General features: G+C 58.4%; 80 protein-coding genes, 3 tRNA genes and 1 pseudogene (1 of these 84 running past the window's edge). 45 read left to right on the forward strand and 39 right to left on the reverse strand.

The genetic code is table 11. The annotated features are described in order from the left end of the window. Together K2Q04_RS07840 and K2Q04_RS07845 are read right to left on the reverse strand one after the other, a co-directional pair. Positions 1 to 368: the 5' portion of a hypothetical protein gene (locus tag K2Q04_RS07840; protein WP_291161560.1), read on the reverse strand. 439 nt of this gene lie to the left of the window's left edge; the window shows 368 of its 807 coding nt (coding positions 1-368); the start codon lies at positions 366 to 368; its stop codon lies off the left edge, out of view. Between the two features lie 48 nt (positions 369 to 416). After that, positions 417 to 1025 (reverse strand): hypothetical protein, encoded by a 609-nt coding sequence (locus K2Q04_RS07845; protein ID WP_291161563.1) that lies wholly within the window; start codon positions 1023 to 1025, stop codon positions 417 to 419. 237 nt (positions 1026 to 1262) lie between these two features. Here K2Q04_RS07845 and K2Q04_RS07850 point away from each other — a divergent pair, with 237 nt between their 5' ends. The 7 genes from K2Q04_RS07850 (at position 1263) to K2Q04_RS07880 (ending at position 5583) form a co-directional block, all read left to right on the forward strand. Beyond that, positions 1263 to 1553, forward strand: a complete 291-nt coding sequence (locus tag K2Q04_RS07850; RefSeq protein ID WP_291161566.1) for a hypothetical protein — start codon at positions 1263 to 1265, stop codon at positions 1551 to 1553. 16 nt (positions 1554 to 1569) lie between these two features. Then, complete coding sequence (locus K2Q04_RS07855; protein ID WP_291161568.1) at positions 1570 to 2052, forward strand: hypothetical protein; 483 nt, start codon at positions 1570 to 1572, stop codon at positions 2050 to 2052. A gap of 28 nt (positions 2053 to 2080) precedes the next feature. Continuing rightward, on the forward strand, positions 2081 to 2407 hold the full coding sequence (locus tag K2Q04_RS07860) for a hypothetical protein (RefSeq protein WP_291161570.1): 327 nt from the start codon (positions 2081 to 2083) through the stop codon (positions 2405 to 2407). 149 nt (positions 2408 to 2556) lie between these two features. Next, positions 2557 to 2688 (forward strand): hypothetical protein, encoded by a 132-nt coding sequence (locus K2Q04_RS07865; RefSeq protein WP_291161573.1) that lies wholly within the window; start codon positions 2557 to 2559, stop codon positions 2686 to 2688. 118 nt (positions 2689 to 2806) lie between these two features. Next, positions 2807 to 3022 carry a CsbD family protein gene (locus tag K2Q04_RS07870; RefSeq protein ID WP_291161574.1) on the forward strand — a complete coding sequence of 72 codons (216 nt, stop codon included), beginning with the start codon at positions 2807 to 2809 and terminating at the stop codon, positions 3020 to 3022. 54 nt (positions 3023 to 3076) lie between these two features. Then, a complete protein-coding gene (locus tag K2Q04_RS07875; protein WP_291161577.1) occupies positions 3077 to 5071 on the forward strand; it encodes an AI-2E family transporter in 1995 nt (664 codons plus the stop codon). A gap of 260 nt (positions 5072 to 5331) precedes the next feature. Then, positions 5332 to 5583: a hypothetical protein gene (locus K2Q04_RS07880; RefSeq protein WP_291161580.1), complete on the forward strand. Its 252-nt coding sequence runs from the start codon at positions 5332 to 5334 to the stop codon at positions 5581 to 5583. Positions 5584 to 5864: 281 nt separating this feature from the next. On the opposite strand, the gene K2Q04_RS07885 is transcribed toward K2Q04_RS07880, so the two are convergent. After that, complete coding sequence (locus K2Q04_RS07885) at positions 5865 to 6167, reverse strand: polyhydroxyalkanoic acid system family protein (RefSeq protein WP_291161583.1); 303 nt, start codon at positions 6165 to 6167, stop codon at positions 5865 to 5867. Positions 6168 to 6337: 170 nt separating this feature from the next. Between K2Q04_RS07885 and K2Q04_RS07890 the strand changes: the two genes are divergently transcribed. Together K2Q04_RS07890 and K2Q04_RS07895 are read left to right on the forward strand one after the other, a co-directional pair. Then, positions 6338 to 7690 carry a hypothetical protein gene (locus K2Q04_RS07890; protein ID WP_291161586.1) on the forward strand — a complete coding sequence of 451 codons (1353 nt, stop codon included), beginning with the start codon at positions 6338 to 6340 and terminating at the stop codon, positions 7688 to 7690. 5 nt (positions 7691 to 7695) lie between these two features. After that, the gene (locus K2Q04_RS07895) at positions 7696 to 8508 is read left to right on the forward strand and encodes a hypothetical protein (RefSeq protein WP_291161589.1); all 813 of its coding nucleotides are present in this window, start codon (positions 7696 to 7698) and stop codon (positions 8506 to 8508) included. Positions 8509 to 8992: 484 nt separating this feature from the next. Here the strand turns inward: K2Q04_RS07895 and K2Q04_RS07900 are convergent, their stop codons facing one another. From K2Q04_RS07900 to K2Q04_RS07930, 7 genes are all read right to left on the reverse strand, one after another. Further along, on the reverse strand, positions 8993 to 9181 hold the full coding sequence (locus K2Q04_RS07900) for a DUF3606 domain-containing protein (protein WP_092863257.1): 189 nt from the start codon (positions 9179 to 9181) through the stop codon (positions 8993 to 8995). Positions 9182 to 9308: 127 nt separating this feature from the next. Then, positions 9309 to 9527: a hypothetical protein gene (locus K2Q04_RS07905; protein ID WP_291161594.1), complete on the reverse strand. Its 219-nt coding sequence runs from the start codon at positions 9525 to 9527 to the stop codon at positions 9309 to 9311. A gap of 452 nt (positions 9528 to 9979) precedes the next feature. Continuing rightward, on the reverse strand, positions 9980 to 10138 hold the full coding sequence (locus K2Q04_RS07910; RefSeq protein ID WP_291161597.1) for a hypothetical protein: 159 nt from the start codon (positions 10136 to 10138) through the stop codon (positions 9980 to 9982). Positions 10139 to 10241: 103 nt separating this feature from the next. After that, entirely contained in the window at positions 10242 to 10592 is a 351-nt protein-coding gene (locus K2Q04_RS07915) for a four-helix bundle copper-binding protein (protein ID WP_291161600.1), read from the reverse strand. 118 nt (positions 10593 to 10710) lie between these two features. Beyond that, the gene (locus K2Q04_RS07920) at positions 10711 to 11343 is read right to left on the reverse strand and encodes a ChrR family anti-sigma-E factor (RefSeq protein ID WP_291161602.1); all 633 of its coding nucleotides are present in this window, start codon (positions 11341 to 11343) and stop codon (positions 10711 to 10713) included. Further along, positions 11340 to 11882: a sigma-70 family RNA polymerase sigma factor gene (locus K2Q04_RS07925; protein WP_291161605.1), complete on the reverse strand. Its 543-nt coding sequence runs from the start codon at positions 11880 to 11882 to the stop codon at positions 11340 to 11342. Before K2Q04_RS07925 ends, K2Q04_RS07920 begins: the two co-directional genes overlap by 4 nt. A 220-nt stretch (positions 11883 to 12102) precedes the next feature. Then, entirely contained in the window at positions 12103 to 13119 is a 1017-nt protein-coding gene (locus K2Q04_RS07930; protein ID WP_291161607.1) for an alpha/beta fold hydrolase, read from the reverse strand. Positions 13120 to 14475: 1356 nt separating this feature from the next. Between K2Q04_RS07930 and K2Q04_RS07935 the strand changes: the two genes are divergently transcribed. From K2Q04_RS07935 to K2Q04_RS07970, 9 genes and pseudogenes are all read left to right on the forward strand, one after another. Beyond that, positions 14476 to 15252 (forward strand): AraC family transcriptional regulator, encoded by a 777-nt coding sequence (locus K2Q04_RS07935; protein WP_291161610.1) that lies wholly within the window; start codon positions 14476 to 14478, stop codon positions 15250 to 15252. Positions 15253 to 15470: 218 nt separating this feature from the next. Continuing rightward, positions 15471 to 15620: pseudogene (locus K2Q04_RS22190) on the forward strand (DUF3011 domain-containing protein); the annotation flags it as partial. A gap of 60 nt (positions 15621 to 15680) precedes the next feature. Continuing rightward, the gene (locus K2Q04_RS07940) at positions 15681 to 15962 is read left to right on the forward strand and encodes a hypothetical protein (protein WP_291161614.1); all 282 of its coding nucleotides are present in this window, start codon (positions 15681 to 15683) and stop codon (positions 15960 to 15962) included. A gap of 198 nt (positions 15963 to 16160) precedes the next feature. Further along, positions 16161 to 18542: a metallophosphoesterase gene (locus tag K2Q04_RS07945; protein ID WP_291161616.1), complete on the forward strand. Its 2382-nt coding sequence runs from the start codon at positions 16161 to 16163 to the stop codon at positions 18540 to 18542. Between the two features lie 1006 nt (positions 18543 to 19548). Next, positions 19549 to 21954, forward strand: a complete 2406-nt coding sequence (locus K2Q04_RS07950) for a TonB-dependent receptor (RefSeq protein ID WP_291161618.1) — start codon at positions 19549 to 19551, stop codon at positions 21952 to 21954. A gap of 82 nt (positions 21955 to 22036) precedes the next feature. Then, positions 22037 to 23083, forward strand: a complete 1047-nt coding sequence (locus tag K2Q04_RS07955; RefSeq protein ID WP_291161621.1) for an ABC transporter substrate-binding protein — start codon at positions 22037 to 22039, stop codon at positions 23081 to 23083. Next, positions 23080 to 24102 (forward strand): LLM class flavin-dependent oxidoreductase, encoded by a 1023-nt coding sequence (locus tag K2Q04_RS07960; RefSeq protein ID WP_291161624.1) that lies wholly within the window; start codon positions 23080 to 23082, stop codon positions 24100 to 24102. The genes K2Q04_RS07955 and K2Q04_RS07960 overlap by 4 nt, the downstream gene beginning before the upstream one ends. After that, a complete protein-coding gene (locus K2Q04_RS07965) occupies positions 24099 to 25118 on the forward strand; it encodes an iron ABC transporter permease (protein ID WP_291161626.1) in 1020 nt (339 codons plus the stop codon). Before K2Q04_RS07960 ends, K2Q04_RS07965 begins: the two co-directional genes overlap by 4 nt. 18 nt (positions 25119 to 25136) lie before the next feature. Next, entirely contained in the window at positions 25137 to 25952 is an 816-nt protein-coding gene (locus K2Q04_RS07970; RefSeq protein ID WP_291161629.1) for an ABC transporter ATP-binding protein, read from the forward strand. Positions 25953 to 26208: 256 nt separating this feature from the next. On the opposite strand, the gene K2Q04_RS07975 is transcribed toward K2Q04_RS07970, so the two are convergent. From K2Q04_RS07975 to K2Q04_RS08040, 14 genes are all read right to left on the reverse strand, one after another. After that, positions 26209 to 26294, reverse strand: a tRNA-Leu gene (locus K2Q04_RS07975). A gap of 294 nt (positions 26295 to 26588) precedes the next feature. Further along, positions 26589 to 28562: an ABC transporter permease gene (locus K2Q04_RS07980; protein WP_291161632.1), complete on the reverse strand. Its 1974-nt coding sequence runs from the start codon at positions 28560 to 28562 to the stop codon at positions 26589 to 26591. A 1-nt stretch (position 28563) separates the two neighbouring features. Next, complete coding sequence (locus K2Q04_RS07985; RefSeq protein ID WP_291161635.1) at positions 28564 to 29928, reverse strand: efflux RND transporter periplasmic adaptor subunit; 1365 nt, start codon at positions 29926 to 29928, stop codon at positions 28564 to 28566. A gap of 98 nt (positions 29929 to 30026) precedes the next feature. Beyond that, positions 30027 to 30356 (reverse strand): adenylate cyclase, encoded by a 330-nt coding sequence (locus K2Q04_RS07990; RefSeq protein ID WP_291161638.1) that lies wholly within the window; start codon positions 30354 to 30356, stop codon positions 30027 to 30029. A gap of 380 nt (positions 30357 to 30736) precedes the next feature. Next, positions 30737 to 33895, reverse strand: coding sequence for an efflux RND transporter permease subunit (locus K2Q04_RS07995; protein ID WP_291161641.1), 3159 nt, complete (start codon positions 33893 to 33895; stop codon positions 30737 to 30739). Then, the gene (locus tag K2Q04_RS08000; RefSeq protein ID WP_291161644.1) at positions 33892 to 35352 is read right to left on the reverse strand and encodes an efflux RND transporter periplasmic adaptor subunit; all 1461 of its coding nucleotides are present in this window, start codon (positions 35350 to 35352) and stop codon (positions 33892 to 33894) included. Before K2Q04_RS08000 ends, K2Q04_RS07995 begins: the two co-directional genes overlap by 4 nt. Next, positions 35349 to 35744, reverse strand: coding sequence for a FixH family protein (locus tag K2Q04_RS08005; protein WP_291161647.1), 396 nt, complete (start codon positions 35742 to 35744; stop codon positions 35349 to 35351). The genes K2Q04_RS08000 and K2Q04_RS08005 overlap by 4 nt, the downstream gene beginning before the upstream one ends. Positions 35745 to 35850: 106 nt before the next feature. Continuing rightward, positions 35851 to 36231 (reverse strand): hypothetical protein, encoded by a 381-nt coding sequence (locus K2Q04_RS08010; protein WP_291161650.1) that lies wholly within the window; start codon positions 36229 to 36231, stop codon positions 35851 to 35853. Between the two features lie 200 nt (positions 36232 to 36431). After that, positions 36432 to 37871 (reverse strand): NAD(P)/FAD-dependent oxidoreductase, encoded by a 1440-nt coding sequence (locus K2Q04_RS08015; protein WP_291161651.1) that lies wholly within the window; start codon positions 37869 to 37871, stop codon positions 36432 to 36434. Positions 37872 to 38038: 167 nt separating this feature from the next. Continuing rightward, positions 38039 to 38785, reverse strand: coding sequence for a creatininase family protein (locus K2Q04_RS08020; RefSeq protein ID WP_291161653.1), 747 nt, complete (start codon positions 38783 to 38785; stop codon positions 38039 to 38041). Between the two features lie 17 nt (positions 38786 to 38802). Beyond that, a complete protein-coding gene (locus K2Q04_RS08025; protein ID WP_291161655.1) occupies positions 38803 to 39564 on the reverse strand; it encodes an SDR family oxidoreductase in 762 nt (253 codons plus the stop codon). 77 nt (positions 39565 to 39641) lie between these two features. Beyond that, positions 39642 to 41015, reverse strand: coding sequence for a glutamine synthetase family protein (locus K2Q04_RS08030; protein ID WP_291161658.1), 1374 nt, complete (start codon positions 41013 to 41015; stop codon positions 39642 to 39644). A 36-nt stretch (positions 41016 to 41051) separates the two neighbouring features. Further along, a complete protein-coding gene (locus K2Q04_RS08035) occupies positions 41052 to 41837 on the reverse strand; it encodes an SDR family NAD(P)-dependent oxidoreductase (RefSeq protein ID WP_291161661.1) in 786 nt (261 codons plus the stop codon). Between the two features lie 14 nt (positions 41838 to 41851). Further along, positions 41852 to 42619, reverse strand: a complete 768-nt coding sequence (locus K2Q04_RS08040; protein WP_291161664.1) for an SDR family oxidoreductase — start codon at positions 42617 to 42619, stop codon at positions 41852 to 41854. Positions 42620 to 42871: 252 nt separating this feature from the next. Between K2Q04_RS08040 and K2Q04_RS08045 the strand changes: the two genes are divergently transcribed. From K2Q04_RS08045 to K2Q04_RS08095, 11 genes are all read left to right on the forward strand, one after another. Continuing rightward, positions 42872 to 43636 carry an ABC transporter ATP-binding protein gene (locus tag K2Q04_RS08045; RefSeq protein ID WP_291161666.1) on the forward strand — a complete coding sequence of 255 codons (765 nt, stop codon included), beginning with the start codon at positions 42872 to 42874 and terminating at the stop codon, positions 43634 to 43636. A 24-nt stretch (positions 43637 to 43660) separates the two neighbouring features. Then, complete coding sequence (locus tag K2Q04_RS08050; RefSeq protein ID WP_291161669.1) at positions 43661 to 44809, forward strand: ABC transporter substrate-binding protein; 1149 nt, start codon at positions 43661 to 43663, stop codon at positions 44807 to 44809. Further along, entirely contained in the window at positions 44809 to 45525 is a 717-nt protein-coding gene (locus K2Q04_RS08055) for an ABC transporter ATP-binding protein (protein WP_291161671.1), read from the forward strand. Before K2Q04_RS08050 ends, K2Q04_RS08055 begins: the two co-directional genes overlap by 1 nt. Continuing rightward, positions 45522 to 46424 (forward strand): branched-chain amino acid ABC transporter permease, encoded by a 903-nt coding sequence (locus tag K2Q04_RS08060; protein ID WP_291161674.1) that lies wholly within the window; start codon positions 45522 to 45524, stop codon positions 46422 to 46424. The genes K2Q04_RS08055 and K2Q04_RS08060 overlap by 4 nt, the downstream gene beginning before the upstream one ends. Further along, a complete protein-coding gene (locus K2Q04_RS08065) occupies positions 46421 to 47488 on the forward strand; it encodes a branched-chain amino acid ABC transporter permease (protein WP_291161677.1) in 1068 nt (355 codons plus the stop codon). The genes K2Q04_RS08060 and K2Q04_RS08065 overlap by 4 nt, the downstream gene beginning before the upstream one ends. Next, complete coding sequence (locus K2Q04_RS08070) at positions 47485 to 48558, forward strand: hypothetical protein (protein ID WP_291161680.1); 1074 nt, start codon at positions 47485 to 47487, stop codon at positions 48556 to 48558. Before K2Q04_RS08065 ends, K2Q04_RS08070 begins: the two co-directional genes overlap by 4 nt. Before the next feature lie 39 nt (positions 48559 to 48597). Continuing rightward, positions 48598 to 49962 carry a glutamine synthetase family protein gene (locus K2Q04_RS08075; RefSeq protein ID WP_291161683.1) on the forward strand — a complete coding sequence of 455 codons (1365 nt, stop codon included), beginning with the start codon at positions 48598 to 48600 and terminating at the stop codon, positions 49960 to 49962. A gap of 65 nt (positions 49963 to 50027) precedes the next feature. Continuing rightward, on the forward strand, positions 50028 to 50966 hold the full coding sequence (locus tag K2Q04_RS08080; RefSeq protein WP_291161685.1) for an alpha/beta hydrolase: 939 nt from the start codon (positions 50028 to 50030) through the stop codon (positions 50964 to 50966). A gap of 155 nt (positions 50967 to 51121) precedes the next feature. Further along, a complete protein-coding gene (locus tag K2Q04_RS08085) occupies positions 51122 to 51907 on the forward strand; it encodes a GntR family transcriptional regulator (protein WP_291161687.1) in 786 nt (261 codons plus the stop codon). A gap of 83 nt (positions 51908 to 51990) precedes the next feature. Then, positions 51991 to 52746, forward strand: a complete 756-nt coding sequence (locus K2Q04_RS08090; protein WP_291161690.1) for a type 1 glutamine amidotransferase — start codon at positions 51991 to 51993, stop codon at positions 52744 to 52746. A gap of 94 nt (positions 52747 to 52840) precedes the next feature. Then, positions 52841 to 53245 carry a GNAT family N-acetyltransferase gene (locus K2Q04_RS08095; protein WP_366935743.1) on the forward strand — a complete coding sequence of 135 codons (405 nt, stop codon included), beginning with the start codon at positions 52841 to 52843 and terminating at the stop codon, positions 53243 to 53245. A 583-nt stretch (positions 53246 to 53828) separates the two neighbouring features. Here the strand turns inward: K2Q04_RS08095 and K2Q04_RS08100 are convergent. Next, positions 53829 to 54143, reverse strand: coding sequence for a hypothetical protein (locus K2Q04_RS08100; protein ID WP_291161692.1), 315 nt, complete (start codon positions 54141 to 54143; stop codon positions 53829 to 53831). 90 nt (positions 54144 to 54233) lie between these two features. On the opposite strand from K2Q04_RS08100, the gene K2Q04_RS08105 reads away from it, so the two are divergent. Continuing rightward, entirely contained in the window at positions 54234 to 54521 is a 288-nt protein-coding gene (locus tag K2Q04_RS08105) for a hypothetical protein (protein WP_291161695.1), read from the forward strand. Between the two features lie 111 nt (positions 54522 to 54632). Here the strand turns inward: K2Q04_RS08105 and K2Q04_RS08110 are convergent, their stop codons facing one another. From K2Q04_RS08110 to K2Q04_RS08135, 6 genes are all read right to left on the reverse strand, one after another. After that, entirely contained in the window at positions 54633 to 56087 is a 1455-nt protein-coding gene (locus tag K2Q04_RS08110; RefSeq protein WP_291161698.1) for a nucleotidyltransferase family protein, read from the reverse strand. Beyond that, a complete protein-coding gene (locus K2Q04_RS08115; RefSeq protein WP_291161701.1) occupies positions 56084 to 56764 on the reverse strand; it encodes a glycosyltransferase family A protein in 681 nt (226 codons plus the stop codon). The genes K2Q04_RS08110 and K2Q04_RS08115 overlap by 4 nt, the downstream gene beginning before the upstream one ends. Beyond that, positions 56754 to 57518, reverse strand: coding sequence for a glycosyltransferase family 2 protein (locus K2Q04_RS08120; protein ID WP_291161704.1), 765 nt, complete (start codon positions 57516 to 57518; stop codon positions 56754 to 56756). Before K2Q04_RS08120 ends, K2Q04_RS08115 begins: the two co-directional genes overlap by 11 nt. Then, on the reverse strand, positions 57518 to 58312 hold the full coding sequence (locus tag K2Q04_RS08125; RefSeq protein WP_291161707.1) for a glycosyltransferase: 795 nt from the start codon (positions 58310 to 58312) through the stop codon (positions 57518 to 57520). Before K2Q04_RS08125 ends, K2Q04_RS08120 begins: the two co-directional genes overlap by 1 nt. Next, a complete protein-coding gene (locus K2Q04_RS08130; RefSeq protein WP_291161711.1) occupies positions 58309 to 59265 on the reverse strand; it encodes a hypothetical protein in 957 nt (318 codons plus the stop codon). The genes K2Q04_RS08125 and K2Q04_RS08130 overlap by 4 nt, the downstream gene beginning before the upstream one ends. 134 nt (positions 59266 to 59399) lie before the next feature. Beyond that, positions 59400 to 59855, reverse strand: a complete 456-nt coding sequence (locus K2Q04_RS08135; protein WP_291161713.1) for a hypothetical protein — start codon at positions 59853 to 59855, stop codon at positions 59400 to 59402. A gap of 580 nt (positions 59856 to 60435) precedes the next feature. On the opposite strand from K2Q04_RS08135, the gene K2Q04_RS08140 reads away from it, so the two are divergent. Next, entirely contained in the window at positions 60436 to 61149 is a 714-nt protein-coding gene (locus K2Q04_RS08140; RefSeq protein ID WP_291161715.1) for a TonB family protein, read from the forward strand. 201 nt (positions 61150 to 61350) lie between these two features. Here K2Q04_RS08140 and K2Q04_RS08145 read toward each other — a convergent pair. Further along, positions 61351 to 61436 (reverse strand) — tRNA-Leu (locus tag K2Q04_RS08145). A 207-nt stretch (positions 61437 to 61643) separates the two neighbouring features. On the opposite strand from K2Q04_RS08145, the gene K2Q04_RS08150 reads away from it, so the two are divergent. After that, a complete protein-coding gene (locus K2Q04_RS08150; RefSeq protein WP_291161717.1) occupies positions 61644 to 62618 on the forward strand; it encodes a complex I NDUFA9 subunit family protein in 975 nt (324 codons plus the stop codon). 114 nt (positions 62619 to 62732) lie between these two features. On the opposite strand, the gene K2Q04_RS08155 is transcribed toward K2Q04_RS08150, so the two are convergent. Both K2Q04_RS08155 and K2Q04_RS08160 read right to left on the reverse strand, forming a co-directional pair. Then, on the reverse strand, positions 62733 to 63020 hold the full coding sequence (locus tag K2Q04_RS08155) for a DUF1150 domain-containing protein (protein ID WP_291161719.1): 288 nt from the start codon (positions 63018 to 63020) through the stop codon (positions 62733 to 62735). A 140-nt stretch (positions 63021 to 63160) separates the two neighbouring features. Then, a complete protein-coding gene (locus K2Q04_RS08160) occupies positions 63161 to 63604 on the reverse strand; it encodes an Hsp20 family protein (protein WP_291161721.1) in 444 nt (147 codons plus the stop codon). A 266-nt stretch (positions 63605 to 63870) separates the two neighbouring features. Between K2Q04_RS08160 and K2Q04_RS08165 the strand changes: the two genes are divergently transcribed. Beyond that, positions 63871 to 64575, forward strand: a complete 705-nt coding sequence (locus K2Q04_RS08165) for a hypothetical protein (protein WP_291161723.1) — start codon at positions 63871 to 63873, stop codon at positions 64573 to 64575. A 148-nt stretch (positions 64576 to 64723) separates the two neighbouring features. Next, complete coding sequence (gene pqqA, locus K2Q04_RS08170; RefSeq protein ID WP_291161725.1) at positions 64724 to 64813, forward strand: pyrroloquinoline quinone precursor peptide PqqA; 90 nt, start codon at positions 64724 to 64726, stop codon at positions 64811 to 64813. A gap of 75 nt (positions 64814 to 64888) precedes the next feature. Here the strand turns inward: pqqA and K2Q04_RS08175 are convergent, their stop codons facing one another. The 5 genes from K2Q04_RS08175 to K2Q04_RS08195 form a co-directional block, all read right to left on the reverse strand. Further along, complete coding sequence (locus K2Q04_RS08175) at positions 64889 to 66709, reverse strand: ATP-binding cassette domain-containing protein (RefSeq protein WP_291161728.1); 1821 nt, start codon at positions 66707 to 66709, stop codon at positions 64889 to 64891. A 145-nt stretch (positions 66710 to 66854) separates the two neighbouring features. Next, positions 66855 to 67070 (reverse strand): YbdD/YjiX family protein, encoded by a 216-nt coding sequence (locus tag K2Q04_RS08180; protein WP_291161732.1) that lies wholly within the window; start codon positions 67068 to 67070, stop codon positions 66855 to 66857. A gap of 3 nt (positions 67071 to 67073) precedes the next feature. After that, positions 67074 to 69125 (reverse strand): carbon starvation CstA family protein, encoded by a 2052-nt coding sequence (locus K2Q04_RS08185; protein WP_291161734.1) that lies wholly within the window; start codon positions 69123 to 69125, stop codon positions 67074 to 67076. Positions 69126 to 69255: 130 nt separating this feature from the next. Further along, positions 69256 to 69331 (reverse strand) — tRNA-Ala (locus tag K2Q04_RS08190). A gap of 90 nt (positions 69332 to 69421) precedes the next feature. Beyond that, a complete protein-coding gene (locus K2Q04_RS08195) occupies positions 69422 to 69799 on the reverse strand; it encodes a TIGR02300 family protein (protein ID WP_291161737.1) in 378 nt (125 codons plus the stop codon). Between the two features lie 235 nt (positions 69800 to 70034). Here K2Q04_RS08195 and aroA point away from each other — a divergent pair, with 235 nt between their 5' ends. From aroA to K2Q04_RS08250, 11 genes are all read left to right on the forward strand, one after another. After that, positions 70035 to 71387, forward strand: coding sequence for a 3-phosphoshikimate 1-carboxyvinyltransferase (gene aroA, locus K2Q04_RS08200; protein WP_291161739.1), 1353 nt, complete (start codon positions 70035 to 70037; stop codon positions 71385 to 71387). 64 nt (positions 71388 to 71451) lie between these two features. Further along, positions 71452 to 72081, forward strand: coding sequence for a (d)CMP kinase (gene cmk, locus K2Q04_RS08205; protein WP_291161741.1), 630 nt, complete (start codon positions 71452 to 71454; stop codon positions 72079 to 72081). 234 nt (positions 72082 to 72315) lie between these two features. Then, complete coding sequence (aceE, locus tag K2Q04_RS08210) at positions 72316 to 74994, forward strand: pyruvate dehydrogenase (acetyl-transferring), homodimeric type (RefSeq protein ID WP_291161743.1); 2679 nt, start codon at positions 72316 to 72318, stop codon at positions 74992 to 74994. A gap of 19 nt (positions 74995 to 75013) precedes the next feature. Then, positions 75014 to 76318 (forward strand): 2-oxo acid dehydrogenase subunit E2, encoded by a 1305-nt coding sequence (locus tag K2Q04_RS08215; RefSeq protein WP_291161745.1) that lies wholly within the window; start codon positions 75014 to 75016, stop codon positions 76316 to 76318. A 9-nt stretch (positions 76319 to 76327) separates the two neighbouring features. Then, a complete protein-coding gene (gene lpdA / locus K2Q04_RS08220) occupies positions 76328 to 78088 on the forward strand; it encodes a dihydrolipoyl dehydrogenase (RefSeq protein ID WP_291161746.1) in 1761 nt (586 codons plus the stop codon). Positions 78089 to 78403: 315 nt separating this feature from the next. Further along, on the forward strand, positions 78404 to 80125 hold the full coding sequence (rpsA, locus tag K2Q04_RS08225; RefSeq protein WP_291161748.1) for a 30S ribosomal protein S1: 1722 nt from the start codon (positions 78404 to 78406) through the stop codon (positions 80123 to 80125). Between the two features lie 244 nt (positions 80126 to 80369). Beyond that, a complete protein-coding gene (gene sppA, locus K2Q04_RS08230; RefSeq protein WP_291161750.1) occupies positions 80370 to 81335 on the forward strand; it encodes a signal peptide peptidase SppA in 966 nt (321 codons plus the stop codon). A 32-nt stretch (positions 81336 to 81367) separates the two neighbouring features. Next, positions 81368 to 81664, forward strand: coding sequence for an integration host factor subunit beta (ihfB, locus tag K2Q04_RS08235; protein WP_092863431.1), 297 nt, complete (start codon positions 81368 to 81370; stop codon positions 81662 to 81664). A gap of 49 nt (positions 81665 to 81713) precedes the next feature. Further along, positions 81714 to 82064 carry a LapA family protein gene (locus tag K2Q04_RS08240; RefSeq protein WP_291161752.1) on the forward strand — a complete coding sequence of 117 codons (351 nt, stop codon included), beginning with the start codon at positions 81714 to 81716 and terminating at the stop codon, positions 82062 to 82064. Positions 82065 to 82081: 17 nt separating this feature from the next. After that, the gene (locus tag K2Q04_RS08245; protein WP_291161754.1) at positions 82082 to 82321 is read left to right on the forward strand and encodes a hypothetical protein; all 240 of its coding nucleotides are present in this window, start codon (positions 82082 to 82084) and stop codon (positions 82319 to 82321) included. A gap of 13 nt (positions 82322 to 82334) precedes the next feature. Then, entirely contained in the window at positions 82335 to 82985 is a 651-nt protein-coding gene (locus K2Q04_RS08250; protein ID WP_291161756.1) for a phosphoribosylanthranilate isomerase, read from the forward strand. Positions 82986 to 83118: the final 133 nt, after the last annotated feature.

The raw sequence follows: 83118 nt of genomic DNA on the forward strand, positions 1-83118 counted from the left end.
TACCAGACCGCGAGGCTTAGAGCTAATCCGGTCATGAGTATTATCGAGCCGGCGAAATAGCCTAGGCCCAACGAGCGATCCATAAAGTCGGAGATTTCCGTTCCGGCAGTCGTCGTTGCGATGATCGCACTCCAGAATAGGACTGGGTGATATGTTTTGCTGCCGACCTGGGCCCACAACACGATGCTCAGTATAGAGAACGTAATGGCTAGACCGACGTAGTATCCGAGGCCAAGGGTCATGGAGATGAAATCGCCCGCGGTCTCTCCGAGTGTGGTTGCCAGCACCTTCATAATCCAGAAGAAGATCGTGACTTGGGCGATCTTCGAATATGTCGCCGCGCCGGAGGCGACGGGCTCTCGGTTCATTCGTGATCCTTTCGTATGGGGGGCTTCCCTCTAAACGGGCCTCGCCCTTCATTCCAAAACTTCGCATTGGCGGGTGGGGCGCAACGGCCTTCCGCGAAAATGTCTTTCGATCGCTTCGAGCGCGGATTTCCGGTCTCGATAGATCCGTTGATTGCCGAGATAGCAATTGGCGATCAAAACCAACGTCGGCGTTCCTACAGCCTTTGACGAACTCAGGGTCGCCAAGATCCCTTCGAACGCTTCGGCTTCGAGGGCAGGCTCTGCGAGCTGGCTCGCAACCGACTTGACCAGATCGATGTCGGCCGTCTTGAAGCGTTTGACGCTAAGGTTCGCTATTCGAGATGACGAAGAGATCTCGGCGATGAAGACGCCGATGGCAGCTCCGGGGCGGCCGGCGAACAACGTGAGGACGGTGCGAAGCGCGTTGGCCTGCTTCGTGGCGCCGAGAGCCCGGAAGCCCTGCTCGATGGCCTCCAAACTCTCTTTGAGCCGCAAAGGATAGGCGGTGGACGGGCTCATCCGCTTCATTCGCGTGAGGATCGTTTCCTTATGACCCTCATCAAAGCAAGCCGCCAAGCGATATAATTCCTGCGACCTCTCGAACTCCGCCAATTCAGCGAATGCGCGAAGGGATCGCGCGAATTCCTTAGTGTGCATGCCTTATTGCCCTAGCGATCACAGCGAAGCGGACCAACGTTCAGTCCCTTGGCGGTCACTTTGGGGCGCGATGCATACAGTTCTGTATGCCGGCGAGGGCGCATCCGGACAGGACTTGCCGATATGAGCAAGGTCAATCGCCCGCCCGCGCTTCCGCTCGGACGCCCGAAATACCGGAACAAACGCCGGAGGCCCCGCGTTCATGGCACGCTTGAACACGTTATCGGGAGAGTTCCCATGGGAAGAATTGACACGACGGATGAGGTTAGATCCGCCTCGCACGATCTGGCCGATCGAGCTGTTGATGCGGGACTGAGAGCCGTCGATTCGCTGGATCGGGCAGTATCGAGCGCTCAAGACACCAGCCAAAGACTCGCCGCTCAGACATCTGAACTCAGTGATAATTTGCAGAAAGTTGCCAAGAACTTTTCCAACGCCATCGACAAGTCTGTCGCGGAACAGCCGATGACAACGCTGGGAATGGCGGTGGCGGCTGGCTTTATTCTAGGCGCGATCTGGAAATCTTAATTTCGGAGTTTGCCGGGTGTTCGAAAGCTTATTCGAGAAAGCCGAAGCAAGCGTAGAAAATAGGCTTGGCGAACTCGGGAACCGAGTGTTGATCGGAATTCCGTTCATCGCGGCGCTGGGTTTTGCTGCGGCGAGTTTCTCATCATACGCAAATCGCAATTACGGTCCTGAGATCGGCAACCTGATCGTCGCGGGTGGATTTGTTTTGCTCGGATTCGTCGTTGCACTGGTGGTGAAGTTGCGGAAGCGGCCGATCGGCGCGTCGTTCGAGGCCAAAGAAGAGCCGAAAACCGAGGAACCTTCGAAGACCGGCCCTTCTTTTCTAGAAGACGACAAGGTGATGAGCATCGTTTCGGCTGCCGCACCGATCGTGCTTCCGGCGATGTTACGAACGGCATCGAAAAACTGGCCGCTCATTCTGGCGGCCGCGGCTGGCCTCTACGTCGTCAGCCGCTCCGAGAGCGCAGGGAGCACTCCGCAATCCCCGCCGCAAGCTTGATAAGGAGAACGCAATGGGATCCGCAGGTATGAACAGATCCGACGACGACATGATGGAAGCTCAGGAACACGAGGAAAGCAGATCGCTTCTCAGTGATCCGACAGTCGCGTTGCTGGCAGCAGGTGCTATCGGCTTTGCGGTCGGCGCCGTGATCTGGCGATATAGAAAATCCAACACGTCATCGTACGGCTCATTCGAGCGTGCCTTTGACATGGCTCGATCTGGCGCAACAGACACAGTCCAAAAGCTTCGCAGGAGACTGCAGGACGAGGGCTATTCTCCTGCCCAGCTCGAAGGCGCGGCAAAGAAGCATTTGGGCCGGTTTATCGACGCCGTGCAAAGAAGGGCCTACTAGTTTCGCGGCGCGATTTATGTAATCAAAATCCCGGAACAGCATCGTCGCGCGTGCGGCTCCGATGCTGTTCCGATTTTTTTGCCTCGGCCCAGGGAAGACTGGGTGCTGTCTAGGTTTTTCACCCAACATGACAGGAGCGAACGCGAGACATGCAGCCGATCCATAAGATCATCTTTCATATCGTTCTGATTGCCGGTATCGCGATTATCGTTAGTCACTATGGGCACATGGGCGAAGCGTTTTCACCTGCAGATGCGCAGGATGCGCACGCGGTGAAGTGAAGAGTTCGAAAGTTCAAGCCCCCTGCGATTTTGAGATACGTCAGCACACGTCCACTGCTCAGGAACTTAGTGGTTGCGCCACGCGTTTAGAGCCGCATCCACAAAAGGAGTTACCGCTATGGGCAGCACTGCTGACAAGGTTTCCGGCTACGCGAACGAAGTTGCAGGCAACATCAAGAAGAACCTCGGCAAGGCCGTTGGTTCGGACAAGATGCGGGTCGAAGGCGCTCTTCAGGAATTGAAGGGTGAAGCGCAGGTCGAAGTCGGAAAGGCGAAAGCTACCGTAAAGGACGGCGCCAACAAAGTTGCCGACGAGATCAATCGCAAGCTCTAGTCAAAAGCACAAAGGCTGGTCGACGACCGGCCTTTTCTTTGCTGCAGGTTTGCAATGCGCGCTGTCGACATCAATAATAGCGGTCCGACCTCGATACGTCGGCTGAGAAGGCGCCAGGCTGCCTTTGCTGCAGGCGACGCGCCCAGCCGGCTGACGGCGATGAATGCCGCTTGCTACATGGTCATCTTCGCCGGCGCCATACTCATTCTCTACTACGGCAGCAGCGTATTAATGCCGCTCGCATTGGCGGGCCTTCTGAGTTTCGTATTGACGCCGGCAATTCGTCTGTTGAAGCAGGCGGGCGTTCCGAAAGTGCCCTCGGTGATTGCCGTCGTGGTGATCTCGATTGCAGCTATCGGTGGCATTGGCGTCGTCGTCGGCGGACAGATCTCGGATTTGCTCGAGCGAATTCCGGCCTACGAATACAACCTGCTCAAAAAGGTTTCATCGGTTCGTTCCGCGTCTGTTGAATCCGGTGTTCTAGAACGGGCGAGGAGCACGCTCGACGATCTTCAGGCAGAGCTTTCGCGCTCCGACAGCGGAAAGCGTTCGGCCGTCCCCGCTGCTCCAGACGGCACTGCCGCCGTCAAACCGATTCCGGTCGAAATACACCAACCGCCGGAGCCGGTACTCGATAAGACAGTGTCCCTGATCCGCCCGCTGATGTCGCCGCTTGCGACGACGGGACTTATCATTCTCTTTCTCTTCTTCATTCTCGCTCAGCGGGAAGATCTGAGAGACCGGTTTCTTAGACTTGCGGGAAAGGGTGATCTCCAGCGAACGACTGTTGCGCTCGACGATGCCGGCGACCGGCTCAGCAGGTTTTTCATCATTCAGGGTTTGCTGAACACGAGCTTCGGCGTGTTTATCGGCTTGTGCCTTTGGGCGATGGGTCTGCCGAATCCTGTCCTATGGGGCGTTCTCGCAGGGCTGATGCGGTTTGTTCCGTTCATCGGCTCGGTGATCGCGAGCGTGTTTCCGATTATTCTTGCGGCCGCAATCGATCCCGGCTGGTCGCTCGTCTTGTGGACGGCAGCGCTGTTCCTCGTGTCCGAAGTCATGGCGGGGGAAGTCATCGAGCCGATGCTCTACGGACGCAACACGGGACTATCTCCTGTTGCCGTGGTCGTTGCGACGCTTTTCTGGACGTTGTTGTGGGGGCCGGTCGGATTGATTTTGGCTACACCACTTACGGTCTGTCTCATGGTGTTGGGCAGGCACGTCGAGGCGCTGAGCTTCCTCGAAATCCTGTTTGGAGACGAACCGGCTCTCGAACCTCACGAGCGATTATATCAACGCGTTCTGGCGGGTGATGGCGTCGAGGCGATCGAAGTTGCGGAGCAGAGCATGAAAGAAATGCCTCTGATCCGCTATTACGACGACGTCGCGTTGAAGGCGCTGTCGATGGCTTACGAAGATGCTTCCGCGGGACGGCTCAGCTCCGACGAGATCACGGAGGTCAAGGACGCGATCGACGACGTTGTCGATGGTTTGTCGGAACATGCTACCGGCGGAGAGTCCGCCGAGGCAAGTGGTGCGCCAAGCGAGAAGTCCGCTGAGGATGACGTAAAAAGCGATGTTGTGCTTTGCCTTCCCGTGCGCAGCGAACTCGATGAGGGGCCTCTTTTGATGCTGGAGCAAGTGCTCGAGGCACAGGGTATTCACGCATCTACGCTTTCCTACAATGCGTCGATTCGTTTGCGCTCACTCGATGCAAGGCGTAGTCCGGCAAAGGTCGTTGTCTTCGGCTATTTGGGATCCAAGAAGGTTCCAGCGTTCATGGGCATTCTCATGCGTCGCGCACGCAGCGTGATGCCGGAAGCGATCATGGTCGCGGGCTTCTGGTCGCTGGCGAGTAATGGAGCTCGAGCTGAAGAGTGGCGCGAAGCTGTGGGCGCGGATCGTGTCGTGACCAAAATTTCCGACGCTTTGGCGCTGTGTGATGAATTGCTTGATCGCGGTGCGATCTCAGATGGCGAACCGTCTCGCACGAATGTCGTCTATGAAAATTCGATGCGGTTCGGCGAGGAGCTAGGTCCCTCGGTTTAGAACTCCGAGCGTACTGACATTTAGATGACGTCGAGCGATGTGATCTGTTGCTGGCCGTGGCTGATTGCGGCGCTTAGCTTAAGTTTTTGTGGTGTTTCGCGTACTGCAGGTGGCCCATCTTCATCAAAACAACCGCCAACTGATGAATGGCTGTTCAGGGAACGACTCTTCGGAACTTCATGGATGTCATGCCGTTGAAAGCTCGCGCCCGTGAGGCGTGGATCATTACCGCTGATCCAAAGAAGAAGAGGAGACCGGCTATGAAGATTATTACCAAGTGCGTGCTTGCTGCCGCGAGCATGGTTTCGGCCACGACAGCTTCGGCCGAAATCGTTTGCAATGGCGAGGGCGACTGCTGGCATGTCCGCGAGCGTCACGCGTATCGTCCGGAATTTGGTTTGCGTGTTTACTCGGACGATTGGAGATGGGCTGACGCCGACGCCAAGAGGTATCGCTGGCGCGAGCACGAGGGACGCGGATATTGGCGCAACGGTATCTGGATCGAGTTCTAAGTTTGAAAGTGGCGGTCGCTTTTAGGGCATCGCGACCGCCACAGACGAGTTCGAACGGTTCCGTTCGAACTCGATAAAAAGGAGAACACCCCGACGAGCGAGGGTTGCTGTCGGGGTGCGGGGTCTCTCCCAGATTTGCCAATGAGGGCGAGAGATTTTGACCGTTGCGTGAGGCATGATTCGAAGCAAGGGCGAAGCCCGAGTTTTCAACAGCACGCGGATTTAAGGCGGCAATTGACTGTTGACGAACGGTGTAAATTAGCAATTGCGCCGCAAACCGCTTATTTCTTCTCCAGGAGAAGCTTGGTGCGGGATGCCAGTCCTTTGAGCGCCAACTCTGCGAAACGCTGAAGAAGCCATGGCAGAACAAGTTCGAGGCGTACAGAATCGTTCATCACCAAAGCGGACCCACTCGCCTTGTGGCCCATTCCGGTCAAGCTGAACTCCAACAGATCGCCGTTCCAAACTTCACGGTCAATCGTCACGAACGGGAGATGGGCCGATGCCAATCCGCTTTTCAGCCGCCGTATAGCTTCGTCTTTTCCAAGGCGATGGGGAATGGTGATGACAACGGGCTCTGACACGAACTCATATCCTTGCAGTAAATTGCGGGCGGTCTAATCCGCGGATTGAGCAATATTGCCCGCTCTATAACGCCGCTCAGCAAGTCTTCGATCCAGGGTTACGGAAGTGATCGGATTTGCTCTTATTTTTCGGTCGAAGATTGAGCCTGCTTTAAAATCGATCCGTATACATGGCATCATTCCAGATTTTGGCGTTTTCGTCCAAGGATGGTCTGATGTCTCAGGTGCTGCGAGGCGGCATCACCCGCCTCGACATGATGACGAAGTTCACGCTCGCGACGCTCGCGCTTGCCAGCGGAATTTATACATACATCGGCGTTCGAAGCCTTCTCGAGGGTTCTCCAATCGAGGTGTTTCTCGCCGCGATCGTGTACTCGGCGGCGGTGTCCGTCGTCATATTTGCATTTTGGACATATTTGATGCGATTTCTGCCGCACGTTCGGCAGGCATCGTCGCGGCGGCTCATGTATGTCGCCATGTTCATCGGCAGCTTGATGATCCTCGCGATGTCGGCTTGGCTAAATGCGGCGGCGCTCGCGGGGGCTGCTGCGCTCCAGCAGCACATGGCGAATTCTACCGATCAATTTCAGCAGAGCTTCGATCGGGCGCACGGGAATGCCCTCGCGGCGCAAGGCCTCTTGCCGGACATTCAATTGGCTTCGCGACGGTTTTCCCTTCTTTCCGATCAAGAACGTCAATCGGGTGCGCTGACGGGAACGTCGGGAAGCGGGACCGTGGTTCAGCTGACTGCACAGATGTCGGCGCAGCTCAATGCGCTTGCCGGCGAAGTCGACGCGTCGCGCGACCGGATAAAGACGCTCTTTGAATCGGGTAGCAAGACGCTCGAAAGAATGCGTCAGCTCACTTCCGGTGCAGGGCCAATCGATGAGCGGACGAATGAGTTTGCAGCAGAGACAGTCGTCTTGACCGGGATCATTGCCGATCTGCAGCAGACTTCGATTGCGCCCGCGGTCAAGCGAACAGCAGAGGATCTATCGAAGTCTTTTATCGCGCCTGCTGCTGACGGCCGGACCGCCGATTTAGCTGGTCGCCAGAACCAAGTCGTTGGGAAGGTAGAGCAGTCGATCAAAGCTCAATCGCAGGCGTTGGCAATTGCTGCCGACGACATTCTATCGCGGCCCGAGGTGAAGCCTGTGCGGTTCGTTCCTTTGTCGACGGCCGAAGCCGTGATTCAGTATGGCACTGACTTTCTGCCCAGCTGGGCGGGCGCCATCTCGCTGGACCTGATGCCAGCGGTGTTGATTTTCATCCATTCGATCGTCTTCGAGGCGATCCGAAGGGATGAGGGCGACGCGCGTGACGAAGATGGAATGTCCGCCGGGGAGGTCATGCGGGCTCTCAAGATTTATAACAACATGCAGGCGCTTGAAGCCCGGCCCTTATCATCGCCGCCTCATGTGGCTCTCGAAAGATCTGCGTCAGCTGAAGCGCCCGCTGCGGGTATCGAGAAGCCACCTGGAAATGTCGCCTCCATCAATCCGGCTGCCGGATTCAACCGGTAACTGTCATGGCCGGAAAACGCATCGTGTGGCGGGAGGAGGGTGTCTTAGAGGGCGCGCTCATACGATCGATATTTCTCTTCCTGGTGGCGATGAGCGTCGGCATGCTCGCATTGGATCTTCGCGATCAGCTGGATCTCGCGCTCGACGAGGGAGCGGAGCAGGTGACGCGTGTTGTCATTCAACCCCTGACCCGAACGAACCAAGAGCGGCCCTACTTCCCGAAGGCGTTGCCCGTCATCCCTGGAGCAGGGAGCCCGAAAATGCCGGGCGTCCCGGACAAGCCGACGCCCGATATGGTTGCTGGCCGCATGTCGTTTCATGTGGGTGCTAACGGCGACGTGTCGGCAGTCGGGAGAATTGAAACAGGGAGTTCGGACGATTTCGAGAAGTTTCTCGATCACGATGGAAAAGGCGCAAAGACGATTTGGCTGCTTTCGCCGGGAGGATCGGTGCCGGACGCCATCAGCATGGGCCGGTCCGTCAGGAAGCGCGGGCTCGATACGATGGTGGCCGATAATGGATATTGCGCCTCGTCATGTCCGCTGATGTTCGCAGGTGGTGTTCGCCGCACGGCGGGGAAGCATGCGCTGATAGGAGTTCATCAGGTTTCGGCTGTGGCGAAAGGGACTGAAACTTGGGGCGACGGTATTTCCGCCGCTCAACAGATATCCGCGCGCTGCGTGGAATATCTTGTCAGCATGGGTGTCGATCCAGATAGCTGGATAAAAGCAATGCGGACGCCTAAGGAGCGTCTCTATATTTTCAGGACCGATGAGCTGCACGTCCTGAAGATCACGACGGGAGCTGCGAAGACCTGAAACTCCCGCATGCTGCCGGCCTACGAATGGATCCTCAATTGTCACTTTCGCCTTACGGATATTTCATATGGGGCGCAGATAAGCGGGACTGAGAGTCAATTCGAATAGTTCTGATGAAACCGATTCGCTCGTTCTGCCGTATCAAGAGACACGTGGCCCGTGACGCTTGCAGACGGTGCCGACGAGCTGAAGCAATTCAGCGGAGCCCCGGCGGCTTTCTAGCCGGGGCTTTTTCATTTTTTGCGATGCACCTGCTGCAGCGCACGGCTACATTGCCCAGAATTAAGGAACGCGCGCCCCACCCATGCGTAAACCATATGCACGATGAGAAAAGTAAAACACGCAAAGTCCTCATGCCCGCGAGGACGATGAAAGCGGCGAGGCCCTGAAAAGGGTCAGAAGCCGTATCACACCGGAGGAAACCCCGAGTGTGGAGAGCCTCGGCTTCTTCCGGGGCTCTTATTTTGCGATTATATGCGGGGAGCTATTTCCGCTTCGCCTTCAGATACGCCCCGACTTTCTCGACATTATTGGATCCGACGGCCCGGATCGCGCCTGCGAGGCCTTGTCCGGTTACGCCGAATTTCTTCTTCCAATATTGGACCTCATAGGGCTCGCTCATCGCAATGCGTGTACGGTCCTGCTTGCCTTTCTTTGTTTTGTCATCGGCCATTGAAACATCCTTTCCCGACTAGCTTTCGCATTTAAATCGTATCACGGCTTCGCGTTATCCGCACGCTGTCGAAATGCGGAGCCGGCCGATTGCGAAATCATCCAGCCGGATCGGCGACGAGGAAGTGTCAGGCTGCTTCAGCGTTATGGGTGTGCTCCGGGCGACCCATGATTATGCTCGCCAACTTCTTGGGATCGCGCTCGCCGCGGTCGGCGGCTTCAAAGAGCCGTTGAACCATTGTCGGAATGGAAATCTGCAGTTCGTGCTCGGCTGCTTCGCAAACTGCGCGATCGAGCACGGCGTAGAAGCCCGCTAGCTCGGCGGCCGTATAGCCTTGTGTCTTCATGTGCGTCCCTCAAAGTGGTCGGCAGCCCCCGTTCATTCACAGAACCGTCAGCCTGGAATCGAGGTTCCAAAAGTTCTCCGGACAATATTTTCTTTATGTGCCCCAATATGTTCATGGTTCTTTAACAGCGCTTGTGACCGCGCGGCGCCCGATATGTTTCAGAAGTGCAGATGGGAATTCCGATGATATTTCGTGGCGCATCGGCGTCTTCGCTCTCGAGCGATTGAGGCCGGATCCTAGCAATTGGCTGGCGCCAAGTGCGCTTTGGGCTGAATATTCTCTCTGGTGCCGCAAGAAGGACGTGCAGCCGCTGCCTGTCGCCAACTTTCTACAGAAGTTCGACGAGGCTGCGTCGATATTAGGCGTTCGAAGGCTTCGTGCGGGCGACGAAGTGGGCTACGCGAGGATCGCCTTCAAACCCACGGCTTGATGGTTGCTTGGCGTGCCAAGGATCAGGGGCTGTAGCCGACGCCTGATGTTCCTGAGTCCGGTGTCATGGCTGCGTCCGCGTTCAATGCAGCGTTCGTTTGCGAGTCCGCATTGAGCGAGTAGGCGCTCAACGCCATGAATGAGATGAATAATACCGAAAGCGCGGCCACAAGCGATTTCATAAGTCACCCTCGCGAAACCCTCACTTGAACGTATTTCGGAGCTTTAGGTTCCGCGACTGGCGGATCGGTCATTTTCGCATCGGGCTACCGGGTCCGGTCGTCCTTATGCCGCTTTTTGCATGGTTGCGCTCATGGCCTCGCAGCTCTCTGCGCAAACGCTGCAATCATCCACGCAATCCTGCATGTCCCCGATTTTCTGGCAGCTTTGGGCGCATGCGCGGCAGATTTGCGCGCAGGCGTGACAGACGAAGACGTGCTGGGGAATCCCCGTCAGGAGGACCGCTGCCGCCGCTTTGCAAATTTCAGCGCAGGCGATCATCAACTGGAAATGCTCGGGTTCCGTATGCTTGCCGCCAGACTCGAGGCAATGGTTCATGGCCTCGCTAAAGCACGTGGTGGCGCAGGTCTGGCAAAGATCGGCACAGGCCCGCATTTCAGTGCTGAGTTGTTCCATCGTACGCTACCTCCAGGAGTTCGACATGGGAGGAACTTCGTTTAGGGCCGAGAGTTGCGGGCTTGGGCTGAGTTGTGCGCGATTTCCTTGATCCACTGCGCGAGCGCGGTGCGGCAGTTCAATCGAAGCCAGTCAACTTCTGCAGGACTCTGTCGAGTATGCTGTTGAAGCGCATCGGTCCTTCGGACGCGACCAGGCAGATGCAGTCGTCTCCGAGGCCGGCAATCGGAGCGTGCTCATCACCTTCATTCATATCGGCAACGTCGCCCACGCCGTATGAGCCGGTGTTATCCGTGAAGAATCCCCGCAAGACGAGGGTCATCTCCGAGCCGCTGTGGCCGTGGTCAGGAAGTTTCAATCCCGGCGAAACCCTGATGAGACGCAGAGACGCTTTGGCTCGTCCCGACAACGGAATCCGATGCTGCCAAACGCCGAATCCTGCCCATTTCCACGGGACATCCTTCAGCCAAGGGCCGACATGCTTTCGGAGAGCCGCGGGCACGTCGCCCTCGCCTGAGGCGAGCGCTTTGGGTTCCTTCGAGTCTTTGAGTATCCCAATGCCCGAAGTGAGTGAGGCCGAAGGAACCTCGTCGATCAGCGATGCGCCTATGGTTTCCATGATCGCCAATTCGCGGCGGCAACGTTTGCAAAGCGAGATATGGCTCGCCATAACGGCTGCCAAAGCCTCCGGCATGCTGCCCGCAGAGCAGCTCACGAGGTTTTCAAGCGCCGGATGACGTTCGATGCTCATTCGTCTTGCGCCCCAACCGTCGCGCGAAGTTTTAAATATGCCAACCGTATCCGCGATTTTACGGTGCCGACCGGCAAGCCCAGCCGTTCGGCGATTTCGCGGTGAGACAGACCATCGATGAATGACAGAACGACAACTTGATATTGGTCGCGCGGCAAGGCATTCAATGCGCGGTGCATGTTGAGCCGTCGCTCTTCGTCCGAGACGACCTCATCCGGCTGTGCGTCCATGCTCGCCTCCTGATCGTAACCATCGGGAAGCTCAACCCACATTTCCTCCTTACGCAGCCGATCGATCCTTAGATTGCGCGCGATCGTAAAAATCCACGTCGTGACGCTTCCTCGTTCGCTGGAGTAGAGGCTTGCCTTGCGCCAGACCGCTAGAAGGGTTTCCTGCGCGAGTTCTTCCGCAGTGTTCGCGTCCGCGCCGTGCCGCATCATGAAGGATTTGACGCGGGGCGCGTATTTTTGGAACAGCTGTTGGAATGCCAGCCGATCCTTCTGGTTTGCGATCTGCAGAAGGCTGTCCGAGTCCGACATGCTTGCCGATCTTGGGTTTTCGGTCACGGCCGAGAGGATATTCCATGCCCGGCTCGTTGACGATAGCGCTCATGGTAGATAGTGGCCGCCTGGTCCTTTTTCTCTCAATGTCGCTCGTGTTGTCGCGCTGACATATGGATCGATCGCAACCGGCCTTGTCGCCCACTCGGGCTTGGTGATTGTGCTCGCATTTACTCGGAAAGGACGTCTTTCAAGAAAATTAACAATCGTTCGGCACCGATCTGCCTGAAAAAACCCCGTCAATCCATGTTGCGGCGGCCGCTGCGCTGTCTCGAGCGGTAAACATGTGAGCTCCTGTCGATAGCTTGTGGAATTTGACCTTAGCTCCGCCGTCACAGAGTTGGCGCGCGTAATCCTTTGTGACCGCCGGCAAGACCAGGTCGTCGCCGAGCGATTGCGAGATGAAAACCGGCGTGCCCGCCGGCAGATATCCCGGAGTATTTTCGATCATGATCGATCTGATCTGAGGATCCATTGTCGGATCCGAGAGCAAGAAGTCCTTCTGCAATGCCCGCTCATGATCGCTCAAGTCAAAGAAGTCAGCGAGTGTCAAAATGCAGTCACTTGCCAGTCGTTCGTAACTTTGCTGTGCCCTGGATGGGACAAATTTGGATATTTGAAAATTGAACACGCGCGACCACGAATGGAGGGTCATCGCCGTTAGGCTTCGTCCGCTACTCGTGTCGCGGTCAGCCTGAAAGAGTCTTATCAGCGTCGTTGCCGGAGCAGCTGCGGCGACGCCGAGAAGCTTCAGTTCGGGAGCGTACCGAATGACTTCAGTCGCGGTGAACAGAGCCGCGTGACCTCCCTGGGAATGTCCCCACACGACAAATCGGTCGCCAGCTTCCGCATACTTAAAGTTTCTCACTGCTCGTATCGCGTCGAGGATCGCTCTCGCCTCACTCTTCCCGACGAGATAGGGATGTGGGCCCGGAGCACCGAGACCCTCATAATCTGCGGCGACGATGACGTAACCTCGATCGAGAAATTGGTCGATGCCTTGGATTGAGCTCGTCAGACCAGGTAGCAGAGTTGGTGCGCAGCGCGTCACGACACCGCTTGTCGGATGCGCCCACGCGACGACGGGTCGAGGACGCCCTCTCGGTTCTGCCGGAAAAAGCACTGCACCACTGAAGACGACCGGTTCGTCCCGCAGCCCGGTCGACCGATAGAGAATGCGGTACCCTTTGTAATCGGGACGAACGCCTCCCTCCAAAGGCCAGATCCGGAGAAGTGCTCCAGGTGTGCTGCTTTGAAGCTGGCTGGTCGTAATTTCAGCCGGCGCGTTGGGTTTCGCTGATGCTGAAAAAGCCGAGAAAATTAAGCACGATAAAACTACCCAAGAGACGGGGAGAGCCTTCATTTTCATTACCTGGCAATTGTCGATTATACCCGTTGATCCATGCAGCTCGCGAAAAGGGTGAGCGTTCGCCCTACGAATAAGACCTAAGATTACGCCTATTATCGCGCGCAAATTTTGCAGTTGAACCTGCCAATCAGCAATAAATACTAAAACGAAGGCCGCAGAAAGGGCGGTCCATTTCGAAGGTGGCAATTCAGAGACTACTCGCGCTGGTACGACGTTCCGATTGTGGGCAACCGATATTCAAGCTCCGATGCGATCGACACTGGAATGCCGATCAATTCGAAATTGTCATTTGGGTCTCGCATCAGGCAGTGAGCAAACGGGAAATGTCCCCGCTCCGCCGGTTAGAAAGATCGAGCGTCAATTGAAATTGTCGAAACTCCGCCGCCTCTCGGTCGCCCGTCACCAACGGCAGGGGGCTGCATAAACAACGCAAGTTGCTGGCAGGATGAAGCCCGGCTTACAGCTCCAACGAACGCCGCGTGCATTATCGAAGGACGCATAGCGCGGACCATAAGCGATCGCCGCATTAGCAGACCAGTTGCGGCGCGCTTCGTCCCGGGCCACTGCGCTTCCTATACCGAGAATGCCCAACGCTGAAGCCGTGCCTGAGACCGGCGCGCCGCAACGCGGAGCGGCCCCTGCATCGCTGCAGATCAAAGCAACGAAAATGCCCGAAGTGATTGCTGCAACTGCGGCGGGCCTCAGAACTGCTCGCATGATTTCCTTATTCTCCTTTGCCAATACGCCGGGTTGCTCCCCCACGCATATCGAAGAGAAGACCGACCGGCACCTCGATGGCACGGGGGGTGCACAATCGAGATGCCTAAGCGGAGAGGGACAATCCTGCCATTGGGGAAAATGACAGCCGCCTTGAGGTCTTGTAGCGGATGAGATCTGACGTTGTGAGCGCCAATAGAGACGAATTGCCAGGCATTGACGAATTTTGCTCCTATTCTAATAATTCATCAGGATTCTGACAGGCTGTCATAAAATCGACCGTGATCACTCTGCGCACTGAAACAATTTCAGGACTATCGCAATATCCGGCCAACGGAACTGCTTGGAAAGAGATGCACTGGCATGCCCCATCGGATGCAAAACGCCACCGCCATGCTTTCCCTCGTGCCGGATCCTTGGGGACCGAAGCGTCTGAGTAGTCTCGGGGGCGTAAGTGTCACCAAGGCCCCTGCAGGTTCAATTCGCATGACTGCGCGGGCCGACATCGCGCTGGTGATGTTCACTCCCCAGCCCAAACGCACCATCGCCTTAGCGAGCGATCACCGGACATCCTTGTTTGCTCCGGTCGGACATTTGGAACTTGTTCCCGCGGGCGCCGATCTCTTCGCAAAGTGGGGATCATTTAAGGAAAATCTTTTCGTGGCGCTTGAACCGGCGCGCGTTCGTAATTTGGTTTCCGCAGATTTCGACTCTGACAAATTTGAATGGAACGGCGGCCCCTCGGCGACAGCCGACGAGAGTGCGCTTGCTATCGCACGACTGATTGCTGCCGAAACCTCGACGTCTGACGGGCGGAAATCGCAACTTTACCTAGACTCTCTGATGACGGCACTTACCATTCATCTGCTGCGCCGCCATTCCAGCATCGCCCAATCTCACTCAAGCCCAACGATAATGCGCGGAGGCTTGACCCCGCAGTTGCTACGGCGCGTAGATGAACATATGCGCTCCCACCTTGCAGATAATCTGTCGCTCACCGAGCTTGCCGAACTCTGCAGTCTCTCGGCTGGACATTTTTTGCGCGCGTTCCGTCAAAGCACCGGAGAAACGCCCTATCGTTACCTCATGTTGTTGCGCCTGCGGCAGGCGACGCTGCTGATTGCCACCACGCGCCTTTCTCTGCGGACAATTGCAGAGATGACTGGCTTTTCCAGTCACAGCCATCTTTCATCGACGATGAACCGCGTGTTGAATTATACGCCCCGGCAGATCGAACGCCCCAAGGGAATGCCAGAAAACTGACGTCCTATTAAATAATCGACGCGAAATTTCTGATGGTACGTCCAGTGCCTTTCAGCCGATAAGCAAAGCGTGCAGTGTTTACAGGAGACCCATTCAGTATCCGGATACAAATGCGCCGATTTCTCACATCCGCCACTGCCACCCTCCTCTTCCTTGCTATGGCTCCCTTGCTTCCACCGACGTTCTCGGCCTTCGCCCGATCGGACGCCGTGACCTGCATGTCTCGCAACAATGGCTATAACGAGTGTTCTGCGCGCGCAATGCGTGAGCCCGTGATCGTTCGGCAAATATCGCGCACCGAATGCCGACAAGAGGAAAATTGGGGCTATAACGCCCGAACTGGTTATGTGTGGGTTGGTGGTGGCTGTTCCGCCGTTTTCGCCGATGGTGGACCGGGCGGTTCGGCTGGCTGCCACGGAGCCGGTTGCTTGGTCGACAATCCTGACAATTCCGCCAATGACGCGGCAGACACTGATGGCGATCCATCCGATGATGGCATCGATCGGTGCTCGAGAGCTGCTATCGACCGCGCCCGGTCAATGGGGCACAATCCACGCATCGATCGTATTATAGACCAGTATCCGGACAAAGACGGGTTTCATGTCGAAGGCAAATTGAAACTGACGCGTTCCGATGGCGATTTCTCCATGAACTTTCTATGCGTATGGGATGGCGCGAAGGCGACAGTGATGCTCGGTTCTGGCCTCTGATGGGCCGCACATTCCTATAAAGTACGACGACGCATCCTCTCTCAATCGTGGCTTCTCTGCCATTGCCGTGAAAAAGATCGGTCGTCGTTCCAATTCCCGCTCATCTATCACTTGTCATATCCACATGGCTTCGCAGTATTGCGTTGCTGGCTGAGGATAGCCATTCAAGCGTAGGTCGCGTATGCGGGGTTTCACGCAGTGTTCAAGGCTGATCTCAAAGAGCTGTCGCCCGCTTGCGACAATGATGAACCTCAGCAGCTGCCTGTCAGCGACGAAAAGCGCGCCGAAGCGGAAGGCCTGATCCGTAGACTGCGCCATCGCCGCTTACCCCGAATGGTGGACTGGATTGATCCGCTTCTTCTCGGCACCGTTGCCGTACGGACGATCATTTCCAGTACGATTGGTCAATACGCCGACCAGAGACCCATGCAGGCAGCGATGGACGAAAGCTCTCCCGACGAGCTTCGCAGCCGCCACGATTACAGTTCCGTCCATTCGACCAAATTAAAGTTGCCATCTGATTTTTCTAACCGCCGGCTACATGCCGATGAGCAAGGCCGGGTCTGGTTAGATTTCATTGCCGATTTGGGCGATGGCTTCGAGGCAACATACGCGATGGCGTATCTCTTGGCTTCAGAGAGGCTGGACGTCCCCAGTCCTGAAGGTGAGATATTGTCATTGCCCGCCGGAGAAGTACTCGTGTTCGGCGGCGACCTTGCCTATCCGAATGCGACGGTGAAGGAATATACTGATCGTTGCCTTATGCCCTATGATCTGGCCTTTCAGACCGACACGCCCCGGCGGCAGCTTTTCTACATTGCAGGCAATCACGACTGGTATGATGGGCTGACGGCATTCACGAGCGTATTCTGCACTGCCCGCGATCGCTATACACACGGCCTCGGCAAGCAAATTGGCGGCTGGCGCTGTCATCAGCGCCGAAGCTATTTCGCACTTAAGATGCCCTATGACTGGTGGCTGTGGGGCGTCGATCTGGCGCTCACCGACACGATCGACGACGCGCAACTCGATTATTTTCACGCCATGAGTGAGGCAACGAAGCCAGGCGACAACGTGATCATCATCACGCATGCACCTGGTTGGATCAATAAGCAGATCGACGGCATCCATGAGATGACAATGCTGGCCCGCTCGCGTGGCGCTCGGGTGCCGCTTGTCTTGGCGGGCGATCTTCATCACTACAGCCGCTATTATTCTGAAGAGGCCGGCGTCAACATGATAACGTCCGGCGGCGGTGGTGCGTTTGCGCACGCGACGCACCAATTAAAAAAGCGCATGAAGGTCAATTGGGCCATCAAGACCGATCAATCAAAGCGCGTCGCATCGGCTTCTGATAGCCCAACATTCAATCGCGAGGAGCGCGAAGCCGTCGGAGTGGACGATGCAACAGACTTTACAGAGAAGTCGGTATCGGCGACGTCAACGCGAACTCACGCTCAAAAACCCAGGGGCCGGATGACCGGAAGCCTGAGCGAGCTTTTTGAAGCGATTGAATTTCAAGCGCCGAATTTCTATCCCGAAAGATGGCGCAGCCGTTTGCTCGTATTTAGAAATCTCTGGCTGCCTTTCCATAACTGGCGTTTCGCGATCCTGCTCGGCCTGATCTACATGGTGTTCGGCTGGATGTTTCAGTTGTCGGTGGCCGACCCGTTGGACTCTATGCGCCAATCCCGCTACGCCAACGCGGATGCCGTATGCTTGAGCAAACTGATGGCCCGCGCTGCTGAGCATGAGATGAGTGCCTGCAAGGCAGATGCATACAAGCGCGTTGACGCCTTGCTCGCGCCGCTGCGACTGCAGCTACCGACCGATGATGTTCCAAAACCTGACCTTCCCAAATTTGAAGGACAACAGCTGAGCAACGACGAGCTGAGGCAGGTGACCGACTATTTCAAACTGGAAATGCGAACTCTTTGGCAGGAGCTGCTCCTATCCGTCAGTCCGAAGCGCGTTGTCTTCGGCATGCTCGCAAATCCGGCCTTTTTCATCATGGTGGTCGCGCTTTGGATGGGGTTGGTGCATTACGTCGATGCGCTTTGGACGTCATCGATCGTGAACTGGATCGCAAAATTTTTTCTCGGATCTTTGCATTTCCTTGCTCACATGGGGCTTCTGCTGATCCTGACGGCGATTTTCAGCACGACGATCTATGCGCCGTTAGTCGACGGGAAAAACGATCTAACGACAGTTGTGCTGGGGGTCGCCGCGTACACACTCGCAATCGTCTTGCTCGGTGGCTTGCTTGGCGGAATCGCGTGGGGCGTATACTGGGCATTCACGTCGGCTTTGTTCGGCATGCATATGGATGCGTTTAGCGCTCTCGGCATTGCCAACTACAAGAACTTTTTGCGGATGAGCTTTGAGCCAGGAAAGCTGACGATCTATCCGATAGGCTTGGACAAGGTTCCGAAAAAGCGCGGTTGGCGGGCACCGTATTCGGGAGAAACTATTCCGGACCACAATCCGCTGATCGTTCCCAAAAGTCCGCTAAAGCCGCGCTTAATCGAGGGCCCGATTACGATCGACGCAGTACCTAAGGAGCCACGCAGGGTTACGTGATTTCCAAAGCGAACCGCACCATTCATATTTGCTACCGTTGGCCCCTAATGGAAGAAGCCGCCATATTTCTGCTTATCGATGAACTCCTGGCCTACTCACGGTGGGCGCTGTCTGCCGGTCAATTGATGCCGGTTTCCTCTGCACTGCAGAATTCTCCAGCAAGTAGGCCGCCCAGCGGCGGACGTCCGCAATCGGTCCTGGCTGCCATTGAAGAATTCGCCTAAATATCTGCACTCCACTCGGAAGCAGACTTCTGACGTCAGAGCACTCACGATTGCACCCCATCAGCGCTGATATCCGCTAATGGGATCTTGCAGCCATGTAGCGACGTCGCGATGCGGAGTAAGCGGACGTAGACTGTGCAGAAAAGTAGGTATCAACCGCACCTTGAAGCGCATCCGCTGTGGTTCCGATGGGGGCGACCGCCATAAGTTTTCTCACGCTAGTCTCTGAATGACTCCCCGCATCGATGATGGCCCTATTCAGCTGGCGCGCGGCAGCGCCGACCGCCGCTTGAATAAGGGGCCGTGGCTGGCGTTGGCGGAGGCGTTTCACCGTTAGGTAGCCGCCTCGATCGGCCCCACAAATGATCACATAAGTAATTTCTATTTGAGGTATCGATATAGTCGTGCAAATATATCGTTCACTGTGACGCCGGGGGGGGCGTCGAGTGTGTTTTGGGGGGAAGTCGAAGTCGTGTCGGAGTACCTGTCCGCCGCTGTTCAAGCGGCCGTGCGCCCTTATCTTGCGCGAGATCAGCATAGGAACGGTAGCAACAGCATTGCTGCTTGCCGGCCGCGTTTCCACAATGAGCGTGATCTTTTCGAAGATCGTCGCTTGCTGAATGCACAACAAATCCGCTGATCCTCGACACTTAGGGCCGCGCTGCGGGCTTCTAAGTGGAGGCTGTGCGGCTGCGCGCGACAGAGAAGCCATCAGAAAAAAAACACAGCGGTCCCGGCGCAGCGTCGTCGGATTTGATCGTGCGAATTTGGGGAGAATTACAATGATAAAGAAGAAACTTGTGCTGAGCAGTGCGCTGCTCCTGGTGCCGATCGCCGCTCTTGCTCAAGAGGCGGATACCGGAAGTGCTGAAAAGCCTCTTCCGCCTGTCACGGTGTTCTCGGACAAGCAAGCTGAACCGGCCAAGCAGAAGGTCACGAAGAAAAAGAGCGCATCTAAAAATGCCAACTCCGCTAAAACGCAAAATCAATCGCCGAGCGACTTAGATTCATCGATCGGGGATGCAAATGGCTTGCAGCTCGATAGCCAGGGTGTCTTCCCGCCGTCCGTGACCGCGCAAACCGTTGGTGGCGTGATCGTAAGCGATCCGACGCTCGGTCGTGTCAGCAGCGTAAGCCGCGAAGGCCTCAACATTCTCGGTGGCGGGGCACAAACCAGCTTCTATCAGGCTGCCGATATAATTCCGTCGGTCAACTACGAAAGTCCTGATCCTTTTGGTCTGAGCAATACGCGCAACATCAATATCGGGGGCAAAGGCGACTTTCATCTCTCGCGGAACATCAACGGCCTCCCGATCATGGGGATCGTCGGAGGCGCTGATCTCTACGATCTCGAAAACATCTCTCGTCTCGACGTGTACAGAGGGCCAATGCCAGCCGACAGGAGCCTTGGCGTTTCAAATGCTTCTGGCGTGATCGACCAGATCATTCTTGGTCCGCAGGCTAAAGCCTCAGCCTTCGCCGAAGAGAGCTTCGGATCGTGGAACTTCAATAAGACATTCGCACGCGTCGACTCCGGATTGCTCAGTACGGGAACGCAATTCTTCATATCCGGGTCTACCGCCAGCGCCGACAAATGGACAGGCGCGGGAGATGAATCGCGTGACAACTTTGCGATAGGGGTAAGCCAACGGGTCGGCGAGGACCTGAAGGTCGATGTAAACGCGGTCTACAGCAAATTCGACGGCAACCCCTACAAAGCGCTCACGTATGCACAGACAAAGAACCTCAGCCAAAACTATGGGTTGGACTATGATCAAACATTCAATTTCGCCACTCGCGCTAACTACTACAAATTCAATCGCGTAAGCTCCGAGGATTATGCCGTTTTCGCGAATATCGATTACCGGCTGGCAGAGGGGCAGCATCTCGTATTCAAGCCTTACTACTGGAACAATGACGGGGAGCAGTGGTCTGCTGCAGGCAACCAGATCCAGAAATGGCGCCAGCAGAACGACAATCTCGGTGGGGTTCTGGAATACGATGGACATTTCGCTACCGGGACGGATGTAGCGGTAGGTTACTGGTGGCAGTCACTGGCGCCGCCTCCGCCGCCGACCGATCAACGTCGTTTCAATATCACTTCGTCGGGCGAGCTCACGTTCGCGAACTGGAACACGATCGCGAACATCGACAACTTCGTCATCAACAGTCCCTACGCTCAAGTTACGCAGTCGCTCGGATCCGTCACGGTGACGGGAGGCGTGCGCTACATGAACCTCGGCGCGCCGGAGATGCGGTACTACATGACGGCGGGCGTTCCCAATGGCACGCTGGACGATGCGTTATCCTATCCCGGTCTGAAGGAATACGCCGATGCACGCGTAGCCGCGCGGGATTACAACGAATTCTTGCCAAACTTCGGAATCACGAAGGATTTCGGCGGCGGATGGAGCACGAATTTCGCCTACGGGCGCAACTTCGGCCGGCCGGACTGGGGACCGCAGGCAAGCAACTACATAAGCAACCGCGCGGCATTTCAGTCGAAGGGCATCGATCTACAAGACCTCGTCGACAACGTCAGGCCGGAAATCGCAGACCAATTCTCGGCTCAGCTGAGGTATAGCAACCATGGGCTGACAGTTGTTCCGGGCGTCTTTTACGCGTTGCACGATTATAAGCAGGTCAAAATCAATGACCCCGCCGTCAACAACCTTGCGTATTACGTGGGAACCGGCTCGAGCACTGAATATGGGGCAGAACTGCAAGCTTCCTATAACCTCGGATCGCAACTCTTCGCATTTGGGTCGGCGACACTTTCGTCCGAAACCTTCGATAGTGACACTCGGACATTAAGCGGCGGCGTTCCGATTTCGACGAAGGGAAAGCAAATTCCGAATACGCCGCGATCAATGTTCAAGGCTGGTGTCACGTATACCTGGTACAACTTCGCGTTTACACCGGTTGTTCGCATTATCGGCGAGCGGTACGGCGATGCGCAGAACCTCAACAAAGTTGCGGGCTATACGGCTGCCGATTTCAACTTTGCCTACAACATCAGGCAGAAGGCGGGTCTTGACGAGGCAACACTGAAGTTCAGTGTCGTGAACGTATTCGACAAGAAATACATCTCGCAGATCTCCCCAAACGACACGGACTTGAGTTCGGACGCCCAGTATTACGTTGGTGCACCTCGTACGTTTATCGGAACCGTCGCGATAAAGTTCTGAGGATCGGCGTCGGGGATGCCTTTGGGCATCCCGTTCCCTTGCTATCAACGATTAAACACTGTCTACGCCTGGTTATCTCTTCATGCTTGTTCGACGGACGGTTATCCAGAATTTAGCGACACTATGGCTCGCGGCTTTTCTCGGGTTCACAGCGGGCATTTCGCCGGTCTTCGCTGACCGCATTGTCACCGACATGGCGGGGCGTGCAGTCACGTTGCCCGACAGGATTGTGCGTGTGGGGACGATCGGGCCCGTGCCCGTTCTCAACAGTTTCGTCTTCGCAATGGGAGAGGCGGCCTCGATAGCCAACAACCTGCCGCCCAATCTTGGTGGTCCGCGTTGGCGGTTTCAATATGTCGTCGCGCCGGGTCTTGCGAGTCGTCCCGTCATTCAAACCGGCCAGGGCCCGAATATCGAGGGCGTGATCGAGGCATCGCCAGATGTCGTGTTGACCATGGATCGCCCAACGATCGATCAGCTCGACCGCACGCACATTCCCACGCTTTACTTGTCCTGGCAGAAGCCTGGCGATGTTAAAGCGGTGATGCGTCTTCTTGGCGAACTCTATGACAAGCGAGATACGGCCAATGCTTATAGCCGCTATTTCGATCAGACCATCGAAAGGCTCGGCAGTCGTGTTGACGGATTGCACGACGAGCAACGGCCGCGCATCCTTTACACCGATCTCAAGCGTATGACCCAGCCTCACAAAATCGCCGAATGGTGGATTGCGAAAGCGGGCGGGCGTAGCGTCACCGATGACGGGCGAGTTGGCGAAGCATTCAACTTTTCCATTGAACAGGTCCTCGCATGGAATCCCGAGGTCATCATCGTCACGTCGGCATCGGAGATCGCAGACGCTTATGCGGATGTGCGACTTGCCAACGTTTCGGCGATCAAGAACAAGCGTGTCTATGCCATCCCGATGGGCGTCCACGTGTGGGGAAATCGGACCGTCGAACAGCCTCTCACGGTCCTTTGGGCGGCGAAGTTATTCCATCCCGATCTCTTTGCCGACGTTACGCTCGATGACGAAGTTCGCTCGTTTTACGGCACATTCTTTAAGACGGATCTCAGTCGCGAGGATATCGATATGATCCTTGCGGGCCTTGCGGGGGTATCGAAGTGACGCCGGTGTTCCGCATTGGTCTTTCCGGGTGCGCCGGCGGATTGGAAGCAATTTCATCGTCAAGGCTGCTCGATCTTGCCGAAAAAGCAGAAGCGCTAGGTTTTGATGGCCTATGGCTCAATGAGGAACATTTTCAGGGAAGCGTTATTGAGGTCGAGGGCCGACGCTGTCATTCTCCGCTCATTCTCGCATCAGCTATTCTAGCGCGCACGCGGCGACTGCGTGTCGGCTTTTCAGTTTTGTTGCTTGCGCTTCATCATCCTGTGCGCCTTGCCGAAGAAATCGCGACACTTGACGTGATCTCGGACGGTCGCGTTGATTTCGGAATATCGCGGGGCGGCAACGGCAGGTATCTCGAGGTTTACGGAATAGATCCCGACAGCGTGAACGAGCGCTTTCAATCGGCGCTGCAGTTCGTGATGACAGCCTGGCAAGATGGAAAGATACCGTTTGGCGAAAATGCCTATTCGATCGAGCCAAAGCCGATTCAAAAGCCACACCCGCCGATTTTCATCGGGACTTATTCAGATGAAACCGCCGCTTGGGCGGCACGCGAAGGACATGCGCTCATCTGCCATGGCATCACCAGCATGGCCAACCAACGGAGAATTCTGCGGGCTTTCACAGACGCCGGTGGCGATGTTGGGCAAGTTCCCTTTGGAAGATTTGTCTACGTCAGTGAGACCGATGCGAGTGCGCGCGAGGAACTTTGGCCGACGGTTCTCAATCTCACGGGACGACTCAAGGGATTCGGCCTCTTCAATCGCAAGGGGATCGTTACCGAGCAGGAACTTGACCCCGAGGTATTCTACCGCGAGATGGTCATCGCGGGCAGCCCGGAAAGTTGTGCCCGGCAAATCCTTGAGCTCAACGCGGAGCTCGGGATAACATACCTCAATGCGCTTAGCGCGTTCTTCGGCTTCTTACCGTTGGACCTTCTGAACCGCTCACTTACTCTCCTCGCCAGAGAAGTTCGGCCGCGCGTCGAAGAAGCACTTGCGGCCAGGGTCGGCGCATGAACCGAAGCAACGCATATGCCCCGATGTTTCTGCTCGGGTTAGTGCTGCTTTGTGCGATGGCACTCTCGCTTACGCTAGGACGTTATCCGCTTAGTATTAGCGAAATCGTCGAGTTTTTTCAGGCGACGATTGGGCTTCGCCAGCTTGAGCCCGATCGCTATGCGCTTCTACACAATATCATCATTGATATCCGCCTTCCGCGCGTCTTAGCTGCGGTCTTGATCGGCGCCGCGCTTTCAATTTCCGGCGCCGCGTTTCAAGCGATCTTTCGCAATCCCTTGGTTTCGCCCGGCATCCTCGGTGTGCTCGGAGGCGCGGGTTTCGGAGCCGCAATCGGGCTCTTGATTTCGGGTCACTGGATTATCGTCCAACTGCTGGCTTTTGCAATGGCGTTGCTGGCGGTGCTGCTCGGTGTTTTCATTGCCAATCTTTTCGGACCGGGCACGATGGTCACTCTCATCCTTGGCGGGATTATCAGCGGGGCTTTGTTCACGGCGTTACTGTCGGTCGTCAAGTATACCGCCGATCCCTACAATCAATTGCCCGCCATCGTGTACTGGCTGATGGGAAGTTTACAGGCAGTCGAACTCAAGCAAATTTGGATCGTTGCCGTACCGACCCTGGCCGGCATTCTGGGATTGACAATGTGCGGCCGGGCGCTCGACGCGCTGTCGATGGGCGACGATGAAGCCCGTGCGCTCGGGGTTCCGGTGAGTGTGGTTCGCTATGGTGTAATCTTCGCCGCGACGCTGATTTCGGCGCTATCGGTTTCGATTGCAGGGATCATCGGTTGGGTCGGCCTGATGATCCCAAACTTCGCTCGCCTCCTTTTCGGTCCGGCAAACTCCCGCTTGCTTCCTCTCAGCGCGATACTCGGAGCGCTGTTTCTTCTCTGTGCCGATTGCCTAGCGCGCGCCTTGACGCCCGCCGAGATTCCAATCGGAATCGTAACGGAATTGCTGGGCATCCCAGCGTTCATTTTCGTTCTCGGACGTACGCGTCGGGCGTGGCTATAAAGGCCGGAGCGGAAACTGATGGAAGCACAGCGCGAGACCTTGTCCGGAACTTCGCTCGGCGGGCATCTTGAAGCGCGTAATCTCCATTTCCAGTTCGATAAGCGCGAGGTCTTACGGGGTGTGAATCTGGTCCTCGAGCCGGGAGAAGTTGTCTCTCTGCTCGGAGCCAACGGTGCTGGTAAAACCACATTGCTTCGGCTGTTGTTGGGATTGGCGTCTCCTGCGCAGGGAGAAGTCTTAATCGATGGAACGCCGCTCGCATCATTGTCCCGCCACCAGATCGCATTGCGTGTCGCCTACGTGCCGCAAGTTCACATGACGCCGTTTCCCTATACGGTTCGCGAGGTCGTGACGATGGGACGGCTTCCGAAAAGGGGTTTGTTGAGTAGTCCCTCCGAGCTTGACCATGATGTCGTGCGAACGGTGCTAAAGAAGCTCGAGATTTGGCATCTAGTGGACCGCGTCTACAGCGGGATTTCGGGAGGCGAGCGCCAGCTGGTGCTCATCGCACGTGCGCTCGCTCAGGAAGCTCGAACGCTGATCTTGGACGAGCCGCTAGCGAATCTGGATTTCGGATATCAAGCCGTTCTTGCTCAGCATTTGAAGGAGCTCGCAAAAGATGGTCATACCATTTTAATGACCGGTCACGATCCGCAGTTCGCTTATCACGCATCAAGCCGTGTCGCATTGCTCATTGGCGGTCGCCTGGAGCAAGATGGTCCGCCGCAGCAGGTGTTGACGAGCGTCACCATGCAGAGGCTTTATGGAATTGACGTCGAGTGCATTTCGCTGAGTGAGAATCGCGTAGCGATCTTTCCGCGCGGCGCAAGCTAATGCATCCATTTCTTGGCCTTCAAATCCAAGGTTAGAATTCTCTCTTCAACCTCGCTTTGCCGGATTCGGTGACGGTGCTCGACCGTCACGACGTGCACTTTTACTTCGTGACCAGATGTCGGCCACGTATCTAACGCGGCAAATTAGGGCTCTTCGTGTGAGAATCTAGCGCCCTATGCGCTGAAGAATTTGTATCCCGCATAACTTCCAGAATTTTCATTTAAATCAATATGTTACGTAGAAAATTTGTGCAAAGTGGTGCCCAGAAGAGGACTCGAACCTCCACGCCTTGTGAGCGCTGCTACCTGAAAGCAGTGCGTCTACCAATTCCGCCATCTGGGCATCGACGTGTCAGGTAAATTGTGCGGGCCCGGAAGTCAATTGCATGACAGCTTATCCGGGCGAGAGATCGCGTAAACTGTGCCGACGAGGCGGTCCGGCGACTTTGCGGTGCCATTTGGTCCTTAGTTCCAGCGGTTGGACATGAGCTAACGGGCGGTGACGGGCGTCATCCTGCGCGCGACGATGCAGATAGGTCTGCCGCTGATGCCGTATGGAGCAATATCGGGATGAACGGTGGCGTCCATTTCCCGAAACGTGCGCCGGATGAAATCTAACGTTTGGAAATCAGCGCCGCTACTCGCAGCGCAGGGCTGCAATCGGATCGAGCCGCGAAGCCCGAAGGGCCGGATAGAGCCCGAATATAACTCCGACGCCTCCTGTAAAGGCCCACGCGATAATCGCTGCGGTGGGGCTGATAAACACGGGCCATTCCATCGCCCATGCCGTCGTTCCGGCGATTGCAATGCCTGCTGCAATTCCAATCGCTCCACCGGCTAATGCCATCATTGCCGCTTCGATCAGAAATTGCCTCAGAATATCGCGACGGCGGGCGCCGACCGCCATTCTGATTCCGATTTCGCGTGTCCGCTCGATGACTGATGCGAGCATCACGTTCATAATGCTGATGCCGCCAACCAACAGCGATACCGACGCAATAGAAATGAGAAGCGTTGTGAGCGCTCGTTGCGCCTCCATTCGCGCTGTCAGGACGTCGGCTGGATTCTGAATTGCAAAATCATCTGCAGCATCGCTTCTCAGCTGATGCCGTTGGCGCATAAGTTGGCCGATATCATTCATGAGCGTGGGGACATCGTCGGGGTCTGCTTCCTTCACGATAATGAAATTGAGCGCCGAGCGCCTGCCCCCGAGGACACTTCCAAGCACGCGGCTTCTGGCTGTGGCCAGCGGTATAAACACAACGTCGTCTTGACTGCGGCCAGCCGCGCCTTGCCCTTTCTTATCCAAGACGCCGATCACTTCGAAGGGAACGTCCCCAATTCGCAATGTCACGCCCGGTTCGATATCATCCGCGAACATTTGATCGACAATTGTCGCCCCGACGATCGCGACTTTGGCGCCGGCAGCGAGTTCATCAGCAGTAAAGGCGCGGCCCTTCGCGATCGTCCATTCCCGAGCCATGAGATAGTCGTCATTGATCCCAGCGACGAGCGTTGCCCAATTCCTGTCTCCGTTGACGACCTGGAGCGGGCGGGAAATGAGCGGTGCTACCAATTTTGCCCCTTGGACTTGGTCGGCGATGGCCCTCGCATCATCTTCAGTCAACGTGCGTCCCGAACCGGCTTCGAGGCGGGCGCCGCCTGTCGTCTGCGTCCCGGGAACTACAACCAAAAGATTGGCTCCGAGCGTCCTGATTTTTTCAGACACCTCTGCTTGTGCGCCCTCCGCCAAGGAAACCATGCAGATCACAGCCGCAATACCAATCACGATACCAAGGGCGGTCAGGCCGCTTCGCAGCCGGTTGGCATTAAGCGCGCGAAGCCCGGCTCTGCAGCTCTCGATGAAGCCGGCGCCACCCCTTGTACGCGTGGGGTTCTGTGACACCTCCAACCTTGGAGGCTCCACAGTTGCTTCGGGCGCGGCGAGCTTGCCATCGTGCAATCGAATGCGTCGCTCGGCGCGTGCGGCGACGTCGTCTGCATGCGTCACGACGACAATCGTGTGGCCATCGCTATGCAACTTGTCCAAGATCGAGAGGACTTCCTGGCACGTCGCGCTATCAAGGGCGCCCGTTGGTTCATCAGCCAGGATGAGATCAGGCTTGTGGACGATTGCTCGCGCGATTGTCACACGCTGCTGCTCTCCACCTGAAAGTTGGTTTGGCCAATGATGGAGTCGATCGGTCAACCCGACAGCTTCGAGGGCCGCCTTCGCGCGACGCAGGCGTTCGGCTACGGGAATACCGGCGTAGACGAGAGGCAACGCAACGTTGTCGAGCGCGCTTACTCGCGGCAGAAGTGCAGGCTGCTGAAATACGAAACCGATCCTACGGCACCTCATCTCGGCGCGAGCATCTGCCGAGAGACCGGCGACATCCTCGCCCTTGAGCAGATAGCGACCGCTATCGGGGTTGGACAAGAGCCCGAGCACGTGCATGAGCGTTGATTTGCCCGAACCCGAGCGGCCGACGATTGCAGCGAACTCACCTCTACAAATCGACAAGGAGATGTTCGCAAGAGCGCTGACAGCCGTGCTTCCCGACGCGTACTGCTTCGAAATCCCGATTGCGTTTACGAGTGGCTCTGGCACATCACAGGCCCATTTGTGCATTGACGAGGTGACGCTCCGGGCTCAGCACGCCGACGATCAACAGTTCGCCCTCGGTCAGCGGACCGTCGAGCAACAGCGCGCCTTTTGCGTCCCGCTGTCCGATACGAACGGCAACAGGCAATGAGCCGCCCTCTCCGTCAGGGATCCAAACGAGGGCCGGCGAGCCGTCACCCGTGGCAGTCAAATCTTGCGTTATCGGACGACGGGCCGAAGAGTCCGCGGCCTTGAACGCCACCGGACGAAAACGCAGCGCCTCGTTCGGAACTTTCAACGCCACAGCGCCATCGCTTACAGAAACGCGAAGGGCTGCTGTCATTCCTGGCAGGAGTAAAAGATCGGGATTTTGGGCTGATACGATGGCCGTATACGTCACGACGTTTTGTGTTGTCTCGGGAGATTTCCTGATTTGCCGGACTTCTCCGCTGAACATTCGATCCGGATACGCATCAACAGTGAATCTCGCCGCTTGCCCGGGTCTGAGCTGGCCGACGTCGGCTTCGTCGATCCTCGCATGAATTTCCATTTCCTTGAGGTCGTTCGCAATCTGGAAGAGCGTCTTGGCCTCCATTGTAACGGCGATCGTTTGGCCGGGATTGATGTCTCTCTTCAAAATCACACCATTGATTGGAGCCCGAAGCACGGTGCGATCGAGATCGAGCCTCGCTTGATCGAGCGCCGCCTGCCGCTGTTTGACGGTGGCTTGCGCATTGTGCAGCTCCGCGCCCGCCATTTGCAGTTCGGCTTCTGCGATCGCCACCGCTTCCTCTTTGAGATGAATCTGCTCGCCCGCGGCTTTTGCGTCAGCGGCTGCCGTTTCCTTGAGAGCCTGCGTCTGAGTGAGTTCGCGTTCAGATGCTACGCCGGTCTTTGAGAGAGCGAGTTTGCGATTGAGCTCGCGCTCCGCTTCTGCCAGCCTGGCTTTTGCGGCCTCGCATTGAGCCTCAGCCAACTTTTGTGCCGTGTGCGAACTGCTTACCCCGACGCCGGCTCGGGAGACGGCTACTTGTTGCATCTCGGCGGAGGCGGTTGCCACATTCAGCGCTGCAGCGGCTTCGGTAACACGGGCCCCGAAAATCGCTTGGTCCAACCGCGCGATCGGTTGTCCCGCTGTAACTGTATCGTTGAAACTGACGAATACATCCGCAACCCGGCCGGAGAGCTGAGAACTGACGTCGACAGTCAGACGCGCCTCGACAGTTCCGGTAGCAGTAATGGTTTTGGATAGCGTGCCGCGCTCCACAGGAGCCGTAATGAATGTTTGCGAAGGCAAAACGTCATTATGAGCGAACGTCAATCCCGTAACGAGTGTGGAGAATCCAGCGATGACGGCAGTAAATCGCAACATCGAACTTCTCCCGATTGAGCGGAAGAGCGCAGACGACGCCGAAGAGCGATAAGAACCTTTGCAGCGTCGCCCGCGCGTTCAATAACTATGCATTCAAACTATGGAAGTTGCTTCTGTGATTGCTGGAAGCAAGCCACATCGTATTGGCCCACAGCGTTCGAACTACCGTTCGCCGCCGACGGTGTGCCGGGCTGGCCGGCGTAATGTAAGGCGGACGTGCCCGGTGTCACATCATTGAAAGGCGAGCCCGGCGAGGAGAACGTGTTACCCGGGCGGAACGTGCTGACACCGATGCCACCTGTTGTCTCGCACGACTGACTGGGCTGGCCGGTTGTCCCACCGGCATGCGGGTTTGCGGCAAGAGCAGGGAACATTGGCAACCCTGCGATGGAAGCTGCAAAAAGAAGGCTGATGATCGAGTGTTTCATGGGAGAGCTCCTTTGGGTGAATTTCACTCCATGCGTCACCCCGAGTAGGCTCGCGTCGCTCACAGCGCGTCGCGAACCCACAATCCTCCGGTAGATTTTTGTACAATTGATTTGCCAATTGCTGGCATAATTCCCAGAGGCATGGCCCATGTGCTATAAGGGGCTATAATATTAGGAACTTCTAGATTGTTCCCTCTTGAGCCGAAAGTAATGTAAGGGCGTCGCCCGCATTTCGCGGCGACGTCGCAAATTGCATTTCTATTTTCGTTGGTCTCGATCTAAATTTAGTTCGGCTTCTGCATAATAGCGCCGATAAATGAGCTGACTAAAGCTCGCGTTCGATCGACCTTCATTACGAACTCCCCGAAGCGGCATCGGCTTCATCCGACTAACGGACCATCGAGGATCGGCGCTGGCGTCTGGGCCTTGGTCGGCAAACGCCAGCCTTTCACCAGGCCGTAGATCGCAGGGATGACGATCAGAGTAAGGAGCGTTGATGAGATCATGCCGCCGATCATCGGCACGGCAATGCGCTGCATCACTTCCGACCCGGCGCCGGTGCTCCACATGATGGGCAGCAGACCGGCCATGATCGCGACGACCGTCATCATTTTCGGCCGCACGCGCTCCACAGCGCCCACCATGATGGCGTGGTGAAGATCCTCGCGGGTAAATGGCCTGCGCTCACGCAAGCATTCGGCTTGGATCTCGCGCTTGGCGTTGTCGAGATAGATCAGCATCACCACGCCAGTCTCGGCGGCGACGCCGGCCAACGCGATGAATCCCACCGCCACCGCGACGGAGAGGTTGAAGCCCAACCACCACATCAGCCAGAAGCCGCCGACCAATGCGAACGGCAGTGACAACATGACGATGAGGGTTTCTGTGAAGCGCTGAAAGTTGAGGTAGAGCAGCAGGAAGATGATCATCAGCGTCACCGGCACAACCATCTGCAGGCGCGCCTCGGCGCGTTCCATATACTCGAACTGGCCGCTCCACACGAGGTAGGTTCCTGTCGGCAACTTCACCTGCGTCTCCACGGCCTTCTTGGCATCGGCGATGTAGCCGCCGAGGTCGCGATCGCGGATGTCGACGTAGACATAGGTGGCGAGCTTGGCGTTCTCCGTGCGGATGCTGGTGGCGCCCTTTGTGAGCCGGATGTCGGCGACCTCGCCCAACGGCACCGTGCCGCCCCCCGGCAGCGACACCAGGACGTCCTTGGCGATGGCCTGCGGATCGGAGCGCAAGTCGCGCGGATAGCGAATGGCGACGGTATACCGTTCGCGGCCTTCGACGGTGGTCGTGACGGGCTCAGCGCCGAGCGCCGTCGAAACTACGTCCTGCACATTGGATACCATCAGTCCGTAGCGAGCCAGTCGCTCGCGGTTGGGGACGATCTCGAGGTAATAGCCGCCCAATATTCGTTCGGCATACGCGCTGGAAGTGCCTGGGACGGATTTGAGAACGGCTTCGACTTGGCGGGCGACGCCATCCATTTCGGCGAGGTCTTTGCCGATGACTTTGATGCCGACCGGCGTCCTGATGCCGGTCGACAGCATGTCGATGCGGGCTTTGATCGGCATCGTCCAGGCGTTGGAGACGCCGGGGAACTGCAGTGCCTTGTCCATCTCGGCGATGAGGCTGTCGGTGGTGACGCCGGGCCGCCATTCCTCCTTCGGCTTCAGATTGACGATGGTCTCGAACATCTCAGTCGGGGCCGGGTCCGTCGCCGTTTGAGCGCGACCCGCCTTGCCGTAGACTGAAGCCACCTCCGGAAACGATTTTATGATGCGGTCCTGCATCTGCAGCAGCTCGGCTGATTTGGTGATCGAGAGCCCCGGCAGCGTTGTCGGCATGAACAGCAGCGTGCCCTCGTTGAGGTTGGGCATGAACTCACTGCCGACCTTAGTCACCGGCCATGCCGACGTCGCGAGCACCACGCCGGCCACGATTATGGTCAGCGTCTTGGCCTTGAGCACGCCATTGATCACCGGCCGATAGATGGCGATGAGCGCGCGATTGATGGGGTTCCTGGCCTCGGGAATGATCCGCCCGCGCACGAAGACGACCATCAACGCCGGGACCAGCGTCACCGAGAGCAGAGCCGCCGAAGCCATGGCGAAGGTCTTGGTGAAAGCGAGGGGTCCGAACAACCGGCCCTCCTGCGCCTCGAGGCTGAAGATCGGCAGGAACGACACGGTGATGATCAGCAGCGAGAAGAACAACGCTGGCCCGACCTCAGTCGCGGCTTCAACCAGGATCTCCAGTCGCGGCTTGCCCTTGGGTGCACGCTCCAGATGCTTATGGGCGTTCTCGATCATGACAATCGCCGCGTCGATCATCGCGCCGATTGCGATGGCTATGCCGCCGAGGCTCATGATGTTGGAGCCTATTCCGAGCGATCGCATGGCGAAAAAGGCCATGAGGATGCCGACCGGCAGCATCAGGATGGCGACCAGCGCGCTGCGCAAGTGCAGTAGGAAGATGATGCACACCGCCGCGACCACGAGACTCTCCTCGAGCAGTGTTTGCTTCAGAGTCTCGATGGCATGGTGGATGAGTTCGGACCGATCGTAGACCGGCACCACCTGCGTTCCGGCCGGCAATGACGGTGCGATCTCTTTCAGCCGTTCCTTGACGTTATCAATGACAGTGAGCGCATTCGCGCCTGAGCGCTGCAGTGCGATGCCGCTCGCCACTTCGCCCTCGCCATTGAGCTCGGCAATCCCGCGCCGTTCGTCGCCGACGATTTCCACGCTCGCGACGTTTTTCAGCAAGACCGGCGTACCTCCATCGGCCTTGACCACGATATTCTCGAGGTCCTGCACGCCCTTGAGGTAGCCTCGGCCGCGCACCATGAACTCGTGCTCGGCCAGCTCCAACGTCCGGCCGCCGACATCGATGTTGTTGTTGCGGATGGCGTCGCGGATCTTATCGAGCGGGATGTTGAAGCTCCTGAGGCGGCTCGGGTCCACCGTCACGCTGTATTGCTTGACGAAGCCACCGACGCTTGCGACCTCGGCCACACCTTCGGCCTTGGAAAGCCCGAAACGTATCTCCCAATCCTGAATCGACCGCAGCTCGGCGAGCGACTTGTCCTTGGATTGCAATGCGTACTGATAAACCCAGCCCACGCCGCTCGCGTCGGGCCCGAGCGTCGGCGTAACGCCAACAGGCAAGCGCTTGGCGGCTGCGTTGAGGTATTCGAGCACGCGTGAACGCGCCCAATAGATGTCGGTGCCGTCCTGGAAGATGACGTAGACGAACGAGACACCGAAGAACGAGAAGCTCCGCACGACTTTGGAGCGTGGCACAGTCAGCATCGAGGTGGCGAGGGGATAGGTGACCTGGTCCTCGACAACCTGCGGCGCTTGCCCCGCATACTCCGTGTACACGATGACCTGCGTGTCCGAGAGGTCGGGGATGGCGTCGAGCGGCAGTGTCCTCACCGCCCAGATGCCCGCCACAACGGCGAAGGCAGTGGCAATGAACACCAGCATCAGGTTCCGTGACGACCAGCCGATCAGGCGTCCGATCATTGGTTGGCCTCCGGAGTTGCTCCAGTCTGGAAGCTTTTCAGTGCGGATTGGAGATTGCTTTCCGAGTCGATGAGGAAGTTGCCGTTGACTACGACACGGTTCCCCTCGGAAACCCCGCCAGTGAGCTCGACGACACCGTCGCCCCGATGGCCCACCTTCACGTCCCGCGGCTCGTAGCGGCCTTCGCCCATATCGCGGAGAACGACCTGGCGGTTGCCACTGTCGATGACGGCGCTGGACGGCACGATGAGTGCTGGCTCATTGCCGCCGGTGGCGATCTGGACTTCGCCGTACATGTCGGGAAGCAGCGCGCGGTCGGCGTTGGGCATCTCGATGCGGACCTGAACGGTCCGGGTTTCCTTCATCAGGTGCGGATAGATGACTCTTACTGTGCCTTTGAAGATGCGGCCGGGGTGGGCGCGCGTGGTGACCGTCACCGCTTGGCCTGGTTCGACTGCGCCGATGTCACTTTCGGCGACGTTCGCCATCATCCAAACCATCGAGTGGTCGGCGACGCGGAAACCGACGTCGCCCGCCTTGAAGCCCTGGCCATCGCTCCAGTTGCGTTCGAGAACGTCGCCGCTGATGGGTGCGCGGATGGTGAAGGTGTCCGGCACGCGGCGCTCGCGCTTCACCTGCTCCATGAATTCCTCGGGCACACCGAGGTTTTGCAGGCGGCGCGCAGCGCCGACGACGCCCGCAGGCCCCTTTAGGCCCGGAGGAGACGCGGCCTCGTCGATGCGCGTCGAGTCTGAGTTCTGCTCGATGAGCAATCGCGCGGCTTGGTCAAGCACGGCTTGGCCGAACACCGTCGCCAGCACGTCGCCGGCCTTCACATGGGTACCCGTGGTGACGTCGCCGACATTGACGACATAGCCGTCGAACTTCGGCGCCACCACTGCGATGCGGCGCTCGTCGAGCGCCACCACGCCCGGTGCCTGGATGGTGCGCGTCAGGGGCCGTTTGATGACGACAACCGTCTCAACGCCGGTTCGCTGGATCTTGCCGGGAGAAATCTTCACCGATCCGTCGTCGCTGTCCTCGCCCTCGTAGACGGGGATGTAATCCATTCCCATGGAGTCTTTCTTGGGCACCGGCGAGGTGTCCGGCAGTCCCATCGGGTTGCGGTAGAATTTGATCTTTCGTTCGACGCCGGGAACGGAGGAATGCGCTGCCTGCGTCTTTGGCTTCGGTTCGAACGACACGTCCTCGCTGGCGTGGACCGCGACGTAGGGCGCGCCGCCGTCGGTGTTGCGCGGCGCCAACGAATAGAACGGCTTCCCGTCGGGGTCGCGGTAATAGATCACCGGGCCTGTTGGTTCCGCGCGTGGCGCGTTTATGGCCGCCGTGGGATGGGACGGCAGGCGGACAATGCCGTTCTGGCCCGCCCACAGTCCGGCTCCCGCCGCAGCGATGACCGCTGCGACGAAAACCAATCCCTTGCTTAGGGCACTCATTTGAGGGCCTTGATGATGAGCTTGTTCTCGACCGTTCCGGTTTCACCCTGCACCTTGGCGCCGAGCGACAAGGCCCAGTCGCCTGCCATGCCGAGATACGTTTTGAACCGGTAAACGCCTGACGCGGTCGAATCTTCGGGGTCCAGGGGGGCGGTCATTTCCTCCATACCGTCTGGGCCCATGTCGATGCGTTTGGCGAAGATGACGGCATCGCCAACGGCACGACCCGAAGGCTTGTGGACGAGCTTGACTGAGATTACCGCCGCGCCCTGCTTCACTTCCTTATCAAGCAGCTGGAACTCGTAGTCCTTGGAATCGGCCAGAGCCGAACCGGCCATGCCCATGAAGAGCGCGAAGCCGACGGCAAGCGCGCGCGATGAATGACGTCGCATGTTGAATGTCTCCTGATGTCTCGAACTTACGCGCAGCCGTTATGGCGCGCGCGCATGCAGGCCGCGGCATAGGCCGCAGCGATTGCTCACGCCGGAAGGGCGCGGGTCAGAGACTGGGAGGTCGAAGGAGAGGGGGGATCAGCGAACTCGGCGGCACCGCATAGATCGCGGGCGCCACGCGATCGGCGATGACATCGACATGTAGTCCGGCTTCGGATACCGGGGCCGGCAAAGGCTGGAAGCACTTGACCAGACAGTTGCCCATTTCCGGGCACACCTTTTGAGGGCAGTTCGGGCAAGGCTTCTTTATCTTCTTGTGGCACGGCATCTCGTCGCCCTGTGCCGGCATCGCCTCGGAGGCCGACACCGAGGCCTTGCCGGACATCGCGTACGCGTAGGTTGCGGCGAGCGGCATCGACAACAGCGCACCGAACATGGCGAGCAGCCCAAAGAAAACGAACCAGCGATGGTAAAAACGGTGCCTCATCACATTTTACGCTGCCATAGGTCGGTCGAGCGGGCAATGAGGATGTGGCGATTTGGGCAAATTCGCGGTCCACATCCCTCACGCAATGCTTGGCGCACGATTTGTGAAGACAATGTAAAGAAAAGGCACCCGGCGATGAGGCCGGGCCACCTAAAGCTCCGCCAGGGGTCCAAATCCTTGCGGAAACGCCGCGCCCTTCGCTAGCGAATTCGAACGGCGAATGCTTTCGCTAGCTTTGTCGCGGCGATGTACGCCGAGGCGCTGAACGGCCATTGCGACACGACTTTTCCGGTGCGGCCTTGGAAATAGCTGGTCGTCGATACCCAAACCGTCTTCGCGAGCTTTGCCTGCAGCCACGCATTGAACCGCCGATACGCGTCAGGCACTACGCTGATCGTCGATTTCTTCATTCGCAACATCTTCGAGATGAGCGAAGCCGCGAAGTTCGCCTGCGCTTCATAGAACGAAACAAGGGGAACGCTGTTGGTGTTCGGACCGTACATCATGAAGAAATTCGGAAAGCCCGGAACCATCAGACCCAGCAGCGCCTGCGGCTCTCCCTTCCAAGTTTCATGCAGATCGATCCCGTTTTCGCCCTTGACCGAAAATCCTCCGAGATAATTGGCGGCATCGAACCCCGTCGCATAGACGATCATATCGAGTTCGTGTTCCACGCCGCTCGCATCGATAGCGCCGGTGGCGGTTAGTCCCTTAACCGCTTGCGGGATGAGTTCGACCTTGGGGTTTTTAAGATCCTGATAGTAGGTATCGCTGATGACGGTCCGGCGCGCTTCGTGGTGAAACGAAGGTGTCGCAAGTTTCAGAAGATCGGGACGATCTCCAAGGGAGTCTTGAAGGAACTTCCGCGATAGTACGTCGCGACGGCGGTTCGACCGGCCCTCCTTGCGCGCGTGACTGGAGCCATAAGAACGCCGGTCGTAACCCGTGTACAACCTGAAGCGCCTCCACCAGTAAACCGGGGCGAACTGATTCCAGAACCGCTCTCGCGGCGTGAAATCGCGAGCATCCTTTGGCAGCAGCCAATTGGGTTCGATCTGAAAGATCTTGACGGATTTCGCGACGCGGGCCGCCTCACCGATGACTTGGACGGCTGACGATCCCGTTCCCAGAATGCCGACACGCTTGCCTGCCATGTCGAGGCCGGCGGGCCAGCGCGAGGTATGGCACTGCGGACCTTTGAAGGGCGTCTCTCCGCGCGCGAACGGCGGGAGCAAGGGGATATTGAGAAAACCTACCGCGCTGATTACCGAGCAAAAGGGGCCGTGCTCGGCGCCGGACGCCGTGATGATCGTGTACTGCTTTTTCTGATCGGACCAGACGACGGAGGATACTCTCTCATTGAAGCGCGCGTGCTCGGCCAACTTCCACTTTCGCGCGACGCGGTTGAGATAGTCCAACAGCTCTTGCTGGCTGGCGTAATTGCGCGTCCAGTCGTAGCGCTCGAATGAATACGAATAGATGTGAGATTCAAGATCGACTTCCGCGCCGGGGTATCGGTTGTTGTACCAGGTGCCCCCGAAGTTCGCTTCCTGCTCGAAGATCGTGAAATTTTCCACGCCCCTTTTCTTGAGGGCGATCGCTGCGGCGATGCCGCTGAAGCCGGAGCCGATAATCGCCACAGATGCAGCCCCACGTCGCGTGGCCGGCGTCTCAGAATTCACGGACGAACCTCATGCTACCTCAATGTGCAGTATGGTCTATTAATTAGACCTTTTGGCTGATGTCAAGGCGATAGACGGTGGAATTGATTGTTGGACGTTATCGCCGCGAGGCTTCTATCCTGCACTCACGGACCCGGTGGAATGGTTGGCCACGGTTCCGCGAGCGCTTTCTTCAGAAGCGCCGTGAAGTCCTCGACAAGAAGGTCCATCATCTCGTGGCCGTATTGGACAGTCGCTTCGCTGGGCTTTCCGACGGCTCCAGTGGGAGTCGTGCGCGGAGGCGGATATTGGAAGACGCATCCCGGAGTGACGTCCGGCACGTCAAAGGCTTTCTCCATTCGCACCATGTCGGGAGCGGCATGCAGAAGAAGCGAGGTCTCGCCGCGATTGGCGTGAAAGTCCTCCGCGTCCATGGAGTAGAGTTGGCCGCAGCGCTGCGAAATGTCCCAAAGCCCAAGCTGCCGGAAGCGGACATCAGGCTGTTCGTAGCGGAGCCGCAAAATCGCGCTGCCGAGCGGTGGGCCGTTCGTCGCGTGCCCCGAAAGATAAACGATCCGGCGGATGCCGGAACGTATTGCCCAAGTCGATATGTCGTAGACCAGTCCCGTGAGCGTCACGGGGTCCAACGAAAGTGTACCCGGCCACTGATGCGTATGACCGTGCGAGCACCCATAGGCAATGGATGGAAGGACGAGAACGCCCGCTGCATCCGCGGCGCGTTCGGCGATCATCTCCGCGGAAATCGTATCCGTTCCGGTCGCCAAATGCGCGGCATGTTGCTCAGTTGCGCCTATGGGTAAGACCGCAAGATCCATCCCTCGTGCAACGAGGTCTCCGATTTCCGGGCTCGTGAGCCTATCCCAGCGTGGCATTGGCGGTGCTCCTGCGATTAAGCTGCTGTCACACCGCCGTCGACCATCATGACGTGACCCGTAATGTAGGACGCGTCATCGGAGCTGAGAAACAGCACGGGTCCGGCAATCTCGTCTGCTCGACCAGGACGCGCCATCGGCGTTTGCTCTATGCACCAGGCAAGTGCGTCCTGATCATTGTCGGCGTGAGCGATGAAGCGCATAGATGGGCTCATCGGCAGCACCGCGATAAATCCCGGAGCGATCGCATTCACGCGAATTCCGCGCGGCGCCAACTCGATCGCGAGATACTTGGTCAATGCGTCGAGTGCGGCTTTGGAAGACCCGTACATGGCGCCACCGCGCATGCGGCCGATGCTGCCGGTCACACTCGAAATATTGATGATCGACGCGCCCTCGGAAAGATGCGGGCTCGCGGCACGGCATACGCGAGCGGCGCCCGCAATATTAACATCCCACACCGTGTTCAACGCATCGTCGGTGATGTCTTCGACGAGGCCGTGGCGCAGCAAGCCCGCGCAGTTGACGACGACCTTGAGGCGACCCAGTGATGCGCAATAGGCGATGCACGCATCGATGTCCTTCGAGCTGCGGACATCCATACGATAAAGAAAAACGCCTTTGGGCTGATCAGCGGCTTGCCGGCTTGAGTCGTCCGGCGAGACATTCATGTCCGCGGCGACGACGATGTAACCCGCGTCGATGAACCTTTTGTTGATTTCACGGCCTATGCCTCCGGTTCCCCCGGTAACCAGCGCGACATTCTTCCGGTCCGTCATTGTTCTTCCTTTTTAAGCCTATTGAGTGAAAAGTGAGATCTCGTCACACCAAACGAGCACCGGCATTTGCCGGATACTCAGATGCGCTCGAAGTAGCGGATGAGCTCCCAATCGGTAACGGTTTCTTGTTCGAAGGCGTCGAGCTCGTTCTCTGCGAAGTTCTTGAGATGATCGTGAACGTCACTTCCGAGGTCGGAGCGAACCAAATCGCTCGCTGCGAAAAGCGATACGGCTTCCCGCATCGTTGCCGGAACGCGCGGAAGCGTCGGATCTTCGTAAGCATTGTCCGCATACAAGTCGGGTGTCGGCCGTGCCCGTTCGATGCCGCTTAGGCCGCTTGCGATGAGGCCAGCGAGGGCAAGGTAGGGATTGGCGTCGGCGCCAGGGATGCGCGATTCCACCCGGAAGCTTTTGTCATGTCCGACAAGGCGGAAGCCGCACGTTCGATTGTCATTCCCGACGCAGAGCTGGACGGGCGCGAACGAAGTCTTCCGAAAGCGCTTGTAGGAGTTGATCGTCGGAGCGGCTAGGTATGCATATTCACGGCCGTGGTCGATCATGCCGGCAATGAACGAACCAAACTGTCGAGACATATGCGTGGCGGAGCCGCCGTCATAGCTTGTAGGTTGGCCGGTCGCCTTGTCCCATAGGCTGATGTGAACGTGACAGGACGAACCGATTTCGTCGATGAAAGGTTTGGCCATGAAGGTTGCTGAAAGCCCGCGCAGGCTCAACAACTCCTTGACCCAGCATTTGTAGAGCACATGCCGGTCTGCCATCTCGAGAGCATCGGTGTAGCGAAGTGCGATTTCCTGTTGGCCTAGACCCCATTCAGTTTTCGCGTTTTCCACCTCGATTCCCGCGGCGTTCATAGCATCGCGGATTTCGCCGATGATTTCCTCGTCTCGCGTCGACTGCAGGATGTGATAGTCGGCCCGATAGCGCGAGGTCGGAACAAGATCTCTGTAGCGCTTGTGCCACGCCGCGTCGTACGTGTCGCGAAACATGAAGAATTCGAGTTCAGTCGCGCACTTGAAGGTGATGCCCCTTGTTTCTGCGCGTGCGATCTGCCGCTTGAGAATGCTTCTCGGTGCGACGGGCACCAGCTCGCCCGTCGTTTCGTCAATCGCGTCGCAGAGAACGAAGGCAGTTCCGGGCGTCCAGGGAAGAAGCCGGATCGTCGAGAGATCGGGCTTCATCACGAAATCCTGGAAGCCCTTGTCCCATCCGGTCAGCGCGTAACCGGGGCGGGGATCCATATCCATGTCGGTGCAGAATAGGTAGACGGACGCATGCAAGCCTTCGGCACCGGAAAGGCATTGCATAAAACTTTTCGCGGTCACGCGCTTGCCGACGATCCGGCCCCAGAGATCGGCCAACCCGCAGACGACAGTCTTTACTGACCCGTCTTCAATTCGTCTCTGCAGTTCGGCGAGTGTCACAGCGGTCATTCGAATTCCCCGTTGGCCGGACGATTTTGGGATCGCTTATTCAGAAAGATCTGGTGGCGTCAGATATGCGCCGGTCATGCCCCCATCGACCGCGAACGCCTGCCCGGTAATGTAGGAAGAATCGTCGGACGCCAGAAAAGCTACCGTCGCCGCCGTTTCATCTGGGCGTCCCATGCGCCCCATTGGAATATGCAAACGGCGAAGCTGATAGGCTGCATCGTTCTCCACAAGCTGCGAAGACATCTCGGTTGCAGTGAGTCCGGGACAGACGGTGTTCACGCGAATCTTCCGGCGGGCCAGTGTCACCGCTAGTTCCCGGCTGAACGAGAGGACGCCACCCTTGCTCGCCGTATATGCGATTTGTGCCGGACAAGATCCGAGCATCGCGACGATTGAGCTAATGTTGACAATCGAGCCGCCGCCGCTCTTCTCCATCTCGGCGATGGCGTATTTCGAGCAGAGAAATACGCTCTTCAGATTGACAGCAAGCGTCAGGTCCCAGGCTTCCTCGGTCGTACCTTCGGCATCGCTATCGTCCGGGTGCACGATGCCGGCGTTGTTGACGAGGACGTCGAGGCCGCCGAGGGCGCTCACGCTTTGATAGATCAGCCCGCGCACGGAACTCGCCGACGAAACGTCAACTTCGATCGCAATGGCCGTTCTGTTCTGAGTGCCGAGCTTCGCCGATAGCCGTTCGGCCTCCGCGATATTTTTATCGGCGATAATGACGGAAGCGCCTTCATCCAGGAGACGCTTGACTATGGCCGCGCCAATTCCCCGGGCGCCGCCCGTCACGATTGCGCGTTTTCCATTGAGTTTCATTTGCTGCCCCTTGCTCACAGTTTTGCGAGCAGTCCGCCGTCGACCGGCAGATCGATCCCCGTGATAAATCTCGCCTTCTCGGAGAGAAGGAATAGCGTCGCCGCCGACACGTCTGCTGGCAGGCCGATGATGCCGAGAGGCGTCCGCGCTTCCATCGCGGCAATCCGGCGAGGATCGACGTAGATGTCCGCCGTCATCGGCGTAGAAATCGATCCGGGACACACTGTGTTGGATCTGATCTTTTCGCGGGCATACTGCATAGCGATTGAGCGCGAAAAGGAGATCAACCCGGCCTTCGAAATTTGGTAGGCATCAGCAGGACCGCCATCGATGATGTTCTCCATGTTTCTGAGACCCACGACACTCGCTATATGAACGAATGCGCCGCCGCCCGCCTTGCGCAGCAACGGAAGACTCGCCCGAACGACGCGAATTGCTCCCGTCAGGTTAACGTCGATGGTCGCTGCGAAGACGGCGTCGTCTGCTTTCTCCACCGACCCATCACGCTCGAAGAAGCAGAGACCGGCCGCGTTGACGACGAGATCGAGCTTGTTGTGAGCCTTGTCGATTGCATCGAAAATGGCCTGCACTTGCGCGCCGTCACGCAAATCGCCCTGCACAAAATGGGCACGCGGATGCCCTTGCAGCGCTTCGGGTGCCGCTTTGAGATCGAAGGCAAAGACGTAAGCGCCTTGCTCGAGAAGATCGGACGCAATTGCGAGGCCGATGCCGCCGCCCGCTCCGGATACGAACGCGACCCTACCGTCGAATTCTCGACTCATTGCGGAGACCTTGTCATTCTGAATGTCGATACACGCACGAGGTTCGAGCGGCGTTGCACCGCGCAAAAAGTATTGGAGATCGGCGCCGCGACGGCGAGGAAGATTTCGTTCGCTGTTGCGCAATCGAGTTGCGAGCGAAGCGCGTTTCGTGAAGGCATCAAGACAATTCCTGTTGACTTGGATCAGACTATGGACTGAAATGTAGACCAAAGGCAAGACGAGTTATTTAAACGGTCGAGCTGGGGGCTAGGAATGCATCTCGTCGAGCAAACGCCACAGCAAACGCGCGGACTTATCGTAAGTGGCGTGCGCAAGAGCTTCGGCGGGCTCAAGGTTCTTCGCGGTGTCGATCTTGCCTGCGAGCCAGGCGAAATCGTCGGATTGATCGGGCCGAACGGAGCGGGAAAATCCACGCTCATAAATGCCATCACGTCGCTGATGCCCGTCGACGAAGGGCACGTCGCGATTGCCGGACAGATTGTGAGCAACACCACTCCGCAGCACTGCATGGCCGCGGGCTTGGCGCGCACATTTCAAAACATCAAGCTCTTCACGCGGCTCACCGTGCGCCAGAACATCGAGGTCGCGCTGACGAGCGGACGGCGGGATCGCCCCAAGCAAACCGAGGCGATTTCCGTCGATGATCTGCTTAGTTGGTTCAACCTCGATAAGATCGCCGACTGGAAAGCGGCAGCGTTGTCTTACGGCAATCAGCGCCGACTCGAGATTGCGAGGGCGCTCGCGCTAGGTCCGGCGCTGCTTATGCTTGATGAGCCCGCCGCCGGTATGAACGCCGCCGAGACCACAGTCCTCGGTTCGGCAATTAAAGGGATCCGCGACCGCTTCGGATGCGGCGTCATCGTGATCGATCACGATCTCCGGTTCATCATGACCCTCTGCCAACGCATCTACGTGCTCGACGCCGGGGAGATCGTTGCTGCCGGAACGCCCGCGGAAATCCGGAAGCACCCCCGGGTCATTGAAGTTTACATCGGCCACGATCGTTCAACTCAGTAATCTGGAACCTGAAGGAGCGTCACTGTGAAGATAAAGCCTTTGTTGCTCAACTCGATGATTGCCGTTGCCTTATCCGGCCTTCCCGCGAGCGCCGACGATCAGCTAGTCATCGGATATGCGGCTGCCGTCACTGGTTCCTTGGCGCCCTACGACAGCCCGGCTGGCGTCACATGCCGTGTGGAACAAATCAATGAAGCGGGCGGCATTCTCGGGAAGCCGGTCAAGCTCATTATTCGCGACACCAAGAGCGACGCCGTTACGGCAAGTAACGTCGGACAGGAATTGCTCGACCAGGGTGCGAACGTGATCCTCGGACCGCCGACCGATGACGGCTTGATTCCGATTGCGCAGCTGGCATTGCCGAAGGGCATTCCGGTGCTCTCTGTGGGTGCAACTCAGCCTGCCTTCCCGGTCGCGTCGCCGGAAAACGGCTACCTTGTTCCCTTCGGCGACAACGCTTCGGCAGCCGGTGCTGCGGAAGTGGCCTATAAGGCCGGGCATCGCAAAGCCATTTTGATGATCGCGAACGATGTCGGCGCCTACTCGGCGATTACACCGGAATATTTTGCGAAGGCGTTCGAAAAGCTCGGCGGCAAAATCGTCGGTCGCGTCAACTATCACCACGGTCTGGCCGACTACAACACGCAGGTCGCCGAGATTCGTAACAATGCAGAAAAGCCGGATATGATCTTCGCGGCCATCCTCGTGCCGGATGCCGGTGTCCTCGTTCGCACGATCAACGCGGCGGGCCTCGATATTCCGGTCTACGGCACCGACGGATTCGACGATCCTTCGTTTGTCGAGGTTGCGGGCGCCGGAGCAGGTTTGGCGACGTTCGTCACGCACGGCTATCCGTCGGAAGGAAGCCCGCTGAAGGCCTTCTACGACGATTGTACGAAGCGCGGGCATAAACCTCAGAACATCTTCTTCGGGCTCGGCGGAGAAGCCGTCGAGGTCGTAAAGGCCGCCGTCGAAAGCGCCAACTCTTTCGACCCGCCCGCAATCAATGCAGCGATCAAGAACATCGAAAATCTGAAGGGCATCACGACCATGTCGATCACCTACAAAGATCGCGGCGGCGTGCCTCTCAAAGAAATGACGGTAATGCATGCCAAGGACGGAAAAGTTCTTCCCGTCGAGACCGTGCGCCCGAGCTGGGTTGCGGCTCCTTGATGCTCAGCCTAAGCAACGTTCACGTGAGTTACGGGCCGATCAAAGCCGTCCGTGACGTATCGATTGAAGTCAAGGAAGGCGAGATCGTCGCCCTCCTTGGCCCAAACGGCGCGGGCAAGACCAGCCTCATCTCGTCAGTGGTTGGGCTCGCCCCGATCGCCTCCGGCCGCATCGCATTCAATGGTCACGAGATCTCGAAAGAGCCGACGGAAAAAATCGTGGCGCGAGGCTTGACGCTCACGCCCGAAGGCCGAAGGGTCTTCGCGGATCTGACGGTCGGAGAGAACCTCCGGCTGGGCGCAGCATGCCGTCGCGATAAAGCTGGCATCGCCGAGGATCTTGAGAAATACCTGGAGCTCTTCCCGATTTTACGAAAGCGCTACGCATCGCGCGCGCGCATGCTGTCCGGCGGCGAGCAGCAGATGTTGGCGATCGCGCGATCGCTGATGTCTAGGCCGAAAATGCTGATGCTCGATGAGCCCTCTCTTGGTCTCGCGCCACGCATCGTCGATCAGATCTTTGAGCTTTTGAGCAGCCTCCGCGGTCAAGGCCTGACGATGCTCATCGTGGAGCAGAATGCAAACGAAGCGTTATCTCTCGCCAACAGCGCCTACGTCGTTGCGAGTGGCGCGCTTGTGTTTTCGGGAACGGCGTCAGACCTCAAATCATCTGGGGAAGTGATGGAAATGTATCTCGGTCTCGAGGGGCAAGAATGATGTCCGACTACGCGTTGCAGCAGGCCTTCAATGCCCTGAGCGTAGGCGGGGAATACGCGTTGCTCGCGTTGGGTCTCGCTATCGTTTTCAGCGTCATGCACCTCGTGAATTTCGCCCACGGCGACATGATCACGGTTGGCGGTTACGCAATGTTTCTCCTCATTCTGTTCGGCGTGCGCGACCCTTTTCTCGTGTTGCCGTTCGGCGTTCTGATTACGGTTCTCGCCGCTCTGTTGATTGAGCGGGTCGCGTTCAAGCCCGTTCGCGGCGCCTCGCCGACAACGGGAATGCTTACGGCCTTCGGCGTAAGCATCATTATTCAGAACGTGGCGCTCATATTCGGAGGCAGCAGACCGAAGGCGGTTCAGACCGCCGACTGGCTCGCATCGTCCCTCTCGATCGGTTCAGTTCAAATACCTGTTGTGCAGGTTCTCGAAACGGTTGTGACTCTGGCCGCCATCATCGGCTTGGTTGCGCTCATGCGTTACACGACCGTCGGGCTTGCGATGCGGGCAGCGGCCAAGGATGTGCCGGTGGTCCGTCTGATGGGCGTAAAGGCAGATCGGGTCATCTTGTCGGCGTTCGCCATCTCGGGTTTTCTTGCGGGCCTCGCGGGGATTTTCATTCTTGCGAGACGCGGCGCCGTGGATCCCTTCATGGGATTTGCGCCTGTCCTCAAAGCCTTCGTCGCCGCGGTGTTGGGAGGATTTGGGAGTCTTCCCGGCGCGGTCGTCGGCGGCTTCGCCCTCGGCATCGCCGAAGTCGGGCTTCAGGTTCTGCTTCCGCCTGAGATTGCAGGATTCAGAGACGCGTTCGTCTTTCTTCTTATCGGAATTGTCTTGGTGTTCCGCCCTCAGGGCATCCTCGGCGAACGCCCGGATTTTGGAGAAAAGTCTTGAGCAACTTTCTTCAATCGGTCCGTGGTGCACTCATCCTGGGTGTCGTGGTCGGTATCATCGGTGTTCTCGCGATTCTCTTCGCCGAGCCGTTCTATCAACGCATCGTCTTCATCTTCATGGTCAATCTCATCGCGGTGATCGGCCTGCAGGTGTTCATGGGCAATGCTGACATCACCAATTACGGTCATATCAGCTTCATGGGGATCGCCGCCTATGCGGTGGCGATCCTCGCAACGCCCGTGGCCATCAAGAAGACCGCATTGGCGACTGCGCCGTTCGGTCTTGGTACGATTGAACTCGGACTGCCGGCCGCCATTCTGATCGCATTGGCGGTGACAGTTCTTATTGCATTTCTCGTCGGTACAATGCTGGTGCGCCAGTCCGGTACGCCTGCTTCGATTGCCACGCTGGCCCTCCTCGTCATCGTCCATGTCGTGATCATGAACTGGGTCGATCTGACGAGGGGGCCACGGGCGATCTATGGCATTCCCGTAAAGGCGACGCTGGGTCTTGCAACAATATGCGCGATCCTCGCAATCGTTGCGGCGCGGTTGTTCCGGGACTCGTCATGGGGCCTTCAACTGCGCGCCGCGAGCGAGAATATTGCTGCGGCCAGTGCCATGGGTGTCCGGATCAAGCGCTTGCGATTGGTAGCCTGGGTCGTGAGCGCTGCGATCTGCGGCGTCGCAGGAATTCTCTTCGCCTTGTTCGTTGGGACGATCAGTCCCAAGAGCTTCTATTTCGATCTGACGTTTCTGACGCTCGCGATGCTGGTCGTCGGCGGAGCCTATAGCGTCAGTGGCGCTGTGCTCGGTTCCATCGTGGTGACGTTCGGTTTCGAGATCATGCGGTATCTTGAAAACGGTCCGCAAATCGCGGGGCTCAAATTGCCGACGATGTTCGGCCTTACGGGCATATTTCTCGGAGCTATCATCGTTCTCTGTATGATCCTGCGTCCGCGCGGTCTGGTCGGAGACGATGAGATCGATGAGATTTGGCGGCGCCGGGCGAAAAGTCGAGAGCGTTCAGAAATTTCAGCCAAAGCCAGCGGAGCAACGCAATGAGCGTCACGGAGCGGGAAGCGCCATCGCCGCTGGTGATGCATGAGGCCATCGGTTACGAAATTCGCCGCGGCAATTATCTCGAGCACGCGGCATCGACCTACACCCTGGCGGCGGCCGCGATCGTCGATGGGCGATTCAAAGACGCGATAGAGCTCGGCCGCTATACGGTTCGCGAAGCGGTCGAAGCGCATGAGCTTTATCGCGACTGGATCGTCGAGATTAAGGGGTATCTCCGCGAACGTGGCGTATCCGAAGATGTGGTTGCCACGGAAGAGCGGCGTATTCGCGATCTTCTCAAGTTCGACGACGGCGTTGAATTCGACGCGGAAGCGGGTTGGGCGAGCTACAACTCAACGATCGAAGCGTTCGCCGCTGCCTGCAGTGCCGGACGCGCGAAGGACGCCACTTCGCTTCTCGATATCGCGCGCGAGATCTGGCGCGATACGCACGATCGGAAATGCGATTGGGTCTACGGTCTCATCGATGTCGCCGCGCGTCAGCTGGGCGAGAACTGTATCGGTGAGCTCTGGGACGTGCTGATGGCGCCAATGTACGCCTATTACGTCCGCTATGACGTTGACAATAATCCTTGGCCGAGATCCTTCGATCTGCTCATGCACTACGCGCTCGAAGGCTTGCGCGGCCACTTGAGCGGCCCGGCTCGCCTTGGCGAGATCGAGGTATTCGAGGAAGAGGACCGTTGGGGCATGCGGTTCGATCCGTGCGGCTCAGGCGGTAGGACATACCGAGACGATCCCAAGGCCGGTTTGACGCCGCGCATGGAGGCACCCTTCAACTTCGGTGTGACGACGGAAGAGCATGACTGGGCCTGGAACAAGAAAGGCGTCTGTCACTACTGTGTGCACTGCTGCGCGCTGAACGAGAGGATGCCGATGCGAAAATTCGGCTATCCAACGCGCGTCGTCGATCCACCGACTTGGCCGGATGCCAAGAACGGCGGAAAATGCACGTGGTACGTCTACAAGGACCCGAAACAAATACCCGCTGAAATCTACGAGCGGGTCGGTATGAAGAAGCCGGCCGCCATCGGAAGTTCAGCGCAAAAATAGCGGATCACCTCAATCCGCAGAAGGCTACGAGGGGAGAGAATGGCGACAGCAACAACGGAGCGGCTCGCATTAGGTCAGCTTGCCGAGTCCGGCATCGAATTCGTGCAGATGGAAACCGTCGATCTCGACGGCGCGCTGAGAGGAAAGTTTCTCCCGGTATCCAAAGTCAAGCCCGATGCCCAAGGCGCGTTTTGCACCATCCTGTTTCAGCTGACATCGGTCGACGACGTCTGGGTGACACGTCATAGCTCCTTCGATAATGGCTTTCCGGACATGCGAGCGATGCCGGACCCGCAGACGGCGGTGCGGTGGAACTGGCAGCCCGATACGGCGGCCGTTATTTTCGATATGTTCGGCCTAGACGGCGAACCCTATCCGCTGGCGCCGCGATCGATCCTCAGGCAAGTCGCCTCGCGCTTTGCCGAAACTGGCTACGAACCGCGATTTGGCATCGAGTTCGAAGCCTTCGTGATGCGTGCTGACGAAGAACTGATGACGCAAGGGCGCCATCACGAAATGAAGCCACTCGGCGGAATGCACAACGCTTACAGGCTCAACGATGTCGCTGAAGCGCGTGACCTCGGGAAGACCTTTATCCAGCGCATGAAGGGCTTCGGAATAGACGTCGAAGCTTTCCACACCGAGCTTGGATATGGCGCTATCGAATTCGCCCTTGCTCCCGTTGGCGCCCTCGCTGCGGCCGACAATGCGACGCGCGCAAAATCGTACTTTCGCCAGCTCTGCGCCGAACGAGGGCTAGTCGCGACCTTCATGGCAAAATGGAAGGTCGGCGAGTCGGGTGCCGGCGGCCATGTCCATCAAAGCATTTGGCGTGACGGACAGAACGCCTTCTACGATCCCACGCGCAGCACGCTTTCAAATGCGGCTCTCCACTACGGTGCAGGCCTGATCAAGTCCATGCCGGACTTCGCCGTTCTCTTCAGGCCCAATGTCAATTCATATAGAAGGTTCGATCATCGCGCCTGGTCGCCTGAGAACGCCTCCTGGGGCTACGACAATCGCAGCGCCGCGCTGCGCGCGATCCGCCAGCCCGGTCAGAATGCTTATAGGTATGAGCATCGCGTTCCGGGCGCCGACACCAACATCTATCTCAGCCTCGCCGCGATGTTGGCGGGCGGTCATCTCGGGCTGACGAACAAGCTAACGCCGCCTGTTGCTGCAGAGGGCAATGCGGCGTTGGATGCGAACTGCGCCCGCTTGCCGTCGACTCTGCCGGCCGCAACCGAGCTTTTCCGCAATTCGGAGATTGCGAAAGATTACCTGGGAGCCGCATTCGTAGAGCACTACGCGGCTTCGCGCGACGTCGAACATCAGCACTGGGGGGCATGGTTGGCCGAGCAGGTCACGTCCTACGAACTCAAGCGCTACTTCAAGACGATCTGACGAACGCCGGCGGCGCACATCGACACCGGCCAAGAGAAGCAAAAAAGCAAAGCGAGACCTATTCCGTGAGCGAACTTCATCCGACACTCAAGAACATCCTTCAACAGCCGGAAAATCCGAACGCAACGCCGGTTGAAATCCAGGATCCTGATGAAGCGCGGCGCGAGTGGAAGTCGGATATGGCCGCCGTCGACGCCCCGGCGCCGGAAATGGCCGAGGTAAGGGACTTCGTCATTCCAGGTCCGGCCGGCCCGATCCCGGCACGAAGCTATATTCCCTCAGGTTTGCCGGACACCGGCCGCCCGCTGCTCGTCTATTACCACGGTGGTGGCTACATCCGCGGCGATATCGATACGCACGACTCGGTTTGCCGCGTCCTGGCGCGCGATGCAGGCTGCATGGTCGTCTCACCCGCTTACCGGCTTGCGCCGGAGCATCGCTTTCCGGCGGCCGCCGAAGACGCGTTCGCGGTCGTCGACTATTTGAGCAGGAAAGCAAAGGATTTCGGTGTCGATCAGAGTCGGATCGCCGTCGGTGGCGATAGCGCCGGCGGCAATCTCGCCATCGCTGCCAGCATACAGGCGAGGGACAAAGGCGCTCCCAAAATCCGCTTCCAGCTTTTGATCTATCCCGTAACCGACCTGACGAGCGCCAACGAGTCCAAGCGGCTCTTCTCGAAGGGCTTTCTTCTCAACAGCATGCCTTTCTATATCGCGAGTTATCTCGGCCCCAATGGGGACGGTCGAAATCCGCTTGCCTCGCCGCTGCTGAGCGATGATCTGTCTCGGCTGCCTCCGGCATATGTCATCACGGCGGGCTTCGATCCCTTGCGGGATGAAGGTCAGGACTTCGCGCGGAAACTCGCGGCGCACGGCGTTGCCGTCGAGCACAAATGCTATGAAGACATGATTCACGGATTCGTATCGCTTCGCGGACTTCTGACTGAAGCCGATGAGGCGCTCGGCGACTGTGCACGCCGTTTGGCGAAATCCTTATTACCGTGAGGAAAAAGCAACCGGCCGACCCTGCCTGTGGATTGGCCACCAAATGCTAAAATTCGCCGCGCCCGCAATCGCGATTCCATCATTTATTAGACCATTGGACCAATGGATGCTACATAACCCGTCATCTGCACATTCAACTGGCAATAGAAAATTCGGTGGAAGCAGTGAAGCAGCCCGATGCAAGCAAGTCTGGCGACCCAGCCATAGGCTCGATTAGAGCTGCTGCCACCTATGAGCTCGTGGTCGAGCAACTCCGCAAGGCGATCTTCCTCGGACGATTCATGCCGGGCGACAAACTCCCGCCGGAGCGGGATCTGGCACTGCAGATGCTTGTTTCGCGAACTACGATCAGGGAGGCAATCCGGGTTCTCGAAGGAGAAGGGCTGCTGGTTGTCAAAAGAGGCGCAGCTGGCGGACTTGTCGTTCTCGGTCAAAATCGCCTGAAGCCCGCGGAAATCGAAGTCTACATGGAGACCCAACGCGGGCTTCTCGATAGTCTCTTCGAATATCGCCTCGCAAACGAATGCGCCGCGGCATCGCTCGCTGCCAAGCGGCGAGAAAAGAAGCATCTGAAGTTGCTGCGAAAGGCTCTCGTCGAAATGGATACGCTCTGTGCCAGCAAGGAGGCACGAGCGAACACTGCGAATATCTCGAGATTTTTTGCGTGCGATTCCGAATTCCATCTGGCGATCGCACAGGCAGCGCAGAACCATTACCTTCTCGAGGCAGTCGAGAAATCGCGCGCGGCCATGTTCTTGCCCGTCGGCAAGGTCTTCAATCGCCTGGAAGACAGAGCCAACGATCACCACCAGGGTATTTATCAGGCAATCGAAGATCAGAATGCAGATCTTGCCGCGCAGCGGATGAAGATGCACATCGAGGCGACCCGCGCGAGCTTGTACGATCTCATGCCGAAAGCGATCAAGGCGAAGCGCTCATAATGCGAGATTGCTCCGGCCACCTGTCACGCTGCCACGCTCAACCAAGCTCAAACGTCACCTCACGCACCTAACGAGGATTTATCGTGAGCGTAAAACGCCGGGAACTGAATATTCTTGCCGTCATGCCTGGAGGAATGAAGGGGATCGAGGAAACCGGATGCATCGGTGAGGTCGTTGAAGACCGGGGTGCCAAGCTGCACTGGGTTTACAAGACCCGAGATGATTTGCTTCCGAAATCGCACGACGCATTCGACGGGCTCATCGTTTTTGGCGGCGAAATAGGTGCGCATGAAGAAGAGTATGCTGATTACTTTCGCGAGCTGACCGGGCTCGTCCGGTCATTTCATGAAGCCGGAAAACCGGTCCTGGGCTCCTGCCTCGGATCGCAAACGATCGCGCAGGCATTTGGCGGCCAAGCCAGACCGCAAGGCTTCTTCGAATTCGGCTTCACCGACCTCGACTTGGAGCCGGCGGCGGAAAACGATCCGCTGCTCGCGGGCACACCGGCCACCATTTCGCTTTTTGAAATGCATTACGACACCATGACCCTGCCGAAGGAGGCGGTTCGTCTGATGCGTGGCCGCAAAGTCGAAAACCAGACATTCCGCATCGGACAAAAGACATACGCGTTTCAATGTCACTTCGAGGCGACGAAAGAAATCGTCGAACTCTGGGTCGCGCGAGGCCTTCGGGGCGGCGGATCGCGCTTCACCGATGCCGAGCTTGACGAGATGATGGCTGAGGTCACTTCTCAGTTCGATAAATTCGGGGCCAGTCAGCGCGCTTTTGGCGAGAGCGTCGTCAACCGCTGGATGGATCTTTTCGAAGATCGCGCGTGATGCCGGCTTCGAACTTCACGTCCAGGGTGTATGCAGTGCTATCACCTGGATTAGGAAGCGACTGCTTCATCCATTGATAATCTAGAGAACCCGCGTGCCGATCCAAATTTCTTTTGAACCAAGTCTCACAGCTGAAGAATTCCGGGACGTCCTCGTGGTCTCGACCCTTGCCGAAAGGCGTCCGGCAGACGACTTGGCACGGTTGAGAACAATGCTGTGCAACTCTAACGTGATCGTCACCGCGAGGGATAGCGGGAAGCTCGTAGGCGTGTCCCGCGCGATAACCGACTTTGCGTATTGCTGCTATCTATCGGATCTCGCCGTTGACGTGGCGTATCAGAAGCAGGGGATCGGGAAGCGTTTGATAGAGGAAACACATAAAGCGGCGGGCGATGGTACGACGCTTATCCTGCTCGCAGCTCCGGCAGCGGAAACCTATTATCCTCGAATTGGCATGAAGCATATGCCGAACTGCTGGGCTATTCCCCGCAAGATGTAAGAGGTCCCAGGTGACTTCTGGCCACGTGTCGCCGCCAAATGGCCATCGGTAACTCGCGGCCGAAGTGATCAGCGGCTCATGAGGTGTCTGTTCTCTTCTGCTTTTTTGGTGATCTTACAATTCCGTATTTGTTGTGCCACGGTTGGATCATCCTCCGTACTTAGCGTGTAGCCAAAAATGGGGCGACATGCAGTGCACATTTCTTATTTGACAACGTTCCTGGCTATCCTTGCCAAAGTCGCTGCGGCTGCCATTGCAGGGTTCATCACTCTTTTTGGCCTTATCCCATGGCTCATCGGGAAAATTTTGAGGTGGTGAGCCGTACCTTCCTCAGAGCGCCTCACTTTTGTGTCTTCTCGAAGCTCGAATAGGCATCTCATTTGGACGGGCCCATTTCATGAGGGTCTTCGGGATCATTTGTTTGCTCGCAGCAGCTTTGCTCAGCTGTGTTGCTGGAATTTATACCGCCACGAATGAGGCAATTGGTATGGCTCTAGCGTTGGCCGCATGTTTTGCGCTTCTCGTCGGCGTGAAGGCGCTCGCTGATAGGCGCTAGGTACGAGCCCTGCACGCCTTATCACCTTCAAGATCTTTGGGTGCTCAGAAACCCTTCCGGGCCGATGCCAACGCATTGCTTATTGCTATCGATAATACGGTAGCCTTGAGCGCCGAATTTAGTCGCCATCTTAGGCAGATGAGTATCGGCCTGATCCATGGCCTCTTCAGGCGTCGATCCAAGTGCCAGCTCCGTATAAATCGTTGGTGGCTGACCGGCCGGCGTCGAAAGATATTCGATGAGGTACATCGTCTCTCTCCCCTGTTTTTTCAAACATACCATAGAGATCGACGCAGGCATGCGCACAAATTTTTGAGTAGCGGATCGCAGGTCTTTCGCCACGACCACACATTCTCCATGAATGCGAAGTAGCGGGTGTTCATGTGAAGCGGATCAAAACTGTCTGCACAGGGGCATTCGAGGGACATCATCATGGGACGCATTCTTCATGGCGTGGTTGCGGCTGGCGTCTTCCTGACTATTGCCGCACCTGCACAGGCCGGTGGTGGCGATTTCGCTGCCGGCGTTTTCGGCGGGCTTGCTGCCGGAGCCATCATCGGGTCCGCGGGACGGCCCTACTATTATCCCCCGCCGCCGCCCGGCTACTATTACGAAGGCCCGCGTTACGGCGGACCTTATTGCCACTGGGAACGCGGTCGCCGCTATTGGGACGATTACGAGGGCGTCTGGCGGTATCAGCGCGTCAGGGTCTGTGACTAGCCCGTCGTGTTTTAGTTCTGAAGAGGAGAAGGTCGTCAGACATGACGGCCTTGGATTCGCGACGTTGGCATTCAACGACATGGCGCGCGTGGCAAGCAGAAGAACCGGATGTCAAGCGGCCCAGGCATCCGTTATTTGGAAAGCAGGCGCTGCTTTTGCGATCGCCTCAGCATGCGGTGCGGCAGACGACACATAACCCGACGGGCGCGCCTGAAGAGTTATGACGCGCTGACCGGGCGGCAGATCATTGAGCGGAATTTCAAAGTGCATAGTTTGATGCTTTCCGGCACGGGAGCGCAAACGGCCTCGCAGGCGATGAATGACCCTCTCGCCCGACACGACCTCGATGAACACTCTCCTCGATTGGCGGCTCGTCGGAAAACGCAGCGATACTCCACATACCGATATATCCGGGTGCGAATTAATTTCGATGCGGTGATCTACCGACGCTGCTGTATGAACCTGCGCCAGCGGTATGCGCCTCCACCGGCGCGGGTACCAAACGCCGAGATTGTCGCGTGCGACTCCGATCAAATAGTCGGATTTGAACGGCCGATGATAGATGGCACGCGGCAGGAGTGGCGTTGATAGTACGTTCGCAATTTTTTGCAGCAATTTGCGGTTCCGTCCGTTAGGGCGGATGCTTGCATAATGCTTCAACCAGACGCCAGGCGCGACCGGCGTCTCGGCCAGTCTGCGCATCACTTCCTGAGGCACATCGAGGCCAAGCTCGTGCAGATAGTTGAGACCTGCGAGTGCCAACGGAACTAGGGCCTGGCGCTCGACACGTTCGATCGTGCGATCCCAATCGACACCGCCCGCGTTGATACGCTGACCGATGTCGATCGCCCAGTCTCCATCGCGGCCAACCACGCCATGTGCGAGACTGATCACGATGTTGTCCGCAGAAGAGGGTACGCAAACGTCGGTGCCGCCGAACGAGATTACTTTCGCATCACGCCATAGCGCGCTTTCGAGTTCTTGGTCGCGACGACAGAAGTGAAACGCCTGAGTGTGCAAATCGACTTCGCCGTAAACACCCCGACGGTAATTTGAGGACGCGCGCACCGGCGCGAGTTGCCGTAGCAGGAGCGCAGAATCGCCGTTCGTTGCCTCCCAACCTGCTGCTGTTAGCACGCTGGCGGCGCGCGGCCCATCCTCTTGTCGAACGAGCAAATCGACATCGCCCATCAAACGACGAACCGTTGGTCCGAATCCTTCTGCGTATCCAGCGGCGCCCTTGATGAGCATGCATTCAATCCCGGCCTTGCGCAGGGCTTTGATGGCTGGCAGCGCTTCACTCAGCATGAACTGGGTTTGGGTCCAATGGGATTTCGCGAGTCCCTCGATGCGAGGCCGGTAAATTGAGTTCGGATCGAGAATCCGCAGGCGGCCTGAAAGAGGCGCTAGAATACGCATCTCGGGCCAACTCGCATCGTTGAGTTCGCGGCTCGCCAGCCAGCGGTGCCAAGCCGCACGGGCTGCGTCCGGCGGAGCGAGGCAAGCTTGAAGCAGAAGATCTATCTCTGGGGCCGGTCGCGCCCCTTTCAATATAGGGCCCCTCATGTCGATCTCGCCCTCCTCCGCCCGAGCGAGGCACGGACAACGTCGAGATAACCGCGATCTGCGATCGTGTCATAGCCGTAACTCAAGCTCCTCGGGAGAATTCGACGGAGCCCCAACACTTCCGGCAGCGTTTCGAAAATCAATCCGAGTTCGCGACCTCTTTGCAACCAATCGATCATCTCACCACGGCCACGCGCACCCCCTGGATCGTTGACGGGCCCTATCGCCGCAGCGGCGGACGTGCGCAACATCATTGCGGAGCGCGACAGGCCATCGGAAACCGCACCGCTCGATCGATCATCGCTGCCGTGCTGGAAACGCCGAACGCGACAGAACAGGCCATCGACGTGTGGTCCGCGCGCAAATCGTTCCAATTGCCGTTCGGCTTTGTCAGGCAGCCAAATGTCATCGGCGTCCAAACCGGCCACGAACGGCGCCGATACGTTTTTCAACCCTGTAGTAGTCGCTGCAGCCGCACCCGCATTGGTTTGCCGGATAACGCGAACCGTGCCGCCGTATCTCGCGGCAATATCGGCCGTATTATCTGTCGAGCCGTCGTCAACCACGAGGATGTCGCTGGCGGCAACCGTCTGTGCAAGCACCGACCGGATTGCTTCATCCAAAGTGCGCGCAGCATTATATGCGGGGATGACCACTGCATAAGCGTTATCCGACATGCAATTGGTTCCCAGCCACAGACATCGATGCCACCAGCGGATGCGTTATCGGTCCGACTCGTCCCGCAGCGCGGCGACGCTTCAATGATGCCTGGAACACCTTGACCAGTTCGAGCCGCAGCGCCGCGACATTCCCCGAAGTGTTCCCGCCGTGCCGCCGGTGCAACGTCGCAATTTCACGTTCGACCGCGATCTCATGATCTGTCTCAAGCAGGCGCAGGATCAGGTCAAAATCGTCTGCCATAGTGAATTTGGTGTCGAATCCAAGTGACCGGACAGCACTGGTCCGGAACAGGCCGGCCGACAGCTGTATGCCGAGGATGCGCGCTGTATTCGTCCCCGGCAAAGGCATCCGGTCAGGACCGAGGGTCTGGAACATGAGCGTTTCGCCCATGACGGCCGATACACCGGGCGTTCGCTGCATCAGCGCCGCTTGACGCGCGAGACGGCCTGGCATGCAAAGATCGTCTTGATCAAGAAATGTAAGAAGTTCGTGCCGAACTTCTGCCAGCCCGGCATTGCGTGATCCGGCGATGCCGCGTTTCTCCCCGGCGAAAACGCGGATACGCGGATCGTGCGCCGCAAGATCGTGCAGGCGCGCAAGAGTTCCGTCCGTGGAGGCATCATCGATTACGACAATATCGAGTTCGACACCGGCCTCGGCCGTAAGTGACCCTATGGATTGCTCGATGAATTCAGGGCCGTTGTACGTCGTCATGATAACCGAGATCTGAGGAGGAGCTTGAACCGTCATTAGATCCCTGTCTTTAAGCGCTCACGCGCATGATCCGTTGGCGGTCTATTGAACAAAATCTCTGCCTCTTGGTGCTGCACGAAGAACAAGTTAAGCGGCTTACGCCGTCCAATGGCCCTTCGCCGGGTAATCGATTTGTTGAGAACCTCGAGAGTAGAAACGCGGATGGCGCGACCGTTGCGTGTCATGTTGCCGTCGTGCCGACGGTAGAGAGAGGCGATCTCGGCCTCGACGAGCATGGGCTCATCGTGCTCAGCCAGCCGAAAGAAAAAGTCCAGGTCTTCTGAGAAGGCGAGTTCTTCGTCGAACAAACCGAATTGACTGAACACTTCTTTTCGAAATAGCGCGCTGTGCAACGTAGGCAGCAACATGCTTGCGCTCCGCGAACCTGGCGATGGGCGCTGTGCATCATCGAGTTGCTCGAAAAGTAGAGTGTGCCCGACGACATACGCCACATCAGGATTGGCGAGAAGTTTTCCGAGCTGGCGCGCAATACGCCCGCGCGGGCAGACGTCATCGCAATCGAGAAAAGTTACAAACTCGCCTTGCGCCGCCTGGACGCCGATATTGCGTGCTGCGGCGACGCCTCGATGTTGCCCGCTAATGATGCGCAGGCGTCGATCCCGGCGACTGATTTCTGAGACGATATCCAGCGAACGATCCGTCGATCCGTCATCGACAATGACGATGTCGAGCTGAAAGCCGGGCTCTTCTTCAAGCGAAGCCAGCGCTTCCCCGAGGTGCCGCTCACCGTTGAAGACCGGTATGATGACGCTGACTATGCGAGCGGTCATGACACACCGCTATCCAGAAACTGACGAACGGCGCTGCCGATCTCAAATGGGTCCGAGGAAAGGTTCATGCGCCAGGTCGGAACTCGCCGCGTCAGTGCCGTGGCAAAAACGAAGCCGGATTTCTGCGCGCCCGGTAGCTGCTGCCACATGGATGCGGCTGCGTGATGGAATAAATCCTGAGGTCGAAGAGGCTCGAACCTCGTCTGATCTGCATGAGCGATCCGGGGAAGCACGAGCGCTACAACGTCAGCACTCTCGGCCATGCATCCTTTAAAATATAATTCGGGATCGATTTCGACTTTGCCCTGCCAATTCAGCTCTAAGGGCTTCTCTAACTCGCGTTGCCCAAGGACACGTTTGATGCCGGTCGGGTCCTGTTTCAGCAACTGATGGACTCGATGGACACGAGGCAGAGGATCGGCGGTGACCACTACATAGTCATCGCCCACGGTCTGAAGTCCCGAGGCGATGCCCGCGAGTGTCGTACCCGACTTGCCGCTGCCGCCCGCACCGACGAACAGCATAGCCCGGTGCCCTGAGATGAGAGAGCTGGCGTGCATCATGCGCATTCCGCGCTGCGCGGTTGCCCAGTGGATAAGCAGACGGAAAGGCGAGCCAGCATCCCACGGTGGCAGGTGAGCCAGCGAGGTGATCCACTGCACGCCGACGCCAGTACGCGGATTGAAAAGCGTGCATGGTTCGGTTGGATTGTTGTGCGCGTCTGGCCGGCCGACGATGCCGATGAGGCCCGCCTCTCCGGCAAGCCGCTCGAAATCCGGTCCGAGGGATTGGTAAAAAGCAAAGTTTCCCGGATCTGGGCTACCGACGGACGATGGCTCGCCCATGTGGAAGTGCAGATCATCGGTTCCCGTATTCGTTTTGATCGCACCACCGAGCCGACGCGCATAGAGATCGGCCATGGCGGCCGATGGCACATGGAGGCGGATAGACATACCTGCTACGCGGACACGGACTTGATGCGCGCGTTTAGCGTGTCGCGCGGTGAACAAGTCAAGCGCGTCTAAAAGCTGTTGTGCGCTTGGCCGGTTTTCATCAGATTGCGCGGCACCGGACAGGGCGCTCGCATTCATGCGCCGACGCCATCGTCGTTGCGTACGACGGGCCAGCCGAGGTGCTCCTCGGTATCATGCACCGGGTCTGCCAGGATCAGGTCCTTCATGTCCTCATAGGACTCGACCGAGAAGGCAATTTCCCCTGCCTCTGCGCGCGCCACCGTCTCGCTCGCCTCGAGCGCGACCGGGCTCGCACTGCATGGGCGCAGCAGGCCGGCATTCAAGAGATTGGCAATGATGAGATGACTCTCATCGGCAAGATTTGAATCTATCTGAGCCAAGCGCTCAGCGATCGCTGCTGGGTTGTGTCCTGCCGTAACGTCTCGCCACAGTGCGGCTGCAAGATCGCGCAGACTCCAGTAGACACCGCTCGACAAATTCAGTGCCACGATCTCGCCGTCAAAATCATTGGCGACGCAGTCGGGAGTTGAGACCTCTAAGATGCTAATATCAGCGGTAGTCATTACCATTTGGAATCTTCCCCAAATTCCAACAGACCAGTCGAAGCTGCTAAATAACCCGACGGGCAAATCCATCTGGCGCTGTTTTGCGCGAAAGGCGACGTGGTTGTATCAAATTGTTCACAATATTCACAACACGTCTGATTTCGCCGCGTAGCGTTGCGGTTCTGCTACTCTTGCCTTTCGTTGCGGATAGGCCGGCGTGGCGGCATGGCTGAGAAGTATCCGGCCATTATTCGGGTGCATCGATCGCCTACGGCGCTTCCTCAAGTTTGTTAGATCAAAATCGAGGCTGCAACGTTGAGTGGTCGACTAGTTCGATTCCTCGTAGTCCTTTCAAAGCATCAACCCGAATCAGCGATGACCGCTCGGCATTCAAGTCCGTTTTCCCCCGCGACTGGTCTGCTTCGGCCCAGAATCGGACATAAGCGACTTTAGGCCGCTTTGGGCATCGCAAAGGGGCCGTCTCGATACGTGCTCAAGGCGGTGGCCCAAAAGACGCCTCAAGGTGCGAATATCGGCACGAATAGGGGCACAGTTTGCAACGAATTACGTCAGCATGAGCCGGCTGCGATTAATCGCAATATCGATGTCTGTGCTGATCCACGCCGCGATCGGCAACTTGATGCTGGCTTCATCGCGAAAATCCGTCAGCGATGCGCTCGACCTCGGGCAAGGCGTCGACATTGTACTCGTCGAGCAAGGTATCGCGGCCGAGGGACTCGTGAATCTCGGCGACGCAATGCAGACGATCCAACCAGTCAACATTTCTCCCCTTCGACCCCCGCCTCAATCGGATGAGGTAAAGCCGGACGAGTCGCGCGACGTCATTGCTTCGGATGCGAGCAGTGTCGAGGAAGTCGTGGTCAAGACGCAAGATCCGCCGGCGCCTTCTCAGCCGGATGCCGCGCAGGTCAACGAACAGCGACCGCCTCAATCGGCGGTCGCCACCGAGCAGAGTTCCGGTCCGGCGAAGACAGGCGCCGACGCGAAAGCAATCGGTCTCTACCTTGGGCGGATACAAAAGCACGTTGAGCGCGCAAAAGTGAGCCCACCGTCGCGGCGATCCGGAACTGTTGTCATGCGGTATACGATCGGTCTCGACGGCAAGCTCTTGTCGCGGGAGGTCGTAACAGGCTCGGGCTTTAAAATACTCGATGATGCGGCCGTAGCCGCACTCGACCGGGCGGCACCTTTTCCTCCGATCCCGCCAAAAGTCAGCCTCAGGCCCATCTCACTTACGCAGCAATTCACATTTGAGGCGATGCTTGTCGGAGGAAGATCACCTCGCTCACGCAGGTGATAGACCCTGTCCACAAGCTTGCGTTTCGCTGGGGTCGTTCTTCTGGGCCATGTCGGCTTCGGAACAGGCTACTGCGCCGTGAACCAGCGATCGTGCTGCTTGCCGCTCGCCGGCTTGAAGATTTGTAGCCCGCGAACGCGTCCAATATTCAGGCCGAATTTTCGTTAGGTTCAGGCCAGAACGGTGTTAACAATCAGGGAATGGTGCCCAGAAGAGGACTCGAACCTCCACGCCTTGTGAGCGCTGCTACCTGAAAGCAGTGCGTCTACCAATTCCGCCATCTGGGCTCCGATGTGTCACGTAGATTGTGCGAGCGCCGCAGTCAATTGCGTTACGAGTTAGCAGGGTGAGACAATCCATCTACCTTGGCCATCAACCCCCGGCCATCAACTCTCGGGATGAGGCAGTCCGACAGGCTTCACAGCGTCAATTTGGATCGTTAGACCTGCAGCCAGCAAATGAGCCCATCGAGGCTGCAGCATCGAGGTTTCGGAATGGCAGAAAACGGCAAGCTGGCGACGGTTTTCGGAGGTTCCGGTTTCGTCGGTCGCTACATTGTCTGGTCGTTGGCCCGCAAGGGCTACCGGGTGCGTGCGGCCGTCCGCAGGCCGGATCTCGCGGGCTATCTGCAACCCATGGGCGTCGTCGGGCAGATCTACGGAGTTCAGGCGAACCTTCGTTTTGCCGATTCGATCGCGCGGGCCGTGGAAGGCGCCGAGATCGTCATCAACGCCGTCGGGATCTTGGCGCCGAGCGGCGCGCAGACCTTCGAAGCCTTGCACGCCGAGGGCGCGGCGCGTGTTGCGAAGGCCGCCAAGGAAGCGGGCGCGGCCCGGCTTGTCCATATTTCGGCGATTGGCGCGGACGCAGCGTCCGCCTCGCGATATGCGCGAACGAAGGCAGAGGGAGAGCGGGCGACGTTCGCTGAATTCTCCACCGCACAGATCTTGAGGCCGTCCATCGTGTTCGGTCCGGAGGACGAGTTCTTCAACCGATTTGCATCGATGGCGCGCATGAGTCCGTTTCTTCCGCTGATCGGGGGCGGCGGCACCAAATTCCAGCCGGTCTTCGTGGGAGATGTCGGGCAGGCGGCTGCAAATGCTGCCACGGGTGGCGGAAAGACGGGCACGATCTATGAGCTCGGCGGCCCGGAGATTTTCACTTTCAGGGATCTGCTCGCGGCGACGCTTCGCTATGCGGATCGCCGGCGGCTCCTGCTGCCCATTCCGTTCGGGCTGGCGAAGCTCATGGCCATCCTGAGTTCTCCGCTCCCGAATTCGCTGCGTCCCATAACGCTCGATCAGGTCCGGTTGCTGCAGTCGGATAACGTTGTGTCGGAAGCTGCGAAAAAAGAAGGTCGAACGATTGAGGCGCTCGGCGTGGAACGGCCGGCATCAATCGATGGGATCGTTCCTGACTATCTGGAGCGTTTCAAGCCGAAGGGCCAATACGCCCATTATCACAACTGAAGCAGTCTTCACCAAAGCATACTGGGCCCGCGCGCCACAGTGTCATGAGAAAAAAGTAGAGCCACCCAAGGGATTGGGCGGCTCTTCGCATTTAGAGGGTCGTCGCGTCGTTTTTTAATGCAGCGGTGCGATCGACAACTCGTCTTCCTGAGCATGTCCAATGGCCGCTTGCAGCGTGTCGGTCAGCGCGATTGGCGTCCCGTCGGCTGCGTGAAGCGAAAAAAGCGGAATGCCCTTCGGGAGACCTTCTATCTGCGGGAACATCTCGATCGCTTCGTCCGAGGTCAGCGTCTTGATGTATGCGACCTCGCCGCCGCCAAGCCGTGCGAGCTCCAGCTCGCTCATGACGGGTCCAACAAGATCGCGGACTTCGGTAGCTTTTGCGGTGGTCTTAGTATTCATGACGCTCTTCCTCCTTGTGTCGAGGCCGGGCTCTCATCGCAGCTCGGAAAGGTGTGGCCCTCTGGCGGTCTTCCCTTCTGCGAGTGTGCTCCGATCCTCCGACGATTCGGCCGCCGGCGCTGTGACGCGAAAGACTCAGCTCAGGTCCGGCTTTTGATCTGCTTCGCCGTCCCTATCTCAATACGCCGGACGAGGCGCTCTGGTTCTAGGCGCTGTAAATCGACGGCCAACAGCCCGTTGGAAAGCTCGGCGCTTTTTACTTCGATGCCATCAGCCAGGACAAACGTTCTCGAAAACTGCCGGGAAGCGATGCCCCGGTAGAGATAGTCGCGTGCCTTGTCGTCCTGCTGCTTGCCACGAACCGTCAATTGTTTGTCTTCGAGCGTTATTTCCAGCTCGTCGCGCGTAAATCCGGCAACCGCCAGTGTAATGCGGAGAAGCTCGCCAGCGTCACCATCCCGGGCGATCCTCTCAATATTGTAAGGTGGATAACCGTCGCCACCCTTGGCGGCCCGGTCGACCAGCCGTTCGATTTCCTCGAAACCCAGAAGCAAGGGGTTCGAAAGTGCGGTTAAGCGTGTCATTTGAAGGTCCTCAGCAAGCGACCATCTATTCCAAGTTCGCCGGACGCCCTCTCGGGCCGCCCGGTACACCGGCATTGCTGCCCGGCGATTTATTGAAGATATGGTGGTGTTGGACCGGTCTTCAAGCGTGATCGGGGGTGGGCAGTGTCGCGGGCGCCTCATGCACCTCTAAAACGCTCTGGAGCCGGCTTTTTGCCTTCGTCCCGCCTTGGGGCCATGGCCAAGGAGCCGGGCCAATAGGGTCTTAATTCCGGGTAGGTGGATACATGAAATTCGCGTCCGTTCTGTTCGCGTCGGCCTTTGCATTTTCGATCGTTCCCTTCACTTGCTCAATCGCCGTCGCAGAGGAGCCGGCGACAGCACCAGCCGATGCCGCGAAAGCCTCGGATTCTGGAAAAGTCCTGGGCGATCCCGACGGGCCGCTTACCCCTGAAGAAAAGGCGGAGAAGGCGTCACGTCAGGCCTGCAAGGTCGATCTGTGCAAGGCCTTCCACTCGACAGACGCCTCGGCAAGCGACATCGCCTGCCATGTGGTCAAAAGCTGGCGCAAGGAACAGCTTGTGAAGCTCGTGGGCAAACTGAAGGTGACCTGGCCTTACGATGGCGCCCACTGCTCGACAGACTTGAGCGTCAAGCGGGGCGATCTGGTGAAGGCGATGACCGAGCCGAAAGCCGAGGTGGTGTTCGTCAAGCACACCGTCACATGCTCGATTGCAAGCGAGAAGAAGGGCGCGACGGATTTCTCGTTCGATTTGACTCCGAAAGTGACGTTCGAGAACGGGAAGGCGATCAAGGCGCAAGCTCAGTGGGGAAAGATCGAAGCGCCGACTCTGATCAAAAGTGCGCTTTGGACAGCAACGGCGGCAGACAACACCGTGAACATCCTATCGGGTTCCATCGTCGAGGAAGTGAACGAGTTCATCACCAAGAGATGTGACGAAGTCAAAGATCAATGGGCGGCCAAACAATAGCCGGCTTATAACCTTTCGCATTTGCGAAGTGTTATATTGTTATTAGGCCGGCTTATGAGTGGTCATTGTAAATACGATTGGCACTTATTTCCGGGCAAGCATATGTAGACGCCCGTTAAGCGTGGACAAACCACTCTTGGAGGAAGCCATGAAGTCGTGGTCGAAGCCTGAAGTTCGTGAGCAGGAAGTTGGTCTCGAAGTGACCAGCTATCTGCCGGCTGAGATCGATCTCATCTAATTCGGATGGGGTCGGCCTTAGGGTCGAACTATTAAGCGGCGGCCGAGTCTCTCGGTCGTCGCTTTTTTATTTGCGTCATCCGAGGCTTTCGATCGCCTCGCGCTTTTCCTCGAGTTCCAGCCAACGCGTTTCAGCCGTTTCGAGCTGATGCTGGGCCTCTGCCAATCTATCGTTTGCTTTGTCGAACGCCGGGCGGTCTCGCGTGAAGAGATCGGCGTCGGCGAGCTTTGTGGCGATCAGCCGGATCTCTTCTTCAAGTTTCGCTATTTCGAGGGGAAGCGTGGTCAGCGCGTGCTTATCCTTGAAAGATAGTTTCTGTTTCGTGGGAGCAGGCGGGGCATTTGAGTCTGCCGCGGATTTGCGGGACGCTCCGGCGGAATTCAATTGCGATTTCTTTTTCAGCCCCTCGCCTTTGCGCTGGGCGAGCATATCGGAATATCCGCCGGCATATTCGGTCCAATGGCCGTCGCCGTCGGGCGCCAATACGCTCGTTACGATGCGATCGAGGAAATCGCGGTCGTGGCTGACGAGCAAAATCGTTCCGGCGTAGTCGGACAGAAGTTCCTGCAAGAGATCGAGTGTTTCGAGATCGAGATCGTTCGTCGGCTCGTCGAGAATGAGCACGTTCGATGGTTTGGCCAGCGCTCGCGCCAACATCAAGCGTGCGCGTTCTCCGCCGGATAGAACGCGAATCGGCGACAGCCGCTGCTCGGGAAGAAACAGGAAGTCCTGCATGTAACTCGCGACATGCCGGGCCTTGCCGTTGATGATGACCTGATCGCCGCGTCCGCCCGTCAGCGCGTCGGACACCGTCCAATTGGGATTGAGTTCGTCGCGCTTCTGGTCGAGCGCAACGATTTCGAGATTGGCGCCGTGACGGATGTTGCCGCTGTCCGGGGCTATTTCTCCCGTCATCAACTTGATCAGTGTCGTCTTGCCGGCGCCGTTCGGGCCGACGATACCGAGCCGGTCGTGCCGCATGATGCGGAGATCGAGGTTCGAGACGATATCGGTTTCGCCATAGGCTTTGGAGATGCCGGTCGCTTCCACGACGAGTTTGCCGGAGAGGCTGCCTTCTGAAGCGTCCAGTCGGACCGTTCCGACGGTATGGCGTTGCTCGCGGACCTCTTGGCGCATGGCCTTCAGCTCGCGCACACGGCGGACATTTCGCTTGCGCCGGCCTGTGACGCCGCCATGCATCCACTGATTTTCGCGGACGATCTTACGGTCGAGTTTATGGCGCTCGATTTCTTCCTCTTCGAGGACCTTGTCGCGCCAATCCTCGAATGCCGCAAAGCTCTGTTCGAGGCGCCGCGTCTTGCCCCGGTCGAGCCAGACGGTCGAGCGCGACAGCGTTTCGAGGAATCGCCGGTCGTGACTGATGAGGAGCAGCGCTGAGCGTGATGCCTGGAGCGTCGATTCCAGCCATTCGATCGCGGTGAGGTCGAGGTGGTTTGTCGGCTCGTCGAGCAGAAGGACGTCGGGCTTCGATACGATCGCCTGCGCGAGGCCTGCGCGCCGCGCTTCACCGCCCGAGAGATGCTGGGGGTCGCTGTCGCCGGAGAGCCCGAGTTCGCTCAGAAGGTATTCGGCTTGATAGGGATCGTCGGTTGGGCCGAGGCCTGACTCGACATAGTCGCGGACGGTTTTGAAGCCCGTGAAATCGGCTTCCTGCCGAAGATATCGAATGCTTGCATTCGGGTGGGCGAAGCGTTCGCCGCTATCCGGTTCGACCAGTCCGGCTGCGATTTTCAGCAGGGTCGATTTTCCCGAGCCGTTGCGGCCGATGAGGCAGACGCGATCGCCGACGGCGACCGTCAGCTCTGCACCTTCGAGCAGCGGAGTTCCGCCGAAAGTCAGATTGATGTCTTTGAGCGTAATGAGAGGAGGTGCCATGAGGCCCCTCGTAGCGGTGGACGCGCGCCGGATCAATCCTCGCGGGGGGTGGCCTCGTGGTCATTTGCGGGAGAACGCGGCGAGCGTAATCAACAAACGCGGGACGGTGCGTTTTGCCGCACTGATCTCTGGCCGGGATTTTCCGTCAGCAGCAGCGGCTGATTTTGCCGCCGCCTTCGCCATATCGGCTCGCCTGACGTTCGCGGAAGAAGTCCTCGTAGCTCATAACGGGTTCATCCGGGTGAGCACGACGGCGATGGGCGACGTAGGCTTCGTAGTCGGGGACGCCGACCATCAGCCGCGCGGTCTTCGCGACGCCGGTTGCAAACTTGAACAGCAGGTTGGTGCTGGATCTTGTCATGCATCACTCCGCCGCAACCATAGCGCTCTCCCGAGCCGAAATATTCGGGTCGGCGAGGGCCTTCATCACCGCTGCTATGCCGAAGCCCGCCATGGCGACGACAAGCCCAATCAAAAGTCCAGTCAGCGTGGCGTTCAGGTAGTCATTGAAGACGATGCGCTGCATGTCCTCGATTGATTTGGCGGGTGCAAGGACCTGGCCCGAGGCGAGCGAGTTTGAGAATTTTCCCGCGTGAGACAGGAAGCCGATTGCCGGGTTTTCGCTGAAGATTTTCTGCCAGCCGGCGGTCAGCGTGCAGATCGCGACCCAGGTCGCGGGCGCGAGCGTCACCCAAGCGTAGCGCTGCCGTTTCATCTTGAAGAGGATGACGGTGCAAAGCGTCAGCGCGATGCAGGCGAGCATCTGGTTCGCTATGCCGAATAGAGGCCAGAGCGTATTGATGCCGCCCAAGGGATCGACGACGCCCTGGTAGAGGAAATAGCCCCATCCGGCGACGGCGACCGCGGTTGCCGCGATGTTTGCCGTCCATGACCGGGTGTCTCTCAGAGCCGGGCTCACCGTTCCCATCAGATCCTGGATCATGAAGCGGGCGACGCGCGTTCCGGCATCGATGGTCGTCAGAATGAAGAGCGCCTCGAAGAGAATGGCGAAGTGATACCAGAACGCCATCATGGCTTTGCCGCCAATGGCGCTGGACAGAATTTCGGCCATGCCGACGGCAAGCGTCGGTGCGCCGCCGGTGCGTGAGAGGATCGTCGACTCGCCGACGTGGGCTGCGGTTTCCCTCAGCGCGTCCGGGGTGATGGTGAAGCCCCAGCCGGAGATTGCCGCGGCGGCCGTTTCCGGGGTCGTCCCGATCAAAGCTGCTGGGCTGTTCAGCGCGAAGTAAAGCCCCGGGTCGAGCGTCGAGGCCGCGACCAAAGCCATGATGGCAACGAAGCTTTCCATCAGCATCGCGCCATAGCCGATGAAGCGGGCATTGACCTCATTGTCGAGCATCTTCGGCGTCGTTCCGGACGAGACGAGCGAGTGGAAGCCGGAGATCGCGCCGCAAGCAATCGTGATGAACAGGAACGGGAACAGGTTGCCGGCGAAAACAGGTCCGCTGCCGTCGATGAATTTCGTAACGGCCGGCATTCGGAGTTCGGGCAGGACGAAGAAGATGCCGATCGCCAAGCCCGCGATGGTACCGATTTTCAAGAACGTCGACAGGTAGTCGCGCGGCGCGAGCAGCGTCCACACCGGCAGCACGGCGGCGACGAAACCATAGGCGATCAGCATCATCGAAAGCTGCTCACCCGAATAGTTGAACATCGACCCGAGCGTCGGATCTTCGGCAACGTGGCGGCCGAGGATGAGCGAAAGCATCAACAAGCCAAAGCCGATGATGGACATCTCGGCGATCCGGCCGGGCCGAATGAAGCGGCCGTAAAAACCCATGAAGACGGCGATCGGGATCGTCATCATGACGGTGAACGTTGCCCACGGACTTTGCTTCAGCGCCTTGACGACGACGAGCGCCAGGACCGCCAGCAAGATGACCATGATGAGAAGGACGCCGATCATTGCGATGGTGCCGGCGGTGTTGCCAAGTTCGGTGCGGATCATCTCGCCGAGAGATCGCCCGTCGCGGCGTGTCGAAGCCCAAAGCATGATGAAATCCTGCACGGCGCCGGCGAAAATCACGCCGAAGATCAGCCAGAGCGTTCCAGGCAGATATCCCATCTGCGCCGCGAGCACGGGGCCGACGAGCGGACCTGCACCGGCGATGGCTGCGAAGTGATGGCCGAAGAGGACAGTTTTATCGGTCGGGCAATAGTCGAGCCCGTCATTGAAGCGCTGGGCTGGGGTCAGTCGATTAGGATCGAGGCGCAATACGCGGTCGGCAATGAAGCGGCTGTAGTACCGGTACGCGAGGAGGTAGGAGCATATCGCGGCGGATACGAGCCAGATGGCGTTGATGGTCTCGCCTCGCGATAGCGCAACGATGGCAAGCGAGATCGCGCCCAGTACAGCGACGGCCACCCATGTAAGATTTAAGCGCCAGTTAAGCATCGTTCCGTCCCTATCGTTCGCGATTATGGCTCGCAAATCGGTTCGGGGACGGACACTACATAAAAAGCCTCGGAAGGTCAGCCGTGTCGGCGGTCGCGGCGCGATGCGCCAAATTGGCCGAAGAGTGGATTGGTGGAGCTAACCGGGATCGAACCGGTGACCTCTTGCATGCCATGCAAGCGCTCTCCCAGCTGAGCTATAGCCCCGAACCATTCCAATCGGTGGGGCTGGATCCCACCGAAGTCGTGCCTGATAAGTCGTCTTGAAGGAAACTGCAAGGACGTTTCAGAGCTTTATCAAGGCTCTTCGTCGCCCTCGCCGGCCGGACCACCAATAATGTTGGAAACGTCGCCGCCTTCTTCTTCCTCTTCCTCAAGGAAGGTCTCGTCGTCTTCGCCGCCAGCCGTATCATCGGCTTCAACATCGACAAGAGCTTCTTCGCCCTCGACGGCCGGCAATTCGCCGTCGGCATCTTCAGCCGCAACCTTCTTGGCCTTCTTGGCCGCCAAGTCGCGCTGCTCAGCCTGAAGGGCTGCCAGTGCCGCAGGCGATGACGCGATCACATATTTGGCATTGCAGAATGGGCAGATGATCGGGTCATGCCCGAGGTCGTAAAAGCGCTCGTCGCAATTCTGACAGGTGCGCTTCGTCCCTCGCGCTTGCTTGGTCGCCATGATCGTGCCTCGACATCTCGGAAATTGAAGGAGCCCGTCTGCCATAGGCGGTGCTGCCTGTCAAAACGAAAAAGTGGGAGCTGGCCGGACTGCGTCAAGGGCTCTCGCCGACAATGTCTTGCCCGCCGTTGGAGCGTGCCGTTGACAGGGCGTCGCGGTCCAGTGTCTATCCGGGCTTCGACCGAGGCCAAAGTGCCCGATGCCCCCCAATTTTCTAACGGTTTGGAAGGTTGATTTGCACACTACAGCCACAACAGCCACACCGAAACCGCTTTCATCGCTCCGGGCTCAGCCGCTCAAGGGCCGAGTGCGGGTTCCCGGCGATAAATCGATTTCCCACCGGGCGCTGATTTTCGGGGCGCTAGCGACCGGCACGACCCGCATTACCGGGCTTCTCGAAGCCGAGGACGTTATCAACACGGCTAAGGCTGTGAATGCTCTCGGCGCGCTGGCCGAGAAGCGTGGCGACGTTTGGGAGGTCAAGGGTCGCGGCGTCGGTGGCCTCAGAGCGCCGGACGGGCCGCTCGATTTCGGCAATTCCGGCACCGGCGCGCGGCTGATGATGGGCGTCGTCGCGGGGCATTCGATGACCGTGGTCATGACGGGCGACGCTTCTTTGTCGCGGCGGCCGATGCGGCGGGTTTTGGCTCCTCTCGTGGAAATGGGTCTCGAGGTTCTAGAGCCCGGCCAGGAGAAGTTACCGCTGACCCTTAGGGGTACGAGTGAACTGACGCCGATCGTTTATGTGCTTCCCGTGCCCTCCGCGCAGGTGAAAAGCGCCGTTCTCATCGCCGGGCTCCATGCGGCGGGCGAAACGACAGTCGTCGAGCGCGAACCAACGCGCGACCATACTGAGCGTATGCTGCGCCACTTCGGTGCAACGGTCCGAACCGAGTCAAAAGGTCTCGATACGCACATCACCGTGACGGGGCATGCCGAACTCGTGGGCCGGGATGTCCACGTTCCCGGCGATCCTTCGTCTGCGGCGTTTCTTGTGGCTGCGGCGTTGCTCGTGCCCGGTTCCGATGTGACGATCGAGGGCATGCTGACCAATCCGACGCGTATTGGCCTCTATAAAACGCTGCAGGAAATGGGCGGCGACATCACGTTCCTCAACGAGCGCGAGGAGGGTGGCGAGCCGGTTGCCGATATTCGTGTTCGCGCGTCGCGTCTCAAGGGTGTCCGCGTGCCGGCTGAACGCGCGCCGTCGATGATCGATGAATATCCGGTGCTTGCAGCGATGTCGGCCTTTGCCGAAGGGCAGACGCAGATGGACGGCTTGGCCGAGCTCAAGGTCAAGGAAAGCGATCGGCTTCAGGCAACGGCGGCGGGCTTGGAGGCCAACGGGGCGATCGTGCGGGTCGATGGCGACAGCTTGACGGTTACCGGCAACGGCAGCCTCAAGGGGGGCGGCGTAGTTGCAACTCATCTCGACCATCGGATAGCGATGGCGTTTCTGACGGCCGGTCTCGTGAGTGAAAAGCCGATCGTCGTGGACGACTCGACGATGATCGCGACGAGTTTCCCAGAGTTTCGGCGACTTATGGAGACGCTCGGGGCGAGATATGATGAGCCGGTCGCCCGGTGACCGCGATGCTTGTCTTCCACCGCAAGAATGTGGACCAGATCATTCCGGAACGGGGAGAACGCAATTGATCATTGCGATCGATGGTCCGGCCGCATCGGGCAAAGGCACTCTCGCAAAGCGTATTGCGGCTCATTTCGGATTTGCGTGGCTCGACACCGGTCTTCTCTATCGCGCCGTCGCGAGGGATATCCTCGCGGCCGGCGGTGATTTGGAAGACGTTCAGGCGGCGACGGCGGCTGCGAAATCGGTCAATGCCGGGAGCCTCGATGATTCAGCGCTCCGGGGACCGCGTGCCGGTGATGCGGCATCGATCGTGGCAAAAATTCCCGAGGTGCGCGCGGCTCTGCTCGAATATCAGCGGGCTTTTGCCCGGCAGGCCGGCGGCGCCGTTCTCGATGGCCGGGATATCGGCACGGTCGTGTGTCCGGACGCGCCGGTGAAAATTTTCGTGACTGCTTCCGATGAAGCCAGGGCGATGAGGCGCTTTTTAGAGCATCAGTCGCGAGGCGATAGCGTCTCGTATGATGAGCTTCTTGCCGATATCCGGCAGAGGGATGCGCGCGACAGGGGCCGTTCCACTGCCCCCATGCATGCCGCCGACGACGCGGTTCATCTCGATACGACGGCGTTGGACGCAGATCAGGCATTCGCCGCGGCATTGCGATTGATCGAGCTCGCCAGCAACAAGTGCTGATATTGGGGCGTTACGCCTGTTGCGGTGATGTTCGCCGCGTCGTCTGCTCTCTGGCGAGCTTGGCTGCTCAGACTCGACCGCTCAACCTAAGCGTCATAAACTATTATTCATTGCGAGACGCCTCAGCGGCGCCCGCAGGTTTGTGCTAAACAATTTAAGGTAAGCGGCAGTTCGAACCGAGCCGGTCGCTTTGGGTTTCACGAGTGACCCCGACAACGGGGAACAAGGGACGCCATGGGCAAGAACGAGCAGAAGGTTGTTAAGCCGGAAGATCCGGAAATCCGCGATTGGACGGACTCGATATCGTCCGTTATCGCGTATGGCGGAACGGAACGGGCCGACAATATTCTCGAAGAAGTCGTCGAACGGGCGAGGGCTAGCGGCGCGGCAATTCCTTTTGCATCGAGCACTGCCTACATCAACACCATCAGCGTCGACGACGAAGCAAAGCTCCCTGGGAATCGCGAACTCGAACATCGAATCTCGGCGGCTATCCGCTGGAACGCGGCCGCCTTGGTGCTGCGTGCGAACAAAGAGTCGACGGAGCTCGGCGGTCACATCGCGAGCTACCAGTCCGCGGCGACCCTCTACGAAACAGGCTTCAATCACTTTTGGCACGCGCCGTCCGAAAGACACGGCGGCGATCTCATTCTCATCCAGGGGCATTCGTCGCCGGGAATCTATGCGCGCGCGTTCCTGGAGGGGCGGCTCGACGAGGACCGGCTTCTGCATTTCCGGCGCGAAGTCGGTGGACGTGGGCTTCCGTCCTATCCGCATCCCTGGTTGATGCCGGATTTCTGGCAGTTCCCCACGGTCTCGATGGGTCTCGGGCCGTTGATGGCAATCTATCAGGCGCGTTTTCTGAAGTATCTCCACGCGCGCGGATTGGCCGATACGGAAGATCGCAAGGTTTGGGTTTTCTGCGGCGACGGCGAGATGGACGAGCCGGAAAGTCTCGGCGCGATTTCGCTCGCGGGCCGGGAGAAGCTCGACAACCTGATCTTCGTCGTGAATTGCAATTTGCAGCGGCTGGATGGACCGGTGCGCGGCAACGGCAAGATCATTCAGGAACTCGAACGCAATTTCCGCGGCGCGGGCTGGAACGTTCTCAAAGTGATCTGGGGCTCGCAATGGGACGAGCTCCTGGCGCGCGATACGACCGGCAAGCTCCGCCAGTTGATGGAAGAGTGCGTCGACGGCGAATATCAGGTCTTCAAATCGCGTGACGGCGCATTCATCCGCAAGCACTTCTTCGGGCGCTATCCGGAAACGGCGGCGCTCGTCGAGGACTGGTCGGATGAGAAGATCTGGCGCTTGACGCGCGGCGGGCACGACACGTCGAAAGTTTACGCGGCCTATATGGCGGCAACGCAGCAAAAGGGCCAGCCCACGTGCATCCTGGCGAAGACCGTCAAGGGCTACGGCATGGGCCAGGCGGGCGAAGGCACGATGCTCGCCCATCAATCAAAGAAGATGGATGTCGACGCGCTTCGCCAGTTCCGCGATCGCTTCAAGGTTCCGGTGGCCGACGATCAGCTGGCCGAGGTGCCTTTCATTCGATTGCCGAAAGGCTCGCCGGAAGACGAATATCTGCACAAGATGCGGCGCAATCTCGGCGGCTACCTGCCTTCGCGCCGGCGCAAGTCGACGGTAACGCTCGACGCGCCGCCACTCTCGCTGTTCGAGTCGCAGCTCAAGGGCTCCGAAGGCCGCGAGATTTCGACAACGATGGCGTTCGTGCGAATTCTGACGGCGCTGATGCGCGATAAAGAGCTTGGCCGACGCATCGTCCCGATCGTGCCCGATGAGAGCCGTACTTTCGGCATGGAAGGCATGTTCCGGCAGTTCGGCATCTTCAGTCAGGTCGGTCAGCTGTACCGGCCGCAGGATGCCGATCAGCTGATGTTTTACAAGGAAGACAAGTCCGGCCAGATGCTGCAGGAAGGCATCAACGAGGCCGGTGCGATGGCGTCGTGGATCGCCGCCGCGACGAGCTATTCGACGTCGGACGTGCCGATGGTGCCGTTCTACATCTTCTATTCGATGTTCGGTTTTCAGCGCATTGGCGATCTTGCGTGGGCAGCCGGCGACGAGCGCAGCCGCGGTTTTCTGCTCGGCGGCACGTCGGGCCGTACGACGCTTAACGGCGAGGGCTTGCAGCACGAGGATGGCCACAGCCATCTCATCTCGGCGACGGTGCCGAACTGCATCTCGTACGATCCGACTTTCAACTACGAGGTCGCGGTCATCATCCAGAACGGCATGAAACGCATGCTGACGGATCAGGAAGACGTCTTCTTCTATCTGACGCTTCTGAACGAGAACTATGAGCATCCGCCGATGCCGGAGGGCGCCGAGGATGGCATCATCAAGGGGATGTATTTGTTCCGCAGTGCGCCCGACGGTGCGCCGGGCCACAAAGTTCAGCTTATGGGCTCGGGAGCGATCCTGCGCGAAGTCATCGCGGCCGCCGATCTCTTGCGCGATGACTGGGGCGTGCCTGCCGATATCTGGAGCGTGACGAGTTTTACGGAACTTGCGCGAGAAGCGCATGATGTCGAGCGCTGGAATCTGCTGCATCCGACCGAGACGCCGCGCGTCCCGTACGTGAAGCAAATGATTTCCGAGCGCGGCGAGGGACCGGTGATCGCCTCGACCGATTACATGAAGCTCTACGCCGATCAGGTTCGACCCTCGGTTCCGAACCGGTATTCGGTTCTCGGCACCGACGGCTTCGGACGGTCCGATTATCGCCGGACGTTGCGTTATTTCTTCGAGGTCGACCGGCATTTCGTGACGGTTGCTAGCCTCAAGGCTCTTGCCGACGAGAATAAGATTCCGTCCATCAAGGTCGCCGAAGCTATCGCGAAATACGGGATCGATCCCGACAAGGCCAATCCAGCCCGCAGCTGACCAGGACAGGTTCCGCTCCATGCCGCTCGTCGACATCAAGGTGCCGAATATCGGTGATTTTGAAAATGTGCCGATCATCGAAATTCAAGTGAAGCCTGGCGACGAAGTGAAGATCGATGATCCGTTGATCACGCTCGAGAGCGACAAGGCTGCGATGGACGTGCCTGCGCCCTTTCAAGGCCGCGTGGCGGAAATCCTCGTCTCCATCGGCGACAAGGTTAGCGAAGGCATCGCCATCGTGAAGCTCGATACTTCGGGCGACGCTAAGCCCGAAGCGCCGACAGGGAGCGGGAAGGGTGCTAACAAGTCCGGAAAGTCAGAGGCGGCCGCAGCGAAGGCTGCGAGTGCGCCCGAAAAGCGGAAGTCCGTCGAAGCAAAAGACGGGGGATCGATACCGCCGCCCGGCGATTTCGGGTCGGTTTACGCGAGCCCATCAGTCCGGCGCATCGCTCGCGACCTCGACGTCGATCTGACGAAGGTCAAAGGAACGGGCGACAAGGGCCGCATCACGAAAGATGATGTCAAAGCCTATATCGCGCGGAGCAGCCAGCCCGCGGCGGCGGCGGGCGCCAACACAGGGCAAATGGCGGGCATTCCGGAAATTCCGGCACAAGATTTCTCGAAATACGGGCCGATTGAAACGAAGCCGATGTCGCGGCTGAAAAGACTGACCGGGCCGAACCTGCATCGCGCCTGGTTGAATGTTCCGCATGTCACTAATTCCGATGAAGCCGACATCACCGATCTCGAGGCTTATCGCAAAGATCTCGACGCCACGGCGAAGAGCAAGAACTATCGCGTGACGCTTGTTGCGTTTCTGCTGAAGGCCTCGGTATCGGCGCTGAAGGAATATCCGGACGTCAATTCGTCTCTCGCGCCGGGCAAAGATGCTCTCATCCTCAAGCGCTACTACAACATCGGCGTGGCGGTCGACACGCCGGACGGGCTTGTCGTCCCGGTCATTCGCGACGTCGATCGCAAGGGCGTCCTCGAATTGAGCCAGGAGCTGACGGCCGTTTCGGCGCGCATGCGCGACGGCAAGATCACGCCGACCGACATTCAAGGCGCGACGTTCTCGATATCGAGCCTTGGCGGCATCGGTGGCACGGGTTTCACGCCCATCGTCAATGCGCCGGAAGTCGCCATTTTGGGTGCGGTTCGCGCACAGATGAAGCCGCAGTGGGACGGTTCTGCATTTCAGCCAAAGTTGATGCTGCCGCTCTGTCTTTCTTACGACCATCGCGTGGTCGATGGCGCGCTTGCCGCGCGGTTCTTGAGAAAGATTTGCGACGCGCTGGCCGATGTTCGCCAGCTGGTCTTATAGGGCGCGAGAATGAGCAGAAAAGAAATTCGCGTTCCGGTTCTCGGCGACTTCGAGGATGTTCCCGTCATCGAAGTGCACGTGAAGGCGGGCGCAACCATCGCCGCCGAAGACGCGCTCATTACGCTCGAGAGCGACAAGGCTTCGTTCGATGTGCCGGCTCCTGAGGGCGGCAAAGTCGTCGAGGTTCTGATCAAGGTCGGCGACAAGGTCAGCGAAGGCAGTCCGATCCTGACGCTCGAAACGGATGCGGGAGCACAGCGTCCCGCCGAGCCCCAGAAGGTACCACCGAAAAAGGAAGCGCCTCCGATTGCTGCTGCGTCAGCGGAAAAATTTTCAGCTTCTGCGGATCATTCGTGCGAGGTGCTGGTGCTCGGCGCCGGGCCCGGCGGTTATTCCGCAGCCTTTCGCGCTGCCGATCTCGGCGCGAAGACCATCCTCGTCGACCGGTGGCCCGCGCTTGGCGGTGTTTGTCTGAATGTCGGCTGTATTCCATCGAAGGCGCTGCTGCACACGGCATTTGTCATCGACGAGGCGGCTGCGCTGGGCAAACACGGCATTACGTTTGCCGCGCCGAAAATCGATCTGAAAAAGCTTGCGGCATTCAAAGATGCCGTCGTCGGCAAGCTGACGGGCGGGCTCGCATCGATAGCAAAGGCGCGCAAGGTCACGACGCTGCGCGGGACCGGCACGTTCGTCGACGATCATCATATGTCTGTCGTGTTCGACGACGGTCACGAAGAGGTTGTGCGTTTCGAAAAGGCCATCATCGCTGCCGGGTCGGAGGCGGCGACGCTGCCGTTCATGCCGTCAGATCCGCGTATCGTCGATTCGACCGGAGCGCTCGAGCTTCCGCAAATTCCCGATAAGATGCTCGTCATCGGCGGCGGCATTATCGGGCTCGAGATGGCGACGGTCTATTCGACGCTTGGCGCAAGGCTCGATGTCGTCGAGTTGCTCGATGGCCTGATGCTCGGCGCTGATCGCGATCTCGTCAACGTGTGGCAGAAGGTCAATGCACGCCGCTTCGACCGGGTGATGGTGAAGACCAAAGTCGTTGCGGCGGAAGCCAAGCCAGACGGAATTTATATAAGTTTTGAAGGTGCCGATGCGCCAGCCGGGCCGCAGCGCTACGGGATGGTGCTCGTCGCCGTCGGGCGCAAGCCAAATGGCAAGGCGATCGGCGCGGGCAACGCGGGTGTCGGCGTTACCGACCGTGGCTTCATTCCGGTCGATAAGCAAATGCGGACAAACGCTCAGAACATCTTCGCCATCGGCGACATCGCGGATGAGCCAATGCTCGCGCACAAGGCCGTCCACCAGGGCCATGTCGCGGCGGAGAACGCGGCGGGGAAGAAGAGTTTCTTCGATGCCCGCCAGATCCCGTCGGTCGCCTACACCGATCCGGAGATCGCGTGGGCGGGTTTGACTGAAACGGAGGCTAAGGCGCGAGGCATCGCGTATAAGAAGGCAGTGTTTCCCTGGGCGGCATCGGGGCGCGCTATCGCGAACGCCCGCGACGAGGGCTTTACGAAACTCCTTTTTGACGAGAGCACCGAGCAGATCATCGGCGGCGCCATTGTGGGCACGGAAGCCGGAAATCTCATTTCGGAGATTTGTCTCGCCATAGAAATGGGGGCGGACGCCGTCGATATCGGGAAAACGATCCATCCTCACCCGACGCTGTCGGAATCCGTCGGCATGGCCGCCGAGGTCGTTGAAGGGGTCTGTACGGACCTGATGCCCGCCAAACCGCCGCGGGGCAGGGCTTAAGGCGGTCGCAGGCCTTACAACCCTGATACAAGTCAGGGCTTGGTAGTCCTTGCTTTCGGGGGGGCGGTTGGCTATATCAGCGCCATTCGACGTCGCTGTCGGATGGTCAAGAGGAAGATCAGCCGGTTGGGCGCCCTATAGGGGCCCCGAATTCTGACCGGCAGGGCTGCGGCCCATCACGGCGACATCACATCCAGACATCCGCGCCATCAAGCCAGGCATCGCGTTCGCGCGGGTCTGCCTATTGGCGCTTCAAACATCAACCCAAACTCGCCCGGCCCGAGCCGGGCGCCACGAAGTTATCAAGGAGAACGAATGTCCGCTGAAGTTGCCAATAAAGATTTTAATCCCTCGCGCGAAGATTTTGCCGCGCTTCTTGCCGAGAGCCTTGCCAAGGATGACCTGTTCGAAGGTTCCGTCGTAAAGGGCAAGATCGTCGGCATCGAAAAAGACATGGCGATCATCGACGTCGGCCTGAAAATGGAAGGCCGCGTCGCTCTGAAAGAGTTCGGCGTCGGCGGCAAGCCGGGCGACCTTAAAGTCGGCGACACCGTTGAAGTGTACCTTGAGCGCGTCGAGAACGCGCTCGGTGAAGCGGTTCTCTCGCGCGACAAGGCTCGCCGCGAAGAAAGCTGGACCCGCCTCGAGCGCCTCTACGAAAAGGGCGAGAAGGTTACGGGCGTCATCTTCAACAAGGTCAAGGGCGGCTTCACGGTCGATCTCGACGGCGCCGTGGCGTTCCTTCCGGGCTCGCAGGTCGACATTCGCCCCGTTCGCGATATCGGACCGCTGATGCATCAGCAGCAGCCCTTCCAGATCCTGAAGATGGATCGCCGTCGCGGCAACATCGTCGTTTCGCGCCGCTCGGTTCTCGAAGAGAGCCGCGCCGAGCAGAGGACAGAAATCGTCGCTCGTCTCGCCGAGGGCCAGATCATCGACGGTCTCGTCAAGAACATCACCGATTACGGTGCGTTCATCGATCTCGGCGGCATCGACGGTCTTCTCCACGTCACCGACATGGCATGGCGCCGCGTCAACCATCCGTCCGAAATCCTCAACGTCGGCGATACGGTGAAGGTGCAGATCATCCGCATCAACCCCGAAACGCAGCGTATTTCGCTCGGTATGAAGCAGCTTCAGTCCGACCCGTGGTCGGCGATCGAAGCCAAGTATCCGGTCGGTGCTCGCGTCAAGGGCACCGTGACGAACATTGCCGATTACGGTGCGTTCGTTGAACTGGAGCCGGGCGTCGAAGGCCTGATCCACGTTTCGGAAATGAGCTGGACGAAGAAGAACACGCACCCTGGCAAGATCGTTTCGACGAGCCAGCAGGTCGAAGTTCAGGTTCTCGAAGTCGATCCGCAGAAGCGCCGTATCTCGCTCGGCCTGAAGCAGACGCAGGAGAACCCGTGGGATGCGTTCCTGACGCAGCACCCGAAGGGCTCGGTCGTCGAAGGTCCGATCCGCAACATCACCGAGTTCGGTCTCTTCATCGGTCTCGACAACGGTATCGACGGCATGGTCCACCTCTCGGATCTCGACTGGCAGAAGGCCGGCGACGAGGTCATCAAGGACTACAAGAAGGGCGACAACGTCAAAGCCATCGTTCTCGATGTCGACGGCTCGAAGGAGCGCATTTCGCTCGGCGTCAAGCAGCTGTCGGGCGATCCGGCAGACGCCATGGCGAAGTACAAGAAGGGCGATGCCGTCACCGGCACGGTCACGTCGGTCAGCGACGCTGGTATCGAAGTCAGGATCGCAGACAGCGAGTTGACGTCGTTCATCAAGCGGGCCGATCTCTCGCGTGATCGCTCGGAGCAGCGTCCGGAACGCTTCAACGTCGGCGACAAAGTCGACGCGGCCGTCCTTTCGGTCGACAAGGCAGCGCGCCGTATCGCGGTTTCGATCAAGGCGCTCGAGCTTGCGGAAGAAAAGCAGGCGGTTGCTCAGTACGGCTCGACCGACTCGGGCGCTTCGCTCGGCGACATCTTCAAGGCCGCCATCAAGAAGCGCGAAGGCGCCGAAGACGCCGAGTAATCGGCTGGTTTGGCCCAGACTTGGGTCCAGACCTGGGGCCGGGCTTTGGTCCGGCCTCGGTCAGAGTTAAGAAATTGGAGGCGCGCGGCAAACTCTGCCGCGCGCCTTAACTTTTGGGCGAGACGTCGCGGGCTTCCCCGTTGCTCGCGGCCGCAACCTTGCCTACGTTCGCCGCCAGAACGATCCGCGCTGACGGGCCTCCCGCTCGACCTGCCGCGAGATGACGGAAAGGGCACCACCCCCAATGCTTGAAACGGAAACGGTTCTCGATCGCAGGCGGCTTCGCCGGTCGGTATCGATTTGGCGCGCCGCCGGGCTCGCCGGCGTCCTTCTCGCAATCGGCGCGCTGGCATTCGGCGGCGACAAGCTTGCTTCGCTTACCGGCGAAAAACAGATCGCCCGCGTGACAATCGAAGGCACCATCACGGAAGATCGCGATCAGCTCAAAATGCTGAAGGACATCGGCGACGACAACAGCGTCTCCGGCGTTCTGCTGTTCATTAATAGTCCCGGCGGCACGACAACGGGGGGCGAGGCGCTCTTCGAAGGCATCCGTACTCTTGCCAAAAAGAAGCCCGTGGTCGCCCAATTCGGCACCGTGGCGGCGTCGGCCGCCTACATTGCGGGGCTCGCCACAGATCATATCGTTGCTCGCGGCAACACGATCACCGGTTCGGTCGGCGTCATCGTGCAGTGGCCTGAGGTCGTCCAGTTGCTGGACAAGATCGGCGTCAAAATGAACGAGGTTAAGAGTGGCCCGCTGAAGGCTTCACCCTCGCCGTTCGAGCCGCTGGACGACGCCAGTAAGAAGGTCGCCGAGGGCATGGTGGCCGATGGCTTCAAGTGGTTCATTGGCCTGGTCGAGACCCGCCGAGGGGTCAAAGCGGCCGATATTCCGGGGCTTCTGGACGGCCGAATCTACTCGGGCCGCGAGGCTCTTGATGCGAAGTTGATCGATCAACTTGGCGGCGAGGACGAAGCGGTCAAATGGCTCAAGGACGTGAAAAGCGTTCCCCAGACGGCGAAGGTCACCGACTGGAAGCCCGGAAACAGCGGTGGTTACGGCTTTGCTGGCATGTCGGCCGGCATTGCGGGCTGGTTGCTCGGACCGGCAGCCGGGGACGCCGTAAATTTTTTGCTTCGTGATCGGATGATTTCCACGCTCGGACTTGACGGTCTTCTCTCAGTTTGGCACCCTTCTGAAAAATAAGAAGAAATGGTCGCCGAAGCTGGGAGCGAAACGTGATCAAATCGGAGCTGGTGCAACGGATTGCCACTGCCAATCCGCATCTTTACCATCGTGACGTCGAACGCATCGTCAACGTAATTTTTGATGAAATTGTCGATGCTTTATCGCGAGGTGATCGCGTCGAGCTTCGCGGTTTCGGTGCGTTCACGGTCAAGCATCGTGCGTCACGACAGGGAAGAAATCCGCGTACGGGAACCACGGTCGCCGTCGCCGAGAAATTCGTGCCGTTCTTCAAGACCGGCAAGGAACTTCGTGACAGGTTGAATAAACTTAACGGCAGCAAACACTGACGATACGGCCGCTGCGGTTCGTTGCGCGCACGCCGAGTGAGGAAAGATCATGTTCAGGCGTATTCTCGCGCTTCTAATCGGCTTTCCGATCGGCATCATTCTTGTCGCGATTGCCGTTTCCAACCGGCAGCCAGTGGATCTGATCCTCGATCCCTTCCGTCCGGAAACGCCCGCGCTTTCCATCGAGTTGCCGTTCTACATTTATCTCATGGTGGCTCTCGTCGTCGGCGTCATACTTGGCGGCATCGCGACGTGGATGGGGCAGAGCCGATGGCGCCAGACGGCGCGTTCGCAAGGCAAGCGCGCAGCGCGCTGGCAAGCGGAAGCCGATCGCCTCGCGCGGGAACGCGAAGCAGCTGGCGACCAGGCAGATCAGCGATTGGCCATCTCCGGCCGTTGATGCTAGCGAGATCCTAGATGTCATTCGATGCGCTGACGCTTTTCGGACTCGTTTCCGTCAGCCTGATGCTGCTGTTCTACACGTTCGAGGACAGCAGCCCCTGGTGTATCCTCGGATTTTCCGTCGCTTGTGCGATGGGCTCGGTCTATGGATTTCTGCAGGGCGCCTGGCCCTTCGGCCTTGTCGAAGGCGTTTGGACGTTTATCGCTCTCAAACGCTGGCAGAAGCGTCGGCTTACCGGTGCGCCCGCGGCGTAACACACGAACTTAGATGATCACGACAGCCAAAATTTGCGGGATCACGACGCCTGAAGCGTTGGAAGCGGCCATCTCCGGCGGCGCCGACTACATCGGGCTTGTCTTTTATGCGAAGAGCCCGCGCCATCTCGACATCCCTCAAGCCAAGCGACTGGCGGGGCTCGCACGCGGCAGGGCCAAGATCGTTGCGCTGACGGTCGATGCGGATGACGACACGCTGCAAGAGATTGTCGATGACGTCGCTCCCGACATCTTGCAACTGCACGGCAAGGAAACCCCGGAACGGGTTGCTGCCATCAAGAAGCAATTCGGGCGAGAAGTCATAAAGGCGATTGCCGTCGCGACGGCCGGAGACGCGGAACGCGCACGCAGCTACGCGGGCGCTGCCGATCTCATCCTCTTCGACGCGAAGGCGCCTCCGGGCTCGTTGCTTCCGGGCGGCAACGGGCGAACGTTCGACTGGCACGCGCTCGATGGTGTTGCCGAAGCTCTGCCGTTCATGCTTTCGGGTGGCCTCGGGCCCGACAACGTCGCGGATGCCATCGCGTTAACGAAGCCGGTCGCCGTCGATGTGTCGTCCGGTGTTGAAAGTGCGCCGGGCATCAAGGACCCTGATCAGATCCGTCGCTTTCTTCTCGCCGTAAAGGCAGCTAAGCAGGCGTAGAAATTCCCTCTCCCCATACTTTATGGGGAGAGGGTTAGGGTGAGGGGCGGCAACTTCGGTGCGCCCTGCGGCCCCGCACCCCAGCCCGCGCCCCCCCCGCGGGGGGGGGGGGGAAATCGAAGCTGTAAAAGGC

The sequence above is a fragment of the Hyphomicrobium sp. genome (genome assembly GCF_019753045.1).
Taxonomy (GTDB): Bacteria; Pseudomonadota; Alphaproteobacteria; order Rhizobiales; family Hyphomicrobiaceae; genus Hyphomicrobium_B.

What these genes read in the sequence shown, in the direction of transcription:
- K2Q04_RS07860 (WP_291161570.1), top strand. Translation starts at nt 2,081, where the DNA reads ATGAACAGATCCGACGACGACATGATGGAAGCTCAGGAACACGAGGAA.
- K2Q04_RS07865 (WP_291161573.1), top strand. Translation starts at nt 2,557, where the DNA reads ATGCAGCCGATCCATAAGATCATCTTTCATATCGTTCTGATTGCCGGT.
- K2Q04_RS08010 (WP_291161650.1), bottom strand. Translation starts at nt 36,231, where the DNA reads ATGAGGCACCGTTTTTACCATCGCTGGTTCGTTTTCTTTGGGCTGCTC.
- lpdA (WP_291161746.1), top strand. Translation starts at nt 76,328, where the DNA reads ATGAGCAGAAAAGAAATTCGCGTTCCGGTTCTCGGCGACTTCGAGGAT.
- K2Q04_RS08115 (WP_291161701.1), bottom strand. Translation starts at nt 56,764, where the DNA reads ATGTCGGATAACGCTTATGCAGTGGTCATCCCCGCATATAATGCTGCG.
- K2Q04_RS08125 (WP_291161707.1), bottom strand. Translation starts at nt 58,312, where the DNA reads ATGACCGCTCGCATAGTCAGCGTCATCATACCGGTCTTCAACGGTGAG.
- K2Q04_RS07990 (WP_291161638.1), bottom strand. Translation starts at nt 30,356, where the DNA reads ATGAAACACTCGATCATCAGCCTTCTTTTTGCAGCTTCCATCGCAGGG.
- K2Q04_RS07870 (WP_291161574.1), top strand. Translation starts at nt 2,807, where the DNA reads ATGGGCAGCACTGCTGACAAGGTTTCCGGCTACGCGAACGAAGTTGCA.
- K2Q04_RS07920 (WP_291161602.1), bottom strand. Translation starts at nt 11,343, where the DNA reads ATGAGCATCGAACGTCATCCGGCGCTTGAAAACCTCGTGAGCTGCTCT.
- K2Q04_RS07845 (WP_291161563.1), bottom strand. Translation starts at nt 1,025, where the DNA reads ATGCACACTAAGGAATTCGCGCGATCCCTTCGCGCATTCGCTGAATTG.
- K2Q04_RS08040 (WP_291161664.1), bottom strand. Translation starts at nt 42,619, where the DNA reads ATGAGTCGAGAATTCGACGGTAGGGTCGCGTTCGTATCCGGAGCGGGC.
- K2Q04_RS08070 (WP_291161680.1), top strand. Translation starts at nt 47,485, where the DNA reads ATGAGCGTCACGGAGCGGGAAGCGCCATCGCCGCTGGTGATGCATGAG.
- K2Q04_RS07925 (WP_291161605.1), bottom strand. Translation starts at nt 11,882, where the DNA reads ATGTCGGACTCGGACAGCCTTCTGCAGATCGCAAACCAGAAGGATCGG.
- K2Q04_RS08215 (WP_291161745.1), top strand. Translation starts at nt 75,014, where the DNA reads ATGCCGCTCGTCGACATCAAGGTGCCGAATATCGGTGATTTTGAAAAT.
- K2Q04_RS08035 (WP_291161661.1), bottom strand. Translation starts at nt 41,837, where the DNA reads ATGAAACTCAATGGAAAACGCGCAATCGTGACGGGCGGCGCCCGGGGA.
- K2Q04_RS08165 (WP_291161723.1), top strand. Translation starts at nt 63,871, where the DNA reads ATGAAATTCGCGTCCGTTCTGTTCGCGTCGGCCTTTGCATTTTCGATC.
- K2Q04_RS07880 (WP_291161580.1), top strand. Translation starts at nt 5,332, where the DNA reads ATGAAGATTATTACCAAGTGCGTGCTTGCTGCCGCGAGCATGGTTTCG.
- K2Q04_RS07890 (WP_291161586.1), top strand. Translation starts at nt 6,338, where the DNA reads ATGGCATCATTCCAGATTTTGGCGTTTTCGTCCAAGGATGGTCTGATG.
- K2Q04_RS07935 (WP_291161610.1), top strand. Translation starts at nt 14,476, where the DNA reads ATGACTGCGCGGGCCGACATCGCGCTGGTGATGTTCACTCCCCAGCCC.
- K2Q04_RS07970 (WP_291161629.1), top strand. Translation starts at nt 25,137, where the DNA reads ATGGAAGCACAGCGCGAGACCTTGTCCGGAACTTCGCTCGGCGGGCAT.
- K2Q04_RS08055 (WP_291161671.1), top strand. Translation starts at nt 44,809, where the DNA reads ATGCTCAGCCTAAGCAACGTTCACGTGAGTTACGGGCCGATCAAAGCC.
- K2Q04_RS08045 (WP_291161666.1), top strand. Translation starts at nt 42,872, where the DNA reads ATGCATCTCGTCGAGCAAACGCCACAGCAAACGCGCGGACTTATCGTA.
- K2Q04_RS08245 (WP_291161754.1), top strand. Translation starts at nt 82,082, where the DNA reads ATGTCATTCGATGCGCTGACGCTTTTCGGACTCGTTTCCGTCAGCCTG.
- K2Q04_RS08185 (WP_291161734.1), bottom strand. Translation starts at nt 69,125, where the DNA reads ATGCTTAACTGGCGCTTAAATCTTACATGGGTGGCCGTCGCTGTACTG.
- K2Q04_RS07985 (WP_291161635.1), bottom strand. Translation starts at nt 29,928, where the DNA reads ATGTTGCGATTTACTGCCGTCATCGCTGGATTCTCCACACTCGTTACG.
- sppA (WP_291161750.1), top strand. Translation starts at nt 80,370, where the DNA reads ATGCTTGAAACGGAAACGGTTCTCGATCGCAGGCGGCTTCGCCGGTCG.
- K2Q04_RS08000 (WP_291161644.1), bottom strand. Translation starts at nt 35,352, where the DNA reads ATGAGTGCCCTAAGCAAGGGATTGGTTTTCGTCGCAGCGGTCATCGCT.
- K2Q04_RS07905 (WP_291161594.1), bottom strand. Translation starts at nt 9,527, where the DNA reads ATGAAGACACAAGGCTATACGGCCGCCGAGCTAGCGGGCTTCTACGCC.
- K2Q04_RS07995 (WP_291161641.1), bottom strand. Translation starts at nt 33,895, where the DNA reads ATGATCGGACGCCTGATCGGCTGGTCGTCACGGAACCTGATGCTGGTG.
- K2Q04_RS08110 (WP_291161698.1), bottom strand. Translation starts at nt 56,087, where the DNA reads ATGAGGGGCCCTATATTGAAAGGGGCGCGACCGGCCCCAGAGATAGAT.
- K2Q04_RS07915 (WP_291161600.1), bottom strand. Translation starts at nt 10,592, where the DNA reads ATGGAACAACTCAGCACTGAAATGCGGGCCTGTGCCGATCTTTGCCAG.
- K2Q04_RS08180 (WP_291161732.1), bottom strand. Translation starts at nt 67,070, where the DNA reads ATGACAAGATCCAGCACCAACCTGCTGTTCAAGTTTGCAACCGGCGTC.
- K2Q04_RS08075 (WP_291161683.1), top strand. Translation starts at nt 48,598, where the DNA reads ATGGCGACAGCAACAACGGAGCGGCTCGCATTAGGTCAGCTTGCCGAG.
- K2Q04_RS08135 (WP_291161713.1), bottom strand. Translation starts at nt 59,855, where the DNA reads ATGGTAATGACTACCGCTGATATTAGCATCTTAGAGGTCTCAACTCCC.
- K2Q04_RS07900 (WP_092863257.1), bottom strand. Translation starts at nt 9,181, where the DNA reads ATGGCCGATGACAAAACAAAGAAAGGCAAGCAGGACCGTACACGCATT.
- K2Q04_RS07965 (WP_291161626.1), top strand. Translation starts at nt 24,099, where the DNA reads ATGAACCGAAGCAACGCATATGCCCCGATGTTTCTGCTCGGGTTAGTG.
- K2Q04_RS07895 (WP_291161589.1), top strand. Translation starts at nt 7,696, where the DNA reads ATGGCCGGAAAACGCATCGTGTGGCGGGAGGAGGGTGTCTTAGAGGGC.
- K2Q04_RS08130 (WP_291161711.1), bottom strand. Translation starts at nt 59,265, where the DNA reads ATGTCTATCCGCCTCCATGTGCCATCGGCCGCCATGGCCGATCTCTAT.
- K2Q04_RS08155 (WP_291161719.1), bottom strand. Translation starts at nt 63,020, where the DNA reads ATGAATACTAAGACCACCGCAAAAGCTACCGAAGTCCGCGATCTTGTT.
- K2Q04_RS07910 (WP_291161597.1), bottom strand. Translation starts at nt 10,138, where the DNA reads ATGAAATCGCTTGTGGCCGCGCTTTCGGTATTATTCATCTCATTCATG.
- K2Q04_RS07950 (WP_291161618.1), top strand. Translation starts at nt 19,549, where the DNA reads ATGATAAAGAAGAAACTTGTGCTGAGCAGTGCGCTGCTCCTGGTGCCG.
- rpsA (WP_291161748.1), top strand. Translation starts at nt 78,404, where the DNA reads ATGTCCGCTGAAGTTGCCAATAAAGATTTTAATCCCTCGCGCGAAGAT.
- K2Q04_RS08060 (WP_291161674.1), top strand. Translation starts at nt 45,522, where the DNA reads ATGATGTCCGACTACGCGTTGCAGCAGGCCTTCAATGCCCTGAGCGTA.
- K2Q04_RS08105 (WP_291161695.1), top strand. Translation starts at nt 54,234, where the DNA reads ATGGGACGCATTCTTCATGGCGTGGTTGCGGCTGGCGTCTTCCTGACT.
- K2Q04_RS08140 (WP_291161715.1), top strand. Translation starts at nt 60,436, where the DNA reads ATGTCTGTGCTGATCCACGCCGCGATCGGCAACTTGATGCTGGCTTCA.
- K2Q04_RS08240 (WP_291161752.1), top strand. Translation starts at nt 81,714, where the DNA reads ATGTTCAGGCGTATTCTCGCGCTTCTAATCGGCTTTCCGATCGGCATC.
- K2Q04_RS08020 (WP_291161653.1), bottom strand. Translation starts at nt 38,785, where the DNA reads ATGCCACGCTGGGATAGGCTCACGAGCCCGGAAATCGGAGACCTCGTT.
- K2Q04_RS07850 (WP_291161566.1), top strand. Translation starts at nt 1,263, where the DNA reads ATGGGAAGAATTGACACGACGGATGAGGTTAGATCCGCCTCGCACGAT.
- K2Q04_RS08030 (WP_291161658.1), bottom strand. Translation starts at nt 41,015, where the DNA reads ATGACCGCTGTGACACTCGCCGAACTGCAGAGACGAATTGAAGACGGG.
- K2Q04_RS08250 (WP_291161756.1), top strand. Translation starts at nt 82,335, where the DNA reads ATGATCACGACAGCCAAAATTTGCGGGATCACGACGCCTGAAGCGTTG.
- K2Q04_RS08160 (WP_291161721.1), bottom strand. Translation starts at nt 63,604, where the DNA reads ATGACACGCTTAACCGCACTTTCGAACCCCTTGCTTCTGGGTTTCGAG.
- K2Q04_RS07955 (WP_291161621.1), top strand. Translation starts at nt 22,037, where the DNA reads ATGCTTGTTCGACGGACGGTTATCCAGAATTTAGCGACACTATGGCTC.
- K2Q04_RS08005 (WP_291161647.1), bottom strand. Translation starts at nt 35,744, where the DNA reads ATGCGACGTCATTCATCGCGCGCGCTTGCCGTCGGCTTCGCGCTCTTC.
- K2Q04_RS08120 (WP_291161704.1), bottom strand. Translation starts at nt 57,518, where the DNA reads ATGACGGTTCAAGCTCCTCCTCAGATCTCGGTTATCATGACGACGTAC.
- K2Q04_RS08025 (WP_291161655.1), bottom strand. Translation starts at nt 39,564, where the DNA reads ATGACGGACCGGAAGAATGTCGCGCTGGTTACCGGGGGAACCGGAGGC.
- K2Q04_RS07875 (WP_291161577.1), top strand. Translation starts at nt 3,077, where the DNA reads ATGCGCGCTGTCGACATCAATAATAGCGGTCCGACCTCGATACGTCGG.
- K2Q04_RS08150 (WP_291161717.1), top strand. Translation starts at nt 61,644, where the DNA reads ATGGCAGAAAACGGCAAGCTGGCGACGGTTTTCGGAGGTTCCGGTTTC.
- aceE (WP_291161743.1), top strand. Translation starts at nt 72,316, where the DNA reads ATGGGCAAGAACGAGCAGAAGGTTGTTAAGCCGGAAGATCCGGAAATC.
- pqqA (WP_291161725.1), top strand. Translation starts at nt 64,724, where the DNA reads ATGAAGTCGTGGTCGAAGCCTGAAGTTCGTGAGCAGGAAGTTGGTCTC.
- K2Q04_RS08175 (WP_291161728.1), bottom strand. Translation starts at nt 66,709, where the DNA reads ATGGCACCTCCTCTCATTACGCTCAAAGACATCAATCTGACTTTCGGC.
- K2Q04_RS08195 (WP_291161737.1), bottom strand. Translation starts at nt 69,799, where the DNA reads ATGGCGACCAAGCAAGCGCGAGGGACGAAGCGCACCTGTCAGAATTGC.